Here is a 115,343-nt window from a genome sequence, read left to right on the forward strand (position 1 = left end):
CAGGAGCTACCTTATTGGGATCAAAACGCTTGGAAATTGCCCATTTCTCGACCTCTTCGAGGTTACTCTCCGGATTGTAGTAAATCATATCGGCGTTATTAAACACCCAAATACCTTTTGGAGAAGCCTGTGTCGTTACTGTTGTCCAACCAGCACCAACTCTATTGGTCACAGGAACAGTTTCTGTTTCAGAAAATTTATTCTGTACGTTGAACTGGTAAATCCGCCACGTCCGCTGTTGTGCTGCCGTCGAAGTCGATTTCAACCCTTTATATTTGAAACCGAAGTATAAAGGTTGTCCTGATTTCACTAAATCTTTAATACTCGCATAGTCGGATACCGTACGTACCCCAACAGCTCCACCTGCAGCAACGCACCAGGTCAGTCTATTGCTGATATCTGTCCATGCTGCCGACTCCACATCTTCTTTCGTATACTTCCCATTGAAGTCCGTGGACACTAAAAGCTTTAAGTTGTCGTTTTGTATACCATAAAGAACCTGCGATTCAATATTTACCCGAAGGTCACCACCCTCCAGCTCCACACGTTCACGATGTTTATATTCTTTACCTTTCTCTCCCGAATAAAAGGTGATCATGTCTGCATCGCCCGTAAACTGAAAGCGGACCGAATCATTAACTTTATACACCGCTTTATCAGGCTTCACGTCCGCTTGAGGGAGAATCACTTCATCGCGTTGACATGACGCGCTTATCATTGCTACACATAACGCAGCAGGTAAGATTTTTTTAAATATTTTTATCATCATAACAGACTTTATTACCATCCTGGATTCTGTTTCATAAGTTTGTTGACTGTCATCTCGTCCCTAGGTATTGCATACACCGTATCACGATCCGTAATATTTTCGGCCGTTCGGAAACCATATTGATAACTTGCATTAGCAGAAGATTTATACGCCAACAAGCCCTTCATCGTCTGCGTGAAAATACCCCAGCGAACCAAATCATGTCTCCGAATACCTTCAAAACCGAGCTCTTTGGAACGCTCGTCTTGTACCGCCTGCTGAAACTCGACCTCGTCTAAACCGGCTGGTAAATCTGCTGCATTTATATTTGTAGCACCAGGCTTTAATTTACCATATCCTCTTCTACGAACTTGATTAATATACTCATCTGCCTGGCTGCTACGATTTCCTGGCATGGCATTATCCGCTTCAGCATACATCAACAATACATCAGCATAACGCAACAACGGAAAGTTAATAATCGATGTATTGGTACTTTTTACCGGCGAGTTTTCAAACTCGCGACGCCATTTCGCTGCACAACGGTTATAATAAATAGCAGCAGCGCTACCGGTATAGAAAATCTTACCTGTGCTTGGGCTGTTTTCATAATAGTAATCATTAATATTCCAATCACGACGCTCATCGCCTGTCTGGAAAAGATCATAATAAGATTTCATGATTTTTTGTGCCCCATAGCTGTAACCGATCGCTGTATTTGCGGTACCAATACCGTTGATCGACCCGACACTTCCTTCCTCATACTGCGAACCTGAGATATAAGAAAACTCTACTTCCCAGATCGACTCTTTTACATCATAAACCTTTTGCGCATGATTCTTAAACACTTGACTATAGTCTGCGTTCAAGCGGTGATAGCCTAAATCAATCACCATACCTGCCCATCTTTTGGCTTCCGCAAAGCGAGAAGCATCTTTTAATGGTGCGCCAGCCATTTTCAGGTTAACACGTGCCAACACGCCCCATACCGCAGATTTAGTGATGCGTCCGGCATGCGTATATGTTCCGATAGCCGCCACCTTTTCCGAAGCCGTTTCCATATCGGACACAATCTGTTTATAAATATCCGTTAAGGGAGCAGGTGCCATATCCACTTCACTTGGAGTTTTGGTTGACTGTAATCGCAACGGCACAGATCCCCAATTTGAAGTCAACACAAAATAATAGTAAGCACGTAAAAACAGCGCTTCACCGCGACATACTTCTTTTGTCGCTGCAGGCATATCGGCTTTATCGATATTTTCCAACAACATGTTCGCACGGTTAATACCGTCGTACAGGGTCGACCAGGTATTTAATAATTTAGTATCACCAATATCGTAGTTGTACAATGCGATATCTTGGGTGTTACTCGACAGGGCAAAGAAGCCCTGGTCACTCATATCCATTTCAAAGAATAGATAGCGACCATAGGTAGCCGACTTGCCCAATACATCATACACTCCAGAAAGAGCAGAAAGGACTTCTTTCTCGTTACGGTAATAGTTTGATGGAGCGACAAAATCAGTCGGGTTTTCTTTTAAAAATTTATCACAAGAGCCAAACAAAAGCATGGTTCCTAAGAGGCTATTTATAAGTATTTTTTTCATTGTTCCTTCTTTCAGATGTTAAAATGTAACATTTAAACCAAACGTATAGGTCTTCGCTCTCGGATACGCTGAGTAGTCAAAACCAGTTGTTAATGCAGAGTTCCGCACGGATACTTCTGGATCATAACCCGAGTAGTTTGTCCAGGTGTGTAAGTTTTGTGCCGAGAAATAAACACGAACTTTTGCAATCTTCAATTTACTCAAGTACTCTGTAGGAACATTATAACCAAAAGCAACGGTCTTCAAACGCAAGAAAGAAGCATCTTCAATAACACGATCCGAATAGGTTTTATAGATTACTCCTTTTGCCGCCGGAAGTGTACCCGTTGTATTTGTTGGCGACCAACGGTCTTGGTAACTCGCAAACTGGTTCGTATTATATTTATAACCCGATTCCATAATAATCCGGTTTGCGTTCATTACTTCATTCCCGTAAGACCACTGCAAGAACACGTTTAAATCAAAGTTCTTGTACATAAAATTATTCGACCAACCACCAAAATGCTTCGGCAATGGATTCCCGATAACCACCTTATCATCGTCGTTGATCTGACGGTCACCGTTTAGGTCTTTATATTTGATATGTCCTGGTTGTACTGTCGTCGTTCCGTTGGTCGTAATAGTCGGCTTCAAGGTATAGGTTGAGCCGTCAAAGTCGAAATCGTCGTACTGGTACACCCCATCCCACAACAAACCATAAAACTGCGACACTGGACTACCAATTTTCGCGACGTATCCAGGTATGGTTCTCCAATCATCACCCCATCCCATCGCTGTCAGGCGTGACGTCTGGTTGTCAACGAGTGCTAATACCTTATTTTTGTTGAAAGAGATGTTAAAATCTGATGTCCAAGTAAACGCCTTTTTGATCGGCACAAAACCAAGAGTGATCTCTAATCCGTCGTTTTGGATTTTACCAATATTCTTGATCGCAGAAGAGTACCCTGTCGAAGGAGATAGTCCTGCGTTCATCAATAAGTCATGACTTTTCTTACGGTATAGATCTAGCACTAAAGTTAATCGTTCATTGAAGAACCCGAGATCCAATCCAAGGTCGATCTGTTCTGACGCTTCCCATTTCAAGGCTGCGTTTCCGAGCGACGTAGGGATAACACCGCGAACCAAACTACCGCCGAAAGTATATCCCGAGGTATTTAAACTGTTTAGCGCGGCATGTGCGGCAAAATTACCGACCGCGTTATTACCTGTACGTCCCCAAGAGGTACGTAACTTCGCGTTCGATAGCCATGTTACATCTTTCATAAACGGCTCGTTATTGATGCGCCATGCACCGGCAACAGACGGGAAAAATCCATAAATATTATCGCCCAATAGACGTGATGAACCATCTACGCGATTGGTCAACGTAATTAAATAGCGAGAGTCGTAAGAATACATCGCACGCGCCATGAAACTCGCCATACTAGCCGCGGAAGTTGCGGAAGTAATACTGCTCGGTTCCCCTTCATCCAATCCGGATAAACCTAAATTCTCGTTTTGCAAACGGATAGCCGAAGCACCAAAAGTCATGCTGGTTGCACGCTCCGCTGTAAAAGCAGCCATCGCATTGATATAATGTTTCTTCGCAATGGTCTTTACGTATGTCAATTGGTTCGATACATACCAACGATCCGATTCGATAAAGCTCCGGGAACCATTTAACTGTGAATTCGTAAATTCATGCCCCGTTCTGGAGTTCGATCCATTGTACGTATCGTAGCGTCTGTTTCCTTTATAATAGGTTCCGGAAAGTTTGTATTTTAAATTTTTAATAATCTCATATTCACCATATCCATTCACTGTAAAGGTTGTTCCATAATTCTCACGCAACTCATTCTGTGTGGTCATAATCGGATTAAAACGATGCTCTTGGGATTGCTCAATTTCAGGATCTAAACCTTCTTCCAACAGGTTTACATTCGTTACCGAGACCGGTCTAAAAGCCCATACACTAAATAACAAGTTCAGCTCATGGTTGTAACCAGACGCTGAGGTAGGCGTACCGTAGTTTTTATAATTTGAGTAGTTCGCATCAAGCCCTAATTTCAGCTTCTTATTGACTTGCTGATCTAAGGTCATACGACCTTGTGTTCTATTAAATCCAGAATTTAGAATAATACCTTCTTGATTAATACGGGATAAGGAAGCGCTATATTTAGTCTGTGCTGTTCCACCTGTTAAAGAAAGGTGGTGATTAGACATGGGTGCTACACGCATAACCTGATCTTCCCAGTTTATACCGTCCAGTAGTTTATAGTCTTCCATATCTACCTCTCCACCTTGCAGGTAAAGACCTTTAGTACGGATGGGATCAATATCCCACTGTAACTTCACAAACTCATATGGATTCAACACCTTCTGTCTCTTCGCACTATTTTGAAACCCATAATAGGTATTGTAGCCAATCCGAGGAGCCGACAAAGCACCGCGTTTAGTTTGTATAATAACCACACCATTTCCGCCTCGTGCACCATAGATTGCTGTCGCTGAAGCATCCTTTAAGATATCAATAGATTCAATATCCGCTGGATCCAGTGCATTTATTGGGTTTGCAGCAGCATTTCCATCGTTTGGATTTTCAACGGGCATACCATCAATGACATACAAAGGACCCGTATTTTGGGTGATCGATCCGACACCACGAATTACAATATCGATATTAGAGCCTGGCTGTCCCTCTGAAGAGGTCACCTGAACCCCGGCCACCCGGCCAGCTAGTGCTTCGTCGAATGATTTTACAGGTGCTTTTTGTAGATCCCCCATTTTCACGCTCCCCACAGCACCGGTCAAGTCCGACCGCTTTTGTTCCCCATAGCCGATAACAACCACATCTTCCAAGGAAGAGCTTGATTCTTTCAGTCGAACATCAATTTTTGACTGTCCATTCAGGCTAATTTCAGTCGCCTCATGTCCGAGGTAAACAAAGGATAATTTTTCATTTAGAGACTTCACATTAATTTTAAATGTTCCCGTCTTACTGGTTTGTGCTGCAGTTCCTATCCCCACAACTTTTACCGTTACCGCTTCGAGAGGCTCACCTCGCAAATTGGTAACTTTTCCACTTACCTCAAGCTGTTGTGCGTAGGCTGCCGGAATAGAAAAAGCTACAAAAAGAATGCATAAGTTTAGATAAATCCAAGGTGTAAATCTAAGCATCGCTGTATTTAATTTAGGTGTGTAATAATTGTATCGTATTAATTCGTTTTTAACGAACCGTCATAATCAACTTCTCTTTCAAATGGTTTAACAAGCTGATCCAGAAGAACCGAGGTCCATCTTCGATTGATCACTGTCTGCTCCTCTATCGTAGGTTTGAAACCAGCCTTTGTCAATATGGTACGGATTTCTGCGAGAGAAACTTCCTTTTGAATCGCTTTCAAAATATCTTGAAGCCCTTTTACAGTCAATGCTTCGCCAGAGGCATTCCAATTGGTATTCAATACCGGATAGTAGGTACGAAGTCCCTGCATCAGTTCATATTGACTCACTTCGCGTTCAGGATAAAACCATGTTTGATTAGCCCATCTATAGGGAATACCAGTGCCCCTCAGAATACCTGTAGCACCTATTTTTTGCATCGCCTTAAAGTGTGAATCTCCGGGAAGCACATCAATAAAAGGCATAATCAATGCTTTGTTATCTAGCAAACTCTCTTGCACTTCACGAATAGAAACTTGTGAAGGTAGTTTTCCTTTTTTCACCGCGATTCCGGCAATAGTCCCTACCGCCTGACCAATACCCAGCACCACGGGCTGAAGTCGCGTTGCACCATTTACAATATTGGTTACCCCAATACTCTTTTCCGAAACGATTAATCCTTCAAAGTCAGCAGGAATCAATGAACCCATTGGCACATTGTACGATGGTACACGAATCTTCACAAAATCGATTTCAGGTGCATTTCCATACTTGTAGTGGTGATGATCAATGGTATAATCGCCCACAACAACCCCTGTCCGGTAGTAAGCTTCCGGTGTGTCATAAGGCGTCATCACATGTTGCAAAGCAAATAATGATTTCGCTTTTAACCGACGCGATTCACGGTGATATGGGATCATCGGAAAACCATCTTTTGTCGGGTACTCATCATAATCTATACCGAGGTTTTTGAAACCTAACTCATTCTGAATGTAATAGACAAAACGAAGTGTCATTTGCTTGGCATCAACCAGCATTTTTTGACGCTCTTCCCTACTTTTCTCGACAATATTTAAATAAATATCATTCCCCTTTTTTGGCCAGTTGATCATAAACTTATTGTTCGGAAGACGTCCATAAGTCAGCATCCTGAAGCAATCGTTGTTGTCTTTATCAAAGGTTGCCGGGTCGGCAACATCACAAGAGCCGGCAAACTCATCTTTATTATAATTAGCTGGCTTCGCAATAGTCTTATCCGCTCCTTTACCAAAATCTTTCAATGTTACGACATAAGTCAAATCCTGCACAATATCATTACCCTGCGCCAATGCAAAAGGCTCATTGGTCAATGACTTACTGTCCATTCCTAAATAATAGGGAACCTGAAGATAAGCCATAACATCACCAAGCTCTGTCGCATCAATAAGAACTTTGGCTGCTACGGTCGTAGATTTTCCATTCTTATTCTTTGTTTCCACCAACCAGCCATCCGCTGTTTTTTGGACTTTCTGCCAAGCCGTCTCATAAATAACCTGAATATTACTTTCGGCAGCAACCATCTCCTTTAAGATCCTGTTGCCGACCGCGGGCTCAAAGAGCGTGTTACTTACCCAACCTGTTTCCACCGCTTTGGCTCCACCGTAATGTTTGTAAAGATGTGCACGAAATTCTCCCCACAAACCTGCCGGCAACCTGTGGTTGCCATCGATAGCAGAAACTCCAGCCGCGGTCAACATACCACCGAGCCAGGAGGTTTCTTCTAAAACAACTGTCTTTACCCCTAATCTTGCGACCTGGATCGCCGCCGTTGTTCCACTAGCACCTCCACCAACAATAACGACATCTGTCTTTAGTTGTGCTGTCGCAGCATGGAAACTAGAAAATAGTACTAATAAGCCTAAAATATATTTCATGTTTTATCTTTTCTTTACGATCAATGCGCTTATTACACGACGCTCACCCGCCGTATCTGATGGTTTAATGGTTTGCGCTCCATTTACGGTCATGGCCGAGGAGCCTCCGCCGTCGAGATTGATAGCCCCTTTACAGCCAGCTTCCAACATAATGTCAGCCACTTCCTTCAGGGTTAAACCTGGTGCTGTTGGAGCATTTCCTCCTTCCGCCGCGAGCAAAACAATATTTCCATTCGCTAAATAGCCAATAGCAGAACGTGCTCTCGATGAGGTATTATCCACCGCTATCATTTCATTTGTCGCGCTGATATTTACGACAGAATCCTTTACTAACATGGGTGAACCACCAATTACAGTAGCCACATCCCATATGGCACCTCCTTGTGGAAATGTAGCACTCGGCACCGCTTGAGCAGGTTTTCCTTCTTCATTTGGACTTGGCGTAGGATAACTGTATAACACACCATTGCCGGTACCAACACTATATACCCATGAGACTTGTGGCTTAAAATCTTTACTTAAACCGAATGCGGCACGCGTAGGATAGTATGTGGTATTGACCCCACTCAAGGCCCGGGTTAAACTACGCACATTGACCGAACTAACTGTATTATTAAACTGCACATGACTTAAGCTCGTTGTCGAAGTAAAAAATCCAGCGTTAATGGCGGCGTATACATCGCCGGTTTCCTCCGAAAAGAAAGTCGATGGCGTCTTAGCACTTGTTGATAATACAGGCTTAAGATCGATCCCCAATCGTGGATTAAAAACGACGAGGAAGAGATTTGTACCTTTGCTATTGATGTTCTTCGTACTGCGATAGACTTCGATTCCTTTTGGAAATGCCGTCATCAAACCGGCCTGCTTTTCCCATTCAGCAGGCAATTTTATCAGCGGTTTTTCCTGTTTATATTTATCAAGTTGATAGATGGAGTAAAGGCCAACTTCATTCTTTTTCTGACAGCCGACTAGGGCGACCAAGCCGAGAAGAAAGAATACTTTAGAAAGTTTACGTATCATGATAGAGGCAATTATGGTTTACACTGACGCTAAATAAGAAAAAAAATACCAAACAACCAATTTAATTTTAATTTTTTTTAAAAATAGAGTTATGGTTAGGTTAATTTATTAATTAACTTCTTTCCGTATGTGGGGAGATAAGAAATAAAAAAGCGAAACCAGGTGGTTCCGCTTTTAACATATTTAACGTGTGTTTTATTTTTTTAGTCCCGTGGCTAGGTGATTCCACCAGCCATAATTTATAATGTGAACAATATCAAAAACCATCGCTCCTTTCGATTTGGCACGACACATTTGCAATGCTTTAATAAACTGCTCAGGGTTATCTTTATATTGCTCGACATACAACCCAGCATATACAGGCGTTTTCCCCATAGTAACTTTATTGACAAGCTCCGCAGATCCTTCGACGGTATACCAATCCTCTTTCTTCACCACCAACCCGGACTCCAACGTTTTTTTCGTTGTATCTTTTTGCGTTAGCAATTCCGTTTTCTCCACCTCAAAATAGTAATTACCGGTGGTGAACAAATCCAAAGCTTCGGCATAACCGTAGTTTTTGTAGTTCGGCGTTGCCCACTCAAATTCAGTACTTGGATCATAGGATTTACTTGCAAAATTCACGCCGACATCAAAATACAAAGGATACCAAGAACCCGTATAATCGCCAAAGATAAGCTTAGGATTTATTTTTTTAAGCGCATCTCTTGTTTCATAAATAAAATCATGGATTATCTTGGCGCGCCATTCTAACCACGGTTTAAACAGCTTTCCTTCCTTTCTTTCTTTGTTTTCAAAAGAGAAAATATCCGCCGGAAAATTTTCAACCTTCTGTCCCATATGTGTTTCAAAAAGCGCTCGACTTTCCGAAGAGAAATCCGCATTCAAATTATCAAAACGAACCCTATCCAAGATAATCCCATCTAACGTCGGATACATTGTTACAAGTTCTTTTAGAATAGATAACTCATAATCTCGAACCTCTTTTAGTGCAGGGTTAATCATTGCCGAATACTTACTTTTCTGCTCGGTAATTGGCTTAAACCCTTCGGGTAAATAGGAAATCGTCTGCCAGGCTGCTTTTGTCGAGTCACTGTATACAACCCCGCGATCAAAGAAATTATGCCCTGCTACAAAAACATTGGTTGATGCATGAACCTTAAGTCCAAGCTTATGCCCTTCGGTAAGAAAGTAGCTCAACATATCCCAGGTGGTGTCTTTAACCATCTTTCCCTCCCCCCAGCTTTTCATCACTGGAGCAATAGCGCTCGGATAAAGTACTTCTCCTGTAATCGGTTTAACATCGACAACCACATCTGTAATCCCGACCTCTTTGGATTTTTGAAGATAGTATGTAATCGAATCCTTATTACAAAAACGATCGAAATTAGCCGTTGCATCAAACCAAAGGATATTGCGCTCTACAAAATAATCGTTCCCACCCGCAGTATCTTTTGAAGATGTACAGGACAGAAAAACACTAATAAAACATAAAGAAAGTAAACGTACCATTTAAGTTTAGTTTTTAATACCAGCCTTAACCGCATCAAAAAGCGGTTGTTTCAATTGATTGTACTGCGGCGCATACATGTGAACCACATCGAATAGCATAATTCCCCCTGATGTTCGGGAAAGGATGTACTTGATCGCTTTTGTTATTTCACCCTTATTAGCATAGCTTACATTTCCAACATCAATACTACCATACACTGGAACTTTATTTTTTGTAATGTGAGAAATGCCATTTAGAGAACCTTCAATACTCCACCAATGATACTTCAATCCCGCGGTAACCGGATTATCAGCTAATTTGATTTGGGTAAAATAGTTACCTGTCATCAAGATATCTAACTCTTCTGCATAACCTGTCGCACCGTAACCTGGTGATGCCCAATCAAAACGAACCTCGAAATCCTGGAAAGGATCGTATTCTTTACTCGCCCAGTTTACCCCCACTTGATAATACGTCGTATACCACGCTCCCACATAAACGCCAAATTCTACATTTGGTTTAACACTCTTGGTTGCAGCTCGTGCTTTACCCATAAAATCCTTAATTACTTGTGCGCGATAAATTAGCCATTGCTTATAGTATTTACCTGTTGTGGCTGGTAGAATCTGCCCGGAACTCTCTCTCCATGTAGCAACGATATCCTCTGGAAAACGCATGTTCTTCGCTTGTGCATCGTTATACTTCGTCTCTAGAAAAGTAATAAACTGCTGTTTACTCAGGGGCGAAAAATCTGCCGATATATCTGTATATCTACCATAGTCAAGGATCATTCCATCCAGGTCAAATTTCCCAACAATCTCTTTAATAATATTCAGCGCCTTCTCTTGCACCTCGGCGGCTGCCGGGTTAACAAAAACATTTTTTCCTGTTTCTGAAATAGGACCCAATGTTCCTGTCGTATTTTTAACAACAATAGATTCGTATTTACTCCTGTACTCTGGATTATCGTATACATACCCAAACCCGCGACGATCACCATCCACAAAAGTAACCATAGAAAGATACACCTTTAACCCTCTTTTTTTCGCTTCGGAGATTACAAACGGCACATAATCTGATAACCTTGTTTTTCCGTCCCGCGTCGTCATCTCCCGCGTATAGTTACTCGGATACATGGTGTATCCTGAACTTCCTTTCACATCCACAACTAGCGCTGTTACGCCAGCGTCCTTCAAGGTATCTAAAACAGCCGATATTTCTTTTTTATCACTAAAACGGCCATATGTACCAAAGACATTGGAATTAGCATCCACCCAAACGAGGACCTCTCTTTTCTGTGTGCCAGGTTCCGGCGTTTCCGTTCCAGGATCAGTAGGTTCGGGAGCTTTACTATCTTTCTTACATGAAGAAAACAACACAAAGACCAACGCCCAAATAATCATTTTATAATTCATAATATCTTGATGTTAAAGGCAGCACGACATAGTCGTGCCACCTTGTTTTACCTTTTAATACACCTTTTATTTTATGTCCACACAGTCAAACTGGACACCAACGACATAACCATTGGTAAACATAAAATACAGGTACATATAATAACCGTTCTCTGATAGTGTCATCGCAACATCACCTGTTGCATTGCCATTGACATTACCGCCTGCACCGCTTGGACCGTACTTACCTTTTTCCGGCGCCCAAACTAAACCTGGTGTAGTGTTCGCTGAAGGATCACCGGAGAAACCTCCTTCTGTATCAATAAGGAAGACTTGATCTGCCGATCCCCATGAGAAGCTGTTCACATGGTTATATGCAACAAATTTTGCATTGTTGAATTCAATATAATCCACCGCATTCGCAATAAAGTTAGTCGGTAATTGTGCCAATGAACTCATAATTGCATTGGTGGATCCGCTAACCTTCACCAATCTGTTATTAGAGTAGCCAGCAGCAAAATAATCACTCGCAACATTTGTTGGCGACGTATGGATCATATCAATATTATTGTTACTCCATGAATAATCTGTCATCGTAACCATCTCCGGTGTTTGGGAGACCAAAGCGCCATTCACCACTCTCCAACGCGCAAAACTACTTGATAAAACACCCACCACTGGAGCCGTAATAATAGCATCTTTATTCACATCACCGATGACGGAGAACTTACGACCGAATCCTCTTCCTCCTGTATTCCATTGAATAAATGGTTGCGGCGTACCTGTAACTGAAGATAATTTCCAGATATTGAAAACAGCCCCATCATTTGGTGCGAGGTTACATACGAATATATTTCCACCATCATCCGCCGTCGTGTAGAAATTCTTCAGGTTTCCTTTAATGGCTCCTAAGTCGATTTCACCAACTTTCTCACCTGTCAACGCATTGATATAGACACTATTTTGGTTACGTGTATTCAACACCACATATTTACCTGTAGCGGCGATACCTCCCGTAACATCATCCACCATAATACCAAGATCACCTTTCAAGCGTTTTGCAAAAAGCACTTTGGCACTTCCCGGACGAATACCTTTAGCCAGCTTCACCGCTTGTACCAATTGAAGGGTATACTTACGTTGCGCATTGCCTACGGACGATACCACAAAAGGTTTTGGACTACTTAGGTCAACAGCCCCGCCATTCGCAATAGAACCACTGGAATGCTTGTTGATGGTATAAGACAATTTAGCATTGTTTAAGATCGTCCCCGGTACCACGGAGAAGTTAATGCGATCCCCAATGATGATCGCCTGAACCTCCTGCGCATTCCCCCCTTCGTCGGTATAATTCAAAACAGCATTTGAAACAACCGTGTTTCCAGCCTTATTAGCGACAACAACATAATTTTTTACTACACCTGACCCCGAAGTAACCGTTAGTGGTTTGGGCGTTCTCAAATCCCAAAAATCACTTAATGACGGTGACACCATCGCGTCCGATGGCACGGTTGCGCGAATCAACACTTTGGAAATATCCATCTCATTATCGCTATCAATCGGGTAATAGTAATCGATATCCAAATAAACAGTATCATTACTGATACGGCCTTCAAAAACCCGATCTCTACCTCTACCCTCATAGGTTGCATACACGTCACTAATTGTGTTTCCTTCATAACGTGCCCGGTATTCCACCTTTTGACAGGAGGCAATCAAAAGTACACCCAGGGCCATGAAACAGGCCACTGGATTTTTATATATATTTTTCATTTCTAGCCTTTTAAATTTATTTACCATCCCTTGATTTGTTCTAAAGCATTATTACGTTGTACCTCTGCTTCTGGAATCGGCAAATAGTATAATGCACCAGTAAAACTCCGATCGATATTATCGGCCGAAACTACCTGATAACTACTGCCTGTAAATTTATGTCCTGTAAAACGAACGCCGTTCAACACCAAGTGCGCTTTACGCCATCTTCTAAGGTCCCAAAACCGATGCCCTTCAAAAGCCAACTCCACTTTACGCTCATGTTCAACTAAAGCCATAACGCCTCCTTTAGTGTTCGAAAATACTTCCGGTAAGCCCCGTTTGCTTCGTAGTTTATTGATCGTCCCCACAGCTTCTGTAAGCTGATTGGTGCCCGCCTGTGCTTCTGCCAAGATCAACAACACTTCGGCATAGCGCAGTTCGATCCAACTTTGGGTGCTTTTGTTAACCACAAAGTTCGTGTTTTTGGGATCCAACATCTTTTTAGCGTAATACCCCGTAACAGTCCTTTTCGGATCTCCCATAGAAGCATATTGCATAAAACCCTCCGAATTAGACTCGGCGAGATTTAACGTACGTCCTTTCCAGGTAGCACCATGATGCAATACGGTAGCATAAAAACGTGGTTCTCTATTTGCATATGGATTGGCACTATGTACTGGATTAGTCCACGAGAACTTTGTTCCATCGGCCATCTCAAACTCATTCACAAGCTCCGCAGTCGGCACTCCATAAACAAGAGTATTCCCTGGTGCATCAGCAGGAGGCGCAAACCCCAAATCATATTGGTGCGTCATCTGCGGTGCAACAAAATCGACGCGAAATATCGCCTCTTTGGTATTCTTGTTGGTAAAGATCGACGCAAAATCAGCATCCAAATCATACAAACCCTCATTGGCCAAAGAAACCACCTGATTTGCAGCATTCATCGCATTCGTATAGTAGGTAACGGCCTTTTCCTGTGAAATCCCCGTCAACGGATCTGAATTGAACTGTTTACGATCATTCTCCGCAATGGAAGCGGCATAAATCCAGGTACGTGCCAACATTCCATATGCAGCCCCTTTGGTGGCACGACCGGCCAGATTTGTTTTTCCTAAATTTTCGGCAGCAAAAGCAAAGTCCTTTGCTATAAAATTCCAACACTCGTCTTCGCTAGCACGTGCCTGATCCTTATTCGCATATTGCTCGAGATTCTCTCGTAGAATAACACTTCCATGGATACGCATTAACCAGAAATACGTGTACCCTCTTACAAAACGTGCCTCCGCTTCATATTTAATTTTTTGTTCATCGCTCAGTTTAGATTTTTTAACTAAACCATCCATAAACTCATTAATACGTCTAATACGCGCATAACCGGTGGTCCAGTAGTTTAAACCCACACTCCCTGCACTGAATTGGTTTGCGTTAGACACTAAAATATTTACCGTACCATTCCCTGCCGTAGTCGACGTATACTTCATAATGTCAGACATCGCATCTGTCGCATTATCATAGCCCAAACCCGGGAATAGTCCGAATTGAAAATTCTTAAACTCGGCATATAAGCCATTTACATAAAATTCTGCCGAAGTAGGATCATTCCATATATCCTCCTCCACATAGCGATCGACCATCGGAATGTCTATTTTACATGCCTGGAAAAAACCCACACTTGACAACAACATCGTCCCAGCAAGTAAAGCTCTTATTTGTTTTATATTTTTCATGTTTCAAACGTGTTAGAAGGTGACATTAAGACCAAATGAATAAATCCGTTGTTGCGGATAGAAACCATTGTTTACATTTGGCATTTCCGGATCCAAATACTTGAGATAATCAAACGTTAATAAGTTGGATCCTGTGGCATACAAACGCACCTGTTGCAACTTAGCCCCGCCGATCCAGTGCTTTGGTAAGGTATAACCAATCTGAACCGATTTTAATCTTAGATAGTCACCTTTACGAACCCATCCTGAATTTTTATGTGCATTATGCGGTGAAAGCTGTGCTTTATACGCGGTCATACGTGGAAATTCGGCGTCGGTATTTGTAGGGCTCCAAGAGTTTTCCATCAGGAAGTATGGCGAGTTCCCGTAGCCATAAAATGTACGCGTAAATGGCGAGTTATCATCTACACCAGATGTGCCTGAAGAACCCTCATAGGTACCCGCTAAATTCACACTTGCACGACCAGCCCCCTGCAATAGTGCAGAGAAATCAAACCCTTTGTAGGCCAGGTCAATATTTAAACCATACATCAGTTCCGGGAAGTTTGGACGTCCCATATAGGTCATATCATCGCTTCGCGTAATACGTCCATCTCCATTCAAATCACGGTATTTAAAGAAACCTGGTGCCACAATTCCTGCTGAAGGTGAAGGTGTGTTGCGTGCTTCCTCCCATGATTGAACCATCCCATCTACAATAAATCCAATTTTGGTTCCAATTGGTTTGCCAATCAGACTCTGCCATGATGGAATATTATCTCCTTCATTCAACTTCAAGTACTGATTTTTTGCCCAGTTCAGATTTCCGGTTAGGCGCATTTGGAATTCACCAAAGCTTTTATTAAAGCGTAGCTGTGCATCAAATCCTCTGTTATCCACTTCACCAATATTAGCCGTTTCAGGAAAATAACCGCCTATTGATGGAGGAAATAGCGATCCCACAGACCCAAGAATACCCTTGGTATGCTTATAATACCATTCAAAATCAAAACCAAACATCCCATTTAGGAAATTAGACTCGAAACCAATATTACGTGTAAAAGTCGTTTCCCACCTTAGCCCGCTATTAGGCGGAGCCCCTGTAAAGAGAGCCTTTGCTGGTTGCCCATTGATAACCGTCACAGGTGATGATGTCATTGAAAATGTAGATAAGTATAGAAAAGGTTGAACCCCTCTGTCATTACCCGTTTTTCCGTACGATGCTTTTACTTTAAAGAAGTCAATAAATGGAACATTTTCCTTGAAGAAAGACTCATCACTCGCAACCCAACCTAAACCAACAGCTGGAAACATCTGCCAACGGTTATTTTTTGGGAACCATACTGAAGCATCCCAACGATTGGCTACTTCTAGCAAGTAACGTGACTTGTAACCATACGTACCTCGGAAAATATAACCCGCTTTAGATTCAGGTGTATTGCTACTCCCTGTAGGTGCCACACGATCCTGCTCATCCGAACTTCCCAAATCAATTTCCTGAAGAATTGTTATGGGCAGATTACTAGCTCCTGCAGAGAAAATATTTCCTTGAGACCTGGAATAATCATATACCGCCAACAATCCCACCGTATGATCTTCATTAAATGTTCTATTATAAGAAATCGCTGGTTGGAATGTTTTACGTTGTGATGTGCTATAACTCTGACGTAAAGAGTTTTTCGAAATTCCGGGTACAGTAGTCATGTAAACGAAGTCGCCCGTTACTTGTTCCCGCGCACGTCCCATCGTCTCATACGGAGTCAACCAGTTCTTTGTTTCTCTACCTGCCCAATCGAAGGAAGTGATTAAACGCATCTCCAGCCCCTCTACTCCCGGTACTTTAAAATTAATGTTTGCCGTACCTTCCAACACATTCCGAATGCCTTTCTGATAACCAGACTGCTGGACAGAAGCGATTGGATTTACATATCCTGCATTGGAGTTATAACTCACAGGCAATCCATTAGGGGCATACATAGGCATATTCGGCAGCATACGAACCGCTTGGTAAAAAGGGTTCATATAAGCCGTATTATCCGGCGATATACCTGGTGTATTCCCCAACTCTTGGCGTAAACCAATGTTGATGCCTGCCGTCAAATATTGATTGATTTTTGCCTCCACATTGGAGCGAACATTATACCGTTTGAAATTCGTATTCTCGACCACCCCATCTTGGAGCATATGCGATACCGAGGTAAAATAGTTTACATGTTCACCCCCGCCAGTCATCGTTAAGCTATGGTTTTGAGAAGTACTATTCTTACCCAACAACAATCCAATCCAGTCGGTATCCCCAAATAAAGGATTTGTATTCGTTCCATTACGTAAAGCATCAATCCATTCTTGTGCATATAATTGCGGAACAGGATCAAATCCGTTGTTAATCAAGTAATCGTTATCAACATCAGTCGCTTTATTATACCATTCCATATAATCCGGACCATTCATAAACTCTGGGAAGCGCGTATTTTGCCCAATGCTAAACGCCCCATTATAAGAAAATTTAGGCGCTCCACTTTTACCTTTCTTCGTGGTAATCATGATAATACCACTAGATCCACGCACCCCGTAAGGCGCTGTAGATATCGCATCTTTTAAGAAACTCATCGATGCAATCTCGGTAGGATCCAAATAACTGAAGGAAGAACGCTCAACTCCATCGATAATAATCAAGGGAGCACTGTTTCCATACGTTGACATACCACGAATCCGCAAAGTTGCATCATCAGCTCCGGGACGTCCTGACTGTTGCAAAGTTGTTAATCCCGGAACTCGCCCAGCCAAAGCATTGGTGATGTTCATTGCGGGCGCTTTACTCAACTCTTCCCCAGAGATCTGCGCTACCGACCCAATAACATTACGCTTTTTCTGCGTCCCGTAAGCAACTACAACGACCTCATCGATGTCTGAACCTTTCGTTTGCATACGCAGCACTATAGCCTGACTGCTGGACACACTCACATTAGCTGCCTCATAGCCTACATAGGTAAAATCCAAAACCGCTGGATATTTCTCTGCTTGAAGTTGGAACGTTCCTTTTGCATCCGTCAATGCAGTTTGCGTCGCATTCCGAACCTTTACTGTAACGCCAGCCAACGGTCTATTCTGTTCGTCCAAAACGGTACCACTAACGGATACCTGCGCATGAACCATAAACCCTTGCACCAACAATACAAGTAAGAAACAGGCCCGTAAGCAACAGGAACCTATACTGTTTAAATACTTCATAAATGATTGTTTATAAAAAATTAGTAAATAATTGTTTCGATAATTTGGCTTTTTTACTACCCATTGGTTAGTCGGGTATCTTGTAGTTAAATATTCATCTGAATCTCCCTTTCTAGGAAAAAACAGATAATGTTCTCTTAATTTTTCTATTATTTATTACCGCTAAAACATCGGTGAACATGTTTTTCATGCCAAGAATATACACGACAACCGTGTAGACATGCATGCACATGGGGGACTTTTCTTATCATAATAAAAGGGTTATCAGGTGTTTATGAGGACTAAATAAGAAAAAAAATGTCAAACATCCAATTTAATTTTAATTTTTTTTCAAAATAGATGTGTTGATAGTTTTTTATTTCAAAATATTAATTCTCAATTAGAAATAATATTTTGAAATAAAAAAAGGCTGTATCTAAATGAGATACAGCCTTTTTTTACACCGACTTACGTTAGTTACTCAGCAATTTCCTCTTCTCCCACAATCTCCTCGGGTTTCCGAAGCGGCACCAACCAGGTAACAACGAACGCTGGAATCGTAGCGATTAACACCCAAATAAAGAACTCCTTATACCCAAGCAAATCGCTCAACCAGCCACTGATCATAGATGGAATCATAAAGCCTAGATTCATCAATCCACTTCCGAAGGCATAATGCGCCATCTTATACTTCCCTGGCGCAATATTCTGCATCATAAATAAAATCAATCCAACAAAACCAAAACCATAGCCAAAATATTCCACCACAACAGCCGTTCCGATTACGTACAAATCAGTCGGCATGGTAATCGCCAAAAAGGCATAAGCAGCAAATGGAAGGTTAAAAAAGGCACATAAAACTAGAAGAGTCTTACGATCCAGCCCCCGCTTGGCAATAAAGTTTCCGGCAACAATAGACCCTAATACAAAAGCAATCGCACCGAACACACCGTACAATAAACCAATCTGTGATGTCGTCAGCTCCAAGCCGCCTTCTGCTCGTGTTGACTTAAAGAACAGGGGGATAATCTTAATTGCCTGCCCTTCCGCAAAACGATAAAAAACAATAAAACAGAGACTGTACCAAATGTTTTTCTTCTGAAAGAAGCTGATAATCACATCTTTTAACGTCGCAAACCCTTCCCGAACACTCCCGGCCTTAGCAACACCTTGGCTCGAAGGCAAAACACGCATATTATAAATGCCAAGTAGGAGCATAATAATTCCGTAGGCAAACATCACGACCATCCAGGCATTGGTTATGCCGATCTCTTGTTCCAATTGTCCTGCCAGATAAACCAATGCTCCACCAGAGAATACTTTAGCCACATTATAAAAGGCACCTTGCCAGCCGACATATTTAGCTTGTAGTTTGGGAGACAGCTCATTCAAATAAACGCCATCAGCAGCTGTATCATGTGTAGCTCCACTAATCGCAATAATCGTCAGAATCGCAATAGAAAAACTAAAGAAATGATCCAGTTGAAGGGTCAACCCAAGGAGACCAAAAAGAATGCCCGTAAAAATCTGCGTAATATATACGAAAAATTTCTTCGTTTTATAAAGCTCTAAAAAGGGTCCCCAAAGAGGCTTTAATGTCCACGGAAGCATAATTAAAGAGGTCCAAAATGCAATTTGGGTATCCGAAATCCCCATGTTCTTATACATGATGGAGCTTGCTCCCGAAAGGGCTACAAAGGGTAAACCCATCGCAAACCACGTAGTCGGAATCCAGTACATTGGATGTAGCGCTTTTGCTTTATTATCTGCCACTATATCTATTATTTATTAGGTTTGAAAAATTGTTAATTCGAACAACAAGTAGCCTAGATGTTGCCCGATTCCCCTTCTGTCTACTTTCTCATAGGTGAAACAGAATTAAAAGCCAATTTTATTAAAAATAAATGTAACAACCAATTTATTATTAAAATAATTTAATAATTAAGGTTGCAAAAACAATTTACTTACACATTTGACCGCTTAAGTAACTTTTTTATTATATTTATTCCCAAACAAAGTTAAATTGAATTATTAAACAAAGATGAGTTCGAATTTTCTATCAGATTTACATAAAGCTTCTTTAGCTGGGGTAGCGTATAAAAATGTTATTCTCAAGAAAAAGATCCTTGCTCATTTTGCCCTTCATGAGCAAGCAACCATTGCTGAATTAAGCAAAGAATTTAACATAAGTATACCAAAGATCAATGAATCTATTAATGAGCTTATTGCTGAAAAGCTCGTTAAAGATTATGGTAAATCGAGTTCCGGGATCGGTCGGAAAGCGAGTACCTATGGGCTGGAAAGCAATGCCGCCTTTTTTATTGGCGTACAAGTTGGCTCTGACCAAATCAGTATCGCCATGATCAATATCAAAAAAGAGTTGATCGGCTATAAAGAAGAAATCCCGTTCCGCTTAGAGAATAATGAACAATCGCTTCAAAGTATTTGCAAAGAGATCAAAGAGTTTATAAATAAGTTAACGATAAAACCAGAGAAGATACTGGGTGTAGGCATCAACCTGTCCGGCCGTATTAACTATCGGACGGGTTATTCATACAGTTACTTTAACTTCTATGAAGATCCCTTATCGAATTACTTCGAGCAGGAGTTAGGAATTCCGACTTTCTTAGAAAACGACACGAAGGCATTGGCATATGCCGAATTTTCCAATGGTGTGGTTACCACGGAAAAGGACACTTTGTTTGTCAATGTAGATAACGGTATCGGGCTCGGGATTATGATCAATGGACAGCTTTATTATGGAAAATCGGGATTCTCCGGTGAATTTGGCCATATTCCTATTTTTGATAACGAAAAAATATGTAAATGTGGTAAAAAAGGATGTCTGGAAACCGAGGCATCGGGTTATGCACTTCGCAACAAAGTTATTGAAGAGATAAACAATGGCGGAACCAGTATCTTAACCAAAAAATTCAAGAACATACAGGATATCCGACTTAATGATATTATCCAAGCAGCAAAAAAGGATGACAACCTGGCTATTGAAGCGATTAACGATATTGGTGAAAAACTAGGTCGCGGAATCGCCTCTCTAATCAACATCTTCAACCCAGAGCTTATTATTATAGGTGGCGTACTCGCTAATTCAGAAGAGTATTTATCACTGCCGCTTAAAAATGCTGTCAATAAGTATTCGTTATCCATTGTCAACAAGGATACCAAAATTATGATGGCGCCTTACAGCGAAAAAAATGCAGCGGTCGGAGCAAGTCTTATCCTACGAGATCGACTGTTATCGATTATCGAATAATAAACAAAAGCCAGCCTCTTTGTCAGAGAGCTGGCTTTTACGCACTAAATAGGATTAAAAATCTAGAAAATGTATTTAAGACCAAACTTCAAACCATTCTGGAAGCCAGAGTTGATTCCAATATTGAAGTCGTTTGAAGTTTCACCGTCTTTTGGTTTTACGGCTGTCCACCCTGCTAAACCAAAGGAAGCCTCAATAGAGAATTTACTGCTCAAGAAATAATCAATACCTGGAGACAATTGAATACCGTATCCCGTAAATTTCTGCTCTACTTTTGTTCCACTATCTTCCGTGGTACCCTTACCAAATGTAACCGGCACTGCAGCCTGACCAAAAATAAAGAAGTTGTCGGCAACACCCCAGTACTTACGCACCAATGGTTGCGCAATAAAAGCATTCGATTTTACCACATCTGCCAAAACTCCTGTTTTATCTTCTGACCCTAAGTATCCTACACCTAAACCCACAACCGTAGTCGGTGCGACAAACGTTCCCACTACAGGAAGCACACTGTAATTTTTTACATTTCCATCCGACTGCGTTCCGTAACCAGCCTCACCCATAATAAACCACTTGCCTTTAAATCCTTGCGCATGTACTGCCGTTCCCCCAATGAAAGCCAAAGCAATAATTGATAATAGTAATTTTTTCATAGTGTTTGATTTTTATTTACTACTCAAAAGTAACCGCAAACACCACGAAAAAATATGATTGTCATCAGTAATAAAAATAAGTCTAAAGACATTTTAAACCGTATAAAACAACCTTAAACTTTCCCCTAAACGGGATAAAAACGTTAAATAATGTTAATCAACCTGTTGGGTTATTCTCTTTTAGTTAATTTAATATGATGGTTGTCACTATAGTCCAAAAACAAGAAATGGGCAATCCTATTAAGGCATAACGCAATTATTATTTTTAGTATGAATTACAATAAGATCAACAACATTACGGGGTGGCTATGTGCCATCTTAGCGACACTTACGTACATCCTTACCGCTGACCGTTATACCAGTTGGTGGGATACCGGTGAATTTATTGCGTCAGCCTACAGGCTACAAGTTGTTCATCAACCAGGTGCGCCGCTTTTTCTAATGATCCAAAATGTATTTTCAAACCTAGCACTTGGTGACCCGACTAAGATTGCTTATGCGATGAATATTGGTTCCGCGATCTGTAGTGGACTAACTATCCTCTTTCTATTTTGGACCATTACCGCACTAACCCGTAAAGTATACCTCAAAGAACAGGCATCACTAACAAACGGACAAACGACATTGGTGATGCTAGCGGGCACAATTGGTGCTTTAGCGTATAGCTTTACCGATAGCTTCTGGTATTCCGCAGTCGAATCCGAAGTGTATGCTATGTCCTCCCTATGTACCGCTGCCGTATTTTGGTTAGCCTTAAAGTGGGAGCGGCGTGCGCATGAAAAGGACGCCAGCAAATGGTTGATCTTAATTGCCTACATCATGGGGCTATCTATTGCCGTCCACCTACTCAACCTGCTTACTATCCCTGCTATTGCGCTTATCGTTTACTTTAAACAAAAAGAGAGTATTACGGCAAAAGGAATCACTAAAGCGCTAGGAATAGGCGTCATAATTTTAGCGTTCATTCTTTGGGGAGTAATACAATACACCGTTCGAATAGCAGCAGGTTTCGATGTTTTCTTTGTAAACAAACTGGGCATGGGATTTGGTTCGGGTGTTTTATTTTTTGCGTTCTTACTTGTTGGATCAATTGTGTGGGCCCTGATTTATAGTGTTCGTAAACAAAAACAGATTCTAAATACGGCGCTCTTAGCATTCAGCTTTGTACTATTCGGATATACGTCCTACAGTATGCTGATCATACGTGCAGCAGCCGATCCGTCCTTAAATAATAATGCCCCCGATAATGTCTTTTCTTTTTTAGGATATATCTCTCGTGAACAATACCAAACAGAACCCCTGTTTAAAGGGCAAACTTTTGATGCCCAAGTCGCTGATGCGACCTATTCAGAAACCTATAAGAAAGGAACGAACACATATGAAAAGAAGGAAGGAAGACCTACGTATCGCTATACCAAAGAAATGTTTTTCCCTCGGCTGTATAGTGATAAACACAGCGATTACTACCGCAGCTATTTAGGGATACCCGAAGGGCAGTCGCCCTCCTTTTCCGATAATGTAAAGTTCTTCTTGAACTATCAAGTAAATAATATGTATACGCGTTATTTCTTGTGGAATTTTGTTGGGCGGCAGAACGATGAACAAAATTATGGAAACACAAAAGATGGAAATTGGATAAGCGGCATAAAACCGCTCGACAATGCGATCGGTACACCTAGTGAATCTCCTTCGGAAACGATTACAGCAGACCCAAGCCGCAATGTATATTTCGCGCTCCCCCTATTCGTAGGTATTTTAGGTCTATTATGGCATATCCGCAAAGACCGTCGATTCGCAGGCATTGTTGCACTCCTCTTCTTTTTCACAGGTCTCGCTATCGTTATTTACCTCAATCAAACGCCGATGCAGCCTCGTGAACGCGATTACGCTTACGCCGGCTCCTTCTATGCCTTTTCCATTTGGATCGGACTTGGCGCGGTAGGTTTAACGGAATTTCTTCAACGAAAAATGTCTCTACGAACGGCGACGATATCTGCTGGAGTACTCTGTTTTCTGGCGGCTCCAGTATTGCTGATTAGTGAAAACTGGAAAGACCATGATAGAACGGGGCGTTCTTTAGCTCGTGATGTAGCATACAATTACCTGGTATCATGTGAACCGAACGCCATTTTGTTTACATACGCTGATAACGACACTTTCCCGTTGTGGTATATCCAAGAGGTGGAAGGGGTACGAAAAGATGTACGCATTGTAAACCTCAGCTATCTGCAATCGCACTGGTATGTACGTCAACTTGATAATAAGGTAAACGATGCAGAACCTGTAAAGCTGGGCTTCGAGACTAACAAATTAAGAGAAGGGGTACGTGATTATCTCCCTTATATTGACCAAGGGATCACTAACCATGTCGACTTAGACACCTTACTGGCATTCTTAACGTCCGATAACCCAAAGAATCAGGTGCAAACACAACAAGGAGCTCCATTAAACTATTTACCGGCGAAAAAGATTGAAATGCCGGTTGACAAAAAAGCTGTCCTTGCACATCATACAGTGCCGACCGAATGGCAAAACCTTATTGTAGATAAAATGCAATGGGATTATCCACAGAATTACATCACGCGTTCGGAGCTAAGTTTAATGGCTATTATCCTGCAAAACAACTGGAAGCGGCCGATATATTTCACCAACTACCTGCCAACGGAAAATCTGGCAGGCCTAGAGAAGTACGTAGTCCAGGAAGGTTTAGTTAAGAAACTCTTGCCCATCGCCCGTCCCCAAGGAGAGTCGCAACAGATCTTGGTAAACACTCAGAAATTATACGAAAATGCCATACATAATTTCCGTTGGGGTAAGTTTAACACGCTGGATCATATCGACGTAGACGCACGCCGATTTATGGAAGGTTTTGTATATCCAGATGTCTATACACGCGCCTCCGCGTCCCTAAAACATGCCGGCCAGCTGGATAAGGCACGCGAAGTCGCCCTCAAATCGATGGAGGTTTTATCAAAAAAACCATATAGTATACGCGAAGCTTACTACTATAGTGATATCGTTGATACGTTATACAAAACAAAAGAAATAGCGCTGGCCAACAAATTGACAAAGCGTAATATTGAATTTATTCAGGAACAAGTTGAACATGTGGAAACATTGGCGCGAGATAAACCAGCAACACTGGATTATCGCACGATACAGATAGCATTAGCAACCTTGGAGGTTTATGACGCGATCCTGCAAGGGACAGATCAAAAGGAAATGTATGCTGCCGTTAACACGGTGTACAACAACTACAAACAACGATACCAAATAGCGGAATAAAAGTAAAGGGGAGCATGATTTATGCTCCCCTTTACTTTATTATAGTAATTGCTATAAATTAGCCTTTCTTAACTTCTTTAGCCCATGAGTCTTTCAAAGTCACTGTTCGGTTGAAAACAACATGTTCTGGCGTGGATTTCGTATCCAAGGTAAAATAGCCTAAGCGAATAAACTGATAACCTTTACCCGGTACGGCATGAATTAAATCAGGCTCCACATACGCTTTCTCAATGATTTGTAAGCTATCATTGTTGATTGACGCTTTAAAATCTTCGGCTGCCGCTGGATTTTCATCGTGGAACAAGCGATCGTATTGGCGCACTTCAGCTTCCTTCGCATGCGCGACCGAAACCCAGTGGATTGTTCCTTTAACTTTAAGTCCTGAAGTATCTTCACCCGACTTTGAATTTGGCACATATGTACAATGTACTTCTGTCACCTGACCATGCTCATCTTTCACGAAGTCATGACACGTCACGATATAGCCATGCTTTAATCGCACAGATAAGCCCGGACCTAAACGGAAAAATTTCTTCGGTGCATCTTCCATAAAGTCATCACGCTCAATCCACAGCTCCTTCGAGAATGGAATAACACGCGTTCCCTCACCCCCTTCAACTTCAGGATTATTTTCCCCGATCAGCTCCTCCACTTGTCCTTCAGGATAGTTCGTGATGACAAGTTTAATCGGATCCAAGACTGCCATTCTTCGCCAAGCTGTTTGGTTTAAATCCTCACGAATACAGAACTCCAACAAACTCATGTCAATCATGTTTTCGCGTTTCTGCACACCAATACGGTCACAGAAATTACGAATAGACGCCGGAGTATAACCACGACGACGTAAACCCGAAATAGTCGGCATCCGCGGATCATCCCAACTTTCAACAAAGCCTTCATTCACCAATTGCAGCAGCTTGCGTTTACTCATCACCGTATATGTCATGTTTAACCGCGCAAACTCATATTGCTTTGACGGGAATATTTCCAATTTATCAATACACCAATCGTATAATGGACGGTGGGGTATGAACTCCAAGGTACAGATAGAGTGCGTAATTTTCTCAATGGAATCCGATTGCCCATGTGCAAAATCATACATCGGATAGATGCACCACTTATCACCTGTGCGGTGGTGATGTGCATGTTTTATACGATACAATAATGGGTCGCGCAAGTGCATATTCGGGCTGGCCAAATCAATCTTTGCCCGTAAAACCTTTTCTCCATCGTTATACTTCCCGTTACGCATCTCTTCGAACAACGTTAAATTTTCTTCGATAGAGCGGCTCCGATAAGGGGTTGGTACCCCGGGTTCTGTTGGCGTGCCTTTTGCCGCAGCGATTTCCTCGGCCGTGCTATCGTCAACATAAGCAAGTCCCTTTTTGATCAGCTCCACAGCGTATCCATAAAGCGTCTCAAAGTAGTCCGAAGTATAAAGCTCCTCCGCCCATTGAAAACCTAACCACTGGATATCCTGTTTAATACTTTCTACATACTCGGTATCTTCCGTCACCGGGTTTGTGTCATCAAAACGCAGGTTGGTCTTGCCGTTATACTTTAAGCCTAGCCCGAAGTTCAAGCAAATAGACTTGGCATGACCAATGTGGAGATAACCATTTGGCTCTGGCGGAAAACGCGTTAAAACACGGCCGTCATGCTTCCCGGATTGAATATCGCTTTCGATAATCTCCTCAATAAAGTTCAGTGATTTTTCTTCATTTAACATCTTACAAAGTTAATTAATTAACGTGATATGTGTCACGCCCCCGTAGAAAATTAATCACGTGCTTCCGTTCGAGTGGAAATCATTAAATTTGTATTGTTTTTGCGCTAGAGCGGAAAGGCTGGAGTAAAAGCTTACCTCTAACAGCCCAGCAAATCGTCCGTCGCACTACAGGAAAGGAAACGACCTGAAGAATGGCGATCTGAACAGGCATAATAGCCCAAAAATAGAGACATAAGATATTGTGTCTTCAACAAAGAAGAAGAGATCATGCAAAATAAAAAGGTTCAATTTATAGACTGGGGATTGGTTGACTACCAAGACGCCTGGAATCGGCAAGAAGATATCTTTGCGAAAACCCTAGCGTTAAAGCAAGAAAACAGAACCCTCGATCAGCAAAACCCCACACCGAACTATCTTATCTTCACGGAACACCCACATGTGTACACATTGGGGAAAAGCGGCCATGAAGAATATTTATTATTAGATGAAGAGGGGCTCAAAGAAAAAGAAGCCACCTTCTATAAAATCAATCGCGGAGGCGACATCACCTACCACGGTCCTGGCCAGATTGTAGGTTATCCAATCTTAGATCTCGACAATTTTTTTACGGATATCCACCTCTACCTACGTACCTTGGAAGAAGCTATCATTCGGGTTTGTGCAGACTATGGCATTGCTGCGGGCCGTTACGATGGTTATACAGGTGTTTGGATTGACGCCGACAAAGAAAACGCACGTAAAATCTGCGCTATGGGTGTTCGCGCATCACGCTGGGTAACCATGCATGGATTCGCCTTTAATGTCAACGCCAACTTGGCGTATTTCGGCAATATTATCCCTTGTGGAATTGAAGATAAAGCGGTAACCTCGCTAGAAAAGGAGCTTGGTCAAAAGTTAGATCTGGACGAAGTGAAAGATAAAGTAAAACGACATATCGCCGACTTATTCGGCATGGAGATATAGTAAAAAAAGGTCCTGCAATTAATACTGCAGGACCTTTTTTTATGCGCGAGAAACTTTTCCTCTTTTCGGCTTCTTTTTCATTTTATTGACCCAAATCAAAACGCCTGTTACAGGCAGTGAAGTGGCAACAAGACAACTGATAAAATAAAGAAGTTTAGTAAAAGGTCCATAGACATCCCCAATATGTAATGCTTTGACCGAAGCCCCAATGCGATTACGTAAGCTTTTCTCTGTAAAAATATCTTTCTCGAGAATGGCACCCGAATACTGATCCAAGACCAGCTTATCTCCAGCCGATGGCGCAAAGAAGCCCACCTTATTTTTTGTTACCGTCAATGTTCCGGTGCTATCTTTCGCAAAGTTGATCGTCACATCGCCTTTATATGGCAGAATTTTATTCACCACAGCGAGGGTCTCTTCCACATTCATTGCCGTTTTACCAAGAATGACCTGTGATTCCGGCTTTGCTTTTTCTTCTTTTCCTTCACTTGGTTTTTGATATGTTCCCCATGTTTTCTGCCAGCCCTCACGATACCAGTCAAACGACCAGAAAGGCCCCGTAACAGACATCAAGAACAAAAAAATCCAGGTATACAGACCCAATGTATTATGGAGATCATGATTGATGCGCTTCCAATTTGCAGACCACTTTACAGTTAAGCCGTTTTTCCAAGCACGCATTTTCTGTGGAAACCAAATAACCAAACCACTTAACACACCCACCAGAAACAGTAACGTCGCGGAGCCAGTGATCCAGGAGCCTAGTTTACGATTTTCTACGCCTTCAAAAATTGGCTCTTCAATTTCATTTAACAACAACCAGCGATGCAAACCAAACATTACTTGCATAAAAGACGCCGTTTTGTTCTTCTCCTCGGAAGCATCACCGATGGCGACACCTGTATATGGATTAACCATCATTTGATTTGAACGACGACGCCCGCCGCCGCCTTGTGGACCTCCACCCTGCGCTTTCCCTACAGATTCCCCTTTCTTACCGGCTCCTTTTGTCGCACCATCTTGCTCGTTAGCTGGCTTCGTAGCACCTTCCTCCGGACCACGCTTTTCTTTTTCAACAGGAACCACATCGCGTTTCATCAATGTATTTCCTTCTTTCACCCCTTCTCCCTTATCTTTCGCTCCATCAGGTTTCCCTCCTTTATCTTTCTCCGGCTTATTGAAAAGAACCGCAACCGTAGCATCTGCAGCAGCGGGAATCTTTATTCCTACAACTTTACCTTTTATATGGGGTTCTGTTTTTTCAAGCAGCACGTCTGCCGGTAAGCGGTCGCCTTTATCTGCTACTTTATAATAAGAAGACAATGACGCTTCTCGAATTTCAGTATTGTACACATAAATGGTACCGGTTAAACAGACTACAAAAACAACAAGGCCTGATATAAGGCCGCCCCATAAATGGATATCGTTAAAAAATTTCCGAACCTTCGGCCACGTTCCGCTTTGTGCCATGCAATTGTTATTTAGTTTAAATCAAAGATAGTTAATTCGTTTTATACCATAAATGAGCTGTAAAGCTTAACACCCTACAGCTCATTTTTTATTCTCTTTTTCTACTTCACATCCCACCAAACACGAGCCGTCAACACGCCGTTATCCCCTTCCTTCTGCACATTCGCACTGTTGGTATTCATTTCTGTTTCCGGATACATAAAGCGCAGTGGATAAATATCCGGGCTCGTTGCTGTTGCCGAATTTGGGAAATACGGATACCCCAATCGTCTGAAGTCATGCCAAGCACGGATATTATTAATACCTGTTAATGCCAACCACTTTTGCGTAACAATACGTTCAATCTTATTCGTTGCTACCTCAAGCTTCACCTTGTCCTGCCCGATATAAGCAGAGATGTCATAATTAGTGACATTGAACAAATAGTTAAATGAGGCCTGGATTGCATTTTTATAATGCGTTTCTGCGGTTCCATCCACCCAACCACGGGCAGCAGCCTCCGCAAGCATAAAATGCGCTTCCGCTAAGGAAATAATAACTGTTGCCTGATTAAATGCTTTCACAAACCCAGCAGGTTTATTTCCGTTTTCTGTCGGGCCTTTAAAAGCAGAGGTATTGACGGCTGCATACGCATCGCTAATCGTATTTTCTCCGAATAACACTCCTTTGAAATCACCCTTTACTTCCACAAAATTTTGCGCCAAACGCGGGTCATTGTACTCTTTATATTTTGCAATTAAATGCTGTGTAGGACGAATATTCGTATGATTTGCCACCGCAACACCCGCATTATTTCTATAATATGTTTCATAAAACGGATTCATCTTCGCCGCGGTGTTTAAGTAACCCGGATTCACTGCCGCATCCTCTGTAATAAAACCAGAACCCTCCGCTTTTATTTTACTGATTTCCTGCGCGATATACGCTGCTTGACCGGGCACCTCAGATTGAGCGAGCAAAGCCCGAAGTTTCAATGTGTTGGCAAAGCGTGTCCACTTCACCTTATCCCCTTTAAATAGCACATCATCATTGGTTGGCAACAATGAAGCAACTTTAATCGCCTCAATTCCTTCATTGATTAGGTTAATCGATTTCTCATAAACGACCTTACCAGGCTCATATTTGGGGTGCAGAACCACAGAACCATGCAACGCATCATCAAAAGGAACATTATTATAAAAGTCAACCAATGTAAAATAATGGTACGCCATCATAATCTTGGCAATACCGATATAGAAGCGTGCATCTTCAGCAACCGCTTGATCTAAAATCTTATTGTAGTAAAGCAGATTGTTGTAGTTGGACTCCCATAATTGGATACCATCCCGCGTATCCCGGATACCTGGACCATTGTACATCTTCAGTATAGAAAAAGCATTAATCCCTTCGTTTGATGTCCCCCAATAACCTCCCCACAGACCACCAATCTGATTCAACATAGTCGCCTCATAATTGGCCGAAACAACCAACGCTGCAGGCAATTTCGCATTTAATTCTAACGTTTCTTCAACCGGTGAGTTCGGGTCAACGTTAACATCAAAGAAATCATCACACGACACGGTAGTGCACGCTAACAAGGCCAATAAACTTATCTTATATAGTGTTTTTATCATTTCCGTAATCTTTAAAAAATCATGTTAATATTAAAACCGATAGATCGTGACGTTGGAATCTGTCTAAAGCTGGCATAGCCATCCGTTTGGTTATAAAGTGCTTCCGGATCCCCAATCTCGTTCGACGAATGTCGAATGATAAATAGGTTATTCGCCACCACCCCAACACTTGCTTTCTTTAGGAAATTTTGCTTCGCTAAGAATTTTGCGGGTAATGTATATCCAACGTAAAGCTCACGTAATTTCAAAAAGTCAGCTTTCGCCGCTGTAATTGTCTGAACATTACTATATTTTGTCCACCAGTCTTTATCGCCCTTCGAGTAGACACTTGTATTTTCAACGATAGAACCATCGTCTAACTTCACCATGGAGTTCGGCAGAATAAATGGTTCACGGCCATATTTCACCGTCTCCGGATGCGTTCCAGCCGCATACATCCGTGGTACCACCTCAGAGTACATCCAGCTTCCCAGACGCGAGTCTATTTGTAGTCCAATGCTAAAAGCTTTGTATCGGAAATTGGTGTTAAAACCAAACATATAAGGAGGCACCATAGTACCCAGTAATTGTTCTTTCTCATCCAACAGGACATTACCATTTTTGTCCAGCACAATTTGTCCATTGTGACGCAAAAAGTCGCTCATCTGCAACGTTGGGTAAGGCTCTCCTTTAATCGCATATGCCTGGCGGAAAATCTGGAAACTATCACCCGCGTAAAGGTCTTTCGCCTGTGTATGGGTATAGGTAAAATTCACCCCAAAACTCAACTCCACGTCCGGTTTACGAATAGCCGTACCGTTCAGCATCACTTCTAATGTTTGATTTACCAGACGACCGGCATTAACAAGCGTCGCATTGTATCCCGTAGCGCGCGACATACCAGCCGTAAAAATCTGTCCATCAGAATCAGAATAAGCATAAGCAATGTCAGCATTTAAGCGACTATTTAAGAAGCTTAATTGTGTCCCAACTTCATAAGAAGTGACAAATTCAGGCTTCAACAGTCGATTGGCTTCCGTTAGGTTTGGTAGAAATCCAAATAATCCACCATACGGAAAGCCATTCGTCTGGCTATACGTCAAGTTTAGACTATATGGATCTAGCGTCACATTCCCGGTGCGGTTATAGGATGCATAAATACGCCCATAGTTAAGAATATTTGAGTCTTTCAAGGATGCAATCGCGTCGGTAAATACGAAAGACGTGCTTACGCCGGGTGTAAAATAGGTGTTGTTCTGTGGATCTAGTGTGGAAACCTTATCGCTACGTCCTACCAAAGTCAAAAACAAATAATTGCGATATCCCACTGTAAATTCACCATAGCCCGACATAGAACGATATTTTGTAATTTTAGCAGTACCGCTTAATTCACCCGTCCGGGACCCGGGATTAAAGATATCCTCTAGCAGGAGGTTATTTGCGCCGATACCAATGTCTTTGCGGTTATCCATGCGGATATTATACCCCAATAATAGTTTGGTCGAGAAATCTCCGAACTCCTTACGAAAGTTCAAAATTAAGTCATTGTTCAATCGACTAAATGTCCCGCCCGTATCATTGACAGTTCCATTGATATTTCGTGTAGAAATATTGGAAACAAGCTTCTTGTTGGTAACACGGCCATCCTGTGTTTGCAGGTAATAACCCGTTCTATTTGTCGCCGAAAACCAATCTGCGAAATCATACGTAAACTCTACCTTCGAATTTAACGTATGCTGATCGTATGTATTTCTATTATTATCCGCCATAAAGATCGGATTCCGTGTCTGTGCCGTTGGTGTATACCAGTTCAACGGGTGGTTTGGTGAAGTCGGGTCTTCCCAATTACGGGCTTCTTTATAATCGATGTTAGCAGGTTGTGTATATACAGACAACCAAGGGCCATCACTTGTGGTGTTATTCTTAAAGAATACATAGTTTACATTGTACGATGTGGTTAACTTATTAAAGCTACGTGAACCATTGAAACGAGCTCCCGTGCGGCTCGATTTATCCCCTGGAATAACGCCTTTAATGCGCACATCCTGTAGCGACATAAAATAAGTACTCTTCGCATCGCCGCCCGAGAATGACAAGTCATTTTGCATCGTAATTCCGGTATCGAAAAAACCTAACCGATTGTCTTTACTCGGCGCAGCATATACCTTTCTCGGCTGTACACCATTGATCGGCAATCCAAAGTCGCGTTCCGAACCATCAAATAGATCTCCCCAAGATTCATTGGCCACGGGGCTATACTTTCCGTTTTGTCCTTGACCATACAGCGTTTGAGCAGGTGGCAACAAATAGACATTCGCAAAAGTGGTACTATTCGAGAAATTAACTTCTCCCGCGTCAGAACGGCCTCCTTTAGTGGTCACCATAATTGCGCCATTCACCCCCTCCGAGCCATATAGAGCTGCTGCGTTCGCACCTTTTAAGACCGTAATCTCCGCAATATCATTCGGATTAATGCGGGTAATATCAGGCAATGGAACCCCATCAACTACATAAATTGGATCGTTCTTACCTCTATTTAAAGAACGCGTGCCGCGCATCCTGATTTGTATTCCGGGATCTGTCTTACCTGTCGTCAAATCTGTCGCGTTGATCCGTAATCCTGCCACTTTACTTGACAGCGCCAATAATGGATTTACAACCTTTCCCAGATTTAACGCCTCGTTGTCAACCGCCTGAGCTGAGGTACCCATCTCACGTGATGAACGACGAATTCCCAAGGCTCCCGTAACAACAATCTCTGAAAGCGCATTAATATTGCGTTCCAACTTAATAAGTAGATCCTTATTATCGAGACTTAAAGCAAGGCTACTCGCATGGTACCCGACCATACTCACACGCATGGTTTGACCCACATGGCCTTTCATCAAAAATCCACCTTGACTTCCAGTAACAGCGGAGCCTGAGCGTGGGTTTTCAACGATCGTAATAGACGCCCCTTCCAATGGAACGCCCGTTTCTTGATCTATCACTTTTCCTTTAACAACGATATGCTGTTGTCCAAAAGAAAGCCCTATTATACATATAAAACTAATGGAGAGAAAAATACGGTACAGTACAAACTTCATATATATTTAAGTGTTTTGAGATTAATAAATATTTAGAAATAGTCTAAATAACTATTGTTGGCAAAATTAGAATTAATCTAAACAAGAAGATGACGTGACTAGAAAAATATACTTAAGATTCGGAAATAATCCCTCTGGGAATATAATAATTGGCCAAGCATTTCATTCTAACCTTGCGCTATCTCCGGGCACTTGATGGAAATATCTAGAAAAATACCTAAGTTTGTAGAATTAGAATAAGTCTAAATAAAAATGCTTTTAGATACCCGTTTTACTTCTGCTCATTACAGTTTTCAACACCGTATTGTTCGTGGCGTGAATAATATGAGTTATTTAGCGGAGGAAGCACATTATCTGAACATAATTTTAGGAGAAGAGTCCAATGAGGTCACCTATTCAATAGATCAGCAAGATCACCTTCTAGAAAGAGGCTGTAATACCATTCATTATATAAATGCCGGAGAATCCATCGATCTCAACAGTGTAGATGAAGGGAACAGTTATATTATCATTCGCTTCTCACCGGATAATCTCCCGATCTTTCACGAAAAATATCAACAAGAAAAAACCAGGTTTATAGATGGATATATCACCAAAAGTGATCATCGTTTACGTCTTTTGTTTGACCAACTTTGCCTCCCTTTAGAACAAGATCATCTATATCAGTTACGACAGGAAGTCGTCTTGTTAGAAATTATTTTGCGCCAAGCAGAGGCTTTGGCCGTCGAAAACGAAAATCATCAGATCATTGCTTTAAAAAGTCATTATGACAAAATCATGTTGGCAAAACAAATCATCGAAGAGGATCTCTCCCAGAGTTATAGCATACCCGAACTCGCAAAGCTTGTGGGCACGAATGTGCAATATCTAAAGAAATACTTTAAAGAATATCTAGGAAAGACTGTAATGACCTACATTACGGAAAAGAAGATGGAATATGCCAAAGAGTTAATCCTGACAGGACAGTATCGTGTTTCCGATGTCGCGCGTATGACGGGTTACAAACATTCTACACATTTTACCACGGCATTTAAAAAGCATTTTGGTTTTATCCCAAATTCGTTGAAATATACATTTCTTATCCACCAGGGCATCAATGTGTTGGCAGAGTTTGAGACTATTATTCAACAAATACAGATTTTATAATAAAAAAGAAGGGTGCCAATTGGCACCCTTCTTTTTTATTATAAGCGAACTTATTACGCATCAAATTTCCAACGTACAAAAGCTTCGATTGCTTCGTAGTCTGCAAGGCCTAATCTGTGGTACAGGTCAGCCGTTTCACTTGTACGATCTTCAGCACGCACCCAGAATTCACGTGGATCATCTCCAGGGAAAACAGGAACATCTTTTTGCGACTGGTGTTTGAAAATCGCTAAACGCTTGCGCTTAACCTCTTGTGGCGAAAGTGGGATAGCCATCTCAATCTCGTGGATTGGATATTCATGCCATGCACCGCGGTATAACCATAACCAACAGTCTTTCGTCCATTCATCTGTTTTTGACAAACGCTTTAGTGCTTCAAAAAGAATATCGAAACATACTTTGTGCGTTCCATGTGGATCAGCGAAATCTCCGGCAGCAAATACTTGATGTGGTTTCACTTTACGTAAAAGTTCAATCGTTTGCTGGATATCATCTTCGTAGGAAACTTCTTTAGAAAATTTACCTCGGTCATAAAAAGGAAGATCTTGGAAGTGGATATTTTCATCTGGCAAACCTGTGAAACGTGCCCCGGCAATAGCCTCTCCTTTACGAATCAAAGCCTTGATCGTACGGATAATTTCAGGATCTACTTGGTTTGGTTGTTTCGTCTCAAAGAAAGCACGTGCATCATCATAGATTTTCTTGGTTACCCCTTGATCATCATCAATAGCTACAGCGAAATCTTGCACAAATTCTAAGTAACGTAATACATCATCATCCCATACTGCCGTATTTCCTGATGTTTGATACGCCACATGAACATTATGCCCTTGATCAGCTAAACGAATGAACGTACCTCCCATAGAGATAACATCGTCATCCGGATGCGGCGAGAACAACAATACATTTTTCTTCGCAGGTTCCGCTCTTTCTGGGCGGTTGGTATCATCTACCCCAGGCTTACCACCTGGCCATCCTGTGATCGTACGTTGCAGCTCATTAAAGATTTTAATATTGATATTATACGCAGGTCCTTTTTCAGTAACCAATTGCGCCATGCCGTTGTTATTGTAATCGTCATCTGTCAATTTCAAAATCGCTTTATTCAATTTCAAAGACAACCAAACAACAGCTTTCTTAATCAACGTATCGGTCCATGTCACCTCATGGGCTAACCATGGTAAATAAAAACGTGTCAATTGTGAAGCAGCATCCTCATCCAAAATAAATTCGACATGATCAGACAGCTGCAAGAAAGTTGCAGGAATCTCCGAAGAAATTTCGCCTTCAACCGCTTTTTTAACGATGTCAGCCTTCTTCTCATTCCATGCCATTAGGATAATCTCTTTCGCTTTGAAGATTGTACCTACCCCCATCGTAATCGCTTTTGTCGGTACATTTTCTTTCCCTCCAAAATCACGAGAAGCATCGCGACGAGTCAAGTCATCTAAGATAACCAAACGCGTTCCCGAATTTGGCGCTGAACCTGGCTCGTTAAAACCGATGTGCCCGGTACGACCAATACCTAAAAGCTGAATATCCAATCCACCAAGACTAGAAATTTTTTGCTCGTAAGCTTCACAGAAAGCAGCAATTTCGCTCTCCGCCAAAGTACCATCAGGGATATTAATGTTCTCTTTCGGAATATCGATATGGTCGAACAAATTTTTCTTCATGAAAGTCACGTAGCTCTGATCAGCATCCGGCTTCATTGGAAAATATTCATCCAAGTTGAACGTTACAACATTTTTAAAGCTTAGTCCCTCTTCTTTGTGCTGGCGCACGAGTTCCTTGTAGACTTTAACCGGGGTAGCTCCTGTCGCCAATCCCAATACTGCAGTCTCACCCTTTGCCTGTTTTTCTTTAATGATGGTAGCTATGCGATTAGCAACATCAACCGAGGCAACGTTTTGATTTGGATATACCTTAACCGGTACGCGCTCAAAACGTGTCTCCTCTAGTAAATTTAATCTTGCCATTTAGTAAGAAATATTAATAATGTTTACAACGTGAGTAACAAATTTAAAAATAAAACTAGTGTAAACCGAAAAAATCATGCGAAATCATGCAAAAAAATGCATATTTAACATTGCAATCGGTTGTGAACGTCTATTACACAGAGGATCAAAGCCTTTATTGAGGATATAACGACGTGGAATATTGAAATGTTTTTGTCATAATTCAAAAAAAATAATCTACCAAAACAATAGACTACACAACTTTCCTTTCTAATCTTTATATTTGATTATCCGCCGATGGTCATTCGAAAGGCGCAACACATACAAAAGGAATGAGCTGCATCCAACGATCAAAATGTATAAAGAGAACCTCCATATAGCGTATCTTTTAAACAGGCATTAAATTTTTAAAACATTACAAATACCCACGAAGAAAACATCATGAAAAAGATAATACTAACGGCCCTTTTAGCGCTTCCATTTTTCCTCTTTGCTCAAACGATTAGTAAGGAAGAACTAATAGCGCAGGTAAAAGCAAATCCAAAGGATGCCGAAACCTTAAAAATCATCCAAAAGGTAGGTGGTTACTATCCGGATTATAAAGAAATGAGAGACTTGTTCAATACGCTCGACAAGTCGGTTCGCAAATCTAAAGATGGGCAGTTATTTGACTACTACCTGAAACGGTTAGAAGGTGCTTCGGTTGGAAAGAAAGCGCCTGCCATTACACAACTTACCCCGGAGGGTGAACCTTTTTCATTAACGGACCTAAAAGGGAAATATGTCTTGGTTGATTTTTGGGCTTCTTGGTGCCCGCCATGCCGTGCAGAGAACCCAAACCTCGTAGCCACATACGCGGAATTTAAAGATAAAGGCTTTGAGATTTTAGGCGTTTCTTTTGACCGTAAATTAGAAGACTGGATCAAAGGGATTCAAGATGATAAGCTGACCTGGAAGCATGTATCTGACCTACAGGGTTGGGGGAATGCGGCAGGAACCTTGTACGGCGTTCGCGCTATTCCACAGAATATATTGGTCGACCGTGAAGGCGTTATTATTGCCCGCAATTTACACGGTGAAGATCTCAAGAAAAAATTACGCGAGCTGTTGCCGTAAATAAGGGGAGACACAAAACTTAGCTACGCTGAGCCCTTCGGGGTTTGTGTCTCTACTTTTGTTTTTCACAAAGATTTTCGTCCGCTAACTTCTTCAAAACTTAACCTCTAACTCCCTCACAACTTTACTCTCCCTAACCCTCTAACCCTCATCACCCAAACAAGGCGCTAAACAAATCTTCTAACTTTGCCATCGGACGGATAGCAATATTAAACTTTTTCGCGTCGAGCCCTTTGGTGTTATATTTGGAAATAAAGATCCCATCGAACCCAAGCTTCTCCGCCTCCGCAATTCGCTGTTCGATACGATTCACAGCACGAATTTCACCGGAAAGGCCCACCTCTCCCGCAAAGGAAACTTGTGGCGGCAATGGAATATCTTGTTGAGAGGAAATGATCGCCGCAACAACCGCCAAGTCAATCGCCGGATCTTCGACTCGAAGTCCGCCTGCGATATTCAAAAACACATCCTGTGCACTCAAACGAAAACCAAATCGTTTTTCCAACACCGCCAGCAACATGCTCAGCCGTTTGGTATCAAAACCGGTCGATGTACGTTGTGCATTTCCAAAAGCGGAAGTACTAACCAATGCCTGCACCTCAATCAGGAGGGGGCGTGCCCCTTCCAGCATCGCTGCAATAGCAACCCCACTAACAGGCTCTTCGCGCTGCGACAGCATAATTTCCGATGGATTGGATACCTCACGCAAACCGGCTCCCTGCATCTCATAAATACCCAACTCCGAAGAGGAACCAAATCTGTTTTTAACCGCCCTTAAAATCCGATATACATGATGACGGTCGCCTTCAAATTGTAAAACCGTATCGACCATATGCTCCAAAACTTTCGGTCCGGCAATCGAACCATCCTTCGTGATATGTCCCACAATGAAGACAGGTGTACTCGTTTCTTTCGCAAAGCGTAATAGCTCGGCAGTACACTCTCGCACCTGAGAAACAGACCCTGGCGCAGACTCTATCTGCGAGGAATGTAAGGTCTGAATGGAATCAATGACAACAATATCAGGCTGAACAACCTCTATCTGCTTAAAAATATTTTGTGTAGACGTCTCCGTCAGAATATAACAATTGGCTGTTGACTGTTGTGATAACCGTTCGGCACGCATCTTAATCTGCTGCTCACTTTCCTCTCCGGAAATATATAAGGTTTTTACTTTAGGGATACCAAGTGCCAATTGCAACATCAGGGTCGACTTTCCAATACCAGGCTCACCACCGATCAGCACCAATGACCCCGGAACGATTCCTCCGCCTAACACACGATTAAACTCGCGATCTGGCGTCGCTAACCTTTGCTCATCCTGATAAACAATCTCATTGATGATAGCTGCCCTATTCGCCTTCTTCCCGGCAACCTGCGTCGTGCTACTTCGCCATTCGGGAACCTTAGAGCTCCCTTTCTCCACCACTTCCTCCACGAAAGCGTTCCATTGTTTACAAGAAGGACATTGCCCCAACCATTTCGGTGATTCGTATCCGCAATGTTGACAAAAAAAAGAAGATTTAGACTTAGCCATCGAACGAAGTTAGTAAAAACATGCACAAAAAGTGTAACATCTTATGCCTATCTTCGACTTATAACCTATATGAACAAAGAACTAGAAATAGAATTTGTAACACTCCTCGAGCAGCATCAAAATATCCTACATAAGATATGTAAGCTATACACCGCGGATATGGATTCTCACAACGATCTATTTCAGGAGATGGTGATTCAATTATGGCGTGCCTATCCGAGCTTCAAGGGAGATGCGAAATTCTCCACTTGGGCTTACCGTGTTGCATTAAACACGGCAATCTCTTTATTTCGCACCAAAAAACGAAAGATTGAAATGGTTCCATGGGACAACCATATCTTAAATATCCGATGCGAAGATTATGACACACAGCAAGAAGAACAACTCCGTTTTCTCTATACTGCGGTGCGGCAACTCACCGATATCGAAAAAGCGTTGGTATATATGTATCTAGAGGACAAAGATTACGTGGAAATTGCCGAAACATTAGGAATTTCGGAAGTCAACGCCCGGGTTAAGATGAACCGTATCAAAACAAAACTGAAAAACATACTAAATAAGAAAGGAACAGCAGAATGGATGGGTTAGATTTATTAAAACAACACTGGAATACGGATGAGAATTTTCCAAAAGTCGATAAAGAATCATTACGTACTATGCTTCATAAGAGCTCCTCATCGTTGGTGAAATGGATCTTCATTATCAGTGTCATCGAGCTCTTTGTTGGAGTCGCATTGGGTTTCTTAATCAATATAGAAGAAATAAACGAAAAGCCTCTTTTACACCTCATAAATAACATCTATACCGTAGTGTTCTACATTATTGTAGGTTATTTTATCTTCCTCTTTTTCAGAAATTATAAGACAATCAAAAACACAAAGAATACAAAAAGTCTACTCCAGACCATTCTTAACACGAGGGAACAAGTAAACAAGTATATCAAATTTAATATATACTGTATTCTTTTTTCGATGTTTATTGTCTGCGTAGAGAAGATTTACAGTTATATCGAAGAACGGCACGGTTGGGGAGAAATTCTATTCTATAGTGTGACTTTCACCATTGCAAGTACATTGGTTTACCTACTCATGGTACGTATCGTAAAATATTATTACAAGATTCTGTATCGTCGTTTAATCAAAAAGCTGGATGTAAATTATGAGGAGTTGACGCGCTTAGAAATCGAAGCCTGATTAGATAGTAAGTATTGATAATACGGATTAAGCATCGTACATTAGCTTTATGAAGCCACAGGAAGAGAAACCGGAACTTTCTAAATCGTCACAGTTCAACCGAAAAGCCATGCGCATCATGAATATCATGGCGATTACCATCTTTTTGTTGGCTATTATTTACAAAGTATTCTTTTCGAAATAAAACATATGTCACAGAAGCAAATATTAAATACGGACAAAGCTCCTGCAGCGATCGGTCCTTACAACCAATCTATTAAAGCAGGAAATACACTATATGTATCGGGGCAAATACCTTTGATCCCAGAAACCATGGAGTTAATTACAACTGGTGTTGTCGATGAGACGCATCAAGTCCTAAAAAATGTACAGGCCATTCTTGACAATGCCGGTTATAGCTTTAATGATGTGGTAAAAGCAACCATCTTTATTAGCGATATGGGTGACTTTGCCGCTATAAACGAAGTATATGCACAGTATTTCACGGCAAACCAACCCGCACGCGAGTGCGTCGCTGTCAAGACTTTACCGAAGAATGTAAATGTAGAAATTTCAGTAATTGCTTGGAAAGACTAAGCTGTGGATAATAAAAAAGAGATAACCGAAAGCCGCAGAAGTTATTTTCTAGCGGCTTTTTTAGCGCCTTTGATCTGGGGCTTCATGTCTATTCCTGTTCGCCTCATCAAAGGTTGGCCGGCTGATGACATTCTGAACTACCGAATTTTATCGGCATTGGTGATTCTATGGGCATTTATCTTCTTATTCCGAAGACCCGTGTTACGTCAAGATATCGCACGCCTGCGGAGTATGCCTCCCAAGGAGCGCAAGAAGATTATGGTACTGACCTTTATGGCGGCGATCTTTATTTTTGGAAACTGGTTTACCTATATCTATGCGATCAATAATATCAGTATCCAATCGGCGGCTTTTGCTTATATGCTCTGCCCTTTGATTACTACGTTTGCGGCCTACTTTATCTTAAAAGAAGAGCTTACCAAGCAAAAATGGGTCGCTTTAACAATCGCATTTATCAGTGTATGCCTGTTGGCAACAGGGTCAGTGACCCAGGTCCTCTGGTCCGTCGCAATTGCCGCACTTTACACGTTTTATTTAATTATCCAGCGTGTAATCCAAGGATTTGACAAACTGAACCTCCTAGCAGTACAGCTGCTGCTTTGTAGTTTGTTTATTATACCCATATTACTGTTTCAGGGACATGAAATCCCGCAGAGCGTACTTTTCTGGGTTGTAATCGTTATTATAGCGGTGGTTTTTACCATTATCCCCCTCTTCCTAAGTATGTACGCGCTCATCAAGATATCCTCTAGTACGACTGGGATTCTATTGTATATCAACCCTATAATCGCATTTCTCATCGCCATTTTTTACTTTAAAGAGGAGATCGACCCGCGAAAATATATAGCCTATGCGCTTTTGCTCATTGCGATTATGCTCTTTAATGGAAACGTACTACAGAGACTCTTCTCCAAAAAGGAACAATAAATTTCCTGCTGTAGCGAAAAAGAAATCTCTTTCGTTTAGGGATAGGTAACTAAAAACTAATTACGTAAACCCCTAAATGTTAAAAATGAAAAGAATTTTACCTTACCTCCTTCTTCTTTTTTTGCTCGGTTGCAGCAAAGAAGAGAAATCGTACGAACATTGGTCTAAACTTGCTTCCGAGAAATATAAGGAAATTGTTGCATTGACACAGTCCGTTCATTGTACAGAAATAAATGATTTTGAAACCGTTCAAATCGGTCATAACTATCTTTTATTGCACCCTTCGATCAAAGGACAATATGGCAAATTAATGCAGGAGTATGAATATCTTCAAACACAAGCTGGAAAGGCGGCCGGTCGAGAAGGGATTCTAAATGATATTTTCGCACCACCGAACCCTCCGGTAAGAAAGCAGTGCCAGAATGGCAAACCAACATTGATCTTTGCACAGAACCTCACCCTGGAGGAAGCTCGTTCGGAGTTATCGACACGACTTGCGGAGATTAAAGCGTTCTATAACGACGTGACCTGCACCAATGCGAACGACTGGAGTGCATACGGTATCCGAACAGGCTGCTGCATAGAGGCAATAGCAATACATAAGACCATCAAAACCGTTGAGTTTATACAAAAAATAGACCTTTACAACCGTATTATGGAGCAAAAAATGACACTGGAGAAGGTGAGCTGTGCCGGTATCCCTCCCTGTGCAAACAGTATAAAATCGATACAATGCGTCGATGGCAAGCCGGTTATAGAGATGGCAAAACTATAAATTTTAGGCAAATTTTCGTAGATTAGCCGTTCTTAGGAATGGCTAATCTCACGACAATAACTCCAATCGAATACCTCAAAGGGGTAGGCCCACAAAAGGCCGATGTACTCAAAAAAGAGTTGCAAATTTTCACTATTGGAGACCTCCTGCAATACTATCCGTTCCGGTATATTGATCGCACTAAGTTTCATAAAATCAAAGATCTCCATGCCGACATGGTCGGTGCACAGGTCATTGGCCGTTTGACGCATATCCAAGAGGTTGGTGAAAGACGAGGCAAACGCCTAGTAGCGCAGTTCAAAGATGATACCGGCAGTATGGAGTTAGTTTGGTTCCAAGGTGCTTCTTGGTTGAAAAAGAGCTTGAAAGAAGGAGCTGCATATATTGCATATGGTAAGCCTACTGTCTTTAATGGGCAACTTTCGATCACTCACCCTGAAATGGAACTCTTTCAGGCACAAGAGAAAAAGATTGGCAACCAAACGATGCAACCCGTCTATTCTTCAACAGAAAAATTGAAGAAATTTAGTTTGGAAAGTAAGGGAATACAACGCCTCCAACAGACCGCACTGGAAGCCGTATACCAACAGTTACAAGAAACTTTACCCCTGTATATCATAGCACAACATAAGCTTGTAAGCTACCAAAAAGCGATGTTATCCATTCATTTCCCACAGGATGTACATGAACTCAACGCGGCTATACAACGCTTAAAATTTGAAGAACTATTTTTCATACAGCTGCGCTTACTGCACAACAAACAATTAAATACCAGCAAGTATAAAGGGCATCGTTTTGACAAAGTAGGCAACAAATTCAACCTTTTTTTCAACGAGCGCCTACCGTTCCCGCTCACCAACGCACAAAAAAGGGTCATTAAAGAAATCCGACTAGACACCAATACGGGGGCACAGATGAACCGGCTGGTTCAAGGTGATGTGGGTTCTGGAAAAACGGTGGTTGCCTTAATGGCCATGCTCCTCGCAATCGATAATGGCTACCAAGCCTGCATGATGGCTCCTACGGAGATATTGGCACAGCAACATTTTGCCGGCATTAGTGAACTACTGGGCGAGGATATTGCCCGGGTCAAACTCCTGACCGGATCCACGGGCGCAAAAGAGCGCCGTATTATCCATCAGGAACTAGAAGAGGGTACGCTTGATATTCTTATCGGTACCCATGCATTAATCGAAGACAAAGTGAAATTCAAGAACATTGGTTTTGTTGTCATCGATGAGCAACATCGTTTTGGGGTAGAACAACGCGCTAAACTTTGGCGTAAGAATGTCATCCCTCCACATATGCTGGTCATGACCGCCACCCCCATCCCTCGCACACTGGCGATGACCATGTACGGCGACCTTGATATTTCGGTAATCGACGAGCTTCCTGCGGGCCGTAAACCAATAAAAACAGTTCATTTTTTTGAAAACCAACGCCTTCGAGCTTTTGGATTTATGCGCGACGAGATCGCCAAAGGCAGGCAGATATACGTCGTATATCCGCTCATCAAAGAAAGTGAAAAAATGGACCTCCTTTATCTCGAAGCAGGCTTAGAAAACCTACAGCGTGAATTCCCGCTACCAAACTACCGAATTAGCATCGTACATGGTAAAATGTCGGTCAAAGAGAAAGATTTTGAAATGCAACGCTTCATCAAAGGTGAGACACAAATTATGGTGGCGACCACTGTTATTGAGGTTGGGGTCAACGTCCCAAATGCCTCCGTTATGATTATTGAAAATGCGGAACGTTTTGGCTTATCACAGCTGCACCAGCTTCGGGGACGTGTCGGTCGGGGAGCCGAACAATCGTACTGTATTCTGATGTCTAGTAATAAGCTGAGCAAGGAAGGCCGCACCCGCTTAGAAACAATGGTGCGGACCAGCGATGGCTTTGAAATTGCAGAAGTCGACTTGCAGCTGCGCGGCCCAGGGGATATCTCCGGCACGCAACAGTCTGGTGTCCTTGATATGAAGATTGCAAACCTCGCATCCGACCAAGCCATTTTAACAACAGCACGAAATAGTGTTATCACCCTATTTAAAGAAGACCCCCAACTCGCGCTCGACAAAAACAGCCTCTTAAGACAATTCTTGATGCAGCGCACGCCGGGGATTTCCTGGGATAAGATATCCTAATGAAAGATCGTTCTATTAGTACAATAGATTGTTATATGGATAACGTTCGTTGTGCATCTTCACGATAATTTCATATAGCTTCTCTTTAAATTCTTCTACATTCAGCCTATCCGTTGCCGAAATAAAAATCGCTGGATCCGCATTCTTCGCCATCCAAGAGTTTTTAAAATCATCCAAGGTTACCTTAACCTCTTCTCCTTCATCATTTTCTTCTACCGGGGGCTTATAGGCATCAATTTTATTAAACACCGTAATCACCGGTTTATCCAGTGCGTCAAGATCTTTTAGTGTTTCATTCACCGCAATAATATGATCCTCAAAATTCGGGTGTGAGATATCAACCACATGGATCAATACATCTGCTTCACGTACCTCATCCAACGTAGACTTAAAGCACTCCACTAAATGGTGAGGTAACTTCCGGATAAAACCTACGGTATCAGATAAAAGGAAGGGAAGATTATCAATAACCACCTTTCGTACCGTGGTATCAAGTGTAGCGAACAGTTTGTTCTCAATAAGTACATCCGACTTGGAGATCATATTCATAATGGTGGATTTCCCCACATTCGTATATCCCACTAAAGCCACACGAATAAGCTCGCCGCGGCTCTTCCGTTGTGTCTCATTCTGCTTATCAATTGCTTTTAAACGTTCTTTCAGCAAGGAAATCTTGTTTAAGATCATCCGTCTATCCGACTCGATCTGGCTCTCTCCGGGACCACGCATACCAATACCACCACGCTGACGCTCCAAGTGGGTCCACATCCGTGTTAAGCGCGGCAATAAATATTGAAGTTGCGCAAGCTCCACTTGTGTTTTCGCTTGAGCAGTCTTTGCATGTTTCGCAAAGATATCCAAGATCAAGTTCGAACGATCCAAAACCTTTACCTGAAACTCCTTCTCTATATTACGAAGCTGCGAAGGCGATAGTTCATCGTCAAAGACAACCATATCAATATTTTCAGCCTTGATATAGGCTTTAATCTCTTCCAACTTCCCGCTTCCCACGAAGGTTGCTTTATCGGGATATTGCAATTTTTGTGTATAGATTCCATTAACGATACCTCCGGCAGTCTCCACCAAAAAGGCTAGTTCCTCCAGATATTCATGCGCTTTAGCCTCCGTTACGTCAGGTGTAATAACAGACACCAAAACAGCAACTTCTGGCTTTACCGCTGTATCATATATTTTCGTTTTTCCCATGTGTTCTTTTCTTTTTCTTAATTATTTACGCAGTCTTTTCTGCATCACATAATCATCCAGCACGTAATCGAAATAAGGAATATCTACCGTTTCTGTCACCACAAAACCCTGCTTTATATAGAAAGCATAAGCATGCTTATTTCCGCGATTTACATTCAGCTCTAAAACGTCAATCCCATTATTTAACGCGTGCTCTGCAGCAAAGTCTATTAAAGTTTTTCCCAATCCTTTTCCCTGCACGCTAGGCAAGAGGTAGAGCTTTTCAATGCGAAGCCTATCTTCCTGGGATAACAACGTGATAAAACCCGCCTCCTTTTCTTCGTCTTTGATAAGGAAGAAAGTATTTCCCAAAGCCGTAGCACCTTCAAAATCCTGCTCGACATATGCTTTATTCAACATAAAATCAATCTGCTGATCCGAAAGAATACCAGCATATCCCGTCTGCCAACTTAGCGTCGCAATCTGTGCAATCGTCGTCCAATGCTCTGCCGTAGCCGTCACTATCTCCATTAGATATCTTCTCCTATCAAAACAAAATCAGGTGTATTAAACGCCAAATAAATAAATCCGTCTTGTTCCACCACAAAAGTATCTTCCGCTTCTTTGCGAATTCCCACCAGTGACTTTAATTGATTTTCGTGTACAAAAATCAAATCACCCGCACGTTTCCATTTCTCATATTGTTCCTGCACCAACACATACCGCCTACCAGACATAAAAAGAACAATATTAATATCGTTACAAAAATCGGTTATCGCAGCGGGAATTGTATCGCACAAGATATTAACAGCTTTATACTGCTTCTGGTTCAGATAATTTAAACCATCCGTAATAAAATCATGTAAGAGCGGAATAACCTGTGTTTGTTCTTGAAGGTCAAGGTTTGACAAAACACGGTTAGAAACGATAAAATCGACCTTAATTCCATCCGCTTGTAAGAAATCTATGGTATAGTCATCTGCAAAAATAGTAGGGCTCCATTCTAGGAGCTGACCGAGATATTCACGATCTAGCGCCGATAAGGAAGCCACCAATAAAGCCGGCTCCTGGTTTTCTCGAACAATGTGATGTGACGACATACTTCTTTCATATTCTATTCACCCAGTTGGCGTAGGGCGATATAAGCCATAAGGCCGATACTTATTTCTAATGCGCGTTCATCGATATCAAATGTCGGTGTATGTACCGCCGACTCGATACCCAACGCCTTATTCCCGGTTCCTAAGCGATAAAAACAAGCATCAATCTCTTGTGAATAGTACGAGAAATCCTCCGCCGCAGGCCAAATATCTAAGTCTAAAACATTCTCTTTCCCTAAATACTCCACCGCATATGCTCGCGACGCGTTCGTTATCACCTCTTCATTGATGAGGTAAGGATATCCCTTGCGTACTTCAAAATCACAAACCGCACCCATTCCTTCTGCGATGCTGGTCGCCATTTTGACCATCTTCTGGTGAGCATCAGCCCGCCAAGCTTCATCGAATGTTCGGAATGTTCCTTCCAAGTACACTTCATCCGGAATAATATTTGTTGCTCCATTGCCCACAATCTTTCCCCAAGAAAGTACCGTTGGGGTACGTGGGTCGGCATTCCGACTAACAACTTGCTGCAATGCCGTAATTATCTGTGCCGTGATGGCAATTGGATCAATATTCTGATGTGGGTGTGCGCCATGCCCTCCTTTTCCCTTAACGGTCATAAAGAGTTCATCGCATGAAGCCATATACTTTCCGGCTCGGAATCCCACTTTTCCCGTTTCAATAAAAGGCATCACATGCTGCCCGATTATTCCTTGCGGACTCGGGTTTTCCAAAACCCCCTCTTTAATCAGAAGAGAAGCCCCGCCTGGAAGACGTTCTTCTCCCGGTTGAAAAACCAGTTTTATAGTGCCGCCGAATGAGGCGCGCAAAGCATGCAAGATACGGGCTACACCGAGTAAGGATGCGGTATGAACATCATGCCCACAAGCATGCATAACCCCCTCTTTATTCGACCCATAAACACGTCCTTCCACTTCCTGAATAGGTAACGCATCCATATCTGCACGGAGCGCAATAACTTGTTCCGAACTCTTATCTCCCCGAATAAGTCCAACGATTCCTGTGCCGGCCATTACCTCAAAAGGAATGCCCAAAGCTGTCAACTGTTCCGCGACAAAAGCCGACGTGTTGTACTCTTCAAAAGAAAGCTCGGGATTTTGGTGCAGGTGACGACGTTCTGCTACCGTTTGATCAAAAAAACGGGCCGCCAGTTGCTGGACTTGATCCTTTATTGTGGACATAGGCTTTAGGATAGGTTACTCGTAGACATAAACCCAGATATCTTCAGTGAAGACAAATACATTGTTATACTGACCACGCAACTCACGCATAAACTTGGTCGCTTCAGCACGATTTCTAAAGTCGCCCACCTTCACCCGATAATTAGGTTCATCGTACGTCATATAACTGCCTACATCACTGTAGACACTTTGAAATCGAGACTGTACAGCCGAAGCATCGTTTCGGTTACCCCCCGAAAAAATCTGAACCCTAAATCCACGTACTTTGACGCGACGGGCAACCTTCTTCTCCACAGGAGTCTCCTTTGCTGCACCCAGCTTAACAACGGTCTTGGTATTTGTAGGGTTGATATTATTATCTGCTCTAAATGCCTGAAGTAAAGTGATCAACGAATCCTTATTTACCTCTACTAGTCCTGTCTGTGCTTTAGCAAAATGCGACACGCCTACACAAACAAAAAATAATACCAACCCTTTTCTTAACATCTTTATTTACTATTTTCTTAACTATTCTTTCCGTGGCAGTTCTTATACTTAAGACCTGATCCACAAGGACATTCGTCATTACGACCTACGGTCTGTTCTTTCTTAACAGGCTGCGTAACTTGTTGTTCTCTTGTGTCTCTATCTTCTTCAGAAACACCCGTTGGCGAAGAAAGTTCTTGTTTCGTTGCTTTTATTTGTGCAGATGGTGCCGGAGCCGGGCGTGCCGCCTGTACATTTTCCGATTCTTGTTGTCCTGGAATATCACCTTTAAACAAGAAACTCACGATATCTTTATTCATGGTTGCCAACATGGATTTAAACAAGTTATACGCTTCCATTTTATAAATGATAATCGGATCTTTCTGCTCATAAACCGCATTTTGAACCGACTGCTTCAAGTCATCCATTTCACGCAAATGCTCTTTCCAAGCCTCATCAATCAAAGCAAGAACCACGCCTTTTTCAAAAGATTTGAAGACTTCTTTACCTTCGGTTTCAACTGCTTTTTGCAGATTCGTCGCAACTTGTATGCCACGAATTCCATCTGTAAATGGAACAACCACATTTTCAATCATCGCTCCACGCTCCGCCAGTACATTTGTTAATACAGGAAGTGTTTGGTTCGCAATATGCGTTGCTTTGTTGTGGTAGTGTGTAATAATCTGTTGGAATAATGTATCCGTTAATCCTTCCACATTACCTTGTGCAAATTGCTCCGCAGAAATCTCCGGATTTACAGCAAACAAACGGATAATCTCAATTTGAAAATCTTCGTATGTTCCGCCTTCTTTTGCTTCAGCAACAACGTCCTCAACAACATCAAAAATTGTATTGTTCAAATCAACGTCCAAGCGTTCTCCAAAAAGGGCATTTTTACGTTTTGTATAGATTACCGTACGTTGCGAGTTCATCACATCATCGTACTCCAATAGACGCTTACGGATACCAAAGTTATTCTCCTCTACTTTACGTTGTGCACGCTCAATAGATTTAGTCAACATACTATGCTGCATCACTTCGCCTTCCTCAACACCCATCTTCACCATGATATTAGAGATACGTTCTGATGCAAATAAGCGCATCAAGTTATCCTCTAAGGAAACGAAGAACTGAGACGAACCCGGATCTCCTTGACGACCCGCACGACCACGTAACTGACGGTCAACGCGACGAGACTCGTGACGCTCTGTACCAATGATCGCTAAACCACCAGCATTTTTCACCTCTTCGGTAAGCTTAATATCCGTACCACGACCTGCCATGTTGGTCGCAATCGTTACCTGGCCTGGACGGCCTGCTTCTGCAACGATATCTGCCTCTTTTTGGTGAAGCTTCGCATTTAACACATTGTGTTTAATACCGCGCAACTTCAACATACGACTTAACAACTCCGAAATCTCTACGGAAGTAGTACCCACCAATACAGGGCGACCTTGCTCCGTAAGCTGCTGAATTTCTTGCGCTACCGCATTGTATTTCTCACGCGCCGTACGGTAAATAAAGTCCTGACGGTCATCACGCTGGATTGGACGATTAGTAGGTATTTCAACCACATCCAATTTGTAGATTTCCCACAACTCACCCGCTTCCGTTGAAGCGGTACCCGTCATCCCTGACAGCTTATGGTACATCCGGAAATAATTCTGTAATGTAATCGTCGCATACGTCTGTGTCGCATCTTCGACTTTCACGTTTTCTTTAGCCTCAATCGCTTGGTGCAAACCATCGGAATAACGACGACCGTCCATAATACGACCTGTCTGCTCATCTACGATTTTTACTTTACCTTCATCAACGATATACTGATCATCAATCTCAAATAAGGTATATGCCTTTAACAATTGGTTGATCGAGTGGATACGCTCCGACTTAATCGAATAGTCACGTAATAACTCTTCTTTACGTTGTGCTTTCTCTTCTAAAGAAATATCCGCTCTTTCAATATCAGCAATCTCAGAACCAACATCTGGAAGGATGAAGAATGAAGGATCCTCACCTGAAGCCGTAATCAACTCAATACCCTTCTCGGTTAATTCAACCTGATTATTTTTCTCATCGATAACGAAGAACAATTCCGCATCCACCTTCGGCATATTACGGTTTTGCTCTTGCATATAGTAGTTTTCTACTTTCTGTAAGATTTGTCTATGGTTTCCTTCTGATAAGAACTTAATTAAAGCCTTATTTTTTGGTAAACCGCGGAAGGCTCTCAACAAAGCCATACCACCACGTTCAACATCTGCATCACCCGCAGCAATTGCTTTCTTCGCTTCATTGAAGACCGTGTTGATATATGCTTTCTGCGCATTTACCAAACGTTCGATCCGTGGTTTCAACTGATAGAACTCATGTTCATCACCACGAGGAATTGGACCGGAGATAATCAATGGTGTACGAGCATCATCAATTAATACCGAATCGACCTCATCGATCATCGCAAAATGAAGCTTACGTTGCACCATCGCATCCGGCGTTTGCGTCATATTGTCACGTAAGTAGTCAAAACCAAACTCATTGTTGGTTCCGTATACGATATCCGACAAATACGCTTTTCTACGCTGTGGTGAATTCGGTTGGTGTTTATCGATACAATCAACACTTAAGCCATGGAACTCAAATAAAGGACCATTCCACTCGGAGTCACGACGTGCCAAGTAGTCATTCACTGTTACAATGTGTACACCTTGTCCGCTCAATGCGTTCAAATAGGTAGGCAAGGTACCTACGAGTGTTTTACCCTCACCCGTTGACATCTCGGAAATCTTACCTTGATGTAATACGATACCACCGATCAACTGCACATCGTAATGCACCATGTTCCATGTCACCTCCGTACCTGCGGCTGTCCATGTGTTTTTCCAAATAGCCTTATCGCCTTGAACAACCACATTCGGCTTACGAGCCGCTAGCTCGCGGTCAAAATCCGTTGCTGTTACTTCAAGTTGTGCATTCTCCGTTAAACGGCGTGAGGTTTCTTTCACAACAGCAAATGCTTCTGGAAGAATATCCGCTAATATTTCCTCTAACTTCTTATCTCGGTCTTTTGCAAGCTTATCGACCTTCTCATAGAGCTCGGTCTTCTTGCCCATATCAACATCGTCCTTGTCGGCTTCCGTTTTTAATTCCGCTACCTCACTATCGATATCAGCAAGGTAATTTTTGATCCGTTCCTTAAAATCTAATGTCTTTCCCCTAAGCTCATCATTCGACAACGCCGACAGCTTTTCGTACTCGTCCTTAATCTTGTTTACAATAGGTTGGATTGATTTAATATCTCGCTCAGACTTACTGCCAAATAATTTACTTAAAAATTTTAACATAATATTTTTTTAATTCTCCGTTTTCCGCTGTGCAATAATGACTCCAATTGCATTTGGCAGACATTTTGGCACTAATCGGGCAAATTTAATTATTACATGTGATAACTAACAGGCTTTTACACTGTTTTTTTTTCGCTTTCCTCCCGGTTTGTCAAAAACAATTTTTGACGTGACTCCGGAACAATATTTAACTGTTGTGCTTCATCAAACATATATTGGATCGCAGCTCTCCCTTCTTCGCCCAAATCTTCCGAAAAACGATTCACATACAGCTCAATATGTTTATACATCACTTCTTCCTCCATCGCTTGCGCATGCTGTTTGATATAGGCAAGACCCGACTTCGGGTTTTCAAAAGCAAACTGCACACTTTGCCGCACCAATGTATTGATTTTTAACTTCAGATCAGCATCCAGGCTCCGCTTCACCACAATCCCACCCAAAGGAATCGGAAAACCGGTCGTACGCTCCCAGTAATCCCCCAGATCAACCACCTTTAGTAACCCCTTATCTTGATAAGTAAACCTATTCTCGTGAATTATTAAACCTACATCAATCCGTCCATCAAGCAAAGCTTCTTCAATATCCGAAAACACCAACTCAACTTTGTTTACTAATTGTGGAAAAGCAAGACTCAACAAGAAATTGGCCGTCGTAAACTTTCCAGGGATACCGACCCGAATTTTACTTTGATCCAGACTGCTCCCCGTCGTGTCATCCAAGACCTGTTGCAGCTGCTCAACCAAAGCCACGTCTTTTGCGATCAACAAAGGTCCTACCCCAAATCCTAAAGCACTCCCTGCATCAAGTAATTCATAGGTATCCGCAGCATAGGCAAAAGCATGATAGCTTAGCTTTGTTACATCCAAAGCGCCAGCAAAAGCTTGGTGATTCAACGTTTCCACATCATGATACTCCACCGCAAAGGTTAATCCCCCTGTATCGATCTTACCATGTATCAACGCATCAAAAATAAACGTATCATTTGGACATGGGGAGAACCCCAAGGTAATTGTTTTCATAGTCATTATCTAACAAATAAGCCGAACACGCATTAGGCTATAATTTTATGTGTATATAGGAAAAGGATTAGGGCGATAAAAGTCACGAAAACAATCCCTTTTGCAACCTTATCCTGCTGCGTGTCACGTCGATAAAACAGCCGCACCAAAAACAGATTAATAGCGACAGCTAGTACATAGAATCCGATTTCCTTACCCTCAAAAAGCGAGGTCGCCACCGTACTATATTGTGTTAATAAATAAGCAATCCCCGGAAAGACACTTCCGATCAACAGGCCGAGCCAAAAACTATTTCTCATTCCTTAACATCAAAGCTCCATGAATTTATTTCCGGTATAGCATGGTGAGCCGTCATATCAAACTGGGTTGGCACAACCGCAGCATAACCATTATGCAAGGCAAATACATCGGTCTCCTCCCCTCGGTCATTGAGCTCAAACTTACCCGTCATCCAGAAATAATCTCTATTGTAAGGGTCTGTTCGCTCCTCAAACTCTTCCACCCAGCTACCATTTGCCTGGCGACAGATTTTAATTCCTTTAATTTCCTCTCCTCGTGGGAAGTTTACATTAAGCAGGGTGTTTTTCGGCAGTCCATTTTTCAGTACTTGTTCCGTAATCCCTAACACGTATGGGCGACAGAAGGAAAAATCGGCCTGATGGGAGAAATCATCCAACGAAAATCCAATCGAAGGGATTCCTTCAATCGCCCCTTCGACAGCCGCCGACATTGTGCCCGAATAAAGCACATTAATGGAGTAATTTAGTCCATGATTAATTCCAGAAACACAGATATCAGGCTTCTTACCTTTATATATTTTATGAATCGCTAGCTTCACACAGTCCACGGGTGTTCCCGAACACTTATACATCTCCACGCCTTCATAGAGATCTATCTTATCCAGGCGCAGTGGCCGTCCAATGGTAATTGCATGCCCCATCCCAGATTGTGGACTATCGGGCGCAACAACAACGACATTTCCCAACTTTTTCATCTCCTCCAACAGAACCTTGATTCCTGGAGCCGTAATACCATCGTCATTAACGACCAAGATATTTACATTCTTCTTTGCCATAATGCGAATTTAGGAAAAACCTAATGAAATATCGCTCTATTCCGATACCTAAAAGGAGCATCTCGAGAATAGTGGAAGAAAAAAAAGAAAATATACTAAAGTAGTAGACCAAAAAAAATTAAATTTGTTCATCATGAAGAAAGATCAATCTAAAATCATTAGAGAACAGGCTCCTCGCTCTGCTACACGAGAGCATTCGGTTCCACTATACCTTACTTCCAGCTTTATTTTTGATAGCGCAGAACAAGGGCGTGCCATTTTTGCCGATGAAGAAGAAGGCATGGTTTATTCTCGTTATGCAAACCCGAATACAACGGAATTTATCAACAAAGTTTGCATCCTAGAAGAAGCCGAAGCAGGTCTAGCTTTCGCATCGGGCATGGCGGCTATTTTTGCTTCCTTTGCTGGATTTGTACGAAGCGGCGATCATATCGTTTCTGCAAAAGCAATTTTTGGATCAACCCACCAGTTGTTTACCCAATTATTGCCGCGTTGGGGAGTAACAACGACCTACGTCGATGCCGTGGATAATCAGGCCTGGGAAAAAGCAATACAACCCAATACAAAGATTCTTTTCCTCGAGTCACCATCCAACCCGGGGCTAGAGCTAGCTGATTTAAGTTTCCTGGGCGAGCTGAAGAAAAAATACCCACAGATTATTTTCATCATTGACAACTGCTTTGCGACGCCATACCTACAAAAGCCGTTACGCTATGGGTTCGACCTATCGATTCATTCCGCAACAAAATATATGGATGGTCAAGGGCGCGTTTTGGGGGGTGTCGCTGTCGGAAAGCAACAGCTTATTAATGAGCTGATGTTCTTTATCCGTCATACCGGTCCTGCGATGTCCGCATTCAATGCTTGGACCATATCCAAGAGCTTGGATACACTGGGACTCCGCATGGATAAACATTGCTCCAATGCACTAGCGCTGGCAGAAGCCTTAGAGCAGCACACCGAAATCACCAAAGTAAACTACCCATTCTTGCCTTCTCACCCACAATATGAATTGGCAAGAAAACAAATGAAAGCTGGTGGCGGAATTGTAACATTTGAAGTAAAAGGTGGAAAAGAACGCGCCTACAGCTTCTTGGATGCCCTAAAGATGATTCTTTACACATCCAACCTAGGGGATGCACGCTCAATCGCAACACACCCAGGGTCAACAACGCACTCTAAATTAAGTGAAGAAGAACGTTTGTCACTGGGCATCACACCGGGTACAATACGTCTCTCCGTTGGTATTGAAGACCAAGAAGACATTATTGGAGACATACTCCAGGCATTAGAAGCTTCTAAATAAAAAAGGGGTTGCGTTTTGCGCAACCCCTTTTTTATTTAGAATATCTTACCAATTACAATGCCGCTAGTGCTTGTTTGTAATTTGGTTCTTCGGTCGTCTCCGCGACCTGTTCTGTAAACGTTACCACACCATTTTCATCAATGACCACCACCGAACGGCTCAACAAACCGGCCAATGGCCCGTCTACGATCTTCAGCTGATATGCATCTGAAAAGTTTGAATCTTTATATTCAGAAAGTGTAATAACATTATCAATACCCTCTGCCGCGCAGAAGCGACCTTGTGCAAAAGGTAAATCCTTAGAGATACAAAGCACCACAGTGTTTGACAATCCCGCAGCCTCCACATTGAATGTACGTACTGAGGCCGCACATGTACCGGTATCTATACTTGGAAAAATATTTAAAATCACTTTCTTTCCGGCAAAATCTGACAATGTTTTCTCCGAAAGATCTCCCGCAGTAAGCTTAAAATCTGGCGCTTTCGACCCAACCTGAGGTAAATCACCCTGTGTATTTATACTATTTCCTTTAAATGAAATTTTAGCCATTTGTTTAGAATGTTAAATGAATATATGCTGTTAAGATACGAAGATCTTCTTAAAAATCCATGGCCTAAAATTTGTTACTATTTAACTGCGGTTAAAATTTGTTTATGAAATAAAAAAAAGCTATGTTAGCATAATATATTTAAAGAGGGACATCCACCCGCCAAAGGTGGACAACATCAGTAACCAAAGAAAGAAGCGTACAGCAAGAACAAGCTTTACGACTATTGAACAGAAAGATTATAAACGTATGAAAAGATTACTACTCGGATTATTACTTGCCAGCCCAACACTACTGTTTGCACAGGGGTCACAAGTAAACACGCAAAGCTTGAAAGCTGTCGGTATGTCTGGCGCTGGATCAGCTCTCTTCATTGACGAATCTTCAATTTTTTACAGTCCTGGAGCCCTGTCAAAGATGGATCACAATGCAATTTCGGCAGGTGTTAGTGGTATTATGTACCGTTCGGCCTTCCGGGAGGCAAACAGTATGGATGTACACCACACCAAATTTAAGATTACTCCACCTTTTTCTGTATTTGCCACATTTGGCCCTAAAGACACGTGGTGGAAAGCCGGCTTAGGTATATACACCCCATTTGGGGGATCTGTAGACTGGGGGGATCAATGGCCCGGCAAATATGAACTAAATTATTTGCAGATGCGCGCCATCTACATACAACCAACCATCAGTTTCAAATTAACAGAAAACTTCGGTATCGGTGGTGGCTTCATCTATAATATTGGCCTTGTCGATCTTGGACGCTCTATTCCTTTAGCTTCCACAGACGCTGCTTCAGGAAAAGCAGAGCTCTCTGGCGTAGGAACAGGAATGGGCTATAACGTAGGCGTGCACTACCATTTAGAAAACACGATAGCCATATCCTTGAGCTACCGTTCAAAAATTAACACCAAACTGAAAGACGGCGATGCGGAATTCACGGTACCTCCCGCCTTGGCTGCCTCTTTCCCAAACACTACATTCAGTGCGGAACTGCCTTTGCCAGCCTCCTTTAATATTGGGGTGAGCTTCCCGGTTAGTGAACGTGTAGATATTGCTGCCGACGGGACTTTCTTAGGGTACGATATCTACAAGGAGCTGGTATTCGATTATAAGGACAATACGGCGGTCTTACAAGACACCGAACAACCTAAAAAATACGAAAATGCATTCTCCGGTAAAGTGGGCGTAAATTATAAAACAACGGATAAACTAGCTCTTCGCGCCGGAGCAGGTTATGTGTTTACTCCTGTTCAGGCGAATTATGTTTCTCCAGAAACCCCAGACAACAACCGGGTGATGGCTTCGGCCGGATTTACCTACGAGGTGAATGACAAGTGGTCGCTGACGGGCGCCTATGTTTTTCAACACTTATTGAAACGTTCTGTCACCAGTGCTGTTACCAATCTTTCTGGAACATATGTGACAAACATCCACGCCCCAGGTATTTCGTTAACTTATAAATGGTAATCACGATGAAGAAGATATTCAACTACAACAAGTTTTTACTGCTTGCCGCAGCCTCTACCGCCTTTCTGTTTTCATGCAAGCCGGAGCTAGATGCCGTAAAACCAAGTGCTGGAGAAGCTAACTTCTCTAAATATATTTCTATTGGAAACTCCTTAACGGCAGGTTTTGCCGATGGCGGACTTTACCTAGAAGGACAGCAAGTGGCTTATCCCAACTTAATTGCCGCCCAACTGAAGCATACGGGCGGTAGCGACTTTAAGTCTCCTTTTTTCACAGAAGCACAGCGCAACGGATCAGGCTATTTGCGTCTCAAAGACCTCGTTAACGGGCAGCCAGTCATGGAAAATGTAACCACAGAGCTTGCTATTCGAGGAGCCAACCCAGCGGGAAAACCCTTATACACCAAATATACCGAGGAGATAAATAACCTTGGCGTACCAGGCATGCGCTTAGACATGGCTTTTGCTCCGGGTATTGGAACAGTTCAGGGCAATCCATTCTTTGAACGCTTGCTGGCGGATAATACACCAGGAACCTATCGCTACTTCGACTTTGCAACAACAAAGGACCACACTTTCTTTAGCTTTTGGCTAGGGAATAACGACATCCTGGGTTATGCGACAAATGGTGCTGTTACCGTACCTGGTGATGGAACAACGGTCTTAACATCAACGGCGACTTTCAACCAGCTATATAATAGCTTTATCGATGCATTAACGCTTAAACAACAAAAGGGTATTGTGGCAACGATTCCGGATGTAACCGCGGTACCTTATTTTACAACCGTCACCCGTAAAGCGCTTCTTGCTGCTGCCAGCGCGGCCGCAGGCTCGGAATTAAAAGACATCTACATCACATCGTCGAAAGGCATGCGCCCAGCAACGGACAACGATATGTTTGTCCTTCCATTCTCGTCCGCCGGACTTTTGGGTAAACCATCGCCGGGCAACCCTGCTCCATACGGCCTCCACCCTTCGAACCCTGTTGAAAGCAAATATGTGCTCGACACGGATGAAATAGCGGTCATCAAACAACGGACAACGGAATTTAACGATATCATCAAGAAGGCTGCCGAAAGAAAAGGGCTTGCTATCGCTGATGCACATGCATACCTAAACCGCGTTAAGAGCCCAGGCATTGTTTATAACGGACTGAGCGTCAACGCAAATTTCATTACCGGTAATGCGTTCTCCTTAGATGGCATTCACCTGACGCCAATGGGCAACGCATTAATCGCAAACTTGTTTATCGATGCCATTAATGCAACATACAACAGCAGCATTACAAAAATTGATGCGACGCAATACAGGGGTGTAAAATTCCCATAAGAAAATTAGCACCGTATAAGATACCCAACAAGACAAAACCCTGTCGCTAGCAGAAGCATAGCAACAGGGTTTTGTTATATATGCAGCAAAGCCGCTAGACAAAGTCCTTTCTTTTGGTTAAATTTGATAATTAAATTTGTTTATAATGAAAGTTCAATTAGCGAGAAAAAATAATGCGGTTCACTTTGAAGCGTCGAGTGAATCGTCGACAGTGAAAGTAAATATTGACGGTTCAGAAGCCATTGGTGGTGAAGGAAAAGGTGTTCGCCCGATGGAACTGGTCCTGATGGCACTTGGTTCCTGCAGTGTCTTCGATCTCAGCACGATCCTGAAAAAACAACGCCAGGACGTACAAGACATACACGTAGAGGTCGCCGGAGATCGTCGCGAAGAAATACCAAATATCTTCACAAAGATTCACATCTCGTTCTCTCTAAAAGGAGATATTGATGTTGAAAAAGCACAGAAAGCAGCAGAATTAGCGGTAAAAAAATACTGCTCTGTTCACGACATGCTTGCTGCGGGAGGCGTTGACATCACCTATAGCATTAAGATCAACTAGCATCGTCTTTACGCCATATTTTCTCGGCCCATCTTCCCACAAACCAAAAAGAAACAGCCAACACCAAGAAGAAGATGGTCCGGTTAATATTATCCCAGAGGTATTCCACAAATCGGGTATACAAGTTTAATATAAAGAACACAAAACCAATATCACGGGAAGCGTTATCCTTGGTCTTCATTCCGTATAAGGCCAACGCCAAAGAAAGTACCACCGCTAAAATGCCCCAGTAAAGAATGTGATATTGACGCACTTGCGACCAGTCATCAAAACTGGAATAATTCCCAAAGATCGACAAGCACCACAGCGCAATCATGGTATATAAAAGTCCAATCACATAGCTTGTAGACTGAAATGGTCGCAAGGCATTGATGCGAGGTTGTCCCCATACGGCAAAAGCAGTCAAGAGGAACCCGAATATCGTAAAACGCAAGGGATAATTCATCCCCCAGAATTTAAAGCCCCAATTACTGCGATAGGCCGTCTCAGTAGCAAACCAAATCCCCAAGGCAACCAACGTAAAAACCCAGATTAATTTCGAATCCAACTTCACAGAAAGCACCGCATAAATGACTATTGACAGCAAGAAACACAATGTATAATTACTCGTTCCACGGTCCAAAATCTGGCCTAAGAAGCCTATACACGCTGCTGTAGAAAAAGCGCCTGCCAACATCAGGGTTTCGTTGGAAAAGGTTTTCTCCGGATACTTGCTCTTATTCCTAAAGCCTAAGAAGTAGAACACAACCGCCACGACCCCAAAAAACAAGCAGAAAACAATATTGGGTGTCTCGTAGAATCCTTCGATAAAACGAACGAGCGTATTATCGGCAAAGAGTGAAAAAACAGCGAAAATCAAGGATACTAAAGCTATCCAGAAGGCATAACGTGCCAATACTTTCCACTCAAAGCTTTTCTCATCGATTGTGCCGCGTAACTCCTCCACTTTTTCAGATGACAGGCGATCCGCCTCCTGCCAATAGGACAACGCTGTTTCGACAACCTCTTTCTCTTGCTTACTTAAATCTAATTTTTTCAAGGTATATGTGTATATTACAGAATCAACTTACAAATTAACAATAATAAAACGTTAAGCATCATCTAAAAATCAAAAATGGCTATTTCCTCCTTCCGTAACCGCTGCACTACGCTCAAAAAACTGTACCTTTGTATCTTGCAAAAAACCGAACGATGAAAACCTCGTATTCAGTAGCTTGACACCGTAGCCGAACGACAATAAGGTCTGCTCAACGCTATAGTGATTTCCGTTCTCACGGTCAAACTTAAGTGGCCGTAGCTACGGTTCAAGCGCGTTTTATTTGCAAAAAAGAAACAAAATCAAGAAACAAATGAGTGCCTCCAAACAAGAAGACCACATAGATTTAGGCGAACAAAATGAAATTGAGGTATTTGGTGCCCGCGTACACAACCTAAAAAACATCGATGTTACCTTTCCAAGAAATGAACTGGTAGTCATCACCGGATTGAGCGGTAGTGGGAAGTCGTCATTAGCCTTTGACACCATCTATGCCGAAGGACAGCGTCGCTATATGGAAACCTTTTCGGCCTATAGCCGACAATTCTTGGGCGGTATGGAGCGCCCTGATGTCGATAAAATCTCTGGACTGAGTCCCGTGATCTCTATCGAACAGAAAACAACAAACAAAAACCCGCGATCGACTGTAGGCACGATTACAGAGATCTACGATTTTCTGCGTCTTCTTTATGCCCGCGCCAGCGAAGCATATTCCTACGCAACCGGCAAGCTGATGCAGCGCATGTCGGAAGAACAAATTGTCGAGAAAATCCTAACGGAGTTTAAAGACGAACCGATCTATATTCTTGCACCAGCCGTGAAAGGGCGGAAAGGACATTACCGGGAGCTATTTGAGCAAATTCGTAAACAAGGCTACTCAAAAGTACGCGTGGATGGAGAGATTTTAGATATCGCACCAAAGATGCAAGTAGATCGTTATAAGATCCACGATATAGAAATTGTTATCGACCGTCTTTATGCAACGGAGGGCGATAGCAAAAGATTATACACCTCGGTCATGCAGGCCATGAAGAGTGCCAAAGGCATTATCAAAATTGCCAACAAAGAGGGCAGAGAGCACTTCTTTAGCCGTTATTTAATGGATCCGGAGTCCGGCATCTCTTACGATGAGCCTCAACCTAACACCTTTTCATTTAATTCACCCTACGGCGCGTGTGCGAAATGCGACGGACTGGGTTATATTTTTGAAATTGATAAAGACAGTGTAATTCCGGACAAGAAGCTAAGCATCCAGAAAGGTGCAATATTACCTTTGGGGCCAGCCCGTGAATCATGGACGTTTCAAGTCGTAAAAGCTGTCGCCAAGAAATTTGACATCTCTCTTACAGCACCAGCAAGCACATTAAGTGACGAACACATCGACTTATTGTTATTTGGAGGCGAAGAAGATATTTCCCTGACCGTTTCGTATGGGAGCTATGGTTCTCGCGAGTACAATGTCGTTTTTTCCGGTATTTTCAAGCTGCTGGAAGAACTCAATGGTCGCGGATCAGACGACGCCCCGGTGCTGGATGATTTCCGGACAAAGGTGATGTGCCCTTCTTGCCAAGGTGCCCGACTTAAGGAAGAGTCGTTGCACTTTAAAGTCGACAACAAAAACATTTCTGAACTTGCCAGCATGGATATGACGACATTGAGCGCTTGGTTCGAAAATATCGAAACAAGACTTAATGATCGACAGAATACCATCGCCGCGGAAATCTTAAAAGAAATTAGAGCACGCATTGGCTTCCTTTTGGATGTAGGCTTGAGCTACCTCAGCCTGGACCGGTCCTCTAAGACATTATCTGGAGGTGAAGCACAACGTATCCGCTTAGCCACACAGATCGGATCACAACTGGTAAATGTACTCTACATTTTAGATGAGCCGAGTATCGGTCTACACCAGCGGGACAACGAACGGTTAATTAATTCATTGAAGAACCTACGCGATATCGGCAACTCTGTTCTGGTTGTCGAACACGACAAGGACATGATCCTACATGCCGATTATGTAATCGATATGGGACCTGCTGCAGGTGTAAACGGCGGGGAAGTCGTGGCACAAGGCACACCAAAAGAAATTTTAGCGGCCAATACATTAACGACGAGCTATCTCAATGGTTCAAAAGAAGTCGCCATTCCTATCACACGGAGAAAAGGAAGTGGGCTGAAGCTCTCCCTCCAAGGTGCGACAGGTAACAACCTCAAGAATGTCAATGTGGACTTTCCGCTAGGTACCTTAACCTTAGTAACGGGGGTATCGGGATCTGGTAAATCGAGTTTGATCACAGGCACATTATACCCTATTTTAAACAAGCACTTTTTCCGCGCGAAAGCAACGCCAATGCCATATAAAAGCATTGAAGGATTAGAACATATTGACAAAGTCATCGAAATAGACCAAAGTCCGATTGGCCGCACACCACGCTCTAACCCATCGACTTATACGGGAGTCTTTTCCGATATTCGTACCCTTTTTGTACAACTCCCTGAAGCAAAAATCAGAGGATACAAACCAGGGCGGTTCTCTTTTAACGTAAAAGGGGGACGCTGTGAAACTTGTCAGGGAGCCGGACTAAAGATTATCGAGATGAACTTCTTGCCCGATGTGCAAGTTCCATGCGAAACATGCCAGGGCAAGCGTTATAACCGCGAAACATTGGAAGTGCGCTACCGTGGAAAATCTATCTCGGACGTGCTCGACATGAGTATCGATGAGGCGGTACCATTCTTTGAAAACATCCCTTCCATCTACCGCAAGATAAAAACCTTGCAAGATGTAGGCCTGGGATACCTGACCTTAGGGCAATCATCTACAACCTTGTCTGGTGGAGAGGCACAACGGGTTAAACTTGCGACAGAGCTTTCCAAGAAAGATACCGGAAACACCTTCTATATCTTGGATGAACCAACTACAGGACTGCACTTTGAAGATGTCAATGTCTTGCTTGGGGTAATCAACCGATTAGTAGACCGCGGCAACACCGTACTGATTATTGAGCATAACTTGGATGTGGTAAAAACTGCCGACTGGGTTATCGACATGGGACCAGAAGGAGGTAGAAATGGTGGTCAGTTAATGTTTGCCGGCGTTCCTGAAGATCTAATCAAAGAAAAGAAAAATGAAACCGCACGGTTTTTAAAATTAGAGATGCAATCATTTTCGTAACTTTGTTCTTGTATGTCGGATATCATTCAGTTATTGCCAGATTCGGTAGCCAATCAAATTGCCGCAGGGGAAGTGGTGCAACGCCCAGCCTCAGCCGTTAAAGAACTTGTAGAAAATGCAATCGATGCTGGAGCAGACAAAATAAAACTTATTGTAAAAGATGCCGGAAAGACGTTGATCCAAATCATCGATAATGGTTGTGGTATGAGCGTCACCGATGCACGACTTTGTTTTGAGCGGCATGCGACCTCAAAAATCCGTAAGGCCGAAGATCTATTTGCAATCCGCACCATGGGCTTCCGTGGCGAAGCTATGGCCTCTATCGCCGCCATTGCGCAAGTAGAGCTAAAAACGAGACGTGTAGAAGATGAGCTCGGGACCATCATTGAAATCGAGGGTTCTAAGATTATCGATCAACGCCCAGAAGCACTACCGGCAGGTACCAGCATATCAGTAAAAAATTTATTCTACAACATCCCTGCGCGACGCAATTTCCTAAAAAGCAACTCTGTCGAGCTCCGTCATATTATTGATGAATTTCAACGCATTGCATTAGCAAATCCAGCAATCTTTTTTAGTCTGCACAGTGATGGGAACGAGCTGTTTCACCTGCCGGCAGAGACATTGAAACAACGCATTGTACACCTCTTTGGAAACACCTATAACCAACGACTTGTCCCCGTAGAAGAGGATACATCCATCATTACGATCAATGGGTTTATAGGAAAGCCAGAATTCGCAAAAAAGACACGCGGAGAGCAATTTTTCTTCGTAAACAAGCGCTTTGTCAAAGATCCGTACTTAAATCACGCCGTGATGAATGCCTACGAAGAAATTCTTCCGGCTGAAACATTTCCGCTTTATGTCCTGTTCATCGATATCGACCCCGCAAAGATTGATATCAACGTACACCCTACGAAAACGGAAATTAAGTACGAGGACGATAAGGCCATCTATGCCATTATACGTTCTGCCATCAAACGATCTTTAGGTCGCTATAATATCACGCCAACCCTGGACTTTGATCAAGATACCAGCTTCAGTAGTTTTATATCGACGAAGCCGCTGGACGAGATACAGGCGCCAACCATCACGTTCAACCCAGATTTCAATCCTTTTGAGGATATCAAGTCCAATGCTTCGGCACGATCTACCGCTTATGCGGAAGGGTTTGAAAAGAAAGCCGGGATACCCCAAAACTGGGATACCTTATATAAAATTACCGAGCGTGACGATGCCGAGCAACTGCCATTGCTCCCAATAGAAAGTGAAGAAGATAAATCGACAGCAACCACAAGTAGTAGCGAAGCTCCGAAACAATTTTTTCAACTTCATAACCGTTTTATAGTTTCTCAGATACATTCCGGTTTAATGCTTATTGATCAGCAGGCTGGACACGAGCGTATCCTTTTTGAGCACTACAAAGAACAACTCGAGAACAATAAAGGTATTAGTCAACAAAGCTTGTTTCCACAAACCATTGAACTCAATGCAGCAGACTTTACCCTTATGGATGATATTCTTCCAGAGCTCCAGTCCTTAGGCTTTCAATTGCGTCCTTTCGGAAAAACAACTTATATTGTAGACGGGATTCCGGCGGACTTGGGAAGCAATGTTAATGAAACAAAAATACTAGAACAGCTGTTAGAAGATTTTAAGAACAATAAAGATGCGTTGAAACTAAGCAAGCGAGAGAATCTCGCACGCAGCTTGGCAAAAAATGCATCAATCAAAGCAGGACAGTCCTTAGATAACCAGGAGATGGCAGAGCTTATCGATAAGCTTTTTGCGACAGAGTCTCCGAATGTATCGCTACATGGAAAACCTGTAATAATAACCATAACACTGCAGGAACTCATGGAGAGATTCGGCAAAAACTAATGATACGAACGATATATGAATAATCTCTTTTCAAATATGACTCCGGTCGTCAAGAATTTGTTGATCATTAATGTCCTCTTTTTTATAGGATCTGCTATTTTCCCGCTTTCGGTACGGCTTTTTGGTGTTTTCTATCCAGACTCCCCTTTCTTTCATATTTGGCAAGTCATTACCTACATGTTTATGCACGGTAGCATGGGGCATATTTTCTTCAATATGTTCTCTTTGGTTATGTTCGGCTCTATCATTGAGCAGGTACTGGGGTCGAAAAGATTTTTGAATTTCTATTTTATCTGTGGAATTGGCGCCTTGGTGCTACAATATGGCGTTCAAGCCTATGAGGTATACAATATTGCGGGAACCGTGCGGGCAGCACAATTTTTACACTTTGATATGTTGAACAATCAGGTGTCGTCCAACCTTAAAGTATCCGAAGCAGATTTCTCCACATTAACGTCTATCTATGGAACCCCATTAGTGGGCGCATCGGGAGCGATCTATGGTCTACTGCTTGCTTTTGCATACTTATTCCCAAACATGTCACTTTATCTCTTTTTTATACCTGTCCCTATCAAAGCAAAGATTTTTATACCTATATTGATACTCATAGAGATATATTTAGGTTTTGCAGATGCTGGCGGTTCTATTGCCCATTTAGCACATGTAGGCGGCGCTTTATTTGGTTATATCTTGATAAAAATATGGGGCATAAGGAGAGGAATCTAACATATGAAACAAAGTAGTTTAAAGACTTTTTGGCAAAATACATATAAGGGAGCATCCCCTATACCTGTTATTATTACCATCCAGGTCTTACTCTTTGTGCTGATTCATATTTTTGACTTACTCCGCGAAGTGGGACTCACTCAAACACCATACTACGACTACAGCGTAAGCTTCCTAAGCCTTCCATTATCCTTTGACAAGTTCCTGACACAACCCTGGTCATTAGTGACCTTCCCGTTTTTATACACGGGTATCTTTCAACTCCTGTTTGACTGCCTTTGGCTATTTTGGATCGGTAATACGTTTCTCGTTTTTCTGAATAAACGGCAAATGCTCTATCTATATTTTTCGGCCATTATGGTTGGAGCCGTTACATTCCTATTGCTCGGAGGTATCCCGGCCTTACAGCGTAGCGTACAGCAATCGTTCCATACCTCAACCTTCGGGATCGTAGCCCTTGTTGCCGCAACGACCATGCTCGTACCCAAGATGGAGGTACGCCTCTTTCTTTTCGGAAATGTGCAGCTTCGGTATATCGCCTTTTTCTATATCGCATTATCCGTAATATTCTACGCTTTGGTCAACAAAGCGGGAGCCATTGCTATTTTAGTGACTGCCGCGTGGGGCGCCCTGTATCTCAACCAGCTTCAAGCAGGTCGTGACTTCAGTCAACTATTCCAACGTAAACAAAAGCGTAGCAAACTACGTGTGGTACATCACAATAAACAAACCAGTACTGCACGGGGCAATCGTCACCCCTCCGATATGCCCAATCAAGTGGAGATCGATGAAATATTAGATAAAATTTCGATAGGAGGCTACGAAAGCTTAACTTCACACGAAAAAGAAGTACTATTTAAAGCAAGTAAGAGCGAGTCGTAGCAAATGGCAAAAAAAACTTTCTTCAAAAAGAATCTTGGTTTTTTCAGTAAAACAGTCTTTATCTGCAATATTATTGCAGTTGTACTGCTATTACTAAGCTATTCGGCCGCATTTATCAACCCCGAAACGATATGGCCAATTGCTTTCTTTGGCTTAGGCTACCTTCCTATCTTGCTCCTTAACCTTGGCTTTGTTGCCTATTGGTTTTTACGTCGCCCTAAATATGCACTATTTACGTTGATACCTATCTTGTTGGGATGGAACCTTTTGACCCAGCATGTCGGCTTCCGTAGCAAAATAGAACAAGAGCCGAAAAAGGATCAGGATGCCATGCGGGTCATGACTTTCAACGCACATTTATTCAAGGATGTTAAAGAGACCCCGGGCAGTGATATCAAAAAAGAAGTGCTGGAGATTATTAAAGAAACCAATCCGGATGTCCTCTGTTTTCAGGAATTTTTCACGAAAATAAAGGGCTCCAAAAAATTGAGTGACAAAATTAATGATCAGATCGGCTTCAGAAGCTTTTATTTTGAACCTGCGATGAAGAGTAACTCCGAAGGTTATGGTCAAATAATATACTCGAAGTTTCCCATTGTAAATTCAGGGATTATTGCACACAACGAGTACGGTATTAACCGCATTATCTTTGCCGATATTGTCAAGGCCGAGGATACCATACGGGTATACAATGTTCACCTTCGCTCCTTCGCTTTACAAAATGAGGACAAAGAGTTTATTCAGAATCTATCCGCCAACTCGGAACAAAATGAGGGCGCTTCCCGTCGTTTAGGACGTAAGCTAAAGTATGCATTTGCGAAACGTAGTCAACAGGCTACCGCCTTGAAAAACCATATCGATTCTACACAGCATCCTATCATCGTTATGGGCGATTTCAACGATACGCCAATGTCATATAGTGTCAACCATATCCGTAAAAACCTACGGAATACGTTTCAAGAAAAAGGACAGGGATGGGGTGTTACACACTATGAGATGTTACCGTTTTTCCAAATCGATTACATTTTATGTAGTAAACAATTCCAGGTAAATAATTATAAGATCATTAAGAAAAAACTATCCGATCACTATCCGGTATATGCGGATATCTTGCTTACAAGCCGCTAGGGTAGCGCGCTAAAATGTTGTAAAGCCTGCTTCACAAAAAGATCTCTTCTATTCTTTACTTTGAAATAAGCCTCTCGACCAAAGTAATAACGTCCAACCAAAGCCTCAATATCACTTTCGATCGTATTTCTTAATTCATTCTTCTTTTTATCGGAAATAGCGATGCCAGCCTTACGAACAAAATCAATAAAAGCATGATATTCATTGTCTGGCAAGTTGTATCCCGACAGGAAGTTTTCAATGGAATAGGCCGGCAACTTTTTTGTGAATCGACCATATACAAACTGATCAATAAAGCCGTACCGCACCAGATCTTGATAAGGCGACTCGTTAATATTAGAATCTCGAGGCATCTGAATATCCGGGAGGATACCACCACCACTATAGACCGATTTCCCTGCTTTCGTCGTATAAGTTTGTCCATGATTATACAAGGTATCAAGCGCCCATAAGCCTTTATACATCGTATTAAAGTCCATCATATTGGACCAGTTCGGGGTATACTTTTTCTGTATACTACGTCCTAAGGGAGTAAAGTACCGCGCTATACTCAAGTTTACTGTCGAACCGTCCGAAAAATCATACTGCTCTTGCACAATCCCTTTCCCATACGAACGCCGGCCAATCACAACACCACGATCCCAATCCTGTATCGCTCCCGTCACAATCTCACTCGCGGAAGCCGTTTCTTCATTTATTAATACAGCCAGGCTGCCATCCGCAAAGCCCCCACTCTCATCCGAGAAATAATCTTGACGCAATTCATGTGCCCCCTCTGTATATACGATCAAACGACGGTCTTTAAAAAACTCACTCGCCATCTTAATCGCAATATGAAAATATCCACCACCATTATCGCGTAGATCTAAGATTAATCGTTTAGCCCCCTGCTTTTTTAAAGCAACAATAGCAGCCTGAAATTCTTCACCGGTATTCATGCCAAAGCGGCGAACCTTGATATAACCCACCGTAGGTTCAATCATATACACCACATCCAATGAACTAACGGTGACCTGATTTCGAATAACCTTGATTGCATTCGGCAGTTCAACACCATTTCGTTGCACAAACACATTAACCGCCGTTCCACGCTTCCCACGAATTAGCTTCTCCATCTCTTCCTGCGACACACTAACCCCCGCCACCGTCCGGTTATTCACCCGCAACAAACGATCCCCAACCCGAAAGCCCGCTTTATCCGCTGGACCATTATTGATCAACGAAACGACCAACAGCGTATCCTTTAAATTAAAATACTCCATACCAATCCCCTCGAAAGTACCATCTAAAATTTCGGTCTGCCGCTGTGCTTCGTTAGGCACCAGGTAGCTGGAATAAGGATCTAAATGTGATATGATATGGTTAATGGCACCGTTCTGCACGGAATCAACGTTGACACTGTCGACATATGAATTGGATATCAGATCGATGAGTTGCTGGATTTTCCAGGTATTATCCGAAAGGCCAATAGGCACCAAACTGCTCCCGGGCTTACTTCCTTCTTCGTCCACATAATTCTGTCCTAAAAGAATACCCAAAAGCAATACGGCAGCATAAGTCGCTGCGACAAATAAACTACGTTTGGTACCTTTCTGCATGGTCAATCTTTCGGTGCAAAATTACTATTGTTTTTTCAAATAATATGGGGTTAGTTAACACCATAAGTAGCAAAATGTAGTCCAAAGACTATAATAGTGTCATTGCTATATAATTTTTACGTAAAATTTTATCCAGCACGGCATTTACATCCGTGAAAAACAAAAAAATATCCATCAAAACTGATTTTTTTGCACAGGTAAGCAAGTTTAATTATGTTTGATCAACAAACAAAGAAGAACAGGTGCACGATCTAGAACCATACTATAATTGGCGCGACGACTACATCGCCGCCGACGATGAGCGCTCCCCATTTTACGGGACGGTATATAGCGAATTTGAATTCGATAAAAAGGTCTATAACTACCTGCTGCACCCGCAATGGGACGAATTTGGATCCACCACTTTATACCTGAAAATTCTCTATGTTGACTATGATAAAGGCTTTTCCATCATTGAACTTATTGGGGAATGGAATGATGCAATTTACAACGACATCATGGTTCTTAAAAGAGAAATTATAGACGTCCTTATCGGTGAAGGTATTCAGAAATTCCTGTTGATCGGTGAAAACGTGCTAAATTTTCATGGTTCTGACGACTCTTACTACGAAGAGTGGTATGAAGATATTGAAGATGGCTGGATTGTGGCCCTCAATTTCAGAGACCATGTAATCCAGGAATTCAAAACCATTGGCGTTGACTATTACATTCATTTTGGAGGGGAATTGGACACCTTTCCGTGGCGCACCTTAAAACCCAAACAGCTTTATCACCATATTCAAGAACGAATCAACAAACGTTTAGGCGGATAAGCGGAAAGGCCGTAAAATAGTCCTTGCTTTTCTATATTTTCACTAACTTTGTTTCCACATTAAAACGTTTAATTATGTCATTCAGAATAGAAAAAGACACGATGGGCGAAGTTCAAGTGCCTGCAGATAAATACTGGGGAGCACAGACAGAACGTTCACGCAACAACTTTAAGATTGGCCCTGCGGCGTCCATGCCAAAAGAAATTATTGAAGGTTTTGCTTATTTGAAAAAAGCAGCAGCTTACGCGAATCATGAGCTTGGTGTTTTACCGATTGAAAAGCGCGACGCTATTGCAGCAGTATGCGATGAGATTCTAGCGGGTAAGTTGGACGATCAATTCCCATTGGTTATTTGGCAAACAGGCTCCGGGACACAGTCTAACATGAATGTGAACGAAGTTGTAGCCAACCGTGCTCAAGTTCTTGCTGGAGGCAAAATAGGCGAAGGTGAGCCTGTATTGAAAGCAAACGATGATGTCAACAAATCGCAATCATCCAATGATACATTCCCTACAGGGATGCACATCGCGGCCTATAAAGCGGTGGTTGAAGTAACCATCCCTGGTGTAGAAAAACTACGCGATACGCTCAAGCGTAAATCAGAGGAATTTATGCAAGTCGTTAAGATTGGTCGTACCCACCTTATGGATGCAACTCCACTGACATTAGGTCAAGAGCTTTCTGGTTACGTTGCACAATTAAATCATGGAATTAGGGCTGTTAAAAACACCTTGTCCCACTTATCCGAAGTGGCATTGGGAGGTACAGCAGTAGGTACGGGATTGAATACCCCAAAGGGATATGATGTTGTCGTGGCCAAATATATTGCCGAATTCACAGGTCTTCCGTTCGTGACGGCAGAAAATAAATTTGAAGCATTAGCAGCGCATGACGCTATCGTAGAAACACATGGTGCATTAAAACAACTTGCGGTAGCTTTAAATAAAATTTCAAACGATATCCGCATGATGGCCTCTGGCCCTCGTTCTGGAATTGGCGAAATTTTAATTCCTGAAAATGAACCGGGTTCATCGATCATGCCAGGAAAAGTAAACCCAACACAGTGCGAAGCTTTAACAATGGTTGCTGCGCAGGTAATGGGGAATGATGTTGCTATCACCATTGGTGGCACACAAGGTCATTATGAGCTGAATGTTTTCAAACCAGTAATGGCAGCAAACTTCTTACAGTCGGCCCGTTTGATCGGGGATGCTTGTGTCTCTTTTGAGGAGCACTGTGCGATCGGGATTGAGCCAAACTACCAACGCATTAAAGAACTGGTAGACAACTCCTTGATGCTCGTTACTGCGCTTAACACTAAAATTGGTTATTACAAAGCAGCAGAAATAGCACAAACGGCACACAAAAATAATTCGACATTAAAAGAAACAGCTATAGCATTGGGCTATGTCACAGCTGAACAATTTGATGAATGGGTGAAACCAGAAGAAATGGTAGGAAGCTTAAAATAAATAAGTGATCAATTTATCAAAGAAAAATATCTTTCAAAAGGCATGCTTAGCACTGTTGCTAGGCATGCTTTTTACTACGTCTGCCTGTGTTCGCCACTCGGAAATGCAAACCGAGGGTGCCGACTTCTTACAGGGCGTATGGGTACAAGACAGTATCCCACACCAAGCGCAGATGATGGACTATACGCTTCATGAATTTAAATTCACTTGTGACTCCATCTATACCGTGATGAAAGTTCATGCCAAAACCCAACGTATCCCCGACAGTTGTTACAAGGATGGGAATTGGACAGAATATGCCAAAGGGGTTTATGTAATGCGCGGTGATAGTTTAATTGGTGAAGGGATTTACACTAAACCAAATGGGAAATATAAAGCTTCAGGTTGCTACAAGACCGGAACGTATCTTCCGCGCTATCGCGTAGCCTATCACAGCAAGGATTCCCTCGTGTTGGAAAGCCGCTATGATCAGCGCCCATTGGTCCTCCGCAAGACCCAAGATATTACATGTGTACCCAAAAGACGTTGGGAAGATTAGATTAATGGACTTCGTTTTCGCGCAGTATACGTAGAAAATTAAGTCCCATAATCTTGGCAACATCTTCTTTACTGTATCCTCGCTTCAACAGAGCATCCGTTAACACAGGAAATTTAGAAACATCATTCAACTGCTGTGGAGCGGACTCTATGCCGTCATAATCGGAGCCAACAGCCACATGATCTATCCCAACCTTCTGAACTAAATAGTCTATATGTTCCAGTAGCTTTTCTAGCGGCGCATCTGCCTGCTGTTTTATGCTCGCTGGCAGTTTCTCATATTGCCGTGTACCAGATAGTTTGTAATTTCCTTTCGCCCCGAAATGCTGACGATATAGCTTTTCAACCCTAGCATTGAATCCCGGATCCAGGAAACCAGAGTAGAAATTAACCCCCACAACCCCACCATTTTTCTTTAAGGCCTCCAGCTGCGCATCTTTTAAGTTACGATAGTGCGGCATCAGCGCATACGCATTACTGTGTGACACCAAAATAGGTTTGGACGTTACCGCCAACACATCATAAAAAGTTCGTTCCCCACCGTGAGAAAGATCGACCATCATCCCCAATTCATTCATCTTCCGAATAATTTCTTTACCGTGCTCCGTCAATCCTTTTCCCTGATCCGATTTCGTTTTTACTTCAATCGCTGCGGCCGTAGCCCACGGCAAGTTATAATTCCAGGTCAGGGTTAAATAACGAGCACCACGGCGATACAATGCCTCTAGGTTTTCTAATGAGCTCTCGATCATATTGCCGCCTTCCACCCCAATAAGCGCCACGATTTTACCAGTCTTCAAAATCTGCTGGACATCATCTGCTGACTTCGCGATCGCGATCTCTCCTTCATTTTGCTTAACCATCTTTTCCAGTGCATCGATCTGCGCATTTGCATGCTTGAAAGCCTTTCCTTTTGGAAATTTTTTATCATCGGACCACACCGCAAACACCTGTACATCAACGCCTCCTTCGCGTAAACGTGGCAAGTCCGTATGTCCAACTTTCATGCGTTTCCCAATATCGCGCCCCGGGAGGATCGATTCATAAATCACATCGTTATGCCCATCGACCACGATCAAGCTTTTGTGGAAATCCATGTTGGTCTGTCCATGCCCATAGCCCCCACAAAAGGCCAGCGCAGCTAATAATAAGACTCCTTTACCGTTTGCTCTCATTGATTGTTTCATAAATAGCATCTTGAATACGGCTACGTACATTTAATTCTAACAACCGGGTCGATACCTCCGGGTGTACTCTATTCGATAAAAAGATATAAACCAATTGATTTTTAGGGTCAACCCATAAACAGGTACCCGTATAACCGGTATGACCATACACACTACTATTTGCCAGCTTTGATGGATATTCCTTCGTTACGTCAGCATCCGCGCGATCAAAACCTAGCCCCCGACGACTTGTCTTCGACTGTTTCGATGTAAAAAGATCGACAGTCTCAGGCTTGAAATACCGAACGCCACCGTATGTACCTCGGTTCAATAGCAATTGTCCATAGATTGCCAAATCGTTCGCCGTAGCAAATAATCCCGCATGTCCTGCAACCCCACCTGCCATAGCAGCCCCTTGATCGTGTACATAACCTTCCAACAATCCTTTACGAAAAGTACTATCATACTCCGTCGGCACGATCTGTTCTTTATCGAAACGTTTTCTCGGGTTATACCCCGCAGTCTTCATGCCAATTGGTCGATACAAAAACTCTTGAATATATTCATCCATAGGGGTGGCTGTTTCATGCTCTGCAACCTCCTTCATTACATACATGCTGATATCACTGTAGACATAATTTCCAGCGGGCTTAACCGGGGAATTAAGCATCTCTGGCCACATTACATCCCGATAATAGTTATTGACCAGGTATGCATTGTCGGCGACTTTTACTTGGTGCTGCGCATCTTCAGTCGATTGGATATCCCCAGCCTTCAAACTTTTATAGAAAGGAATATAGGGGGTAAATCCAGCCTCATGCAGTAACACCGTTCGCAGTGGAATGTCCTTTTTGTTGGTGTTTTTTGCTTGCCATAGATAATCACCCATCGTTTTGTCTAGGTCAATGACTTTCTCTTCTTGCAAATGCATGATAACAGGAGTTGTTCCCACAATCTTACTCACCGACGCCAAATCAAAAATATCAGTTGTTTTCGTTGGCGTTGTTTGCGCATAAGTATGTGAACCATATGCTTTGTTAAAAATGACCTCTCCATCTTTCACAGCCATCACGACCATCCCTGGCGTGGCTTTCTTTGCCATCGCCTCCGCAGCAATTGCATCAATCTTTGCGGTCATCTTATCAATCTGAAGACCACGCTGGGAAGCATCAGCATAACCTATCCGTGTTTGACTCGTGCGATTCTTACCTTCCGTAATTGCCGCTCCCCCGAAAATTGACATCGCCGCCTCCCGTTGGTTGGCTGTTGTTGGTGCTCCCGACCACATTTCGGTTACGCGTGGATTATGATCTGTTTTAGCAAGCATATTACCCGTCGACTTATCGGCAAAGCGAAGTAAAATGACGTTCTTTTTGTTTACCGCCGATTGCTGCGCCATAAGCAAAAGGTCATTGCGCAACTCATCCGAACTACCGGCTACTATAATCGTGTTGTAGTATTTTGTGTGTTCATCATACCCATTAAAATCAAAACTAGCCACCTCTGCATATTGTTGCAGTGTCTCAATAAGGGATTGATAGCGTGCTGGGAATGGGGTTACTACCGCTATCCGAAGGTTATCTAACCGCTTGAAAGGAAGCAGGCTATTTTGATTACTCACTAAAACCGTGTGATTGGTAGGTATAGATTTCTGTTGCGCATACAACGAGTGACCGGTGATCACACTACTTAAAAGCACTGCTTGAAGGCATATCGAATTGAATTTCATAATTTGTGACAGTTTGCTTCTGTAAACTTAGGTAAAGTAATACGCAAATCCAATGTGTTACAGATCAAAGAGGTTGTTTTTTATCGTAAAGAATCTGATATAATGCAACAAAACGCATAGTTGATCTAATTTTCATCGACCTAGATTTTCTATGGATTGGAGGCCAAAGGAGGGTGCTGACTGGTGTCAATGAATACGAGCCGACATAGCGGGATACGAGCCACAGGCCTACCTGCGGTAGGCAGGCTCGCACCAGTGTCACGACAAGCCAGTGTAACCACTCTTCAGTATAACGACGTACCTTGTGTAATGACGCGCTGTAAAAGCAGAAAACTAACGGTAGAGCGGAGAAATTTCATTAAGTTTGACGTATGCCGGAGCAAATACAAGATAGAACAATATTTTCCCTGCTGGAAGTAACGCGCAGCATTCAAAAAACGCTTGCCGATCGCTATCAGAGTCTATATTGGATTAAAGCGGAAATGAACAAGCTCAATCATTATACGCACTCGGGCCATTGCTATCCGGAACTTGTTGAAAAGAAAGAGGGTAAGGTTGTTGCCGAGATTCGTTCCGTTTTATGGAAAGCAGATTATCAACGCATCAATCAACAATTTTTAAAACTCCTGAACGAACCCTTGCGCGAGGGTATTACAATACTGTTTCAGGCTGGTATTTCTTATGATCCCCTTTATGGTTTAAGCCTTAAGATTGTAGATATTGACCCGACCTTTGTATTGGGAGAACTCGAAAAAGAGAAAATAGAAAGTATCCGAAGGCTACAGGAAGAAGGAATCTATGATGCCAATAAAAAGCTGCCCTTTCCGACAGTACCAAAGCGACTCGCCATTGTCTCGGTAGAAACCAGTAAAGGTTTATCCGATTTTTTTAAGATTATACAGGCTAATCCCTGGGGCTATCGGTTTGAAAGCACCTTATTCCCGGCTCTACTGCAGGGCGACAAGTCTGTTCCTTCCATCATCAAGCAGCTCGCCGTGATAGCAGAGCAAACCGAAGCATTTGATGCTGTCGCCATTATTAGGGGCGGAGGTGGCGAGGTTGGTCTTTCCTCGTACAACAATTACCTGCTGGCACGTGCTATTGCTATTTTTCCAATCCCGGTTTTAACCGGAATTGGTCATTCCACCAACGAAACAGTAAGCGAAATGGTCGCCTACAAAAATGCAATCACCCCCAGTGAGCTGGCCGACTTTCTGATTCAAAAATTTCATAATTTTGCTATTCCTGTGGATCAAGCACAACGACGCATGGTGCGCGCCTGCCAGGCTATATTTACCCAACAGGAAGCGCAGCTGCAGCACTTCAGTCAACAAATATCGTGGTCCGGAAAATCAATTTTCATGACCCAACGCAACAAAATAGATAATATACAAAGTCACCTACAACTCTTCAGCCGTCAACTCCTCAAGGAGCATTATGCAGAAATTGAAAATGCCAGTCGGCTGGTTAATCTGGCTAGCCCAAAACAAATCTTACGCCGTGGATTTAGTATCACCCGCGTCGCTGGGAAAGCCATAACCGATGTCAACGAAGTGCCCGATGGCGCGACAGTAGAAACCGAATTGCTCCATGGTACAATTCACAGTACGACCCAATCTAAAACGTAAAACAATATAAATAGACAAGATGAGCGCTAAAATAACCTATAACGACGCATTCACAGAGCTGCAACAGATTGTTTCAGATATTGAAAACGGAGATATTAATATTGATGCATTAGGCGAAAAAATACGCCGGGCGTCGGAGCTAATCACCGTTTGTAAAGCAAAACTCACAGCCTCCGAAGAAGAAGTAGAGAAGCTCCTTGCAAAGCTGGAGGAGGAGACACCTTCTTCGGATGCGGGGTAAAAGAGACAACATCTAGTTTTTTATTTAAAAAGTTGAATTTATGACTCTTCTGTCCTATTCTTCCACCTACTATTCCGTATTTTTGCATTAAAATAGAGACCATGAAAAAAATTATCGCAATAGCGCTAACAGTAATTTCGTTTTCCACTGTTTCCGCACAAAAAGTAGAGCGTAAGCCTCTACCAAAAGATGTACAGATCAAACTAGCCTTACAGGCTGCTCCTGAAGATTTACGCCCTGGGGCCAAAGTATACGGCTACGACGAAAATGGCAAGTTTGTTGTCTTGCAAGAACCGACGAACAACAGCAAAATGGTTTGCCTTGCTCCCGACTATAAAATGGCAACCTATTATTCCTATGCCTACCCACAATCTATGGATGAGTTTATGGAAAGAGGGCGTCAACTGATAGCAGAGGGTAAACGCAAACAACGGGATGAAATCCGGGAACAAGAGTTTAAAGCTGGTAAGTTAAAAATCCCACAAACACCAACAATTCTATATGGTTATTGGGGAGAAGCATCGAATGTCAATACAGAGACCGGTGAGATAAAAGATGCGAAACGTCGCTATGTAATCTACATGCCTTTCGCTAAAGCGGAAGATATTGGCTTATCCAGCAAGCATAACAACATCGGTATGCCTTGGTTAATGGATGAAGGAGGATATAAAGCACACATCATGATTACCCCTCCATTGGAGCATAATCACGGCGGTCATTAAAATAAAAAAGCCGAATCTTAACGATTCGGCTTTTTTATTAGGAATGCTTTTTAGAAGAAACACGCTTCTTTGTCTTCAGCGCTTCTTTCTTAACAGCTTCTATATCGTTTGCACGACTCAAGATCGTATCGCAAGCAGCGATAATCTCTGGTCTTCGTACAGAAATGCTAAACCACCCCATGACCTCCAATGCTGTTTTACGTACCTCTTCCGAATCGGCTTCATTAATAGCGATTGCGGTCAAGGCAGGAATCATTGCATGATTTCTATATAAACGCAAGGAATTGATTTCACTCAAACGGTCCTTGTCCAATTTAGTTACATCCGTGATAATAGCTAAAGCCGCTGCCGTCTTCTTCGCGTGGTAATCTATATCCTGATCCAATTTATTGGCCACCGTATCACCGTGTACCAAGGCTTTATTATTACGAATCAATTCATTTACCGCATCGTGTGCCAACGCCGGATTCAAGAACTGTAAATTCCAACGAGTACGATAGCTTACGCGTTCTGAATGCGGATCAGAAACATAGAAAGAAATTTGATCTTTCACAAAATCGTCTCCTCCAAAATCAGCTAAATCGTACGCGACCCGACGACGGATATACTCGTATGAATCTCCTTTTGCAGCATGCAAAACTTCAAAATAATTCTTGTCCTCAAAATTACGTAAAAGCTGAAAAGCTTCCATCCGCACGGTCTCATAAGAAGAGTCAAAGTAATAGGTTTTTAGCAGATTCGAAGCCTCGTCCTTCGGCAACAAACGACTTAAGTACACCAAAGATAACGCTTGTAAATCGGCATCATTCGTCTTTAATAAGGTCTTCCAATAACCTGCATCATTCGTTTTAGTAGCAAGCGCTTCATTCAATGCCGCCTTACGTGTTGAACTGAATGCGAAGGTCGGATCACCTAAGATATGTGTCTCCAAATAAGCAATCTGCTTTACCCAATGCCCAACGCGTGCGCCATGCTGCAAAATCCCCATCAATTCCGCTGGCCACAAATCTTGCAACACCCCGACCGAATTAGCCACGGCAACAATATTCTCATTTGTGGAGAAAGGATAATAACCGGCGATATAATTCTCCAGTTGAAAAGAGCCCGTCAAACAGGAATTTAGATACACCAAACGCGCTTGGATTCCACCATCTTTTATATCATGGATCTGCATATCCATATTATCATTATAGATCGAATCGCTGGCAATAGAAGCTTCCGAAAATGCCGCTTCAAACCATTTATCATTGACGCCTAATGACGCTTGAAAATCAGACTTAACCTTCTCTAAGTCCCGTCCATCTTCCTTAGCCGACCGCATTTTAGAGCGTAAATAACGTGCAACGTTTTGCATTGACGGTTGGGGCGACGATACATCTGGATAACCATTCAACAACTGTAATGTAGGCGTCCCATGTCCCGTCATATAGGCAAAGTCAATTCCTGGGCGTTTCAACTCCGTCAACAAATTGAACTTCATAAACTCTGAATTCCTGTAGTTTAAAAACTTCATGGAGTTTCCCGGCTTAAATAAGTTTGGAAACTGAGATTTCAAAGCCAGTGCTTCCCCAGAAACAGCATTAATAGCATTCGAGTTATAGCCATGTCCCGTGGAGGCAATCATATCCGTTAACGGATTATCCTCACCACGAAGACGTACCACCTTATGCAGGTAATCTTTGATTTTTACTTTCGGGTCCTCTCCCGCCAAAACAGGTGGTTTGATACGAGCGGAATAGATATCCATCTCGATAAACTGTTGCGAAGCAGCATTCAAGCTGTAGTAAAAATATTGTTCCCTTCCTTTTGCCGTATCCTGACGGATGAAATCAAAATTAAGGTCAAAGTCATCATAAAAACGGTCAGATGGCACAGACGACTTGTCCCAACGAATCTTTTGGTTCATCTTGAATGCCGAAGTTAAAAACTGCGCATCACGAATCATAGGGATTGGAATTTCTCCAATAAACACAGCGCCTTCGAGTTTTGCCTCTTTTTGTGTATACAACTTAGACAACTCCGCCTTAACCTGATCCGGGGAACGCCATTGCTCCACCAAAATATACGTCCCTAACCCTTCTTTTTCAACCGCCTTTTTATAGGCATCCACCTCCGCCTTTGCATATTGATACGTTCCTTTATCAATTACAATAGCAAAACTCGTCGCCGATTTAATACCAGGCTTCTGAATCTCCTGCGCTTGTACGGTCACTTTGCCAAAAGCGAAAATTGCGAAGGCCAGTGACCACATTTTTTTGTTTCTCATGAGTACATGTTATCTAAGTAGCGTAGCTTTTCAGCTGCGACAAAGTTAAAAGGAAAAAATGCCAATTGCGAGCTGTCCGTTCATTCGTGACATACTTTTTGCAAAATACGCATTCCCTTCGGTCGGTTTTAAATATCCACCGCTAGCTTTAATATAAAACTGGGTTCCCGATTTAGCCGTCGGCTTAAACACATATTGGACCGCAGCATTGATCTGCCAAAAATCAGTTGACATAAAGGCATTCGTAGGATAAAGAATTTCCTTCGCTATAAAATTTGTCGAATAGGCTTTCTCTTCATAGTTGAAAATCGTTTTAAAAGCATCTGAATAACCCACGCCAGCATGCAACACAAGGCCGGACTGATCCGCTGAGGTGAAATATTTATCAAAATCGACCTCATACTGCATCCGGTCTACAGTTTGCTGACTTCGGTTGCTGGCATACCGGTTGTCCCATCCATGATATTGTGCTTTTGCTCCCGCTTTCCACGACAGCTTATCCCCTTTTAACCGGCCAAACTGATACCGTAATGCTGTCTGGGTTACCAAATTGGTATTCAGTACTGCCGAGAACAAGGTCACATAGTTTCGTGTAATCGGATCCTGATATTGATGAAACTCTTCATTTTCTATATCGGTCTGAATCCATTCTGCACGCAGTTGATGAATTCCGGATGTTGTCGTTTGGCTTAAATCCGCTTGGAAGCCATATCTCTTATACCGATGTTCCCCTGCATTTTTAGGATAAGTCGATCCGTCCGTTGCTTTTTCGGTATGCTGCTGAAAAAAGCCTTCTAGATGACTACGAAACCCTCCGTTTGCGTAACTGTAATTTAATCCTCCACCAAAACGATTCCCCGCGTAACGACGAATAATGTCTGCACTCGACAAAAAGATTGCTGAACTTCCTTCATACTCTCCGAGCCCTAACAGCTTATATAAGTTGTGAGCAACATTATAATTTACATTGGTGATTTTCACATCTTCACCCAAATAATTATAACTACCAAAAAGCCCAAGGATATTTCGATCGTTAATCTTGTAGGCAACAGAAGGGATCAATTCCAGATCGTTTTGTGTATTTTCTGGACGTGGGTCACGTTGTCTTGCACCTGTATTTACCGCATATTTCAAGCCCAACCCCACGGCAACACGATCTTTAAAAAACGGAGATGCGACTTTTACCTCTAGTCCATAACGTTGTTTATTCCAATCACCCTGCAGAGAATCCATCAAGATATACGGATTCAATCGTAAAGGATCCAACTGACTGGTATGTGGTACATCCTTTTCTATACCTGTACGCAGGTCAAATCGACCATACAACTTCCAGCCTTTAAATTCCTGGTACCGTTTAGAGCTGAAGTCGAAGTAATGACTTTGTGCCGCCAATAAAGGATGCTTGAAATCACCATCCTCGACCATATAACTCACCGTTGATTCACCAATATTCGAAGTGCGCACCGTCTGTAGTAAAGCCGAATTACGGCTATCTATACTTACTTCTTGGAGCACCATCTTATCCAACACCTGCTTTCCCTCTTGCGCCATAGCGGCCCCTGTTACCCCAGTTAAGAGCAAGCCTAATACTATTCTTCTGTTCATTGCTGTTAATTCCATTTACGTGGTGAAGGGGTATTGTTAATTTCAAAATCCAGAGACGAGTTATTGGTATCTTGGAAGATCGTCTGTCCGCCAATCACCTGCTTTACTTTCCGGCGTACTGATTTTCCACTATAGATCGCTCCCGTAGTCGTCATCCCGGCATCTACCGAAATAGGTAGACGCTTCTTATCGGCAGCAACGTTAGCATTTGGCACACAGTCTACCCCATCAATAATGACTCCCACAGGAACAGACTTATATTGTGTGTTACCTGTAGCGTTCGGCTCCCGGGCAACTGGCCATTTTGCAAAATCCTTACCCTCGAAAATCACAATTCCTCCACCATTAGAACCTGGCAACCAATCAAACCCAGCTGTAGTACTTGCGTATGCGTGAAAGAGATTTGGTACATCCGGGTTATCGGTATCTCGATTCGTGTACGGCCAATAGGTCTCAAAATTGGAAATACCTTTCCCTAAATTAACCGGTGAGTTCGGATTTCCTTTTGGATCGTCCCTGTGATTGATCGCATTCATCGATATAATAAACGACTCTCCTGGTGCTAAAGCGTGGTCTTTGCCTGAACCAGGAATCATCCATACTTGTGCCAAATAAACCGAGTCTGTCTTGGACAGAAAACCATGAGCAGACGTGCTTCCTGCCTTCGTATTCCCCATATACATACTATCAAGGTAAACCGTTTCGTTCGAGTTGTTGTATATCTCCAAAAACAAATCATAGAAATAAACACTCGGTACACCACTATAATAGTACTCCCGTATAACCAAACTACCGGCTTGGCTCACTTTCAAGGGTACACTGACCGCCCGCGTACTTGTTTCCACCAATAGTGGGGCTATGCTCGCATTCACAAAAGATTCTTGTGCGTGTCCAATCAGTTCTTCTGATTCCGCCGCCGTATAGCTACGAGACGCGGCAAGAGAATAGGTTCCCGGAATCAGATTCAACGCCAACTTACCCTCCACATCAGAAACCAACTGGCGCACTTCGCCGGTCACATTATTCTTAAGTTGAATATTTACCTTTTCCGGCACAGCGCCTTCCTTAAAACTCTCCGGAAAAACCAATTGAAAAACAACCGGCACGCTATCCACCACTTCAAATTCCTTTCTACAACTGGCCAGCATCAGCTGCGACAGTCCCAAAAGTATAAAACATATCTTTTTCATCTATTTCTTATTTTTCTACTTGCCATTCGGCAGTGTATCGTCTGATTAAAACTTAAAGGTTAACTCGCTACCAAAAAAGATCGGAATATTTCTCTTCTCATATTGATCCGGATAACGTGTACTGCTTCTCAATGGCCGACTGTTGGTGATATTATTCACATAAAATGAAAAACCATAGTTTTTGCCGAACTCTTTCGTCAACTTCATATTAAATAGCCACAGCGGTTTCCAGGACTCTTCTTTGTAATAGTTATCCGCAATGCTGAGATAAATACCTGATGTTTCTGGAATGGCAGCAATCTCAGCGGGTGTCAATTCAACAATATTACCAGCACCACCCTCTACCATTGGGATAACTGCATAGGGACGGCTCGTGTAATTCAAGTATCTATTTTTATCCATCCATACTGTCTGTGCCGTCAAACTCACAATCAAACGTAACTCAGGGATATGATGGATGGCACGGATTGTACTTACAAACTGTTCATACTCCTTACCTCGATTTTCGAAGACACCAAGTCTGTTATACGCTTCACCTGCGACACGACGTGCATACACTAAAGGCGTATTATCCATACGTTTGGTATACATGTAGGCGCCATTCACCGTAAATGAGGTACGAATAGCTTCCACACGACCAAAATCTACATCAAACTCAAAACCTCTGTTCGTAATGTTAACATTATTGCCCGGGCGCTTGTAATCCGTTACATACAAAGAGTCTTTGACTACAGGGCTCAGTTCCGGTTTCTTACCCGCCTCTTGTGATAATACCGTATACATAGGCACGGTTGCAAAATTGTATTGATCGAACATGCTATAACCGTTCTTCGTATGCTCGTTGTAATACGTTAAAGAGACCCGTTTGTTCTTCAAGAATCGGTAGTCCAACCCGACTTCCGCTTTCTTAGATTTTGCAATTTGGAGGTCCCTATTTTCGGTAGAAAACACACGTGTAGTCATCAAAGCGAGACTCTCTGCCGGGTTTTCTTTGTAGTAGTTTAAGCTAAAAATATCGGCATAAGCATTTTCAGGATACAAGTAAATCAGTCCTGGAGCTTTCGCACTATGTCCGTAGCCCCCACGAATATTTAAACCATCAATCAAGGTATAAGAAGCATTGATCCGTGGTGAAAAAGCATATTTACTATTATCGGCAAAAGGCTGAATATTATCATAACGAAGTCCGGCCACAATACTCAATTCTCTGTTGAATAAATTGGCAGACACCTTATCTTCCAAGTAAAAAGACAACTGCTGCATCGCTGGAATATCATTAAAAGAACGTGGCCTTGTCGCGATATTACCAAGCGCTGCTGGAGGAGCCATCGGATCAAAAGTCTTACCAACGCCGAAATTCTTATCCAAACTATACTGTCCACCGACAACAATCCCGTGACGCACAGCGCCCGTTGAGAAATAAAAATTATCCGAAACTTTAGCCTGCACATTAAGCGGCTTACCATCGATCCACAGTTTGGCCAAATAATTAGATGGCAAATAGGGAACTTCATTGGTTCCATTCTCCAGCGCACTGGAAACGGCAGAAATCTGTCCGTTCGTCATCCCCTGCTGGAATCCATGCTGTATTCCATATTGTGCAGAAAGCACATAGTTTATGTTTCGCGCAAAACGTTTATCAATATTCCACCGACCGTTCGTCGAAAAGCGTAAATCATAATTCTCCGCCCGCTTTAGCTCTTGTTGTATAATTAAATCCTGATCAATTCGGCTGTTATCAAAATACCCCCCAAAGCTCAGATTCGTATTCGTATATAGATTTTTATTCCGGCCTACAGTATGGGTATATTGCAAGGATGTGTTTATTCGCTGATAAGATTCTGAAGTTTGGATTTGCTTGTCAGACGCATGCGTATAGTCCACATCCACGAACAAAGCACCTCCGTTCTTTCCGGTACTAAAGCCCTGACCCAACCAAGCCTGGCGCATGGTCGGATTCAATCTGAATTTTGCTTGCAAGGGTTCCACGGCAGCTTTAGTCTTCACATCCAATATTCCCGATGTAAGGTCACCGTATTCAACCGAAGGAATTCCTCGGATCACCTCTACTGACTCCACATTATCCGCCGAGAGTTGACGTAGATCTGTTCCCATCCCCGTTGAATTGGAAAAGTTAGAAAGCACACCCCCTCGAGCGGTATTTGCCGCCTGGAGATCGGCATTATTGGACAGTTGAGCACCATTAATAATGACCGCAGTTCCCATTGCAGCAACATTGTCGCCATTGACATCCCCCATCTGACGGATCAGCGGTTTATTGACGCCCGAAAAAGATGGATTCCCAATTTTTTGCCCAGGCAACAGTTGCAAAAGCTCCCCGAGGTTGGTCGCCTGAAGGTGTTCAATAGCCTGTCGTGAGATATAAGTTGAAGTAGCCCCTTTTACGTTGGATACCTGCCCGACAACCTGGATATCTTCGAGGGCAATAGAATTTTCGATTAGCGCAATTTCTACCGGCTTAGCACCCGTTATTGCCTTCACCTCGATCGGTTTCATGCCCGTATATTGTACCTGTAAAGTATAATTTCCTACAGGCACATTAGGAAACACAAAAGTTCCTTCAGCATCCGTCATCGCAAAGAGTTCTAATTCTTTTAATCGAACGGTTGCACCACGAACAGGCTTCCCCTGGTGTATAACCTTACCCGATACTTTTTGCTGCTCTTGTTGTTGTACGGTAATATATTCTAAAGAACGTCCTTTTGCCGCAGCCGAAAAAGGCAAGTACAACCCTGTACCGATCGCAATGACCACTAATATTCTATTCATTTTCAACGAAGATTGGCTACAAATATAATTCTATTTAGACAAAATCTAAATAATGCACCTCATTTTTACCGATTTATTTTTAAAACATGCACAAAAACATATGTTGTGACAGCAAAAAGAAATTTACAGCATCTTATCTCCAGCGAGAGAGCCGCGCATACCACGACTAAGACTACAAAGGCGGGAACACCCCAACTCCATAACGCTAAGAATCCCCGACCAACTAAAATTCTAAAACGACGAACTATCCAGTAAAGACTATCAACTACCACCACGAACTACCCGCTAGAAATGCTTACCTTTGTAAGTTATGTCGAAAAAGTCAACAGAAAACTCCAAATCATACATCCAAATCAAAGGTGCACGTGTCAACAACCTGAAAAACATTGATGTTGATATTCCAAAGAACAAGCTTGTCGTAATCACGGGAATGTCCGGTTCAGGAAAATCATCGTTAGCTTTTGACACCCTTTATGCCGAAGGGCAGAGGCGATATGTAGAAAGCTTATCTTCTTATGCGCGCCAGTTTATGGGACGGATGAACAAGCCTGAAGTAGACTATATCAAAGGTATTGCTCCGGCCATTGCCATCGAGCAAAAAGTAATCACATCGAATCCCCGCTCTACAGTCGGTACATCAACAGAGATCTATGATTATCTAAAGCTGCTTTTTGCGCGGATCGGCAAAACAATCTCCCCGATATCGGGCCGCGAAGTAACGAAGGACTCGGTGTCCTCCATTGTTGGGGAGATGATGACGCTACCGAACGATACGACAGCAACGATCTTCGCGCCATTGCATCCCTATAATGACCGAAAACTGAAGGAAGAGCTTTCCCTCCAGTTGCAGAAAGGTTTCGTGCGGATCAAGTATATGGATAGCATCCAAAAGATCGAAAACATTATTGAGGACAAAGGCATCAAAAACAACACCTTCCAACCGGGCGACATACAAATTGTGGTCGACCGTATCGTGTTGGATAGCGAAGAGGAGACATACAGCCGTTTAGCAGACTCGCTGCAAACCGCACTTTTCGAAGGAAAAGGAGAGTGTTTTGTCGAGACAAATGGTGAATTGAGACACTATTCAGATAAGTTTGAATTAGACGGCTTAACTTTTGAAGAACCATCCCCTAATTTTTTCAGCTTTAACAACCCGTATGGCGCTTGTAAAAAGTGTGAAGGTTATGGTAAGGTTATTGGTATCGATCCGGACCTTGTTATTCCTGATAAGAGTAAATCTGTGTACGATGGTGCTATTGCCCCATGGCGCGGAGAGAAGATGGGCGAATGGTTGGATAAATTAACACGGACGGCGATAAAATTCGACTTTCCGGTTCACCGTGCTTATGGTGACCTGACCGCAGCACAACAAGAACTGCTTTGGACAGGTAATAAATATTTCACGGGGCTGAACCAGTTTTTTGAAGAGCTAGAACAGCAAACCTATAAAATACAGTACCGTGTGATGCTATCCAGATATCGCGGTAAGACAGATTGTCCCGAGTGTAAGGGCTCACGCCTACGAAAAGATGCGACTTACGTCAAGATAAGAGAAAAATCAATCACCGATATTGTATTGCTTCCGCTCGATGAAGCACTTACCTTTTTCACAAGTCTTGACCTCGACAAAAACGAAAAGATTATTGCAAAACGTTTGTTGGCAGAGATTGAGAACAGATTGCAATTCTTATGTGATGTTGGTTTAAGCTATCTGACATTAAACCGGTTAAGCAATACCCTTTCTGGCGGAGAGTCGCAACGTATTAATCTAGCCACATCGCTGGGAAGCTCCTTGGTAGGCTCTATCTATGTGCTTGACGAACCAAGCATTGGTCTTCACCCGCGCGACACACAACGCTTAATCGGTGTATTGAAATCACTACGAGATGTTGGTAATACCGTCGTTGTGGTTGAGCATGAGCAAGAAATGATGGAGGCTGCCGACTATATCATCGATATTGGCCCCGAGGCTGGTATTCATGGTGGTCAGCTGGTATTTGCGGGTAACTATAACGAAATAATACAAAGCAAAACAAGTTTAACCGGACAATACTTGAGTGGTGCGAAAAGCATTCCCACTCCGGCGAGCCGTCGTCGTTGGACAGAGAGCATTACCGTGAAAGGTGCCCGCGAAAACAATCTCCAAGGTACTGACGCTTCTTTTCCTTTAAATGTCTTTACCGTTGTAACAGGTGTTTCGGGTTCGGGTAAAACATCACTCGTTAAACGCATTCTCTATCCTGCACTACAAAAGGCTATAGGAAACTATTCGGGCGAACAAACGGGTTTATTTGATGGAATTGAGGGCGCTATTGATCATATCCAACAAATTGAGATGATCGATCAGAATCCAATTGGACGCTCTTCGCGGTCTAATCCTGTAACATATGTCAAGGGATGGGATGAGATCCGAGCGGTCTATGCCGCACTTCCTGCGGCTAAAGCTGGTGGACTCAAACCTGCTGCTTTCTCTTTTAATGTGGAAGGTGGACGCTGCGATGTTTGCCAGGGTGATGGAGAAGTGAAAATAGAAATGCAGTTTATGGCCGATATTGTACTCCCTTGTGAGGCTTGTGGCGGAAAACGCTTTAAACAGCATGTGCTTGATGTTACATACAAGGAGAAATCTGTATCCGATATTTTAGAGCTAAGTGTTGATGAAGCCATTGTTTTCTTTGCCGATCAACCGAAAATATTAGGAAAGATTCAACCGCTCCAAGATGTAGGCCTGGGTTACGTAAAGCTAGGGCAACCGTCTAGCACGCTCTCCGGCGGTGAAGCGCAACGTATTAAATTGGCCTCTTTCTTAATTAAAGGAAACAACAGCAAACGAACCTTATTTATCTTCGACGAACCGACAACGGGACTGCACTTTCATGATATTCAAAAGCTGATCAAAGCTTTCGACGCCTTAATTGCATTAGGGAATAGTATTCTTGTTATTGAGCATAATATGGAAATGATAAAAACGGCTGACTGGGTGATCGATATCGGTCCGGAAGGTGGAAACCATGGTGGCAAGCTGGTATTTGCCGGAACACCAGAGGATCTTACCCTCTGTAACGAATCTTATACAGGGAAGTTTTTAAAAAATCACCTACATTTATCAGCTCATTCTTAAACCAAGAGATAATATGTGGAAATCATTTATAACAGGTGTATGTAGCTTAGCGCTTGCCTTTCAAGCGTCAGCTCAACAACCTGCCAGACCGAAACTCGTCGTTGGCCTCATGGTAGACCAAATGCGATGGGATTATTTATACCGCTTTGCCGATCGTTATGGCAACGATGGTTTTAAGCGTTTACTGAACGATGGCTTTTCGTGCGAGAACACCATTATCAACTATATTCCAACATACACGGCCATTGGGCATAGCTCTGTATATACAGGTTCTGTTCCTTCGATTCATGGCGTTGCGGCCAATGACTGGATCATTCAGTCGACCGGCGAAGCGATGTATTGTACACAAGATGATAATGTTCAAGGTGTCGGCACAACAGAAAAAGAAGGCAAGCAATCGCCGCGCAACTTGCTGACCTCCACGATCACGGACCAACTAAAGCTTGCAACCAATTTCCAGTCGAAAGTTATAGGTATATCCATTAAGGATAGAGGAGGCATTTTGCCTGCGGGTCATTTTGCGGATGCGGCCTACTGGTTTGAGAGTAAATCAGGTGATTGGATTTCCAGCACCTTTTACATGAAAGACCTACCAAACTGGGTCAAGGGCTTTAATAAACAAAAACTCGCTGAAAAATACCTAAAACAAGACTGGAACACCCTCTATCCAATCGAAACCTACACCAATAGTATCGCAGACAACAACCCTTACGAAGGAAAATGGCCCGGCGAAGCGAGCCCTACTTTTCCAAGAAAGACGTCTGAACTCATGAAGGATGCCGGGTATGAGTTGATCAAAACAACGCCACAGGGAAATACCCTAACGTTAGATTTTGCCAAATCAGCGATACAAAATGAAAAACTAGGTCACAACCCTACGAACAGCACAGATTTCCTTTGTGTTAGCTTATCGGCGACCGACTACGTAGGCCATCGGTATTCTTTATCTGCTGTTGAAATCGAGGATACGTATCTTCGTCTAGATCGCGATATTGCCAACTTTATTACGTACTTGGACGAAACCGTCGGAAAAGGAAACTATACCTTTTTCTTAACAGCAGATCACGCCGCATCGTATAACCCGATGTATTATACCGATCAAAAAGGAAATGGTGGCTACCTCTTTACCAGACAGATTCAGCGCGACTTGAACAATGATCTTGCAAAAAAATTCGGATCCGACAAAATTGTGCGCAGCCTGATGAACTATCAGGTTCACTTGAACTACCAGTTGATCGATTCTCTACAGCTTGATCTTGATAAGGTAAAACAAAGCATCATCACGAAGCTTAACAAAGAAGAAGGCATAGCCTATGTAGTCGATATGGAAGGAAACCAAAACATGTTTATTCCGGCACCAATTCGGGAGAAAATCATCAATGGTTACAACCGCAAAAACAGTGGTGCGATCCAAATCATTCCGGAGCCACAATGGTATTCCGGAACGCCACGTGGAACAGGTACTACGCACGGCGTATGGTCGGCCTACGACTCACACATTCCATTAATCTTTATGGGCTGGGGCGTGAAGAAAGGCGTCAGCAATAAAGAGGTACACATTGTTGATATTGCACCGACGATTGCGTCCTTATTGCATGTCATGGAACCAAATGGATCTATCGGTAAACCGATCGTAGAGGTCCTTGGACAATAGTTTTAATAGCTAAGGAAATTCCGTATCTTTGTCGTTGGTGAATATACAGTTAAAGGTAATTTATGCTTTCTAAGAAAACGAAGTACGCAATTAAAGCGTTGATGGTGCTGGGACGTAATTATGGAAAAGAACCCATGCAAATTGTCAAGATTGCAGAAGAGGAACGTATTCCAAAAAAATTCCTAGAGCAGATTCTCTTAGAAATGCGAAATGCAGGGATGTTGTATTCTAAGAAAGGTGCTGGTGGTGGCTATAGCCTCAATAAAGCACCGGAGGATATCTATCTCTCGCAAGTAATGCGTTTAATAGATGGCCCCATTGCTCTTCTACCTTGTGTAAGCTTAAACTTTTATCGTTCGTGCGAAGAGTGTACAGAAGAGCATGCTTGCGGAATCCGCGATACCTTTATCGAGGTTCGAAATGCCATGCTGCAAATTCTTAACGATACAAGTGTCGCGAACCTTATCAATAAAGAAAAAGAACTTTCATTAGACTAAATAACAGAAGAGCCGGTTTAAAACCGGCTCTTCTGTTATAATACTTCCATTAGCTTTTCAAAAGCCATTCCACGAGATGCTTTGAGCAAAATGGTACACCCCGAAACAGGATTCCTTAATATAGCCTCTATTGCCTCTTCTGTTGTTTGGTAAAATTCATCGGCAACCTCTCGTTGCTCATAGAAGGCCTTGCCCACAAAAATCAACCGATCTACCCCAATAGACTGTGCTTTGGCAATTACCTTCTGGTGTTCGACAAAGGACTCTTCCCCCATCTCAAACATATCGCCAAGAATAATCGCTTTTTTGGATGCCTCGATTACCGCAATATTATCTAAAGCCGCAGCCATACTGCTCGCATTGGCATTGTAATAATCCGCAATCACCACATTGTTTGCCGTTTTGGTAATTTGCGACCTATTATTTGTTGGGGTATACGATTCCAGCCCCACATTTACCTCTTCTTTTGTTAAACCAAAATGCAACCCTACCGCAACAGCTGCTAATATATTCTCTGTATTGTAAGACCCCGTAAGGTTTGTCTTTACAATGGACAGAGCAGCCTCGCCTTCTTTATGTGTTCTCCAGGAAATTGTCAGCAGTGGATTAGCCGTTTCAAGTTTCCCAATAATATCATTGGCAGAAGAAAAACCATAGCGTACGACGTGGTTTATGCCGCGCTGTTTCTCCATTTCTGTCAGGTGCTCATTGTCCCCTTGCAAGAATAAAAGGCCATCTGTCCTTTTCAAGAAATCGTACAATTCGCCTTTGGTCTTTTTCACTCCTTCAAATGAACCAAACCCCTCGAGATGTGCTTTGCCAACATTGGTAATCAAACCGCAGGTCGGTTCGGCAATACTACATAGAAAGCCAATCTCACCAAGATGATTAGCCCCCATTTCTATAATAGCAACCTCCACATCGTCCTGAATCGCCAAAAGCGTCAAAGGAACACCAATATGGTTGTTGAGATTGCCCTTTGTCGCATAGGTCTTAAATTTTTGCGATAGGACAGCATACAACAACTCCTTTGTTGTGGTTTTACCGTTTGTTCCCGTTACACCAATCACTGGAATCGTCAGCTGCTGCCGATGAAAGTTCGCAAGCTGCTGCAACGTCGACAACACATCATCTACTAAAATGCAACGATCATCCACAACATAATTCGCTTCATCAACGACGACATAACTTGCTCCCGTTGCTAATGCCTGTGCGGCAAAAGTGTTGGCATTAAATTTTTCTCCGCGAAGCGCAAAAAAGATAGAGCCTTCCGGGATCGTACGGGTGTCAGTCGAGATAACAGGATTTTCCTGATACAACTTGTAAAGCGCGTGAATGTCCATGTTGATTATTTTAAACAAAAATAAGCATTGTTTATTTTATATAAACAATGCTTATCTCTTATATTTTCGTGCTACAGCGACGAACCGCCTCACCAGCTTACTGAAGCTTATATGCCTTTACGCTATCATTATTAAACGTTGGGATATAAACGGTATTCGTTTCGGGATGAAACCCTAAGTCAGCGGTATTCATCGTCCCACGCACATCCAACAGCTGTTGGATCTCTCCATTTGCTTTCACATAGTATACGAGTCCGCCCCAACAGGTAACTAAAAAATCACCATTACCAACAGGCTCTACACCATCGCCATCAAGCTCAAATCCTTTTGCAACTACTGTAGACTTCTTATTCCGATCTATTTTCCATAACTCCGGTCCGACCAAAGCATATAGATATCCGTTTATAAACTTCAAGCCGTTGACACTTGTCGTGTTTTCCATAAAAACAGTAGGTTTATGATCCCTTAATTCGTAGATCTTACTCTCTCGTGTATCCGATACATAAACAACACCATTGTCATCTACCGCAACATCATTCAAGAATACCGACCCAGGTACTGCAACGCGATCGACCTCATTACCAGTAATAATATCGATAATAGAAACGGAATTGATATCCGCCACATAAAGCAAGTCCTTATGAATAGCCAATCCCTTTGGTGCATCCATCCCTGTAATCCAATTCTTATTTTTTACAGAGCCATCCATGTTAAGGATCGCGATACCACCTTGGCCATCTTTATCCGCTCCACCTCCATCAATAAGCGACACATACAGCACCTTGTTCTTTGCAGAGAACAAAACAGACTCCGGAGTCGGCAAATCTTTTGTCTCCCACAGCTCAACAAGCTTCTTCTGCCCAAAGCTGCTGCCAACCAGGCTGCACATGGCAAGTACCATGAATATTTTTTTCATACCTTACTATTTTTACTTCGTATGGATAAACTTAAATAATATTGCCTTGAAATGCAATTTTAATCCGAATACAGATTCTCGTTCGAAAACGATTAATTAGGTAACTTATGATACAGAAGCTTTCACGAAACGATAACGTTTGCGTATTTTAAGGTTCCATATGTGACAAAATCGTAGTACCATTGTAACATAGAAGACCGCATTCGCTACTTTAAATTTAAACCCCTTTAAAGAAATAAATGAAACCATTTTTAGACGAGAATTTTTTGTTACATAGTAAACCTGCACAGGAGCTATACCATAATTATGCAAAAGAGCAGCCGATCATTGATTATCACAACCATTTAATTCCGGAGCAAGTTGCACACGATATAAACTTCGAAAACCTCACACAAATTTGGTTATACGGTGATCACTATAAGTGGAGAGCGATGCGTACCAATGGGGTGGATGAGCGCTACGTCACGGGGGATGCAAGTGACTTAGAGAAATTTCAAAAATGGGCAGAAACGGTTCCCTATACCATGCGTAATCCGCTTTATCATTGGACACACTTGGAGCTCCAGCGCTATTTTAACATACATGAGCTACTGACACCTAAGTCTGCTGAAAAGATCTATAATCAATGTTCAGAGCTGCTGCAAACGCAAGATTATAGTGTCCGCAGTTTGCTTCGAAAAATGAATGTCGAAGCTATCTGCACAACAGATGACCCCTTGGACAGCCTGGAACATCATCAAGCATTTGCAAAAGAAAATGATACCTTTATCATGCTCCCTGCTTTCCGCCCGGACAAGGCTATGGCTTGTGATAATTTAGAGACTTTTAATGCCTACATCAATAAATTAGAGCAAATTACCAATCAATCGATCACGACCTTAAACGATTTCCTATCAGCTTTAAAATCGAGACATGATTACTTTGCGGCGCATGATTGTTCGGTTTCGGACCATGGCTTAGAACATATCTATGCGGAAGACTACACCGAGGCAGAAATTACGGCTATATTTGGCAAAATAAGAAACAACCAACCTCTGGCGCTATCGGAACGCCTCAAATTCAAATCCGCTTTGTTGATATACTTTGCAGAATGGGATCATGAAAAAGGTTGGGTACAACAGTATCACCTCGGTGCCTTACGCAATAACAATACGCGTATGTTATCGCTCTTAGGACCCGACACGGGATGGGACTCTATCGGTGATTTTACCCAAGCTCAAGCGCTGTCAAAATTCTTGAACAAACTGGATAGCACAAACAAACTCGCAAAAACCATTATATACAACCTCAACCCAGCGGATAATGAGCTAATTGCAGCTATGATTGGAAACTTCAATGACGGCTCCGTCGCCGGAAAGGTTCAGTTTGGATCCGCGTGGTGGTTTCTGGATCAAAAAGATGGGATGACGAAACAAATTAACACGCTTTCCAACATGGGGCTCCTCAGTCGTCTGGTCGGTATGTTAACAGACTCCCGAAGCTTCCTTTCTTTCCCTAGACACGAATATTTCAGGCGTTTGCTGTGTAATCTCTTTGCGGAAGATATCGTCAATGGAGAACTTCCTCATGACCTGGAATGGATCGGAAAAATAATACAGGATATTTGCTACTCCAACGCAAAGAATTATTTCAATTTCAAAAGGTAATATATAAAAAAGGAGTACGTACGTCTAGCAACGTAGTACTCCTTTAGAGAAAGACCGCAGGCATGGCTGCCTACGGCTTTCCACTATAAACTAAACATTGAAACAAAGATTTTTATTGCGCCCGGTTTTTTTCATCCGAGTCTGTATTATTTCTTTTCAGCTGTTGCTTAAGATTTCCAAACTTATAGGTGTATGTTAAGCGCACTGTACGGTTGTCATTGTATTGGCGAATCTTCGAATCGAACTCCGCAAAATTCGTTGTAATATTATTTTTCTGCGTTTTAAAAATATCAGTACCTGCTAGCTTCAATGAACTTCGCTGGTCTTTAAAGTTATAATTTATTCCCACATCCGTTCCCCAACGCGCCCCAATCTGGTATACATTATACAAAAAGGCACTGTTGTAGTTCACCGAAAGCTCCGCCGATAACGCTTTTGACACTCTAAAGTTATTCATACTTCTACCTTGGAAGAAGAATGAACCGTCATCCACATACGACCCTACAATTGGTCCTTTAAAGTGCATATATATTCCTGTTAGGTTATTATTCATGGTCCAAATTTTGCCGATGCGTACTGGTACATTAACATTCAGGTAGCTGGTCCACGATTTCCCTAAGTTATCTTTTGTGATCCAAGCCTGCCCTGTTTCTGTGTTCTGTCCCATACTTTCAACCATCGCGTCGTTAGTAATATCAGCACCAAGCGTGATGTTATACATTTTCCTCACCGTGTAGTTCAATGTAAAGCCATCTGTATATTGGGGTTTAAGATACGGATTTCCTCGTTGTGAAGTAAACTTATCTATATAGTATTCAAAAGGATTTAAGTTCCGGTAATTTGGACGCGCCACCTTCCGTGCATATCCAAATGAAAGAATATTGTTCTCATTAACCGTATAGCCAATATTTGCAGATGGAAAAAGATCTAAATAATCCCGTTTCACATGATTGTTCATCGTTATTGAATTTCCATCAGAAAATGTATACTCTCCACGTAATCCAGCCTTAATGCTCATCTTTCCATACACGCGGCTATAATCAGCGTATGCCGCCGCGATTTGCTCCGTATAGATGAAATGGTTCGGACGGCCCTCAAACTCCTGCCATTGTCCATTCACAAAATGCTCAAAACCTAAATTGTTGTCCGATTTTACATTACTATACTTCGCTCCAAGTTCCAACTTTCCTTTACCGATAGTTTTCAGAAAGTCTAACTTAGCAACATAAATATCGATGTCTACCGGCATATAACTACGTTCCAGCTCCGTTGGACGAACAAGACTTCCGTCGGGGAAATAGGTATTGTATGTATAGTCTACCCGTGCATCATTACGGAACATACTCCAGTCAAGATCCAACACCAGCTTTCCGCCTATCGTATCCACTTTAAACTCGTTGTTAAAATTTGCAGAATAACGATTGACAGGCGTCTTACTTCTGGATTCCGAATATAAGATCGAATCAATTGACGTTAGGCTAGAACCCATATTTGTCACACTGTTATTTTCGGGGTTTTCCGCATAGTTATCTCCTGAAAACTGTAATAACATGGTGTTGCGTGGAGACGTCCGTTGCTCAATTCCAAACTTATAGTTATGTGAATTCGTTTTTTCAATCAAGTTTGCTTCTTGATGAAAAACACGTTGCTTACCTGCATCCACCATCGCCCTGTCCACCATTAAATCTATGCCTCGCTTATTATGTGTAAATCCATATGAGCCAAACAATGTCGTATTATTCTTTTTGTAATTTAGGCTGAGAGAGCTGTTTGCTCGTTCATATTTCCCGTACCCGCCACTTGCCAAAAATGTTCCGTTAAATCCCTCCAGACGATTCTTTTTAAGGACAATATTAATTGTTCCCACCGCACCTTCAGCATCCTCTTTAGCACTCCGAGTGGTACTTACTTCTACACTTTTAATCTGTCCGCCATCCATCGATTTCAAGTACGTAGCAAGCTGTTCACTACTCATATAAGTCTGGCGTCCATCGATCGTTACATTTACTCCCGCCTGCCCCATCAACTGTAGATTGTTATCTTTATCGACACTTACACCGGGTGCACGCTGAATAATATCTAACGCTGTATTTCCGGCAGCTAACGTTGAATTTTCAACATTCAGAACCAATTTACCATCCCGTTGCTGCACAAGAGGAACTTTTCCTTCCACAGTAACGGCGCCAATCGTGTTGGAGGACACCTTGAGTACCAGGTCACTCACCAATACGGGAGCATTATTAAGTTGTAAATTGTTTGAGCGAGCCGCCTCAAAACCGACCGAGGATGCTTGTACAACAAACTCTCCATTCGGAACATTTGTGAAAATATATTGACCTTTATCATCGGTAACCGATGTTTTAATTATTGCATTTGTTTTGGGTGTCATCAAATACACAGAAACGCTTGCTTGCGGTTTCGTATCCTCCGCGAGTACCTTCCCTTTTACTTCTGCCTGTTGGGCGAAAGCGGCCAACGACTGGAGAAGTGTACTCAGGGTCAATACGATATAAATGTAGACTTTGTTCATAGTTTCTTGTTAAGCTTTGTTTAGTAGTTTCTTGTTTAGTTGTTTTGTTTATTGTAAGTTATTCCTAGAAGGAACAATACAAAAATACAGGTGTATAAGGTCTCGTAAAACGATCTTTAGACCAGTATTTCTGTTTTTTCGGTGAAACCCGAAATATAGTCGGTGAAACCATTTTCACGCATTTTACCGATAGCTATACTAGGGACGAGAGATTCGTACGAATGGTTGCGTCTATATAAATAAAAAAATGGAGCATAATGCTCCATTTTTTTATTTACTATAACTGTACACGACAGACTATGTTGATTTCTTATTGATTTTTACATTATTGTCCTTTACCTCGATGGTTACATTTCCACCATCAATTTTAATGACCGAATCTTTCTTCGTAATAACTTCCGCAGATTCTTTTGCTTCCTCTTCGACTTCTTCACGTTTGTCATCTTCCTCCTTAGGAAGCTCCAGGCATACCAGACCCGCCTTCGTCATCTTCCAGTCTGTTATTTTTTGGTGATCCGGATCGGCATAATTAATCAAGCAATCTCCATACGATATTCCTCTTAGCTTCCACTCCATCTCTTTGTGTATCGCAACTTTTGCTCCTACCGGTAGAAAGACGACCACACGAACATATTGATCACGATCTAGCGCATTTTTCTTCAGCAAAAAGTGACTCGGAAATAGAACCGTTCCTTTTTCCTGAATAGCCTCATACACAATGTTACGAGCTCTTTCCGAGGCCAACTGGTAGGACTTTCCTTTAGCAGAATAGTTATATTGAATATAAGGCTTGCTTAACGAATCTATGCTCTCAAATGAAATATCGATATTGCCATTCAAGAAGTTTCGTAAGTCCTCCCCGTCCATTTGTATATTAAATTTTGATCGGATCGAATCTTTCTCATTCGCATCCAAAACACGAACATCTTTCTCTGTAAAATGATACACATCCTGCTCCGAAATACTTTTCTGAATGCTGATCGTGCTTTTTTCTCTAAAATCCTGAGAAGCATAAACACAGTAGTAGATGACACCGACAATGGATACAACCCATGCCGCAAATAAAGAAAGCGAAAGGTAATTATTGAGTTTCTCTGTTTTGAAAAGAATACGAATAAGTAACAAAGCAAACGCAAATAAGGGAATAACAATAGCTAAGAAACCTAATGTAATGGCAATAAGCGCATCGTCGACCGCCAATACCCGTAATGGAGGGAAGAACATCGGGTTCTCCAAGCCAAACAAGTTCATTAAATTGAATACATAGAATATAAACAAGCCGAGCACACTTAGCGCTGTGTTTATCAGCAACAACCAAGCAATCATTTTACCGATAAAACCTAGACAGCCTCCCATCGCACTGCCGGCCGAACGGGCACCACGACTAATCTGTTCTCCTGCTCCAGCAAAATTGTCTGAGAAGCTTTTTACTTCCTCATCAAAGGACTCTTTGAAATTCTGTAAATTAGGTTCCTTACCGCGCATAGCCATCTTGTCGGCTCTCGTCTCAGCCTCTGGCATCACGATCCACAGAATAACATATATCAGAAAACCTGATCCCCCAATTAGCACAAATAACACCAATAAAATACGTACCCAACGAGGCTCCATACCGAAATAGTGTGCTAAACCGCTACATACACCGCCCATGATCTTATCATCCGGGTCACGCATCAGCTTTTTCCCAAAATGGTCCGATGGGTTTTCATCTCTTGAACGCTCATACTGAAAATCATCCGCCGCCTCTCCGCGATCCTCAAAATCGCTCACCTGACCCATTTGTAAGATGACTTGTTGTACATCTTCTAAGTTAATGACTTCCTTACGTCCCGACTGGATGCGTTCATTGAACATTTCAGCAATGCGGTTTTCAATATCTTCTAAGATTTCCTTGCTTTCAGTCGTATTTCCAAAATGCTTCTTAATATCGATCATATAGGCGCGCAATGTCTCATACGCATCTTCCTCTATATGGAAAACGATACTGTTAATGTTTATTATGATTGTCTTATTCATGACCGTATTTTTATAATTTGTTAGTTATCAAGTTAAATCCGTCCTTGCAAAGAGATTTGAACGGCAAATACCAATTCTTTCCATGTGACATCTAGTTTCTGGAGAACGTCGCGTCCCTCATTGGTGATCTGGTAATATTTTCGTGGTGGCCCCGAACTGGACTCTTGCCAATTATAACTCAGCAAACCATTATTTTTTAACCGTGTCAACAAAGGATATAACGTACCCTCCACCACCAGGAGCTGTGCCTTTTTCAGCTCGCTGATAATATCTGAGGCATAGATTTCCCCTCGGGAAATTATAGAAAGGATACAGTACTCTAGTATCCCCTTCCTCATCTGGGTTTGTGTGTTTTCAGCTATCATAACAATACAAAGATATAGGCTTTATATTGTACTATGCAATACATAGTACTATAAAAATACAAAACAATGTCGCAACACACTGATTTACAGGCGAATAATTTTAATCAAAAGAATAACGAACCGTTGCAAATTTTCCTATAAAGTAAATTTCAACCCTCTTTCCTTTGAAGTCTGCATAATTTATCCGACTTTTATAAGCAATGCTTCGCTTTATCTATAGTTACGCTTGGGCAATCATATGGTCCATAATTATGTTGGCCTTGATGTCTATGCCTTCGAACGATTTACCAAACACAAATTACTTTGAAGGTTTTGATAAACTTGCTCATTGCGGCTTTTTCTTTGTCTTCACCACGCTCTTATTAAAGGCAACAAGTGCCAACTCTAAAAGACGGGCAAACAAAATTGTATCTGCTTTGGTTGTTTTCTTTGTAGCGGCTTTTTTTGCCTTTTTAACGGAAGGAATTCAATTCTATTATTCGGTAGATCGGATGGCAGATTGGTGGGATATTTTCGCTGATTTTGTTGGTATAGGCATGGCTTTATTCAGTTATTTATTACTTTATCGCACACGTGTTTCTTACAAATAATATGAGAACAAAACATCTACGTTATTGGATCGCTTTCCTCGCCCTAACCGTACTCACGTTACAATCTTGCGCCGTATTCAAAAAGGACTGTGGTTGTCCTTCGGCAACGAGCGGCAAACGAAAATAGGCGGTTATGCCTGTGCCAAGACTGCTACAGAAAGCTTACAATCAGCGACATCCTGAATCGCTTGTGCTGCTGCGGCAATCGTCGCTCCTGTTGTAACGACATCATCCACTAACAGAATGTGCTTTCCTGTTAGTTTATTTGTCGACCGACAAATAAATGCCCCCTCGACGTTCTCATCCCGATCAATCCGTTTCATCTTCGTTTGGCTAGGACTATTTCGCACACGCTCTAAAAGGTGTTTATCAACATCCACGGACAGTACCTTGGCAATTCCATCTGCCAGTGCATCTGACTGATTGTAACCTCTGGCTTTCATTTTTTTTCGATGTAAAGGAATCGGGACAATAAGATCCAGCGGAGGCAAGGACGTTGATTGCTGCAGTTGCTTACCTATCAGCTGTCCAAAATGAAGACCGATATCCTGTCGGCCCCGGTATTTCATTTTATGAACAATCTCCTGAACAAAGGAGGATTTTGCAAATGAAAAATATGCCATGCCGCTGTGTAACTCCATCTTACCCAATAGGCGACGTGTTATTTCATTTTCCTGAAACAAATAATGATCATTTACAGGGAGATGAAAAAGACAAGTAATGCAGAGTAAGCGTTCCTGATAAAGCAACACATCTTCACAAGCAATACACAGTGGAGGAAATAGAATAGCTAGAAAGCTTTTCCAGTAGTTTGTAATTGGCATGGGGGTCTATAATATGTGGATCTGTACAAGATACACATATTAGAGCGCATTAAAAAATCAAACAGATGTATATCAGCCCCTTATGCGGTTTCAGATTCTTTTTCTTTAATAGCAAGTTGACCGCAAGCAGCATCAATATCTTTACCGCGGCTTCGTCGAACATTGGTGACCACACCTTGCGACCGCAAGTAGGTAGCAAATTGTTCTATTTTATCCGCTTCTGCATTGACAAAATCAGCTAGAGAAATCGGGTTATATTCAATGATGTTTACTTTGCATGGTACATGCTTACAAAAACGCGCCAATTCTTTGGCATCTTCCAATTCGTCATTAAAATTATGGAAGACAATATATTCAAAGGTTACCGGATTTTTTGTTTTGGCATAAAAGTATTTCAGCGCCTCTGCCAATGCTTTCAAGGAGTTTTGCTCATTGATCGGCATGATCTCATTCCGCTTTTTATCGTTGGCCGCATGTAACGAGAGCGCCAAATTAAAACGAACCTCATCATCGCCAAGCTTTTTGATCATTTTTGCAATCCCTGCCGTAGATACGGTAATACGCTTAGCAGCCATATTCAAACCATCAGGTGATGTAATACGCTCTACAGACTTCATCATTCCGCTATAATTCAATAACGGCTCCCCCATTCCCATATACACGATATTCGTCAAGGGTTGTTGATAATGCTCTTCCGCCTGCTTTGCAATTAAAACGACCTGATCATAAATCTCATCGGCATTGAGGTTACGCTTACGATCCATGTAACCTGTCGCACAGAATTTACACGTCAAACTACAGCCCACCTGCGAGCTGACACAAGCGGTCATGCGCTCAGGAGCAGGAATCAATACCCCTTCAATCACATTGCCATCATACAGGGTAAAACTGTTCTTAATCGTCTTATCGGCACTGATCTGTGCGTTTCGAACTTTTACAGCATGTATAGTAAAATGTGCTTTTAAGTTTTCACGGAGAGACTTACTTAAATTACTCATTTCATCAAAGTCAGTACAAGATTTCGCCCAAAGCCATTCGTAAATTTGCTTTGCGCGAAATCCTTGTTCGCCCATTTCCACGAGCTTGTCCTTGAGTTGTGCCAAGGAAAGACTTCTTATATCGATTAATTTGTTCTGCTCTACCACGGTGCAAAGATACGGCAAAAAATATTAACTCAATATCATATTCCTATTCTGCCTTTTTCAGGGCTTCACGAACTTTTGGTGCAATCTGCGTTCCGTACAATTCAATCGCACGCATCATATCCGCATGATCCGGGCTTCCCACATCCATATGAGCAGAAAAACGCGTTAATCCGAACATCTCAATAACATGTAATATTTTATCAATCGACTCGTTTACGTCACCAACAATTAAATGTCCATGTATCGAACGTCCGAAATCATATTGAGACCGTTGATATGGAGGCCATCCGCGAGAAGCTCCGATCCGATTCATCTGTGAGGCATAAAACGGGTAGTATTTATCCGCAATTGCTTTGCTGTTATCGCCAAAGAAAGAATGCATATGCACCCCAACCTGGAAATCTTTCATATCGTGCCCATTATCAACCCACGCTTGTTCATATACCTCAAATAAGGGTTTGAAGTTTTCCGGTGCACCACCAATTATCGCAAACATTACTGGCAAACCTAAGCGTCCCGCACGGATGACAGAAGAAGTTGTTCCTCCCACTGCAACCCAAATTGGCATACTATTGTTTACCGGTCTCGGGTAGATCTGCTGATTGATCAATGGTTTACGGAACCGACCTGACCATGTAATCGTATCTTGCTTGTTTAGGCGCAATAAAAGCTCGAGTTTTTCGTCGAACAGGTCGGCATAATCTTTAAGATCATAGCCATATAGTGGAAAGGACTCGATAAACGAACCTCTACCAGCCATAATTTCGGCACGACCATTCGATATAATGTCAACGGATGCAAAATCCTGAAATAATTTGACTGGATCCGCCGAGCTAATAACAGAAACCGCACTTCCCAATTTAATGTTTTTAGTTACTGTCGCTGCCGCCGCAAGGATAATCTCGGGAGATGCCACCGCATAGTCTTCCCGGTGGTGTTCACCCATACCAAAGAAATCTAAACCAACCTGATCCATCAATTTAACTTCCTCGATTATCTCCCGCATGCGTTGTGCTGCCGGCTGAATTTTTCCTGTTGCTGAGTCGACCTGTAGGTCGCCAAACATACCAATACCTAATTCTATCATTGTTTTTGTTCTCCTTTTATAATACAAAGATAGCCCCCTGTATGTTTGCTCGCATTGATGTAGGTTAAGAAGTGTTGCTTATCCGTGGATATATTCCTTTGTTCCGTAACTTTGGATCAACTCACCCTCAAAATCCAACCACTCCTTCCATCGTTTATCGACATCCACGTCTGTGCTGTATTTACGGGCAAAATTCAAAAAAGTTGTATAATGGTTTGCTTCCGAAACCATGAGGTCGTAATAAAATTTAGCAAGATCCTTATCTTTGATATTTTGTGTTAAGACCCGGAAGCGCTCACAGCTGCGTGCTTCAATCATCGCCGCAAATAACAGGCGATCAACAAAAGCCATATTACGGGAACCATCCTTACGCAAAAACTTCATCAACTGCCCCACATAATCATCTTTACGCTCACGCCCTAAGGTATAACCGCGTTCCTTAATAATCTCGATAACCATCTTAAAATGCTCCATCTCCTCGATCGCGATCGCTGTCAGCTCATGCACTAAATCTTCGTATTCCGGATTTTGCGTAATTAACATAATAGCGTTCGAAGCGGCCTTCTGCTCACACCACGCATGGTCCGTTAAAATTTCGTCCAAATTGGCTTCCGCAATATTCGCCCAGCGAGGGTCCGTCAATAGTTTTAATCCTAACATATCATTTCCTTTCTGAGCCACAAAGATAGTGGTTTTTTAGTTCGTAGTGGTTAGTTCGTAGTTGGTTGTTCATAGTGGTTAGTTCGTAGAAACTATGAACTACAGACCATGAACTACAATCTACCAACTACTAAACTACGATCTACAGACTACGAACTATGAACGACTAAAAAGCTATCCAAAGAAAGGCCCGACCTCAAAGCCATGTGCCTTCAGCACATCCTCCGGTACACCGTTCCATACCCCCGGTTTATTACCAGCATAACCAATATCCTTCACGCCTATCTCACTGGTAAAGAAACCAGATGCCGTAAAATTCCGCATCAGCGAAAAGAATGCTACACCTTGCTGCATTTCCGGTTTCGCTTTATCCGGATATGCAATCTCATCCACGAGCGCCAATTGTTGCTCTGCCTGACAGTCGACAAAAGACTTGCCGTGTCTTTTTTGCATTTGTATATCCAACCATTTCAAACCCCCACGCATTGGAAGCTTATTGTCGGGCAAGTCCTTCACCATAAACTCAATAAAGGCTGGTACACCCGCATCCGAAGCACTGCCCGAGGTTTCATCTTTCGGAATTATAATATCCGCCAATACCGTTATAGTCGCCATTTCATGGGCATCGAAAAATTTCTCTTCCGCAAGCGCCAGGTTCCGTTCATGTTCAAAGTCCTGAACACCAGGCAGCTTATCTGAGACAGCCTTCGCCCCCTCTTTGTTCGTATCTCCTGTTTGGCATGAACTGGCCAGTATACCAGATCCAGCAGCCATTAATCCCAATGCTTTAAGGGAATCTCTTCTGTTCATATCTAAATAATATTTAGCCGTTCAACTTTTTCTTTTCTTCCAAAATATACTCTGCCGTACGCATAGAAAGCGCCAAAATGGTCCATGTCAAGTTTTTATCTCCTTGTTGCACAAAAGGTCCGGCATCCACCACATACAAATTCTTACAATCGTGTGCCTGCCCCCACTTATTGAGTACCGACGATTTCGGATCATTGCCCATCCGAGTTGTCCCACCCTCATGGATGATTTTTCCGGGTGCTTCTAGTCCGTATAATGTATCCGCTCCAGGAATCGTAGAGGTAATGATCGCTCCCATCTCATGCATGATCGATTGAAAAGTCTCTTGCATATGCTTCGCTTGTGCAATTTCTTCATTCGCCCATTTGTAGTGGAAACGCAATACGGGAATACCAAATTTATCTACCTTATTCGGATCTATTTCACAATAATTGTCCTTCCTTGCCAAAGCCGTACCACGACCTGCCATCCCAACATTTGCACCATAGAAACGACGATAATCTTGCTTTAATGATGCGCCGTACCCTCCTTTATCACGCGCCTGCCCATCTGGCCCTTTAACTTTATCGTTAACCGATGGTATCCAATTTGTAAAACCATAAGAAGGCATCCGCATACCACCGCCATATTCAATGTGATAGCCTCTTGGGAACCCGACCTTTTTATTGTCTTCCCACCAAGGCGAATAAATATGTACCGATCCTACCCCATCCTCATTATAACGTTTACGATCCAAGAGCTGCGGTAAAAAACCCGATAAGCTCGCTCCCGTTGAGTCATGCAAATATTTCCCCACTAACCCACTACTATTCCCAACGCCTCCCGGATGCGCTTTCGACTTCGAATTCAGCATAATACGCGCACTCTCACACGCACTAGCACCAAGAATAACTGTTTTTCCTTTCACCGCATATTCTTGCATATCTGTCGTGCTCACATAGGAAACACCAATAGCAATTCCCTCCTCATTAGTCAAGACTTCACGTACCATCGCATTGTCGATAACTTTTAGGTTTCCGGTTTTCATTGCTGGAATAACCAAACAGGAAGAAGATGAGAAATCACCATACACTTTACATGCTCGCCCGCACTGTCCACAGTAAAAACAGACTCCTCGCCCCTTAATCTCTGGCGAAGCTTCTGTTAATACAGATCCCCGGCCTGGGATGACAGGCACACCTGCTTTACGCGCGCCTTTTGCGATATACAATTCATTAAGCCTCGGCTTAGGCGGCTTCATAAAAATTCCATCCGGCTCATTACGAATCCCCTCAACCGTACCATAAATTCCAATCATACGATCCACACGATCATAAAAAGGCTTCACCTCATCATACGTTATCGGCCATGCTTCCGTTTCCCCATCGGTCGGTTTAAAATCATCTGGCCCCATCCGTAGCGATATCCGTCCCCAATGGTTTGTACGTCCGCCCAACATACGAGCGCGAAACCATTCAAATTCAGTCCCCTTCACTGTCGTATACGGCTCCCCTTCCAGCTGCCAACCACCAAAAGCCGCATCAAAATCTCCAAAAGGACGTGTTGTAGAGGCACCTCGTCGTGGAGATTCCCAGGGCATACGTAGCTGCAAGGCATCTTTTGCGGGATCGAAAAACGGCCCAGCCTCCAGCATCAATACTTTTAAGCCTGCATGTGCCAGAATATAGCCAGCCATACCACCCCCAGCACCTGATCCCACCACAATAGCGTCATAAACTTCTGGACTTTCTTTGATTTGGTAATTGGTCATCATAAAAAATCTATCTCTTCTAAGGTTTAAATTGCAAAGGCTAAATAGATACTAATACCATTTAGCAAAGTAAATATAGGTATTACCTTGAAAACGGCATCAAGATCAATAGTATTATTTTTGATACATTATAGGTAAAGATAATTCCTATTTTTGAGACATGCAAAAAGTGCTTTTCATTGGTTTGGTATGGCCCGAACCGCAATCTTCCGCCGCAGGGTCTCGAATTCGACAACTGATCCAAACGTTTTTAGACTCCGGAGCATCTGTTGTTTTCGCCTGCGCAGCCAGTAAATCGGACTACAGCTTTCCCTTGGAAACACTTGCGGTACGCGAACTACCTATTGCGCTGAACGACAGCAAAGTTGACGCACAGTTCAAAGCGGAGAATCCCGATATTGTCATCTTTGATCGATTTATGGTGGAGGAACAATACGGTTGGCGCATACGCGAACAATGTCCGAAGGCCCTCACTATATTAGACACCGAAGATCTTCATTTCTTACGAAAAGCCCGGCAAGAAGCATGGAAAACAGGAGAGGCCCCAGACTACTACAATGATACTGCCAAACGGGAGATTGCATCTATTTTGAGGACAGACCTGTCGCTAATAATTTCACAAGAAGAAATTCGGTTCTTGACCGACACATTCAAAATTGATGCGTCAATTCTGTATTATTTACCTTTTTTGGAAGAAACGCTAGAGGAAATGCATCTAGATCGCTGGAATTCATACGAGACCCGAAAAGACTTCATGTTTATTGGTAATTTTATCCATGAACCGAACTGGCGTACGGTCCAATACCTGAAAACAACGATTTGGCCTATATTACGAAAAGAACTGCCCGGAGTGGCATTGCATATCTATGGAGCATATGCTTCCGAAAAAGTCTATCAGCTGCATCAGCCTAAGGAAAACTTCTTTATTATGGATAGGGCAGAAGATGCGCAAGAAACGATGGCGAAATATCGGGTGTTGCTGGCTCCAATTCCATTTGGTGCGGGCATAAAGGGAAAATTCATCGATGCCATGCAAAGTGGGACCCCAAGCATAACCAGCAGGGTTGGGGCAGAAGATATGACGCTTGATGACCAATGGAACGGTTTTATCACGGATTCCACAGACGAATTTGTTGCCTACGCTAAACATCTTTATAGCGATCCGCAGGCTTGGAATGCAGCGCAAAAACGTGGACAGACCATCCACAACCGTCTATTTAGCAAGACACAGCACACCAGGGACTTTCTCCAAACTATAACAACATTACAGTCAAAAATCTCAACCCATCGTCAAAAAAATTTTATGGGACAGATCTTAAATACCCAAGCTCATAATAGCCTGAAATACATGTCGCTATGGATCGAGGAAAAGAATAAAAAATAGCAGGGAAATCATCACAAAATCTAGCTTCATGACGTAAATTATTTTGAATTACGATTTTTTCGTATATCTTTGATTAAATCATAGAAAAATCTAATTACCATGAAAAGAGTATTATATGTATCGCTTATCGCCTTGGCTATAAGCGCAAACACAAAAGCACAAGAGGCCGAAAAAGCTGTGGCAAAGGTCCACTACATCTTTAAACATATCAATGATAGTACACAGCGTGATAAATTTTTGCGCGATGAGGTCGTTACGTATCTTGGGGCAAACAGTAGTTACTATACCAGCAATTCTACCAATCGGGCGCAGGAAAGCTTAAAAAAGCAGATGGATGACCCTGCCTTCGATGGGAACGTTAAAATTTCGCGTGATGTAACGGCTATCGGTGAGTTCTACCTCATCGACAAGACAAAAAAAGACATGCAAGAAGTAATGACTGTTGCCGGGGACCAGCTGGTGATCGCCAGTACATTTCCGGAGCAAGACTGGTCCGTTTCCGATGAAACCAAAGAGATTGGTGGTTACAGCTGTCAGAAAGCTACGACCTCCTTCAAGGGAAGGCAATATACCGCTTGGTTTACAACCGAACTTCCTTTTTCCAGCGGACCATGGAAGTTACAAGGTCTTCCGGGATTGATTCTAGAGGCATCTGACGCAAAAGGGGATGTAACCTTTAGTTACGCAGGGTTTGACAAGATCGAGGATGGTGAAACGGCGATTCAAATAGCTCCAAATGCAGTGAAATCAACGAAAAAAGAAGCGCTTAAACTCCTGGAAGCATTCAAGGCAAACCCACAAGCCTATATGCAATCGAAAGCCGCTCGTTCGGGAGGAAGTATAAATATTAGCGGAACCGGCGGAACAACAGTCATCGCAACAGGATCTAAATCAAATGGTCCTGCCGCAAAGGGAGCACTCGATATGAGTAGAATAAAATCATTTTCCGTTCAAAATGCAGAGAGCTACAAACCTTCCCGCGACACAAACAATCCTATTGAATTAACTCCATAAGCATGATGCGCGCTTCCCTCTTTTCTTTTTTTATGTTGATCCAGTTGTACGCGCTGGCACAGAACAAACAAATAGTAGGTCGATTGGTGGATCAGTCGACCCAAAAACCAATCGCCTCTGCCAGCGTCATGGTGAAAAACAATGATCAAAAAATCATTGCTTTCAAAGCAACAGATAAGGAGGGAAATTTCTCTATTACAACCGATAAAAGTCTAGAAAGCTGCTTTCTTGAAATTAACCACCTCGGTTACAACAAACATAAGGAAGTATTGACCAGCAAGCTCACCGGACTTTTCATTGAACTGAAACAGAAGAAAATTGTATTAGATGATATCCATGTTAAAAGCAGACCGCAAGTACGCCGACTCGGGGATACACTCGCTTATAATGTAGGAAGTTTCGCACAGGAAGAAGACCGCAGTATTGGCGATGTTCTAAAACGCATGCCTGGGATGGAAGTCACAGAATCGGGACAGATCAAATACCAAGGTAAAGCTATTTCTAATTTTTACATCGATGGCGACGATCTCTTAGATGACCGTTACAACATTGGAACACGGACCATACCACACAAAATGGTCCAGGACATCCAGGTATTGAACAACCACGAACATCTAAAAGTGTTGAAAAACAAGCGATTTAGCGATCAAGTCGCAATCAACCTAGTCATAAAAGAAGATGCTAAGCTAAAGATGACAGGTGAAGCAAAAATAGGGGCGGGGCTACCCGAACAATATGATAGTGAACTCAACAACATTCTGTTTAACAAGAAGTACAAAATGTTGAATGTGTTGAATGGGAATAACACCGGTAAAGATTTAACGGGTGATTTGGTCGGATACAATAGAGAGAACACCTTGAGTCGGCTAGGTACGTCGCCCATAAATAACCTATTATCCCTCGGAACAGTCGGCGCTCCACCCATTGCCAAGCCCTATTACTTTATGAACAACACCGCGGCTATCAACACGAATAACCTGTTTAATCTAGCGAACAAATGGCAACTTAAATCCAACGTACAGGCTCTTTTTGATAAAAACAGCCAAAGTTTTAGTGGACGAACAGACTACTTTACGCAGGACGAAACCATTTCATTTAATGAGCAGCAGCGTAGCGAAATAAAAGAGTGGCTGGCAGCGATCCGGTTAACGGCATCTAAAAACATGGACACCAAGTTTATCAGCAATGCCCTTTCCTTTGAGTATGAAAAAGAGAATGGACAAGCGACTATCGAAAGCAACAACAATCCTATTTCTGTAAATCGTAACCATCGTATTTCAGGCATCAGTAACAAGTTGGAATATGTCCCTCAACTAAAAAATGGGGATGTTATCCAATTTAACTGGATCTTCAATTACGGGGAAAAGCCACAAGATTTGATGATCCGTCCCGGCGTGTATGCATCCCTTTTAAACCAAGGTCAACCGTATGAAGAAACAAGACAACATGTTAATGTTCCCAACCTATTTACCCGTTTAACAACAGGATACCGTATTCCTAAAGGGAAAATAAACCAATATTACGGCGTCGGTATAAGCTTGGAAGATCAACGCTTATCCTCCGATATTGCACTCAATATCGAGAACGGAACACTTGTTGTACCACAGATTGATTCTACAGTTAATGATCTACATTGGCGCCGCATTCTCTATAACATCACGGGTGAGTACAGTTGGAAAATCAACCGAGTAGAAGCATCCTTGATGCTGCCAGTAGCCTTGCAGCAAACCACATTTAAAGATGCGGGTTATGCTCTGAACAATAAAGAAAATGATCTTTTATTCAATCCTTCATTTCGACTGAAGCAACGCATAGGAATGGAGGACGAAATGGATTTTACTTACAACTATAGTAATACCTTTGGTAACATCCAAGATATTTATCGTGGAACAATTATCCGCAGCTATCGAAATATATCCCAAAACAACGCCTCTATCAATGAAAGCTCATCACATAGTGCCGGCCTGAATTATAGGCTGAGTCGTACCTTAAAGCTGCTTTATGCCCATGGAGGGATCAACTATTCGCAGACCATACGTAACGCCTTATTCTCACAAGTCATTTCAAACGATATATCGCAAACGATCCTTGTACCCATTAAAAACAAAGTGAACAGTTTTCAGGTCAGTGCCGGATTCGACAAGTATATCTTTGCCCTTGCCAGCACCGTAAAACTACGAGCATCTTGGTCTTATAGCGATTTCAATCAGCTCTTTAATGGCACATTACTACCATTTCAGAACACAAGTTTTTCTGTACAACCGGATGCGGAGATAAAGCTTTGGAAAGATCTCAAATTGTCTTACCAAAGCTCCTTGTCCTGGTCCACATCCAAACAAAAAGATAACTCGACCTTAAATAACAACGTCTTCAGCGCATCGCAGAATATTGGACTTCCATTCTATACCATTAAACGCACCTATGTCCGCGTCAGTGGTAGACATCTCTATAGCAAACAACCAGGTCAACAGGATATAAATTACTTTTTTATCGATGCTTTTGCCCGTTACCGTCATGTAAAATGGAAAACAGATTTTGAATTGAACATGAGTAATCTAGCTAATATCAAGACGTTTAACACCTACAGTATATCGGCCAATCAACAAAATCAAAACAGTTACGACCTGCGTGGACGTATGCTTGTCGCCCGAGTAATCTTTAATCTGTAGAGACAGCACTGGACGGAAATCATCACATGTTCCCCGCACAAAGCCTCTCGCGTTCCTTAACAACCCAGGGTGTCGCCTGAGGAGAATACTTTGTTTCTCTGATAACGTTTTCGTAGATTCCATTATCATAAGCGCATTTTAAACAGTACCTTAGACATAAACCAACCTTATTTTTTTTACGTTTATGAGTACGACAATTTTTGAAAGCAGATATGCCATTGGCCCCAACGAAGCCAAAACTTTAGATACACAAGGACTACGCAAAAACTTCCTGATAGAAAAGATCTTCACCGCCGATAAAATTCATTTTGTTTATTCACACTACGATCGATATATGGCAGGCGGTGCCATGCCTGTATCAGGACCAATAAAGCTAGAAACCATCGAACCACTTCTAAAGGAGCCTTTCTTCCTTTCTCGTCGTGAATTAGGCATTATCAATGTCGGAGGTGCTGGTTTAGTTGATGTTGATGGAACAAGTTATGAAATTGGCCATAAAGAAGCACTATACATTGGAAAGGGAGCACAGGAGGTTTACTTTTCAAGCAATGATAAAAACAATCCTGCAAAATTTTATTTAAACTCTACTCCGGCTCATCACAGCTATCCAACCAAACGAGTAACCAAAGATGAAGCTAATAAAATTGAACTGGGAGCTTTAGAAATGGCTAACCATCGCACGATCAATCAGATGTTGTTGAATAAAGTGATCGACACCTGTCAGTTACAAATGGGGATGACCGAGCTGAAGCCAGGATCGGTATGGAACACCATGCCAGCGCATACACACGACCGCCGTATGGAGGTTTACTTCTATTTTGAGGTCCCTGAGGGTCAATCTGTTTCTCACTTTATGGGGCCGACCGACGAAACCCGACACATTTGGATGCAGAATGAACAGGCTGTAATCTCTCCCCCTTGGTCAATACATGCGGGCGCAGGTACAAGCAACTATACCTTTATTTGGGGCATGGCAGGAGAGAACCTCGACTATGATGATATGGATAAATCGCCTATCACCGAATTGCGTTAATGCTCATGCGAAAATTAGGGATAACAGCAGTCACGTTAGCCGTTGCGATGTCGCTGCATGCACAACAGAAGAAAACAATTACCATCTCAAACCCAAGTGCAGCCGATCGACAGGAACTGGTAACTATTCCTTTCCAAACATTAAAACAACAGTTTGGACTGAAAGACACCGTTTTTGTAATTAAGAATAAAAAGAGCGGAGAGGTGTTACCCATCCAGTTTGAAAGACTAGGAAAACAGCATGTTCAAAATGTCTTGATCGAAGCTTCTATCGCGGGAAAGGGAAAGCTAGAGCTTGTTGTTGTGCAAGAAAAAGCACCTGTCGCTATACAAAAAACATATGCGCGCTACGTTCCGGAAAGAAAAGATGACTTTGCCTGGGAGAATAATGTTGTGGCTTTTCGTGCCTACGGAAAAGCGCTGGAAGGAACATCTGAAGATGCACAAGGTTTTGACTTCTGGGCAAAACGCACCAGCGACCTCATTATCAACGAATGGTATGCGACAGGCGACTACCATGCAGACCATGGAAAAGGACTTGATTATTATAGCGTAGGGCAAACATTGGGGGTGGGAGATGTGGCCTTATATTTTGGTGACAAAGTACACTACACCAAACATTATCGCCATTTTGAAATACTAGACAATGGCCCGCTACGTTCCACATTCAAATTGATTTTCGAACCGCAAGCTATTGCCGGCGAGACTATCGTATTGGAAAAGACGATTTCCTTGGACGCCGGAAGCCAACTAAGCAAAGTATCACTCTCGGTAAAAAATGCCAATGCCGAACGTACCCCATTGGTCGTGGGTATAGCCAAACGAAAGGAGGAAAGACCTGATTTTCAATGGGCTTCTGACGACGGAGTTTTCAGCTACTGGGAACCCGCTCAGAATGGCAATATAACGGGAACAGGCTTAATTTTGCCTGATGATCGAGCTGCATTAATCCAAAGTCCGACACAATTCCTGTTTAAAATAACACAGCAAAACAATCAGCCGCTGGAGTACTACATGGGCGCGGCATTCAATAAAGCTGGTGCTATTACTTCTGACGAGCAATGGCGTATGTATCTCCTGACAAAAGCAGAACATCTACGCCATCCTTTAACTATTAAATACAACAAATAATGTCAATCTTATCTTCCTTTGATTTAACCGGTAAAATCGCCTTAGTAACAGGCTGTAAGCGAGGTATTGGCCTTGCTATTGCGGAAGCTTTGGCCGAGGCGGGTGCGGATGTTATCGGTGTATCAGCAAGTCTGGAATCGTCCGGCTCCAAAGTTGAGCAAGCTGTTAACGCCCAAGGTCGAAACTTTTACCCTTACCAATGTGATTTTTCTAATCGATCAGCGCTCTACGGTTTTATTGAACAGGTAAAAAAAGATCACCCTACAATAGATATCCTCTTTAACAATGCGGGCAATATCCTACGTGCTCCGGCAGCCGAGCATCCGGACAGCTACTGGGACGAGATAATCGAAATAAACCAAAATGCTCAATTTATCCTTACCAGAGAGCTAGGGAAGGAGATGATTTCACGTGGATCGGGAAAGATCGTATTCACCGCATCGCTGTTAACCTTCCAAGGAGGAATAAACGTTCCTGGGTATGCCGCTTCCAAGGGGGCGATTGGTTCCTTAACAAAAGCATTTGCTAACGAATGGGCCAGCAAAGGAGTGAATGTAA

Annotated in this window: 85 protein-coding genes (2 of these 85 running past the window's edge); 38 read left to right on the forward strand and 47 right to left on the reverse strand. The window is 42.5% G+C overall.

The window, feature by feature from the left end:
* The 11 genes from E2P86_RS17120 to E2P86_RS17165 all read right to left on the reverse strand — a co-directional run.
* A protein-coding gene (locus E2P86_RS17120) for a DUF5017 domain-containing protein (RefSeq protein ID WP_159451853.1) crosses the window boundary here: on the reverse strand, positions 1-769 show its 5' portion. The gene continues 161 nt to the left of window position 1, outside the view; the window shows 769 of its 930 coding nt (coding positions 1-769); its start codon is at positions 767-769; its stop codon lies off the left edge, out of view.
* A gap of 11 nt (positions 770-780) precedes the next feature.
* A complete protein-coding gene (locus E2P86_RS17125) occupies positions 781-2,358 on the reverse strand; it encodes a RagB/SusD family nutrient uptake outer membrane protein (protein WP_085473632.1) in 1,578 nt (525 codons plus the stop codon).
* An 18-nt stretch (positions 2,359-2,376) separates the two neighbouring features.
* Entirely contained in the window at positions 2,377-5,514 is a 3,138-nt protein-coding gene (locus E2P86_RS17130; RefSeq protein ID WP_134433844.1) for a SusC/RagA family TonB-linked outer membrane protein, read from the reverse strand.
* A gap of 38 nt (positions 5,515-5,552) precedes the next feature.
* Complete coding sequence (locus tag E2P86_RS18250) at positions 5,553-7,409, reverse strand: FAD-dependent oxidoreductase (protein WP_206367980.1); 1,857 nt, start codon at positions 7,407-7,409, stop codon at positions 5,553-5,555.
* 3 nt (positions 7,410-7,412) lie between these two features.
* A complete protein-coding gene (locus tag E2P86_RS18255) occupies positions 7,413-8,429 on the reverse strand; it encodes a phosphodiester glycosidase family protein (RefSeq protein WP_206367981.1) in 1,017 nt (338 codons plus the stop codon).
* Positions 8,430-8,624: 195 nt separating this feature from the next.
* Positions 8,625-9,941, reverse strand: coding sequence for an alpha amylase family protein (locus E2P86_RS17140; protein WP_085473628.1), 1,317 nt, complete (start codon positions 9,939-9,941; stop codon positions 8,625-8,627).
* A 6-nt stretch (positions 9,942-9,947) separates the two neighbouring features.
* Positions 9,948-11,336, reverse strand: a complete 1,389-nt coding sequence (locus tag E2P86_RS17145) for an alpha amylase family protein (protein WP_134433845.1) — start codon at positions 11,334-11,336, stop codon at positions 9,948-9,950.
* A gap of 66 nt (positions 11,337-11,402) precedes the next feature.
* Positions 11,403-13,088, reverse strand: coding sequence for a DUF5018 domain-containing protein (locus E2P86_RS17150; protein WP_159451852.1), 1,686 nt, complete (start codon positions 13,086-13,088; stop codon positions 11,403-11,405).
* Between the two features lie 20 nt (positions 13,089-13,108).
* Complete coding sequence (locus tag E2P86_RS17155) at positions 13,109-14,800, reverse strand: RagB/SusD family nutrient uptake outer membrane protein (RefSeq protein WP_085473625.1); 1,692 nt, start codon at positions 14,798-14,800, stop codon at positions 13,109-13,111.
* Positions 14,801-14,812: 12 nt separating this feature from the next.
* Complete coding sequence (locus E2P86_RS17160; RefSeq protein WP_134433846.1) at positions 14,813-18,010, reverse strand: SusC/RagA family TonB-linked outer membrane protein; 3,198 nt, start codon at positions 18,008-18,010, stop codon at positions 14,813-14,815.
* A gap of 456 nt (positions 18,011-18,466) precedes the next feature.
* A complete protein-coding gene (locus tag E2P86_RS17165) occupies positions 18,467-19,762 on the reverse strand; it encodes an MFS transporter (protein ID WP_234991250.1) in 1,296 nt (431 codons plus the stop codon).
* Positions 19,763-20,030: 268 nt separating this feature from the next.
* Here E2P86_RS17165 and E2P86_RS17170 point away from each other — a divergent pair, with 268 nt between their 5' ends.
* Positions 20,031-21,260, forward strand: coding sequence for an ROK family transcriptional regulator (locus tag E2P86_RS17170; RefSeq protein WP_085473623.1), 1,230 nt, complete (start codon positions 20,031-20,033; stop codon positions 21,258-21,260).
* A 62-nt stretch (positions 21,261-21,322) separates the two neighbouring features.
* Here E2P86_RS17170 and E2P86_RS17175 read toward each other — a convergent pair whose 3' ends face one another.
* Complete coding sequence (locus E2P86_RS17175; protein WP_134433847.1) at positions 21,323-21,913, reverse strand: porin family protein; 591 nt, start codon at positions 21,911-21,913, stop codon at positions 21,323-21,325.
* Between the two features lie 270 nt (positions 21,914-22,183).
* On the opposite strand from E2P86_RS17175, the gene E2P86_RS17180 reads away from it, so the two are divergent.
* Complete coding sequence (locus E2P86_RS17180; protein WP_134433848.1) at positions 22,184-25,198, forward strand: glycosyltransferase family 117 protein; 3,015 nt, start codon at positions 22,184-22,186, stop codon at positions 25,196-25,198.
* Between the two features lie 58 nt (positions 25,199-25,256).
* On the opposite strand, the gene E2P86_RS17185 is transcribed toward E2P86_RS17180, so the two are convergent.
* Positions 25,257-26,927, reverse strand: a complete 1,671-nt coding sequence (locus E2P86_RS17185) for a glutamine--tRNA ligase/YqeY domain fusion protein (protein WP_085473620.1) — start codon at positions 26,925-26,927, stop codon at positions 25,257-25,259.
* Between the two features lie 267 nt (positions 26,928-27,194).
* Between E2P86_RS17185 and lipB the strand changes: the two genes are divergently transcribed.
* On the forward strand, positions 27,195-27,890 hold the full coding sequence (lipB, locus tag E2P86_RS17190) for a lipoyl(octanoyl) transferase LipB (protein ID WP_085473619.1): 696 nt from the start codon (positions 27,195-27,197) through the stop codon (positions 27,888-27,890).
* 39 nt (positions 27,891-27,929) lie between these two features.
* On the opposite strand, the gene E2P86_RS17195 is transcribed toward lipB, so the two are convergent.
* The 3 genes from E2P86_RS17195 to E2P86_RS17205 form a co-directional block, all read right to left on the reverse strand.
* On the reverse strand, positions 27,930-29,360 hold the full coding sequence (locus E2P86_RS17195; protein ID WP_085473618.1) for a PepSY-associated TM helix domain-containing protein: 1,431 nt from the start codon (positions 29,358-29,360) through the stop codon (positions 27,930-27,932).
* A 101-nt stretch (positions 29,361-29,461) separates the two neighbouring features.
* Entirely contained in the window at positions 29,462-30,973 is a 1,512-nt protein-coding gene (locus E2P86_RS17200; RefSeq protein WP_134433849.1) for a SusD/RagB family nutrient-binding outer membrane lipoprotein, read from the reverse strand.
* 11 nt (positions 30,974-30,984) lie between these two features.
* Positions 30,985-34,038 (reverse strand): SusC/RagA family TonB-linked outer membrane protein, encoded by a 3,054-nt coding sequence (locus E2P86_RS17205; RefSeq protein WP_134433850.1) that lies wholly within the window; start codon positions 34,036-34,038, stop codon positions 30,985-30,987.
* Positions 34,039-34,290: 252 nt separating this feature from the next.
* On the opposite strand from E2P86_RS17205, the gene E2P86_RS17210 reads away from it, so the two are divergent.
* A complete protein-coding gene (locus E2P86_RS17210; protein ID WP_134433851.1) occupies positions 34,291-35,184 on the forward strand; it encodes a helix-turn-helix transcriptional regulator in 894 nt (297 codons plus the stop codon).
* Between the two features lie 53 nt (positions 35,185-35,237).
* Here the strand turns inward: E2P86_RS17210 and nagB are convergent, their stop codons facing one another.
* Positions 35,238-37,163: a glucosamine-6-phosphate deaminase gene (gene nagB, locus E2P86_RS17215; RefSeq protein WP_085473614.1), complete on the reverse strand. Its 1,926-nt coding sequence runs from the start codon at positions 37,161-37,163 to the stop codon at positions 35,238-35,240.
* A 420-nt stretch (positions 37,164-37,583) separates the two neighbouring features.
* Between nagB and E2P86_RS17220 the strand changes: the two genes are divergently transcribed.
* Complete coding sequence (locus E2P86_RS17220; protein WP_134433852.1) at positions 37,584-38,258, forward strand: TlpA family protein disulfide reductase; 675 nt, start codon at positions 37,584-37,586, stop codon at positions 38,256-38,258.
* A gap of 151 nt (positions 38,259-38,409) precedes the next feature.
* Here E2P86_RS17220 and radA read toward each other — a convergent pair whose 3' ends face one another.
* Positions 38,410-39,795: a DNA repair protein RadA gene (gene radA, locus E2P86_RS17225; protein ID WP_134433853.1), complete on the reverse strand. Its 1,386-nt coding sequence runs from the start codon at positions 39,793-39,795 to the stop codon at positions 38,410-38,412.
* A gap of 69 nt (positions 39,796-39,864) precedes the next feature.
* On the opposite strand from radA, the gene E2P86_RS17230 reads away from it, so the two are divergent.
* The 7 genes from E2P86_RS17230 to recG all read left to right on the forward strand — a co-directional run bounded on the left by E2P86_RS17230 (position 39,865) and on the right by recG (position 45,410).
* Positions 39,865-40,383 carry an RNA polymerase sigma factor gene (locus E2P86_RS17230; RefSeq protein ID WP_085473611.1) on the forward strand — a complete coding sequence of 173 codons (519 nt, stop codon included), beginning with the start codon at positions 39,865-39,867 and terminating at the stop codon, positions 40,381-40,383.
* Positions 40,371-40,988 carry a hypothetical protein gene (locus tag E2P86_RS17235; RefSeq protein WP_134433854.1) on the forward strand — a complete coding sequence of 206 codons (618 nt, stop codon included), beginning with the start codon at positions 40,371-40,373 and terminating at the stop codon, positions 40,986-40,988. The genes E2P86_RS17230 and E2P86_RS17235 overlap by 13 nt, the downstream gene beginning before the upstream one ends.
* Positions 40,989-41,037: 49 nt before the next feature.
* Entirely contained in the window at positions 41,038-41,172 is a 135-nt protein-coding gene (locus tag E2P86_RS18340) for a hypothetical protein (RefSeq protein WP_262507880.1), read from the forward strand.
* 5 nt (positions 41,173-41,177) lie between these two features.
* Positions 41,178-41,564, forward strand: a complete 387-nt coding sequence (locus tag E2P86_RS17240) for a RidA family protein (protein ID WP_085473609.1) — start codon at positions 41,178-41,180, stop codon at positions 41,562-41,564.
* Between the two features lie 3 nt (positions 41,565-41,567).
* Positions 41,568-42,491 (forward strand): EamA family transporter, encoded by a 924-nt coding sequence (locus E2P86_RS17245; RefSeq protein ID WP_085473608.1) that lies wholly within the window; start codon positions 41,568-41,570, stop codon positions 42,489-42,491.
* An 85-nt stretch (positions 42,492-42,576) separates the two neighbouring features.
* Positions 42,577-43,266, forward strand: coding sequence for a hypothetical protein (locus E2P86_RS17250; RefSeq protein WP_134433855.1), 690 nt, complete (start codon positions 42,577-42,579; stop codon positions 43,264-43,266).
* 38 nt (positions 43,267-43,304) lie between these two features.
* Complete coding sequence (recG, locus tag E2P86_RS17255; protein WP_085473606.1) at positions 43,305-45,410, forward strand: ATP-dependent DNA helicase RecG; 2,106 nt, start codon at positions 43,305-43,307, stop codon at positions 45,408-45,410.
* A gap of 15 nt (positions 45,411-45,425) precedes the next feature.
* Here the strand turns inward: recG and hflX are convergent, their stop codons facing one another.
* The 9 genes from hflX to surE form a co-directional block, all read right to left on the reverse strand.
* The gene (hflX, locus tag E2P86_RS17260; RefSeq protein ID WP_085473605.1) at positions 45,426-46,616 is read right to left on the reverse strand and encodes a GTPase HflX; all 1,191 of its coding nucleotides are present in this window, start codon (positions 46,614-46,616) and stop codon (positions 45,426-45,428) included.
* A gap of 21 nt (positions 46,617-46,637) precedes the next feature.
* Entirely contained in the window at positions 46,638-47,126 is a 489-nt protein-coding gene (locus E2P86_RS17265; RefSeq protein WP_134433856.1) for a GNAT family N-acetyltransferase, read from the reverse strand.
* A complete protein-coding gene (locus tag E2P86_RS17270; RefSeq protein WP_134433857.1) occupies positions 47,126-47,695 on the reverse strand; it encodes a hypothetical protein in 570 nt (189 codons plus the stop codon). The genes E2P86_RS17265 and E2P86_RS17270 overlap by 1 nt, the downstream gene beginning before the upstream one ends.
* A 14-nt stretch (positions 47,696-47,709) precedes the next feature.
* Positions 47,710-48,900 carry a M20 metallopeptidase family protein gene (locus E2P86_RS17275; RefSeq protein WP_134433858.1) on the reverse strand — a complete coding sequence of 397 codons (1,191 nt, stop codon included), beginning with the start codon at positions 48,898-48,900 and terminating at the stop codon, positions 47,710-47,712.
* 15 nt (positions 48,901-48,915) lie between these two features.
* On the reverse strand, positions 48,916-49,386 hold the full coding sequence (locus E2P86_RS17280; protein WP_134433859.1) for an SPOR domain-containing protein: 471 nt from the start codon (positions 49,384-49,386) through the stop codon (positions 48,916-48,918).
* Positions 49,387-49,403: 17 nt separating this feature from the next.
* Complete coding sequence (gene secA / locus E2P86_RS17285; protein ID WP_085473600.1) at positions 49,404-52,706, reverse strand: preprotein translocase subunit SecA; 3,303 nt, start codon at positions 52,704-52,706, stop codon at positions 49,404-49,406.
* A 116-nt stretch (positions 52,707-52,822) separates the two neighbouring features.
* Entirely contained in the window at positions 52,823-53,728 is a 906-nt protein-coding gene (locus E2P86_RS17290; RefSeq protein WP_134433860.1) for a menaquinone biosynthesis family protein, read from the reverse strand.
* 32 nt (positions 53,729-53,760) lie between these two features.
* Complete coding sequence (locus tag E2P86_RS17295; RefSeq protein WP_134433861.1) at positions 53,761-54,027, reverse strand: hypothetical protein; 267 nt, start codon at positions 54,025-54,027, stop codon at positions 53,761-53,763.
* Positions 54,024-54,803, reverse strand: coding sequence for a 5'/3'-nucleotidase SurE (gene surE, locus E2P86_RS17300; protein WP_134433862.1), 780 nt, complete (start codon positions 54,801-54,803; stop codon positions 54,024-54,026). Before surE ends, E2P86_RS17295 begins: the two co-directional genes overlap by 4 nt.
* 133 nt (positions 54,804-54,936) lie before the next feature.
* On the opposite strand from surE, the gene E2P86_RS17305 reads away from it, so the two are divergent.
* Positions 54,937-56,109, forward strand: a complete 1,173-nt coding sequence (locus E2P86_RS17305; protein WP_134433863.1) for a trans-sulfuration enzyme family protein — start codon at positions 54,937-54,939, stop codon at positions 56,107-56,109.
* A gap of 52 nt (positions 56,110-56,161) precedes the next feature.
* On the opposite strand, the gene tpx is transcribed toward E2P86_RS17305, so the two are convergent.
* On the reverse strand, positions 56,162-56,659 hold the full coding sequence (tpx, locus tag E2P86_RS17310; RefSeq protein WP_134433864.1) for a thiol peroxidase: 498 nt from the start codon (positions 56,657-56,659) through the stop codon (positions 56,162-56,164).
* Positions 56,660-56,906: 247 nt separating this feature from the next.
* Between tpx and E2P86_RS17315 the strand changes: the two genes are divergently transcribed.
* From E2P86_RS17315 to E2P86_RS17325, 3 genes are all read left to right on the forward strand, one after another.
* Positions 56,907-58,127 (forward strand): OmpP1/FadL family transporter, encoded by a 1,221-nt coding sequence (locus E2P86_RS17315; protein WP_134433865.1) that lies wholly within the window; start codon positions 56,907-56,909, stop codon positions 58,125-58,127.
* A gap of 5 nt (positions 58,128-58,132) precedes the next feature.
* Positions 58,133-59,455, forward strand: a complete 1,323-nt coding sequence (locus E2P86_RS17320; RefSeq protein ID WP_085473710.1) for an SGNH/GDSL hydrolase family protein — start codon at positions 58,133-58,135, stop codon at positions 59,453-59,455.
* Positions 59,456-59,600: 145 nt separating this feature from the next.
* Positions 59,601-60,017: an OsmC family protein gene (locus E2P86_RS17325; RefSeq protein ID WP_085473594.1), complete on the forward strand. Its 417-nt coding sequence runs from the start codon at positions 59,601-59,603 to the stop codon at positions 60,015-60,017.
* Here E2P86_RS17325 and E2P86_RS17330 read toward each other — a convergent pair.
* The gene (locus E2P86_RS17330) at positions 60,010-61,056 is read right to left on the reverse strand and encodes a DUF2157 domain-containing protein (protein ID WP_085473593.1); all 1,047 of its coding nucleotides are present in this window, start codon (positions 61,054-61,056) and stop codon (positions 60,010-60,012) included. The two genes, E2P86_RS17325 and E2P86_RS17330, sit on opposite strands and share 8 nt — an antisense overlap.
* A 310-nt stretch (positions 61,057-61,366) precedes the next feature.
* Here E2P86_RS17330 and uvrA (E2P86_RS17335) point away from each other — a divergent pair, with 310 nt between their 5' ends.
* The 5 genes from uvrA (E2P86_RS17335) to E2P86_RS17355 are packed head-to-tail and all read left to right on the forward strand — an operon-like array spanning position 61,367 to position 68,842.
* Complete coding sequence (gene uvrA / locus E2P86_RS17335; RefSeq protein ID WP_134433867.1) at positions 61,367-64,225, forward strand: excinuclease ABC subunit UvrA; 2,859 nt, start codon at positions 61,367-61,369, stop codon at positions 64,223-64,225.
* 12 nt (positions 64,226-64,237) lie between these two features.
* Positions 64,238-66,106 (forward strand): DNA mismatch repair endonuclease MutL, encoded by a 1,869-nt coding sequence (gene mutL / locus E2P86_RS17340; RefSeq protein WP_134433868.1) that lies wholly within the window; start codon positions 64,238-64,240, stop codon positions 66,104-66,106.
* Between the two features lie 15 nt (positions 66,107-66,121).
* Complete coding sequence (locus tag E2P86_RS17345; protein WP_085473590.1) at positions 66,122-66,832, forward strand: rhomboid family intramembrane serine protease; 711 nt, start codon at positions 66,122-66,124, stop codon at positions 66,830-66,832.
* 3 nt (positions 66,833-66,835) lie between these two features.
* Positions 66,836-67,714, forward strand: coding sequence for a rhomboid family intramembrane serine protease (locus E2P86_RS17350; protein WP_134433869.1), 879 nt, complete (start codon positions 66,836-66,838; stop codon positions 67,712-67,714).
* A 3-nt stretch (positions 67,715-67,717) separates the two neighbouring features.
* A complete protein-coding gene (locus tag E2P86_RS17355; protein WP_134433870.1) occupies positions 67,718-68,842 on the forward strand; it encodes an endonuclease/exonuclease/phosphatase family protein in 1,125 nt (374 codons plus the stop codon).
* Here E2P86_RS17355 and E2P86_RS17360 read toward each other — a convergent pair.
* The gene (locus tag E2P86_RS17360) at positions 68,839-70,440 is read right to left on the reverse strand and encodes a S41 family peptidase (RefSeq protein WP_134433871.1); all 1,602 of its coding nucleotides are present in this window, start codon (positions 70,438-70,440) and stop codon (positions 68,839-68,841) included. The two genes, E2P86_RS17355 and E2P86_RS17360, sit on opposite strands and share 4 nt — an antisense overlap.
* 242 nt (positions 70,441-70,682) lie before the next feature.
* Between E2P86_RS17360 and E2P86_RS17365 the strand changes: the two genes are divergently transcribed.
* The 3 genes from E2P86_RS17365 (at position 70,683) to E2P86_RS17375 (ending at position 73,262) form a co-directional block, all read left to right on the forward strand.
* Positions 70,683-71,252, forward strand: coding sequence for a hypothetical protein (locus E2P86_RS17365; protein ID WP_085473586.1), 570 nt, complete (start codon positions 70,683-70,685; stop codon positions 71,250-71,252).
* Between the two features lie 74 nt (positions 71,253-71,326).
* Positions 71,327-72,724 carry a class II fumarate hydratase gene (gene fumC / locus E2P86_RS17370; protein ID WP_085473585.1) on the forward strand — a complete coding sequence of 466 codons (1,398 nt, stop codon included), beginning with the start codon at positions 71,327-71,329 and terminating at the stop codon, positions 72,722-72,724.
* Between the two features lie 4 nt (positions 72,725-72,728).
* The gene (locus E2P86_RS17375; protein ID WP_134433872.1) at positions 72,729-73,262 is read left to right on the forward strand and encodes a fumarate hydratase; all 534 of its coding nucleotides are present in this window, start codon (positions 72,729-72,731) and stop codon (positions 73,260-73,262) included.
* A gap of 1 nt (position 73,263) precedes the next feature.
* Here E2P86_RS17375 and E2P86_RS17380 read toward each other — a convergent pair whose 3' ends face one another.
* Complete coding sequence (locus E2P86_RS17380; protein ID WP_240775538.1) at positions 73,264-74,448, reverse strand: dipeptidase; 1,185 nt, start codon at positions 74,446-74,448, stop codon at positions 73,264-73,266.
* Positions 74,420-76,156 (reverse strand): serine hydrolase domain-containing protein, encoded by a 1,737-nt coding sequence (locus tag E2P86_RS17385; protein ID WP_134433873.1) that lies wholly within the window; start codon positions 76,154-76,156, stop codon positions 74,420-74,422. The genes E2P86_RS17380 and E2P86_RS17385 overlap by 29 nt, the downstream gene beginning before the upstream one ends.
* Positions 76,157-76,527: 371 nt before the next feature.
* Here E2P86_RS17385 and xseA point away from each other — a divergent pair, with 371 nt between their 5' ends.
* The 3 genes from xseA to E2P86_RS17400 all read left to right on the forward strand — a co-directional run bounded on the left by xseA (position 76,528) and on the right by E2P86_RS17400 (position 78,747).
* Positions 76,528-77,784: an exodeoxyribonuclease VII large subunit gene (gene xseA, locus E2P86_RS17390; RefSeq protein ID WP_134433874.1), complete on the forward strand. Its 1,257-nt coding sequence runs from the start codon at positions 76,528-76,530 to the stop codon at positions 77,782-77,784.
* Positions 77,785-77,803: 19 nt separating this feature from the next.
* Positions 77,804-78,025 carry an exodeoxyribonuclease VII small subunit gene (gene xseB, locus E2P86_RS17395; RefSeq protein WP_134433875.1) on the forward strand — a complete coding sequence of 74 codons (222 nt, stop codon included), beginning with the start codon at positions 77,804-77,806 and terminating at the stop codon, positions 78,023-78,025.
* 101 nt (positions 78,026-78,126) lie between these two features.
* On the forward strand, positions 78,127-78,747 hold the full coding sequence (locus E2P86_RS17400) for a hypothetical protein (protein WP_085473580.1): 621 nt from the start codon (positions 78,127-78,129) through the stop codon (positions 78,745-78,747).
* 37 nt (positions 78,748-78,784) lie between these two features.
* Here the strand turns inward: E2P86_RS17400 and E2P86_RS17405 are convergent, their stop codons facing one another.
* Genes E2P86_RS17405 through E2P86_RS17420 form a run of 4 tightly spaced genes read right to left on the reverse strand, consistent with a single transcriptional unit; the run spans position 78,785 to position 86,598 of the window.
* The gene (locus E2P86_RS17405) at positions 78,785-81,013 is read right to left on the reverse strand and encodes a hypothetical protein (RefSeq protein ID WP_134433876.1); all 2,229 of its coding nucleotides are present in this window, start codon (positions 81,011-81,013) and stop codon (positions 78,785-78,787) included.
* A 45-nt stretch (positions 81,014-81,058) separates the two neighbouring features.
* A complete protein-coding gene (locus E2P86_RS17410; RefSeq protein ID WP_166785218.1) occupies positions 81,059-82,633 on the reverse strand; it encodes a DUF6850 family outer membrane beta-barrel protein in 1,575 nt (524 codons plus the stop codon).
* Positions 82,624-83,808 carry a DUF4876 domain-containing protein gene (locus E2P86_RS17415; protein ID WP_085473577.1) on the reverse strand — a complete coding sequence of 395 codons (1,185 nt, stop codon included), beginning with the start codon at positions 83,806-83,808 and terminating at the stop codon, positions 82,624-82,626. The genes E2P86_RS17410 and E2P86_RS17415 overlap by 10 nt, the downstream gene beginning before the upstream one ends.
* Positions 83,809-83,853: 45 nt before the next feature.
* Entirely contained in the window at positions 83,854-86,598 is a 2,745-nt protein-coding gene (locus E2P86_RS17420) for a TonB-dependent receptor (protein ID WP_134433878.1), read from the reverse strand.
* A 310-nt stretch (positions 86,599-86,908) separates the two neighbouring features.
* Here E2P86_RS17420 and uvrA (E2P86_RS17425) point away from each other — a divergent pair, with 310 nt between their 5' ends.
* The 3 genes from uvrA (E2P86_RS17425) to E2P86_RS17435 all read left to right on the forward strand — a co-directional run bounded on the left by uvrA (E2P86_RS17425) (position 86,909) and on the right by E2P86_RS17435 (position 91,873).
* Positions 86,909-89,722 (forward strand): excinuclease ABC subunit UvrA, encoded by a 2,814-nt coding sequence (gene uvrA / locus E2P86_RS17425; protein ID WP_134433879.1) that lies wholly within the window; start codon positions 86,909-86,911, stop codon positions 89,720-89,722.
* Between the two features lie 13 nt (positions 89,723-89,735).
* Positions 89,736-91,376, forward strand: a complete 1,641-nt coding sequence (pafA, locus tag E2P86_RS17430) for an alkaline phosphatase PafA (RefSeq protein WP_085473574.1) — start codon at positions 89,736-89,738, stop codon at positions 91,374-91,376.
* Between the two features lie 62 nt (positions 91,377-91,438).
* Positions 91,439-91,873 carry an RrF2 family transcriptional regulator gene (locus tag E2P86_RS17435; protein ID WP_085473573.1) on the forward strand — a complete coding sequence of 145 codons (435 nt, stop codon included), beginning with the start codon at positions 91,439-91,441 and terminating at the stop codon, positions 91,871-91,873.
* A 35-nt stretch (positions 91,874-91,908) separates the two neighbouring features.
* Here E2P86_RS17435 and E2P86_RS17440 read toward each other — a convergent pair whose 3' ends face one another.
* Positions 91,909-93,216: a UDP-N-acetylmuramoyl-tripeptide--D-alanyl-D-alanine ligase gene (locus tag E2P86_RS17440; RefSeq protein WP_085473572.1), complete on the reverse strand. Its 1,308-nt coding sequence runs from the start codon at positions 93,214-93,216 to the stop codon at positions 91,909-91,911.
* A 97-nt stretch (positions 93,217-93,313) separates the two neighbouring features.
* Positions 93,314-94,132: an SMP-30/gluconolactonase/LRE family protein gene (locus E2P86_RS17445; RefSeq protein WP_134433880.1), complete on the reverse strand. Its 819-nt coding sequence runs from the start codon at positions 94,130-94,132 to the stop codon at positions 93,314-93,316.
* A gap of 239 nt (positions 94,133-94,371) precedes the next feature.
* On the opposite strand from E2P86_RS17445, the gene uxaC reads away from it, so the two are divergent.
* Positions 94,372-95,778, forward strand: coding sequence for a glucuronate isomerase (gene uxaC, locus E2P86_RS17450; RefSeq protein ID WP_134433881.1), 1,407 nt, complete (start codon positions 94,372-94,374; stop codon positions 95,776-95,778).
* Between the two features lie 112 nt (positions 95,779-95,890).
* Here uxaC and E2P86_RS17455 read toward each other — a convergent pair whose 3' ends face one another.
* From E2P86_RS17455 to E2P86_RS17465, 3 genes are all read right to left on the reverse strand, one after another.
* The gene (locus E2P86_RS17455) at positions 95,891-98,308 is read right to left on the reverse strand and encodes an outer membrane beta-barrel family protein (protein WP_134433882.1); all 2,418 of its coding nucleotides are present in this window, start codon (positions 98,306-98,308) and stop codon (positions 95,891-95,893) included.
* 297 nt (positions 98,309-98,605) lie between these two features.
* Positions 98,606-100,324 carry a PspC domain-containing protein gene (locus tag E2P86_RS17460; protein ID WP_134433883.1) on the reverse strand — a complete coding sequence of 573 codons (1,719 nt, stop codon included), beginning with the start codon at positions 100,322-100,324 and terminating at the stop codon, positions 98,606-98,608.
* A 32-nt stretch (positions 100,325-100,356) separates the two neighbouring features.
* Positions 100,357-100,689: a PadR family transcriptional regulator gene (locus tag E2P86_RS17465; RefSeq protein WP_085473567.1), complete on the reverse strand. Its 333-nt coding sequence runs from the start codon at positions 100,687-100,689 to the stop codon at positions 100,357-100,359.
* A gap of 200 nt (positions 100,690-100,889) precedes the next feature.
* Here E2P86_RS17465 and E2P86_RS17470 point away from each other — a divergent pair, with 200 nt between their 5' ends.
* A complete protein-coding gene (locus E2P86_RS17470) occupies positions 100,890-101,279 on the forward strand; it encodes a VanZ family protein (protein WP_085473566.1) in 390 nt (129 codons plus the stop codon).
* A 131-nt stretch (positions 101,280-101,410) separates the two neighbouring features.
* Here E2P86_RS17470 and E2P86_RS17475 read toward each other — a convergent pair whose 3' ends face one another.
* The 6 genes from E2P86_RS17475 to E2P86_RS17500 form a co-directional block, all read right to left on the reverse strand.
* The gene (locus E2P86_RS17475; RefSeq protein ID WP_134433884.1) at positions 101,411-102,103 is read right to left on the reverse strand and encodes a ComF family protein; all 693 of its coding nucleotides are present in this window, start codon (positions 102,101-102,103) and stop codon (positions 101,411-101,413) included.
* A gap of 80 nt (positions 102,104-102,183) precedes the next feature.
* Positions 102,184-103,248 carry a 23S rRNA (adenine(2503)-C(2))-methyltransferase RlmN gene (rlmN, locus tag E2P86_RS17480; protein WP_134433885.1) on the reverse strand — a complete coding sequence of 355 codons (1,065 nt, stop codon included), beginning with the start codon at positions 103,246-103,248 and terminating at the stop codon, positions 102,184-102,186.
* 43 nt (positions 103,249-103,291) lie between these two features.
* Positions 103,292-104,335 carry an LLM class flavin-dependent oxidoreductase gene (locus E2P86_RS17485; protein ID WP_317042144.1) on the reverse strand — a complete coding sequence of 348 codons (1,044 nt, stop codon included), beginning with the start codon at positions 104,333-104,335 and terminating at the stop codon, positions 103,292-103,294.
* Between the two features lie 78 nt (positions 104,336-104,413).
* Entirely contained in the window at positions 104,414-104,995 is a 582-nt protein-coding gene (gene miaE, locus E2P86_RS17490; RefSeq protein ID WP_085473563.1) for a tRNA-(ms[2]io[6]A)-hydroxylase, read from the reverse strand.
* A gap of 174 nt (positions 104,996-105,169) precedes the next feature.
* The gene (locus tag E2P86_RS17495; RefSeq protein ID WP_085473562.1) at positions 105,170-105,805 is read right to left on the reverse strand and encodes a gluconate 2-dehydrogenase subunit 3 family protein; all 636 of its coding nucleotides are present in this window, start codon (positions 105,803-105,805) and stop codon (positions 105,170-105,172) included.
* 13 nt (positions 105,806-105,818) lie between these two features.
* Positions 105,819-107,558: a GMC oxidoreductase gene (locus E2P86_RS17500; RefSeq protein WP_234991248.1), complete on the reverse strand. Its 1,740-nt coding sequence runs from the start codon at positions 107,556-107,558 to the stop codon at positions 105,819-105,821.
* A 157-nt stretch (positions 107,559-107,715) separates the two neighbouring features.
* Between E2P86_RS17500 and E2P86_RS17505 the strand changes: the two genes are divergently transcribed.
* The 6 genes from E2P86_RS17505 to E2P86_RS17530 all read left to right on the forward strand — a co-directional run.
* Complete coding sequence (locus E2P86_RS17505; protein WP_134433886.1) at positions 107,716-108,939, forward strand: glycosyltransferase; 1,224 nt, start codon at positions 107,716-107,718, stop codon at positions 108,937-108,939.
* A gap of 99 nt (positions 108,940-109,038) precedes the next feature.
* Positions 109,039-109,953 (forward strand): GLPGLI family protein, encoded by a 915-nt coding sequence (locus tag E2P86_RS17510; protein ID WP_134433887.1) that lies wholly within the window; start codon positions 109,039-109,041, stop codon positions 109,951-109,953.
* 2 nt (positions 109,954-109,955) lie between these two features.
* Positions 109,956-112,622 carry a carboxypeptidase-like regulatory domain-containing protein gene (locus E2P86_RS17515; protein WP_134433888.1) on the forward strand — a complete coding sequence of 889 codons (2,667 nt, stop codon included), beginning with the start codon at positions 109,956-109,958 and terminating at the stop codon, positions 112,620-112,622.
* Positions 112,623-112,806: 184 nt separating this feature from the next.
* Complete coding sequence (kduI, locus tag E2P86_RS17520) at positions 112,807-113,655, forward strand: 5-dehydro-4-deoxy-D-glucuronate isomerase (protein WP_134433889.1); 849 nt, start codon at positions 112,807-112,809, stop codon at positions 113,653-113,655.
* Positions 113,656-113,660: 5 nt separating this feature from the next.
* Complete coding sequence (locus E2P86_RS17525; protein WP_134433890.1) at positions 113,661-114,785, forward strand: DUF4861 family protein; 1,125 nt, start codon at positions 113,661-113,663, stop codon at positions 114,783-114,785.
* Between the two features lie 5 nt (positions 114,786-114,790).
* Positions 114,791-115,343 carry the 5' portion of an SDR family oxidoreductase gene (locus E2P86_RS17530; protein WP_200811814.1) on the forward strand. It continues 212 nt past the right edge of the window, so 553 of the gene's 765 nt are visible here — the first part of the coding sequence; it begins with the start codon at positions 114,791-114,793; the stop codon falls past the right edge of the window.

This window comes from Sphingobacterium psychroaquaticum (genome assembly GCF_004421025.1).
Lineage (GTDB): Bacteria > Bacteroidota > Bacteroidia > Sphingobacteriales > Sphingobacteriaceae > Sphingobacterium > Sphingobacterium psychroaquaticum.

Excerpts from the sequence above, each read along its gene's own strand:
- E2P86_RS17475 (WP_134433884.1), bottom strand. The coding sequence starts at position 102,103 with ATGCCAATTACAAACTACTGGAAAAGCTTTCTAGCTATTCTATTTCCT.
- E2P86_RS17220 (WP_134433852.1), top strand. The coding sequence starts at position 37,584 with ATGAAAAAGATAATACTAACGGCCCTTTTAGCGCTTCCATTTTTCCTC.
- radA (WP_134433853.1), bottom strand. The coding sequence starts at position 39,795 with ATGGCTAAGTCTAAATCTTCTTTTTTTTGTCAACATTGCGGATACGAA.
- E2P86_RS17515 (WP_134433888.1), top strand. The coding sequence starts at position 109,956 with ATGATGCGCGCTTCCCTCTTTTCTTTTTTTATGTTGATCCAGTTGTAC.
- recG (WP_085473606.1), top strand. The coding sequence starts at position 43,305 with ATGGCTAATCTCACGACAATAACTCCAATCGAATACCTCAAAGGGGTA.
- E2P86_RS17150 (WP_159451852.1), bottom strand. The coding sequence starts at position 13,088 with ATGAAAAATATATATAAAAATCCAGTGGCCTGTTTCATGGCCCTGGGT.
- E2P86_RS17235 (WP_134433854.1), top strand. The coding sequence starts at position 40,371 with ATGGATGGGTTAGATTTATTAAAACAACACTGGAATACGGATGAGAAT.
- E2P86_RS17470 (WP_085473566.1), top strand. The coding sequence starts at position 100,890 with ATGCTTCGCTTTATCTATAGTTACGCTTGGGCAATCATATGGTCCATA.
- E2P86_RS17290 (WP_134433860.1), bottom strand. The coding sequence starts at position 53,728 with ATGAAAACAATTACCTTGGGGTTCTCCCCATGTCCAAATGATACGTTT.
- nagB (WP_085473614.1), bottom strand. The coding sequence starts at position 37,163 with ATGGCAAGATTAAATTTACTAGAGGAGACACGTTTTGAGCGCGTACCG.
- xseA (WP_134433874.1), top strand. The coding sequence starts at position 76,528 with ATGCCGGAGCAAATACAAGATAGAACAATATTTTCCCTGCTGGAAGTA.
- E2P86_RS18250 (WP_206367980.1), bottom strand. The coding sequence starts at position 7,409 with ATGAAATATATTTTAGGCTTATTAGTACTATTTTCTAGTTTCCATGCT.
- E2P86_RS17315 (WP_134433865.1), top strand. The coding sequence starts at position 56,907 with ATGAAAAGATTACTACTCGGATTATTACTTGCCAGCCCAACACTACTG.
- E2P86_RS17400 (WP_085473580.1), top strand. The coding sequence starts at position 78,127 with ATGAAAAAAATTATCGCAATAGCGCTAACAGTAATTTCGTTTTCCACT.
- E2P86_RS17175 (WP_134433847.1), bottom strand. The coding sequence starts at position 21,913 with ATGAAAAAATTACTATTATCAATTATTGCTTTGGCTTTCATTGGGGGA.
- miaE (WP_085473563.1), bottom strand. The coding sequence starts at position 104,995 with ATGTTAGGATTAAAACTATTGACGGACCCTCGCTGGGCGAATATTGCG.
- E2P86_RS17230 (WP_085473611.1), top strand. The coding sequence starts at position 39,865 with ATGAACAAAGAACTAGAAATAGAATTTGTAACACTCCTCGAGCAGCAT.
- uvrA (WP_134433867.1), top strand. The coding sequence starts at position 61,367 with ATGAGTGCCTCCAAACAAGAAGACCACATAGATTTAGGCGAACAAAAT.
- tpx (WP_134433864.1), bottom strand. The coding sequence starts at position 56,659 with ATGGCTAAAATTTCATTTAAAGGAAATAGTATAAATACACAGGGTGAT.
- E2P86_RS17195 (WP_085473618.1), bottom strand. The coding sequence starts at position 29,360 with ATGGCACAAAGCGGAACGTGGCCGAAGGTTCGGAAATTTTTTAACGAT.
- E2P86_RS18255 (WP_206367981.1), bottom strand. The coding sequence starts at position 8,429 with ATGATACGTAAACTTTCTAAAGTATTCTTTCTTCTCGGCTTGGTCGCC.
- E2P86_RS17270 (WP_134433857.1), bottom strand. The coding sequence starts at position 47,695 with ATGTCGTCACATCACATTGTTCGAGAAAACCAGGAGCCGGCTTTATTG.
- E2P86_RS17180 (WP_134433848.1), top strand. The coding sequence starts at position 22,184 with ATGAATTACAATAAGATCAACAACATTACGGGGTGGCTATGTGCCATC.
- E2P86_RS17130 (WP_134433844.1), bottom strand. The coding sequence starts at position 5,514 with ATGCTTAGATTTACACCTTGGATTTATCTAAACTTATGCATTCTTTTT.
- E2P86_RS17460 (WP_134433883.1), bottom strand. The coding sequence starts at position 100,324 with ATGAATAAGACAATCATAATAAACATTAACAGTATCGTTTTCCATATA.
- E2P86_RS17250 (WP_134433855.1), top strand. The coding sequence starts at position 42,577 with ATGAAAAGAATTTTACCTTACCTCCTTCTTCTTTTTTTGCTCGGTTGC.
- E2P86_RS17125 (WP_085473632.1), bottom strand. The coding sequence starts at position 2,358 with ATGAAAAAAATACTTATAAATAGCCTCTTAGGAACCATGCTTTTGTTT.
- E2P86_RS17380 (WP_240775538.1), bottom strand. The coding sequence starts at position 74,448 with ATGAAACAATCAATGAGAGCAAACGGTAAAGGAGTCTTATTATTAGCT.
- pafA (WP_085473574.1), top strand. The coding sequence starts at position 89,736 with ATGTGGAAATCATTTATAACAGGTGTATGTAGCTTAGCGCTTGCCTTT.
- E2P86_RS17445 (WP_134433880.1), bottom strand. The coding sequence starts at position 94,132 with ATGAAAAAAATATTCATGGTACTTGCCATGTGCAGCCTGGTTGGCAGC.
- fumC (WP_085473585.1), top strand. The coding sequence starts at position 71,327 with ATGTCATTCAGAATAGAAAAAGACACGATGGGCGAAGTTCAAGTGCCT.
- E2P86_RS17485 (WP_317042144.1), bottom strand. The coding sequence starts at position 104,335 with ATGATAGAATTAGGTATTGGTATGTTTGGCGACCTACAGGTCGACTCA.
- E2P86_RS17495 (WP_085473562.1), bottom strand. The coding sequence starts at position 105,805 with ATGAACAGAAGAGATTCCCTTAAAGCATTGGGATTAATGGCTGCTGGA.
- E2P86_RS17155 (WP_085473625.1), bottom strand. The coding sequence starts at position 14,800 with ATGAAAAATATAAAACAAATAAGAGCTTTACTTGCTGGGACGATGTTG.
- E2P86_RS17145 (WP_134433845.1), bottom strand. The coding sequence starts at position 11,336 with ATGAATTATAAAATGATTATTTGGGCGTTGGTCTTTGTGTTGTTTTCT.
- lipB (WP_085473619.1), top strand. The coding sequence starts at position 27,195 with ATGCAAAATAAAAAGGTTCAATTTATAGACTGGGGATTGGTTGACTAC.
- E2P86_RS17200 (WP_134433849.1), bottom strand. The coding sequence starts at position 30,973 with ATGATAAAAACACTATATAAGATAAGTTTATTGGCCTTGTTAGCGTGC.
- E2P86_RS17325 (WP_085473594.1), top strand. The coding sequence starts at position 59,601 with ATGAAAGTTCAATTAGCGAGAAAAAATAATGCGGTTCACTTTGAAGCG.
- xseB (WP_134433875.1), top strand. The coding sequence starts at position 77,804 with ATGAGCGCTAAAATAACCTATAACGACGCATTCACAGAGCTGCAACAG.
- E2P86_RS17280 (WP_134433859.1), bottom strand. The coding sequence starts at position 49,386 with ATGTTAAGAAAAGGGTTGGTATTATTTTTTGTTTGTGTAGGCGTGTCG.
- kduI (WP_134433889.1), top strand. The coding sequence starts at position 112,807 with ATGAGTACGACAATTTTTGAAAGCAGATATGCCATTGGCCCCAACGAA.
- E2P86_RS17205 (WP_134433850.1), bottom strand. The coding sequence starts at position 34,038 with ATGAAGTTTGTACTGTACCGTATTTTTCTCTCCATTAGTTTTATATGT.
- E2P86_RS17500 (WP_234991248.1), bottom strand. The coding sequence starts at position 107,558 with ATGATGACCAATTACCAAATCAAAGAAAGTCCAGAAGTTTATGACGCT.
- E2P86_RS17435 (WP_085473573.1), top strand. The coding sequence starts at position 91,439 with ATGCTTTCTAAGAAAACGAAGTACGCAATTAAAGCGTTGATGGTGCTG.
- E2P86_RS17295 (WP_134433861.1), bottom strand. The coding sequence starts at position 54,027 with ATGAGAAATAGTTTTTGGCTCGGCCTGTTGATCGGAAGTGTCTTTCCG.
- E2P86_RS17160 (WP_134433846.1), bottom strand. The coding sequence starts at position 18,010 with ATGAAGTATTTAAACAGTATAGGTTCCTGTTGCTTACGGGCCTGTTTC.
- E2P86_RS17140 (WP_085473628.1), bottom strand. The coding sequence starts at position 9,941 with ATGGTACGTTTACTTTCTTTATGTTTTATTAGTGTTTTTCTGTCCTGT.
- E2P86_RS17360 (WP_134433871.1), bottom strand. The coding sequence starts at position 70,440 with ATGCAGAAAGGTACCAAACGTAGTTTATTTGTCGCAGCGACTTATGCT.
- E2P86_RS17510 (WP_134433887.1), top strand. The coding sequence starts at position 109,039 with ATGAAAAGAGTATTATATGTATCGCTTATCGCCTTGGCTATAAGCGCA.
- uxaC (WP_134433881.1), top strand. The coding sequence starts at position 94,372 with ATGAAACCATTTTTAGACGAGAATTTTTTGTTACATAGTAAACCTGCA.
- E2P86_RS17275 (WP_134433858.1), bottom strand. The coding sequence starts at position 48,900 with ATGTCCACAATAAAGGATCAAGTCCAGCAACTGGCGGCCCGTTTTTTT.
- E2P86_RS18340 (WP_262507880.1), top strand. The coding sequence starts at position 41,038 with ATGAAGCCACAGGAAGAGAAACCGGAACTTTCTAAATCGTCACAGTTC.
- E2P86_RS17465 (WP_085473567.1), bottom strand. The coding sequence starts at position 100,689 with ATGATAGCTGAAAACACACAAACCCAGATGAGGAAGGGGATACTAGAG.
- surE (WP_134433862.1), bottom strand. The coding sequence starts at position 54,803 with ATGGCAAAGAAGAATGTAAATATCTTGGTCGTTAATGACGATGGTATT.
- E2P86_RS17420 (WP_134433878.1), bottom strand. The coding sequence starts at position 86,598 with ATGAATAGAATATTAGTGGTCATTGCGATCGGTACAGGGTTGTACTTG.
- E2P86_RS17415 (WP_085473577.1), bottom strand. The coding sequence starts at position 83,808 with ATGAAAAAGATATGTTTTATACTTTTGGGACTGTCGCAGCTGATGCTG.
- E2P86_RS17345 (WP_085473590.1), top strand. The coding sequence starts at position 66,122 with ATGAATAATCTCTTTTCAAATATGACTCCGGTCGTCAAGAATTTGTTG.
- E2P86_RS17265 (WP_134433856.1), bottom strand. The coding sequence starts at position 47,126 with ATGGAGATAGTGACGGCTACGGCAGAGCATTGGACGACGATTGCACAG.
- E2P86_RS17305 (WP_134433863.1), top strand. The coding sequence starts at position 54,937 with ATGAAGAAAGATCAATCTAAAATCATTAGAGAACAGGCTCCTCGCTCT.
- E2P86_RS17405 (WP_134433876.1), bottom strand. The coding sequence starts at position 81,013 with ATGAGAAACAAAAAAATGTGGTCACTGGCCTTCGCAATTTTCGCTTTT.
- E2P86_RS17210 (WP_134433851.1), top strand. The coding sequence starts at position 34,291 with ATGCTTTTAGATACCCGTTTTACTTCTGCTCATTACAGTTTTCAACAC.
- E2P86_RS17350 (WP_134433869.1), top strand. The coding sequence starts at position 66,836 with ATGAAACAAAGTAGTTTAAAGACTTTTTGGCAAAATACATATAAGGGA.
- E2P86_RS17185 (WP_085473620.1), bottom strand. The coding sequence starts at position 26,927 with ATGTTAAATGAAGAAAAATCACTGAACTTTATTGAGGAGATTATCGAA.
- E2P86_RS17170 (WP_085473623.1), top strand. The coding sequence starts at position 20,031 with ATGAGTTCGAATTTTCTATCAGATTTACATAAAGCTTCTTTAGCTGGG.
- E2P86_RS17455 (WP_134433882.1), bottom strand. The coding sequence starts at position 98,308 with ATGAACAAAGTCTACATTTATATCGTATTGACCCTGAGTACACTTCTC.
- uvrA (WP_134433879.1), top strand. The coding sequence starts at position 86,909 with ATGTCGAAAAAGTCAACAGAAAACTCCAAATCATACATCCAAATCAAA.
- E2P86_RS17355 (WP_134433870.1), top strand. The coding sequence starts at position 67,718 with ATGGCAAAAAAAACTTTCTTCAAAAAGAATCTTGGTTTTTTCAGTAAA.
- E2P86_RS17240 (WP_085473609.1), top strand. The coding sequence starts at position 41,178 with ATGTCACAGAAGCAAATATTAAATACGGACAAAGCTCCTGCAGCGATC.
- E2P86_RS17410 (WP_166785218.1), bottom strand. The coding sequence starts at position 82,633 with ATGGAATTAACAGCAATGAACAGAAGAATAGTATTAGGCTTGCTCTTA.
- E2P86_RS17385 (WP_134433873.1), bottom strand. The coding sequence starts at position 76,156 with ATGAAATTCAATTCGATATGCCTTCAAGCAGTGCTTTTAAGTAGTGTG.
- hflX (WP_085473605.1), bottom strand. The coding sequence starts at position 46,616 with ATGGGAAAAACGAAAATATATGATACAGCGGTAAAGCCAGAAGTTGCT.
- secA (WP_085473600.1), bottom strand. The coding sequence starts at position 52,706 with ATGTTAAAATTTTTAAGTAAATTATTTGGCAGTAAGTCTGAGCGAGAT.
- E2P86_RS17525 (WP_134433890.1), top strand. The coding sequence starts at position 113,661 with ATGCGAAAATTAGGGATAACAGCAGTCACGTTAGCCGTTGCGATGTCG.
- E2P86_RS17320 (WP_085473710.1), top strand. The coding sequence starts at position 58,133 with ATGAAGAAGATATTCAACTACAACAAGTTTTTACTGCTTGCCGCAGCC.
- mutL (WP_134433868.1), top strand. The coding sequence starts at position 64,238 with ATGTCGGATATCATTCAGTTATTGCCAGATTCGGTAGCCAATCAAATT.
- E2P86_RS17505 (WP_134433886.1), top strand. The coding sequence starts at position 107,716 with ATGCAAAAAGTGCTTTTCATTGGTTTGGTATGGCCCGAACCGCAATCT.
- E2P86_RS17440 (WP_085473572.1), bottom strand. The coding sequence starts at position 93,216 with ATGGACATTCACGCGCTTTACAAGTTGTATCAGGAAAATCCTGTTATC.